This window comes from Paenibacillus sp. ALE2 (genome assembly GCF_054113385.1).
This window is the reverse complement of the sequence record NZ_CM134213.1, coordinates 1,140,001-1,255,343: the sequence shown is the minus strand read 5'-3', so window position 1 is coordinate 1,255,343 and position 115,343 is coordinate 1,140,001. Positions and strand designations below refer to the sequence as shown.

The window sequence follows — 115,343 nt, the reverse complement described above, 5'->3', positions numbered from 1 at the left end:
GAAGAACGAGGAGGTACTCTCTACTGTTTCCCATCCGGCTTTTCTGTTCGATGAAAGACCATACAGATGACGAGAAGCACTAAGGGTACTGCCGCATTTATAACAATCCCAAAATAACCTATTATTTTATCGAAGTTGCCTATCTCAATAAAATTTTGGGGATACATGCTCAGGCAAAATAATATAATTAACGGGAGATAACAGATATACCTGTTCCACTTTTTGGTGAGTTGGCTGATCCCAGCCACAATATAGAAATAATAATTTGAAGCGGTCATGAAAATTTTGATCGTCCACAAAATGATAAATAATATTTCAAATCGTTCCAGGAACGCGCCGGGGAATTCAATTTGCTGTGCAAAAGAAACGACGGGCCACTGCAATCGGGAAACCTCCTCAACGGACATACAGCCAACGACCATCGTTACCATTAAAATATACAAACCCATTGCAATCGAGTAGCCGATCCACCCGGCCTTCCATGCTTTTTGGGGGTTGGCCATCACATTAGTTAAGATAAGGATCGATTCAAAACCCATTGTAGAGAAGGGTATAACTTTAAGTGATTCAAAAATCGGATGCCATCCTTTATGGAAAACAGGACGCAAATTATCAAGATTGAAATGGTTGATATTAAGAACGATCAACAATAAAAAAACAACAAAAGTTAAAGGGAAAAAAAGCTCAATCAATCGAACCATTGCATGGAGACCGCCCCAGGTCAGATACCCGATAAGCAGAAGAAATGGCAAGAGAATCATGCTTATCGGGGTTCTCTCCAGTGCAAGACCCTTGAGGAATTCCGCCATCATTCTACATACAAAAGAGCAGATCATCATGCAAAATACAATAAATGCGATATTGATCAGAATGCCGATGAATTTACCTGCAATCACAGGATTGAACTCATAGAACGTCTTCCCCGGAAATCTATGGCACAATTTAACCTGGATAAAAATGACGACGATTCCAAGCAGAGTTGCTAGCAAAAGTCCCTGCCACACGTCGGGCGTTTGCGTCTTCTCTGCAATGGTTCTTGGTAAACTGACAATACCCACAGCATACACGGTCGAAGTGACGGTAAATAAGGCTTGTATTGTGGATATTTTTTCATGTTTCATGGAAGGTATATTAGACATTATTCACCCTCTCCTTTTGTATAAGCACCAGTTCGCTCGATCTGTACTTTAGCCTTAACATCGATCGGTATTTGACTGAAAGTATCTTGCCAATTATCCTTTACCCGATCCCAGTATGCGGGATAGTTCACTTTTACTTTTGCACCAAAACCGACTACATCTGTTCTCATTTCTTTCTGGAGTGTGTTTAGCGATTGGGATACGGTTTGTTTGATTTCATCCTGCGCCTCTTGTTTAGCGGTTTGAATGAATGATTCCTTCATAAAGTCTTCAGAATTAGTCGTACTTTCGTTTAGTTTGATACCTGCTTTAATACGAACTGTGAATGAGAGATCCTGTCCATTGAGGTGGGGAATAAGTTTTCTATGGACATCCTCAACTTCAAAGACCATGTGTTGTTTCGTTTTTGAGTCCTCAATTCTAATAATTGAGCCCTTCGTTTTTCCCAGCATCCAGTTGATTCCGATGACATCCTCTTCGTCCAGCCAATAAGCAAATTTCTTCGTTTTGCCGCTGACCAGAGCTGCGCCAGAGAAGTGGTTGCCTCCATTGGTTTCTATGCCTTGAACGATGAAGTCAGCTCCTTGTGAGATATGCGTAGAAATTTCCCCTAATGTTATTCTATAAGGTATTTTTGAGTTTAAATTGCTGTTTTTAGCCATTGCTTCAAGGTCAATAGAAGGGATCTCTTGATGTTTACCGATCTTATTGAGCGCTTCTTTTGCATTGCCTTTTATGATCATAACAAGTGATTTTCGACTTGGTTTATAGGAGCGAGTAAACGTATCTAACAACTGGTCGATTCTTCTTTTTTGTATAGCTTGGTCACTAATCAAAATCAGGCGAATAAAACTATATAAAGGAGCACGGGATACCTGCTTGGCCTGTTCCCTGGAAGCAGACTGGATGGAATCCTTGTTAAAGGTTGTTACGTTGCTGTACATATTTTTTTTGGATTTCTGCGCGATTAAGTGCTGGTAGGTAAGTTCCAGCATATCCTGCTGATCCATATCAATGGCGACACCTTGAATAATACTCAAGTTATCGATCTCTCTGCTATCCCAACAACCGGTGAGGAGAGCACACACGATCCATGCGGCAAAGCATTTTTGCACCCAGAGGGTGCGACGAAACAGAAAGGCGTAAGAAATCATAGGTTTACTTCCTTTTCCTGTTAGAATGTGTTTCGTCCTGTGTTTTTAGCATGATCGGACGCTTTCTGAGGTATTTAAAAGGAACCCGTATCAAGGTGTCTTGTTGATCTCTTAGCCGAACAGGGGCCAGGGGTGACATGTAAGGAACTCCAAAGCTTTTGATCTGGACCATGTGTACGCCTAAAAAAATAAAGGCTAAAATTACTCCATACAGCCCATAAACCCCTGCGATCATCATAATGGGAAAACGAAGAAGCCGGATTCCGATACTGCCGCTGTACTGCGGGCTTGCAAAGGACGCAATGGCAGTAAGACCAACAACAATAATCAGAAAAGCACTTACAACCGCCGCCTCGACAGCTGCTTGTCCAATAACAAGACCGCCTACAATACCGATGACCTGTCCTATCCCTTTGGGTAGCCGCAGACTTGCCTCACGCAATATTTCCAATGCCACTTCCATAATTAAAGCCTCCACAAAAACGGGAAAAGGGATTCCCTCCCTTGAGGCAACGATAGATATGACCAGCTCAGGCGGGATTAATCCAGGATGGAAAGAAATGAGTGCAACGTACAACGAAGGCAGGAATGTTGCAATGAACAACGCCATTAAACGAAGCATACGGAAAAATGTTCCTAAAGGAAAACGCTCATAATAATCCTCTGGGGATTGAGCCAGCATCCAGAAGGTCATGGGAGCAATTAGGACAAAAGGGGTGCCATCTAGCATAATGACAACCCTCCCTGACATTAAGGCCGTTATCGCTTTATCCGAGCGTTCAGAGGCTTGAATCTGGGGAAACGGAGACCATGGATGTTCCTCGATCCATTGCTCAATAACCCCGGTATCAGAAGCATCATCCACATCAATCGTTTTGACTCTTCGCTTCACTTCCTGAACTAGCTCCGGATTTGTGATATCCGATATGTACAAGATTGCTAATTTACGGGAGGATCTCCTTCCAATGGTTATTTTGTCTATTCTGAAACTAATATCTTTGATGTGCCTTCTAACCATTGCCAGGTTACTTTCCAAATCCTCAATAAAACCTTCCCTTGGTCCTCTAACCAAAGTTTCGGTGCTGGGTTCATCAACACTTCGCGAAGGAAATTTGCCTGTAGAAGCAAAAAAAACATCATCCGTTCCTTCGATCAGCAGACAAGTATATCCCGATAATACTTTGCTTACACACGTCTCAAGGTCTGTCCCTTCTGTCATATCGATCGTAAATGCTGTCTGCTGTATCAACTCCTCCTTTATTTTCTCAGGATTAACTTGGGAGTGGTTTTCACGGACTCCAGTTAAAATGAGCGGCTTGACGATTTGTTCGTTAATCATACTTGTATCCGCAATACCGGAGAGATAGATCATAATGACATGAATTCCCGTTTGGCCTACATTCATTTTTTTGAAGACGACATCAGGAAGATGACCCAGGGTCTTTTTTAGATGGTCCAATTTCGCCTCGAGTGGTCTTGCCAATGACGTTTCCCCCTTCAAAAAACTTAAGCATGATATGCATGTAATATGTGTAAAATAGTGATAAATATTCATGAATCCTTTTGTACAGTACAAGAAAAAAACGAACACCTAATGGTGTTCGTCTCTAGTCATACATAACGTCATATGAACTTAATCAGAATGAGATCATTTTTTGAACTCGTAAAAATGTTCCTCCAGCATACTCAAAGAAAGCTCGGCTGTAGTGGCTACCACGATATCCGCACCTTGCATTTGCGAAGGCGTTCCTACACCGACCGCGAACATCCCGGCGCCCTTGATCGCCTGAATGCCGGCCTGTGCGTCTTCTATGCCGATACAATCGGCAGGCTGAACGCCCAAATTCGCAGCTCCGGCGAGGAAAATTTCTGGGTCAGGCTTGCCATTCCGAATGGCCGTAACATCCACCACACTGTCAAAATAGTGTGCTAGCTCCAGCCGATCCAGTATAAACGCTGCATTTTTGCTCGCAGAGGCGAGCGCGATGCCGATTCGGGCTTCACGAAGCTCCTTCAGAAGCGCTTTAATACCGGGAAGAACGTCTGCGGGAGTTAAAGCTGAGATAAGCCGCTGATACTCGGTGTTTTTTTGCATGGCCAGTTCTTGCTTGCCTTCTTCTGATAACGTATCGGACAGGTTACCACGCACTAGTATTTTTTCGAGTGATTCCGTACGGCTGATTCCTTTTAACTGTTCATTAAATTCCCGATCAAAAGGGATGCTGAGCGCTGCCGCCAAGCTGCCCCATGCCTGAAAATGATATTCAGCCGTATCTGTAATGACTCCGTCCAGATCAAAAATAACTGCTTTCATATGCTTTCCCCCTGTCTGGTCCATTTATGAAGCACTGTTCGCCATTAACGATTGCCCACTGGTAATGTGTGTTGGCTGTCCATACAGCTCCAGCGTCAGCGGTTCTCCGTCCAGCAGGGTAATGACTACTTCACCCTCCTGTACGAGAATACTTAGCAAGCGACCGCGATAGTTGATTTTAAACGTATATTTGTTCCAGTCCTTCGGTAGAAAAGGGGAAAAGCTGAGTGTTTCATTATAGGTTCTCATCCCGGCAAATCCCTGTACAATCGCCAGCCAGCTTCCTGTCATGGAGGTGATATGGAGTCCGTCTTCGGTGTCGTTATTATAGTTATCCAGATCCAGACGGGCCGTCCGTTTATACATTTCGACTGCCTTATCTTCCATTTTGAGTTCAGCGGCCAGCACGGCATGAATCGAAGGAGATAGACTGGATTCATGAACGGTCATTGGCTCGTAAAATGCAAAATTGCGCGCTTTTTCCTCCAGCGTGAACTGGTCTCCAAAGAAATAGAGCCCTTGCAGCACATCTGCTTGCTTAATGAAGCAGGAACGCAGGATTTTATCCCATGACCATTTCTGATTAAGTGGCAGATTGCTAGGATGCAAAGTGGATACAGGCTGCAAATCCTTATCCATAAAGGTATCGTGCTGTACGAAGACGCCTCGCTCTTCATCATACGGATAATACATGTTGTTGATGATATCTTGCCAATGTGCAAGCTCATCAGCTGTAACTGCCAGGCGCTGCGCTTTCTCAGTCGAAATTTGAGGCAAGACCGATAATGTATATTTCAGAACCCACGCAGCCAACGTATTGGTATACCAGTTGTTATTGACGTTATTCTCGTATTCGTTCGGCCCGGTAACCCCGTGGATCATATACTGCTGACGACTGTTAGAAAAATGAACTCGATCGGCCCAGAAGCGGCTAATTTCGACTAGTACATCGATTCCGTAGTCATGCAGATAGGTCAAGTCCCCCGTATAATTGGTGTAATTGTAAATGGCATAAGCAATCGCACCGTTACGATGAATTTCCTCGAAGGTAATTTCCCATTCGTTATGGCATTCCACGCCTGTAAAAGTGACCATAGGGTACAATGCCCCTCGAAGCCCTTGCTGGGCTGCGTTATGCTTGGCACCCTCCAGTTGTTGGTGACGGTACAGCAACAGATTTCGCGTTACGTCCGGGTCTGCAAGCGCCAGGTACATAGGTACGGCATATGCTTCTGTATCCCAATAGGTGGCACCGCCATATTTTTCACCCGTAAAGCCCTTCGGTCCAATATTTAGACGGGCATCTTCACCGTAGTACGTAGAGAATAGCTGAAAAATGTTAAAACGTATTCCCTGTTGGGCCTCCGTATCCCCCTCAATTTCGACATCTGCCTTGTCCCAGCGTCTGGCCCAAGCGTCGATATGCTCTTGCTTTAGAGAGGTGTAGCCTTTGTTGACAGCTTCCACGGCGATGCGTTCACCTTGCGGAATCAATGCATCTTTTTCCATATCGCGTGAAGTGGTGACGGCTACAATTTTTTGCAGTTGGATACGGTCACCTGGCGAGACGTTATATTGATAGTGGCGTGCAGCATACAAAAAGCTCTCTTCCGTCGTCTGCTCATCTTGCCCCTCGGTTACAATACCCATGGTAGCGTTTACGGTAAAGCGCGGAATACCGAAGGGATTATCTATCGTCGTTGTGGACAGGCTGATGAATTGCTCTTGAACCTCACGGGCCTCTTCCAGCCAAAATACCTCGTCATAGTTGGTGTCCTCATTTTTCGTATTGCCGTCCAAATAAGGAACAAGCTCAATGCTTAAAGGCTGATCGCTTATATTTTCGACCTGATAATCAATCAGGCATAATTCACGTGTAGTAATGCTCAGAAAACGCTCTGTAGTGATACGAACCTGGTCGTTCACAGTACAAGCGCGCCGCAGGATTCCCTGCTTCATGTCCAGTTCCTGCACAAAATCGCTGATGTGTGCCGTAAATAAGTCCACTTCCTCTTGGTTTACAATCAGACGGATGCCGATGAAATTCATGGCATTGATGACCTTGCCGAAATATTCAGGATAGCCGTTCTTCCACCAGCCTACCTTTGTTTTGTCAGGGAACCATATACCGGAGATATACGTCCCTTGATGATGATCCCCTGAATAAGTTTCTTCAAAATTGCCGCGCATGCCCATATAACCGTTGCCTATGGACGTTAAGCTTTCCTGTAATCGCATGTGTGTGCTATGTAGAGTGTGTGTTGTCAGCTTCCAACTATCTACGTCAAATAATCGGTTGTAAACCATGATTGCGTACCCCTCTCGGAAAATGAGATCGTTGTTTTAACGGAACCAATATATGAGCGAGTTCAGTATATAGTGCAACCGTTTGCCCTGTCAACGCAAAAAAACTGATTTTATGAATATCCACAAAATCAGTTCTTGTTCATTTCTTAGAGATTCATAGTGTCTGGCTTGATTTGCGCTCTACAATTCGGTGGGGAACAATGATGTGCTTGGTCAATTCTTTCGGGTCTTTAATTTTTTCGATCAGACTTTTGGCAGCCTGATAACCAAGGCTGAAGATATCAATATCCACGGAAGTAAGAGGGGGATTCATCAGCTCAGCCAGCATCAAGTTATTAAAGCTCACCATGGAGAGCTGCTCTGGCATGGATACGCCTAACTGAGCAAGCATTTTCTGTACGGCCATGGCTACAAGGTCATCGCTAACGATCATCGCTGTAGGTGGCGGGGAAGCCTGTAATAACGTGCGCATGTCCTCCAGATTAAAGGGCTCCCTAACCACGTATTCTTTTGGTAGAGGCAAGCCAGCCTCTCGTAGCGCATCTTGGTAGCCTCGGAGTCTTTCAAGATTTACGATGTGTTCCTGATCACCGCCAACATAAGCAATGCGCTCATGCTTCAGCCCCGTCAAATAAGTGACCACATCTTTGGCAGCCTGGTAGTTATCGTTGTCTACATGGGTAGTTTCACTGACAAACTGCTGAGGCTTGCCGATGACGGTATAGGGGATTTTCTCTTTATGAAGATACTCCACGATGCTGTCCTTTTGCTTGGAGTACAGGACAATGTAGCCGTCAACGCGTCCGGTCCGGGTCATCAACTTTACGCGGGATAGCAATTCATCACTCGTCTTGCCTGTGACAATCGACAGTGTATAGTTGTGCTCGTTTACCCATTCGCTGATCCCGCGTAGGCTTTCTGGAAAGAAAGGATTCTGAAAGATCGCCACGTCCGATTCAGGCATAATAATGCCTATCGACTGTGTGACACGGTTAGCCAGGCTTTGAGCGGAATAGTTGGGTTCATAGCCAAGCGCCTTCATTTCTTTGCGAACGCGTGCCTTGGTGGCTTCGCTGATTTTGGGGCTGTCTTGAATGACACGGGATACGGTGGAAGTAGCAACTTTAGCACGTTTTGCGACATCTTTGATGGTTACTGCCATCGTCTTCGTCTCCTTTTGCTATCTCAAGCAGAAAATATTATGTTCTATCATACGATATTGCTCCAATTTCAACAAATTAGCGGCTTTTTCGAGTATTTCTATCATCATTAACCAAGATATTTATAACTAGGGTATTGCCAATAGAAAGCGATATCATTATAATAATCGTGCAACCGATTGCATAATATTTTTTATTGAGCACTACCCATGCTATACATACTATAAGGGATGGAGACTGAACGAGCATGAAAAAACTTCTATCATTTGATTTTTGGCAAAAGCTTGGGAAGGCACTTCTTGTGGTTGTTGCTGTCATGCCAGCAGCCGGGATTATGATTTCACTTGGTAAAGTAGTAGCGATGTTGGCTGGCGATATTCATTTCTGGGTGACTGTCGGCGGGGTCATGGAGAATCTGGGTTGGGGTATTATCAACAACTTACACATCCTGTTTGCCGTGGCGATTGGTGGTTCCTGGGCTAAGGAACGAGCGGGCGGAGCTTTTGCGGCCTTAATTGCTTTTGTTCTCATCAATATTTCAACAGGAACGATTTTGGGCGTATCCTCGAAGATGCTAACACAAGAGGGAGCAACTACCCATACCCTCTTCGGTGCAACGATTCCAGTTAGTGGTTATTTCACCTCTATTTTGGGGGCGCCTGCACTCAATATGGGCGTGTTTGTCGGTATCATCTCCGGCTTCGTTGGGGCCGTGGTATTTAATAAATATTATAATTACCGCAAGCTCCCCGATGCTCTAGCTTTTTTTAACGGTAAGCGTTTTGTTCCTTTTGTCGTGATTTTATGGTCTGTAATCGTTAGTTTGATCATGTCTGCTGTCTGGCCATTTGTCCAAGGAGGGATTAACCAATTTGGCGTCTGGTTGGCGACTTCGGGAGAGTCGGCTCCTTTTGTAGCGCCGTTTGTCTATGGTACACTAGAAAGACTGCTGATTCCTTTTGGTCTTCATCATATGCTGACCGTTCCTATTAACTATACTCAACTTGGTGGCGTTTACACGGTGCTCACGGGTTCTGGAGCAGGAAGCGTTGTTGCTGGGCAAGACCCGCTGTGGCTGGCTTGGGCTAGTGATCTCAGTGCACTTCGTGGTACGGATCCGGCAGCCTACAACAGCTTGCTGGGAGACGTAACGCCTGCCCGCTTCAAAGTAGGACAGATGATCGGCGGAGCGGGTATCCTTATGGGGCTGGCCGTGGCTATGTATCGCCGCGTAGATAAAGATAAACGCAGCAAGTACAAGTCAATGATTTTCTCTGCAGCAGCAGCCGTCTTTTTAACAGGGGTGACGGAGCCGCTGGAGTTCATGTTTATGTTCGTAGCGCCCGTGTTGTATGTAGTTTATGCTATTCTTACCGGAATCGCGTTCGGAATGGCTGATATCATACATCTGCGTTTACATTCATTTGGTATGATTGAACTGCTGACTCGATTGCCATTGTCTATAAATGCGGGGTTGGTACAGGATATAATCAACTTCGTGCTGACTTGTGTTGTGTTTGCGGTAGCAACCTACTTTATCGCGTATTTTATGATCGGTAAATTCAAAATGGCTACGCCAGGAAGACTGGGGAACTATACGGATGAGGAGCCTCAAGCGACTTCCGAGGCAGAGAGTACATTAACGGATGGTGTGGCAGCGGTTTCAACTCAAAATCAATTGGCTGCGGATATCATCAAGACACTTGGGGGTGAGCAGAACATTGTCGAGGTGGATGCTTGCATGACCCGTCTGCGTGTGACGGTGAAGGATACAGAAGCTGTCGGGGATGAAAAGACGTGGAAAGCGCTAGGCGCCTTGGGCTTAATTAAAGTAGATAATGGGGTACAAGCGGTTTACGGACCAAAGGCCGATGTGCTTAAATCAGATATACAAGACATACTCAATAGGTGATTAGCTTGAAATTGTTAACCTTAAATGCACATGCTTGGATGGAAGAAAACCAGCACGATAAGCTGAAGCAATTGGCTGCTTTTATTGATGAACAGCAGTTTGATGTCATTGCTTTGCAGGAAGTGAATCAGTCCATGAAAGAGACTCCTTTGTCAGCGGACGATTTGGGCGCGTACTATAGTGCAGATCCTGAAGTTGTCATTAAACGTGATAACTATGCTTATGTACTGAATGGGCTATTGTCCGATGCCTATCACTGGACGTGGGCTCCTGCGCATGTGGGTTTTGCCAAATATGACGAGGGTTTGGCGATTCTGTCCAAAGCACCGATTACAGCTACGGTGAACGAATATGTTTCCTCGGTACAGGACTATGACAACTACCGCTCGCGTAAAATTGTGGGCATTCAGACTGTGGTGGACGGAGTGCAGGCCTGGTTTGTCAGTGGGCATTATAACTGGTGGAATGATGAGGAATCCTTCCGCGGACTATGGGATCGTACAATCGAAGTGCTCGCTCCTTTAGCTCCGGCTCCTATGTTTGTGATGGGGGATTTCAACAACGCGGCTGAAGTGCGCGGAGAAGGATATGACTATGTATTGCAATCCGGTTGGTCGGACACCTATTCGAATGCAGCTGTACGTGATGCAGGACACACGGTTATCAAGGCTATTGCTGGCTGGGAAAGTAATGCGGAGCCGCTCCGTATTGACTACATCTTTTCCAATAAGGCCGCACATGTTCAATCTTCAACGGTCGTACTGAACGGGAAAACAGGACCCGTTGTATCCGATCATTTCGGCGTTGCAGTCGAGTTGGAACTGTGATGAACACAAAGGAGGCCAGTTGCTTATGCGATTGGCCTTTTTTTTACGGAGTTCGATTTTAATCGAATGACATATTGAATAACAATCGCAATCAATACTAATATCATATTGTAATAAAAGGGGGTACTGAGGCTAAAACGTTCCATGAGTGCACCTGCGATGATCGGAGACGCAATGGCCCCCAATTCGGATAAAGATACGACATTGCCGATAAATGAGCTTCTATTGTCTTCAGGAATAACATCTCCTAGCTGCGAGTAAAAGGAATCCAGATAGCTGGCTCCTCCTATACCTCCGATGAACATCCCTAAGTATACGATCCACGGTTCTGTGAACCACAGAAATAGGATGATTTCCATCATGATCAACAATAGACCGATGATACATAGCAGCAAGCGATCCTTGAGTATATCAGATATTTTGCCAATAAAGGGTGCTGATACAAAGGTTGATATGCCGATGATTGTAAAGGCTAAGCTGATTTCTGCTGGACTCCAATGGAGCTTGTAGGTCGCATATACTGAGAAGTATGTTAAAAATATAGCAAATGCACTCATTTCAAGAAAATGAACGGTGGAATAAAGCAACAACTGTTTCGTTAATTTGATTCTTCTCTGCGATTTTTGAAAGGGGGGATGCTGTGGCTGTGGCTTTAAGAGAGAATTAGCGAAAGTCATTCTTGAAACGGCAACGAAGGATATACAGGCAAAAAAAGCAACGAAATAGAATGGAAAGGATAAAGAAAAATAAAAAACGATAACTCCACTTATAAGAGGGCCTAAAATCATACCAGCACCTTCACTGCTGCTGATATATCCATTGAGCGTGCCTCGATTCTCTGCGGTGCTCATATGGTTGATCGTGACTCTGACGAAGACGGTTAGCCCTATAGCCACCAAGCCTTGAAGAAGTCTAAGTATAGATAAAACAATGAAGCTTCCTGCAACCGGGAACAGAAGCATACAAACAATTTCGGCGATGAGTAAGCTCAACCCCAAGCGTTTTGCACCGATCTTTTCATATATTTGTCCTGCCATGCCTCCACCAAGAAATCTTCCCACATAAAACAAAGAAAATAAAATGCTCATGCCAAGTGTAGATATCCCGAATTGCTCTACATAAATAGCAAAGAGTGGAAGGAACATGCTTCCACTCATGTTAGCAATAAGGCTGATCACGATCATACAGGCAATATTACGATTTAAATATAAGTGTTTTACCATATCCTCGGAACCTCTCTTTGGTTTGCATCGTGGGAACCGTTATTCGGTTTACACCTGATTACGGATGAACGGCTTCAAGTCGAGTTAGTCGGTTCCCATATAGAGTACGCAAGTGAGTTCCTCGCGGTACCCAAATCCCAATGCATTGATGGAGGTATGAGCAGCGGATAAGAGGAATTCTTTTGTTTAATTTATGCTCTGTTCGTATGACAAGGGAGTGGTGTAGCCTTTAAGCAGGGAAGCCGCCTCCTGGTGGTGGCCAAGCTCCATAAATACGGCGCAGCAGTACAATTTCACCCAAATGATAGGAATTGTGGGAAGCGATATTTCGCAGCAATCCCGCTTTTGTTTCACCTGGGAAATGAGCCAGTGATTCATCCAGTTGCGCGGTTTCGGCAATTTGCACAGCCCGATCTACGCCTTGTAGAAATTCATTAATGACAGCCTGCCATGCCTCTTCGCTTTGCGGTCCAGTTTCTTCGGGCCAGCTTTCCATGACATTGCCCGGAAGCTGGGGCTTCCGTCCTTCCAAATGCTCCAGCATAAATTGCTGCCAGTAAATCATATGTTTCAGTAGTTGATAAATGCTGTAGGGCATTTCTGAGTTTTTCTTCCCTGCTAGCTCGACGTTAATGTCTGGCAAAGCCCGAGCCACGCGAATATGTCCACGTTCCCCGACCAGTGATTTAACCAGCGCTTGACCGAATAATTGGTTGGCATCCGACATGTAGGATCATCCCTTCTATGAGAGCTTGTTTCTAGCTTAGTCTTATTTTACGATTATACAATTATATTTTCCAAAATGTAAATGAATACGTGGTTTAAAATAAAGGGCAGAAATCATTTTAATAAAGCAGTTGATAATTGTTCTCAATTAAATTATAATAATATTGTTTCAAGAGAAACAATAAACGACATTTATATGTGTTGTTTAGTATATACGGAAACGTTAAGGGGAGATTTCCCGTATATATATATTGTTTCCGTTGAAACAATAGGTGGTGGGAATAAAGTTTTTAGATAGGGGTGTGAACATGGATTACGAAGTGGTTGTTGTAGGCGGCGGACCCGTTGGGATGTGGTTGGCTGCTGAGTTGGCATTGGCGAGCGTAAGCGTATGTGTAATTGAACGTTTGGAGGAGCCCATTCGCCAGTCGCGTGCGCTTACGCTACATCCACGGACACTTGAGATGTTTGATATGCGTGGATTGAAGGAGCGGTTTATGAAGCACGGCAGACCTATACGTACAGGTCACTTTGCAATGCTGGATACCCGCTTGGATTTTTCTGTGCTTGATAGTTCCTCCAATTATACATTGTTTATCCCACAGGTGATTACAGAGCAGTTGATTGAGGAGCATGCGCTCAAGCTGGGAGTTGTCGTCCATCGTGGCATGGAAGTGGTATCTGTGCGGGAGCAGGAGCAGGGCGTAGAAGTGGTGAGTGTACGCACGTCTGGACCACAAGCCAATGTATCGGTGATGACTGCTGCCTATGTCGTAGGAGCGGATGGGGCCGGGAGCATCGTGCGGAAACAAGCGGGGATTGCTTTTCCGGGCACGGATACTACTCTGACTGCTGTATTAGCGGATGTAGAGTTAGCCAATCCGCCTGAAAATGGCGTACATTCCGAATATAGTGAACGAGGCGGGGTGATGATTGCCCCCGTGTCTCCAGGTATTTATCGGGTTATTTTGACTACACTTCGATTGAAGGATGTCCCGAAAGACGCACCTGTAACGCTGGAAGAAGTGCGCACAGAGCTGTGCGATCTGCTTGGTACAGATCTTGGCGTATCCAATCCTCGCTGGTTATCTCGATTTGGGAATGCAACGCGGCAGGCGCAGACCTATCGTAAAGGGAGAATCCTGCTAGCAGGTGATGCTGCGCATATCCACTTCCCGGCAGGTGGGCAGGGAATGAATGTTGGCTTGCAAGAGGCTGCGAATCTGGGATGGAAGCTAGCAGGAGTGATTCGTGGCTGGGCTCCAGACACGCTGCTGAATAGCTATCATGACGAACGCTATCCGGTTAATACGCAGTTTTTACGGAATACCGAGGTTCAGACCCGCTTAATGGATTTTACGCCTGCTGTCTTGGCGCACCGCCAATTACATGAGGAATGGTTCCGCCATCCGGAAATTAATCGGTCTATGGCAGAGCAGATTAGTGCACTGGATGTATGTTATCCAGGGGCTGGCAATATACCGCAGCATCCGCTGAACGGGAAACGGTTTGCTGATTTTGAATTGCGGTTGCCTAACGGAGTGACATCGTATGCTTACGATCTTCTTCATGAAGGCCGATTTGTGCTTCTCCATCTTGCACAGGATACTAAGGTATCGAATGAGTTTCGCCATATCTCACTTTCACATATTTCATATGTGGAGGCCGTAGCTGAAGAATTGCCCGTTGGATGGAGAGATGTGCATACGGTTCTCATCCGTCCGGATGGGTATATCGCTTGGGCTGTTTCTGTGAAACAAACGGATATATTGAGTGTTATTAAGGATGCATTGTCACGTTAATATAAAGGAAAAAGGTATGATCATGACCATATTGTTTCCTGTGAAACAAATGTGGGCTATAATGAAAGGAGGAGTATGCCAAAGGAGTGACTACTTGTTCGTATGGAGAAGGCGACATCGGTTCAGCATGTCTATGATTTGCTTATTAAGATGAATCACCAGCTGGAGCAGCATCAGCAGAGAGAGGGCATGATCTTTCTCGAGGAAATCCGCGAGCACTTTGACGGAATGACTTCGCTCAATATGACGGATGTGCACGTTATGGATTGTATTGGGAGGCATGAGCCGATCAATGTTACAACCTTAGCGGAACGAATGGAGCTGAGCAAGGGGACCGTTTCGAAAGTTAGCACCAAGCTGCTCAAGGAAGGCTGGATTCGCAGAACCCAGCTGAACGACAACAAAAAAGAGATTTATTTTCGGCTAACCCCGTTGGGGAAAAAGCTCTTTCTTGTACATGATCGGCTGCATGCTAAGGCACAGCATCAGTTATTTCAATTTTTAGATCGTTACAGCTCGGAAGAACTAAATGTCTTGAAGCGTCTGCTGTCCGATGGCGTAGGTTTCTTGGAAGCTATGGAGTAGCAGAAGATGAGTCTCAATTCAAAGGACATTTAAATCATCGACAATGTGCACCTGTTTATTCTTCATGTGATAGCCACATGGAGAGATGCGGGTGCTTTTCTTTTAATGCAATAGCCGTTTTGCTTCCATATAGAGCACCTGCACGAACTTTTTCGTATTAATGCGGGCTTGAGATAGTGAAGGCTCCACATTGTTTTGCAGTTCCAACATTTTTTTGCGGATTTCTGTAAAATCAAAAAATTTGGATGCATAATTTTCAAACTTAGGATGGGTATAGTCGGTCAACCCGAGCGATACAATATGGCTTAATGTCTGGAAAATAGCGCGGCGGACACGCTGCTCCGATGCCTTGATTTCCTTGCTTAGCTCTATTGCTGAAGCTGAGTCTCCTAATCGTTTCAACGCTATATTAGCAAATATATCCTTTAGCGAGGGAAACAGATAGGGGGATAGATTGCCTGTTTCCTCCTCATATTGGTCCAAGTATTCCAACATATCCAGTAAATCTACACTTCCGGCTTCGCCAATCATCCCCATTTCGGAGAGCAGAAACTGTCCCGAACTTACAATGTTTCGAGTCGGTTCCAGTGTAGATGATGGGCTATTCGATGTGAACATCGACAGTCCTTGCAATGTGCGCTGAATATCTGTAATCGACTGCTGCATGCGCAGGCGTTCGGTTACTTTTTGGATAACTGCAATAATTTCCAGTCGGTTTAAGGGCTTGGCAATATAATATTCAATACCGAGTGAGTACGCCTCACCGATCATGTTTTTGGATTCAATCCGAGAAATCATAATGATTTTTCCGCTAAATTGATCACCGAGTGCACGCACGGTCTGAATGCCGTCACGAAGCGGCATCAGCAGGTCAATCAGCAATACATCAATTCGGTTCAGCTCCAGCAGGCCGCTATTCACGTAGGAACCATCCTCCGCTTCCCCAACAACCTCTCCTAAACCCTCGTCTTCAATAATGTCTGCCAGCATCGAACGAATCCCCTGATCGTCATCTACAATATAAAAACGCATCCGGGCTATCTTCCTTTCTCCGTGAGTTTCCGTAAAGGTAATATGATTCTAAAAGTGGTCTGTAATTTATCTGTATGCTCATCTTCATTCTGTAGTAGTTCAAGCGTTCCATCAAGACTCTCCGCGACTTCACGCACATAAAATAAACCCATGCCGGTCGAAGGCTGTCCTCCCTCATCATACTTGGTCGTGTATCCCGGTGTGAAGATCATTTCCCGTTTGCGCTGAGGAATACCTGGACCGTTATCGGTGACACTAAAGGATATTATATCCTCTTGTCCTGGTAGAAAATGAATGGAGACGTCAATCCTTCCACTGTCTTTCATCGCTTCTACTGAATTGGAGGTCAGATTGTTAATCAGAGTGAGAACTGTATAAACATGCAGTTTGGGCAACAAAGGATCGAAATTCAGCGTGAAACGGATAGACTTGCCTAGCGATTGAGCGTATTTGCTGTTCGTTCGGACGATCAGCTCGCCAAGTTCCTGTGAGGTCATATAATGCACGTCGCTTTCCGAATCAATGAGCTTGGACAAACCGGCAAAAATCCGCTGGCTGTCTTTTTTAATCTCATGGACTTGTCCGGAAATACGAAGTGCCTGTCTGGCGTAATGTTCTCTATCTTTCAGAGATTCATCCTGCTGCAGCTCGCGGTATAGCTCATAGCTTTCACGGGTGATTTGCTCTGCATGTGACAAAGTTTTGCCTAACTGGACTGACTCCTCATACAAGTCCGATACCAGGAGTAAAATTCGCTCCGTTTGCTGTCTTTGTGCCTCTTCATGCTGAACAGATTGATTTAATCGAATCATATTATAGAACCCAAGCACAAAGAAGCTGCGGATCATGGCCATAAAAGCCACTTTGCTGATCTTAACGATGTCCCAGAAATCACCGTCAATGCTTCGCCGGACACTAAGCTCTGCCACACTTGCGGCAACCTCAATTCCCACAGAGAGGATGCCCACACGCAGTGCGCGGTAAGGCTCAGCATTAATGTTAAGAACCTGAAAGAGCAGGCCATAAACCATATAATAAAAAAAGGTAGGTCCATGCAAGGTCATTAATTCTTCAAAGGAAGAGCCGGGATGAAGGTAATGATTGAGTGAAATACGAAATGCAACTACTGCTATCCCTGCAAACACTCCCGATAATGCAGGTGGAATATGACGTATAGATAACAGAAAGAAAAAAAATACGGGCGTACCAAAGCTGAGACGAAATGTATTATCGAACGGGTGAATATTCAACTCACCTGCTAGGGGTACAAAGATAAGCATCAGCAGGAAAAGAAGGGTATTTAGCTTCATCCATATTCACCTCCGGGTATTTGTTTCAGAAAGTCAATGTAAGATAAATTCACAGGCTTAGCATTAATACTTGTGAATTTATAGAAAAAAACAAATACATGTGTAGATAACTGTCGGTTTTTATAGTTCGGATTGTAGTATAAATAACATCATCTGAATATTAAGAGCTGCATACTGCAAAAATATACAAACCAGCCAGGGGGGACATGAAGTGAAAAAGATTAATTTAACAATGCAAATCTTTATCGGTCTGGCTTTAGGTATTATTGTTGGTGCCTTATTTTACGGCAATTCAGGGGTGGAAGTCTACTTAAAGCCGATCGGTGATATTTTCATCCGCTTAATCAAGATGATTGTCGTACCTATTGTAATCTCAACGCTCATTATTGGTGTAGCCGGCGTCGGAGATATGAAGAAACTGGGGAAACTCGGCGGGAAGTCGATTCTGTACTTCGAAATTGTAACGACCATTGCGATCCTGTTTGGTCTGCTTGTTGCCAATCTGGTTCGTCCCGGTGAGGGCGTGGACATGTCCCACCTGGCCAAGAGCGATATCCATTCCTATGTGGAGACTGCGGAAAAGTCAGGCCATAACTTTATAGATACGATTGTGCACATCGTACCTACCAATGTTATTCAAGCCCTGGGCGAAGGAGATATGCTGGCTATTATATTCTTCTCTGTATTGTTCGGACTAGGAGTGGCAGCGATTGGTAACAAGGGCAAGCCTGTGCTGAATTTCTTTGAAGGTGTAGCCGACGCCATGTTCTGGGTAACCAATCAGGTCATGCGCCTCGCTCCGTTCGGTGTATTTGCACTGATTGGCACGACAGTGGCCAAGTTTGGATTAGCCTCGTTATGGCCGTTATTGAAGCTTGTACTGTCAGTGTATGGCTCCATGTTACTGTTTATTGTGATTGTCTTTGGAATTATCGCCAAGCTTTGCGGTACCCGTCTCTGGACGATGGTTAAAATTTTGAAAAGTGAGCTGTTGCTTGCATATTCGACGGCCAGCTCGGAAAGTGTTCTGCCTAAGATCATGGAGAAGATGGAGAAATTCGGGTGTCCGAAGGGAATCACATCCTTTGTCATTCCGATCGGATATTCTTTTAATCTGGACGGCTCCACGCTGTATCAAGCACTGGCTGCAATTTTCATTGCCCAAATGTATGGCATTGATATGCCGATCACGACCCAAATCACGCTGGTACTCGTGCTGATCATTTCCTCCAAAGGGATTGCAGGCGTGCCGGGCGCTTCCTTTGTCGTGTTGCTCGCTACGCTGGGAGCAGTGAATCTCCCGCTGGAAGGTCTGGCCTTTATCGCTGGTATTGATCGTATTCTGGATATGGCGCGTACGGTAGTCAATGTTTTAGGAAACTCGCTTGCGGCTGTAGTCATGTCCAAATGGGAAGGACAATATGATAAAGAAAAAGGCGAGGAATACGTTGCTTCAATTAAATAAGATACATTGAACCGAATAGTGGATACCAAGAGCACCTTTGCGAAGTAATGCAGAGGTGTTCTTTTTGTTTCCAGACTTGTTAACATACTTCCTTTTTCGACATTTTTCGATGTTTTTTGTATGGATATATAGGTATATGGACACGAAAAATAAGTCTTAATACCTATACGATTATAGATTTATTTATAATGATTCTTAATAAAATTCCGATATTAAATTATACCGTTTTATATAACTGGCTTAGAAGGGAAGATCATATATGTTTCTCAAGAAAAATGAGTCTCAATCACTTGCTCCTTTAGTAGAAGAAAGCCGCAAACTCTCACAAAGAATACAGCAAAAGGATTATTCTGCTGCAATACAGGTTTCCTCAGCATCTCCTGAAATTCAACAAATCGCAAACAATGTCAACCAAGCGATAGAGTCCATGAAAAATGATGCTCAACATGTTGATATCCGTTTGAAGCTTGTTACCAAGGCGATAGAGATTGGCTTATGGGACATGGAGGTCATTGCGGGTGATCCCGTCAATCCAAGTAATACGTTCACATGGTCCGAAGAATTCCGTTCTATGCTGGGATATCAGAGCGAAAAGGAATTCCCCAATGTATTGGACAGCTGGTCATCTCGACTACACCCCGAAGACTATGACAGATCTTTGGCAGAATTGTCTGATCATTTACTGGATACTACGGGGAAAACCCCTTATGACGTACAGTATCGTTTGAGGCTGAAGCATGGAGAATATCGCTGGTTCCGGGCTACCGGAACGACGATCCGTGACCAGCAGGGAGTGCCGCTTCGTATTGCGGGCGCTCTGTTGGATGTGCACGATCAGAAGATTAAGTCCGAGGAGCTTCAGGCGCTAGTTACCAGATTTGATCTCATCAATCGTGTTTTGGTGGAGGCACCCTATGACGTCATTTTGGTGGATGGAGACATTGAGCACCCGGATAATATATTTTGGTGGTCCCAGCAATTCCGCAACACCTTGGGCTTTACAGACGAGAAGGACTTTCCAAGTGTATTAAGCAGCTGGAGTTCGCGTATACATCCTGATGATGCCGAACATGCAGTTAAGGCTGTAGTCGATCATTTAAATGACTATTCAGATCGTACGCCATATGATATGGTATGTCGCCTACAAAGTAAAAATGGAGAATATCGCTGGTATCAAAACAGTGGAAGAAGCATACGCGATAGCAAAGGAGTGCCTATTCGCATTGCGGGAACCATCCGTGATATCACAGTGGAAAAGGAAAAGCAGGCTGTTGCAGACGAGCTTACGCTCAAAATTCAGCATCTCTCCGACTCCATTACAGAAATGGTGAACGGTGTTAACTCGGTTAGTAACCAGGCACAGGAATTGGCTACGGCTCAAGAGCAATCGACAGAGGCAGCGAATCAGGCCAAAGTCAGTGCAGAAGAGACGCAAAACATTTCGAACTTCATTAAAGAGATTGCGAATCAAACGAATCTATTGGGTCTGAATGCTGCAATCGAGGCATCGCGTGCAGGCGAGCAGGGACGGGGATTTGCAGTAGTTGCAGATGAAGTCAGAAAACTTGCCATCCATAGTGCGGATGCGACCGGGAATATCGAGACCAGTCTGGACGAAATGAAAACACTCATCGAGCGAATTCTGCACAACATCGGGAATATGTCTACGCTGACACAAACACAAGCCGCGTTAACACAGCAAGTCAATGCATCTACGGACGAGATCAACAGTATGTCCAAAGCTTTGTTGGATTTTGCGAGAACGATGTAAGGCTTTAGACTTCATGTAAATAGTAGACCGGGCCATAGGCTCGGTCTCTTTACTGCTTTTGGTAGATGAACTATACTTTTGAGGATCAATCTAAGATGACCTCAGAGTAATTTCATGTGGAAAAGAGGAAGCGATTTGAGCCTACTTAGTTCAATATTGGTTGGAATTGTAGCGCTGGAGCACGTGTACATTTTAGTATTGGAAATGTTTTTGTGGACGACTCCACGCGCGATGCGTACGTTCGGTACCTCGAAGGAACTGGCAGGAGTGACCAAACCCTTGGCAGCCAATCAAGGGCTGTATAACGGATTTCTGGCTGCTGGATTGGTGTGGGGCTTGTTCTATCCCAATCCTGTGATCGGGCGGCAAATCGAATTATTTTTTGTCATTTGCGTAGTAGTGGCTGCAGTGTATGGTGCATTAACGGCTAATAAGTCTATTTTATTAAAGCAAGGTCTGCCTGCCATCTTGGCATTAATCAGTTTGCTGGTCTTCTAAAAGACGCCCTTAACGGGTGTCTTTTTTGCTAATTCGATCACATAATGTCTGCAATGCTAATGACAAGGGGAATAAACAGTTTTTGAACGATTGTAAATCCGACTATTCCGATTTATAATATTTTTCAATACATACTTAAATAATTTGGAGGCTAGAGCGATGCGTCGTAATTTGACAGGTATATTCGTATTCATCGTATTAATGTTGGTAGTAAGTGCATGCTCCGGCGGAAATTCGGGATCTTCGTCTGCGACGAATGGTAGTGCGTCTGGCACAGATGCAACTACAGCGGATAACGGACAGCCCAAAGATGGTGGCAGCCTGATTATCGGCGTGCAAGCCGATCCGGTGGTGCTGAATCCGAACTATGCGGGTGACCGGGTAAGTCTGACGATAGATCAAGCGATATTTGCACCTTTGTTCCAAGTGAACAATGGCAAGAAGACATTTTATTTGGCAGATAGCCTGACTCCTTCGGCAGACAAGTTGACCTATACACTAAAACTGAAAAAGGATCTGACTTGGCATGATGGCGAGAAGCTGACAGCTGACGATGTCGTTTTCACGATTAACAAAATTTTAGATGAGAAGCAGCACAGCTTCTTGAGAAGTAATTTTATGGTCAACGGCAAGCCGGTACAGGCGAGCAAGGTTGATGATACGACGGTGGACTTCAAGCTTCCTCAGCCAGCCCCAGCTTTTGAGGCGGCCCTGGTACAGGTATCCCCGATTCCGAAGCACATTTTTGAGAATGAAGCGGATATTGAGAAAAGCACGAAAAACAACACTCCGGTTGGATCAGGCCCTTTCAAATTTAAAGAGTACAAAACTGGCGAGTACGTTACACTTGAACGGTTCGATAACTATTTTGGCGGCAAGCCGCATCTGGATTCTGTGACATATCGAATTGTTAAAGATTCGAATGCTGCCAATTTAGCCCTGCAAAATGGTGAAATCAATGTAAACTATCTCGACCCACAAAACGTAGACACCATTAAAGCGACAGATAAGTTTGACATTTTCCCTTACAGCGAAGGCCGCTTGGCTTACCTGATGTTTAATGAAAACAGTGATACAAAGCAGTTGAACAAAAAAGAAGTACGTCAGGCGCTTTCTTATGCACTGAATCAGGATGAATTGATCCAGGTATCGTATGGCTCCAAAGATTATGCAGATACTGCAAAGTCCGCTTTGACACAGGATGTACTGTATCACACGAATGATGTTGCATTTTTCAATAATGATGTGAACAAGGCGAAGGAGCTGCTGAAATCGGCCGGCGCTGAAGGGCTGAAGCTGCGCATTATCATTCCGGGCGGCAACAAGGTTCAGGAAGCACAGGCGCTGTATATCCAGCAGAAGTTCAAGGATATTGGCGTTCAGCTGGATGTGAACAGTATGGATTCCTCAGCGTGGTCGCAAAAATTCGTTGATACGAATGCCAAGGATTTCGATCTGGCGATCAGCGGCTATATCATGGGGTATGACCCTGATGCGTATCGTATTTTGTATAGCACGGGATCGTCCTCCAACTATTCGCATTATTCTAATAAAGAAGTAGATAAGTTGTTGGAAGAGGGCGCGGGTGAGTCGGATACGACTAAACGTGGAGAAATTTATAAAAAGGTACAAGAAATTTTGGCTGATGATGCGGTTATCTACCCAATTGCATACACCAAAACGATTGTGGCCTTCGACAAGCAGTATGGCGGTATTGATCAGGCTGTGTTGAAGCCGGTCGTGATTTTCGAGGATTTGTCCAAAATTTATCACAAATAAGACAGGGTTTTCAAAAAATAAGCTGGGGTAACCAGCTTATTTTTTTCGAAAACAGCAAGGGGAAGGAAAACGTATGAGACAACTCATCGCCAGAAGGTTGCTGCAAGTTATACCGATGCTATTTTTTGTGTCCATCGTCTGCTTCGGCTTGACCAAGCTGGCTCCAGGTGATCCGGTGCTCTCTTTTGTTACACCGAATATGCATCTGGAAGATATTGAAAGAATGAGGCATAGCTTGGGGCTGGACCAGCCCGCTTATGTACAGTACATATTATGGCTTAAAAAAAGCCTGACAGGAGATCTAGGTTATTCGCTAATTAATCATCAGCCTGTACTGGATCAGATTCTCGACCGTCTCCCGGCGACAGCGGGGTTAATGGGCGCCTCCATCATACTCGCTGTGTTGATTGCAATTCCACTTGGTTTGATTGCTGCGGCCAATCGGAATCGCTGGATCGACAAGCTCATTAATTTAATGTCGTACATCGGTATTTCAGTCCCATTGTTTTGGCTTGGCATTTTGCTTATTTATCTGTTTGCAATTTATTTGCATTGGCTTCCAAGTACAGGGATGCGTACGATCGGAACGGATTCGGTGCTGGATGTGATCAAGCATGGCATCTTGCCATGTTTTGTACTGGCCTTTGGCTTTCTATCTGTCTATGTGAGGTACATCCGTTCCAGCACGATTACGCAGCTTAAGGAAGAGTACGTGCAGATTCAATACGCGTTCGGGTCTGGACAACGACTGGTTTTGTTTCGACACGTGCTCAAGCATGTTCTGCTGCCCATCATTACGCTGCTTGGTATGTCGGTTGCGGACCTGGTGGCGGGAGCCATTGTGACGGAGACGGTATTTTCCTGGCCGGGCATTGGCTCGCTGGGCATGACGGCTGTAAAAGGAATGGATTATCCCGTCATTATGGGGATTACCTTATTCTCCGCTTTACTGCTGATCCTGGGTAATCTACTGGCAGATATCTTGTACAGCATGGCGGACCCGAGAATTAAATCAACGAGGTGAAAACATGAATCGGAGCAAATGGCGCAACATCGGGATCGAGCTGATGACGAGCAAAATGGGCGCCGTCGCCCTCATACTATTGATCGTATTCTCGCTGGGAGCGATTTTTGCATTTTTATCACCGCAGGACCCGAATAAGCTGAACGTACTGGAGCGCCTCCAACCACCGGGAGGCGCACACTGGTTTGGAACGGACGATTACGGTCGGGACTATTTTACAAGAGCGCTGTATGGCGGTCGTGTATCCTTGCTGGTGGGCTTTGCGTCTATGATTATTGCGACCAGTATTGGTGCAGTGGTAGGCATTGTGAGCGGCTATTTTGGCGGATGGATTGACAATCTGCTTATGCGGATTTTGGAGCTAATCATGTCGATTCCGTCTTTTCTGGTTATATTGCTGCTTAGTGTGTTTTTGAAGCCAGGCGTTGGCAATATCATTGTCATTATCGCCCTGCTCATGTGGATGAATATCGCCCGGGTGGTGCGGGCAGAGACGATGACGCTGCGCGAACGGGAGTATGTACTATACGCTAAGGCTTCAGGACAAAGTACATTTGGCATTATCCTGAAGCACATCGTTCCCAATCTGATTCCAGTCATTATCGTAGGAGCGACGAACAATATCGCTTCAGCCATTATGATGGAATCATCACTGAGCTTTCTCGGCTTTGGTGTTCAACTGCCGAACGCTACGTGGGGCAGTATGCTGAATAATGCCCAAGGCTATATTGCACAGGCACCATATATGGCATTGTTTCCGGGATTGCTTATTTTACTGACCGTGTTGAGCTTTAATGTACTGGGAGATGTACTGCGTGTAGGCTTTGAGCCCAAATTAGTAAAACGATGATTCACAGCATAGATCCATTACCAATGGCTCCAGGAGCGACAGGAAGGGGCGAAAACACAATGACAGAACATCTGCTGTCTGTCGAACAGCTGGAGGTCTCGTTTTTCACTCGTGAGGGGGAGAATCAGGCCGTTCGAGGGGTTAGCTTTCATATTGATGCTGGAGAAACGGTAGGAATTGTAGGAGAATCCGGTAGCGGCAAAAGCGTTACGGCGAAAGCGATCATGTCGATGATTGCCCCGCCCGGCAAGCGGCTGAACGGCGATATCCGTTACCGTGGAGAAAGTTTGACCGCGCTGACAGAAAAACAATGGCGTAAAATACGCGGTAACCAAATCGCAATGGTGTTTCAGGACCCGATGACTTCGCTGAATCCGGTCAAAAAAGTAGGCTATCATCTGGTCGAGGTGATTCGCAGGCATCGAGGATTGAGCAAGGAAGCAGCTACGCAGGCAGCTGTGGAGCTACTGCGACAGGTAGGTATTACTGAACCGGAGCGTCGAATGAATCAATACCCGCATCAATTCAGCGGAGGGATGCGTCAGCGGGTGATGATCGCAATGGCGCTCTCGTGCAGTCCGGAACTACTAATTGCAGATGAGCCGACTACAGCGCTGGATGTGACGATTCAGGCGCAAATCTTGGAGCTACTCAAGACGCTCAAGCAGCAATCCGATATGGCGATTGCCCTGATCACCCATGATCTGGGCGTCGTCGCCCAGGTGTGCAGCCGTGTCATCGTAATGTACGGCGGCATGGTGATGGAGGAGGGGCGTGTGGACGATATCTTCTATCGTCCTGGGCATCCATATACGCAGGGTCTGCTGCGCTCTGTACCCCAGCGTACGAACGGCTTTCGTGAGCGGCTGGTGCCGATTGAGGGCACGCCCCCGGATCTGGTGAACCCGCCATCAGGCTGTCCGTTCATGGAACGGTGCCCGCACGCGTTTGCCCGCTGTGCGGAGCGGCCGCCGATGGTGGAGCTGCGCCCTGACCAGCGAGCAGCCTGCTGGTTGAACGAGCCGGACGCCGTGCCTGCCGGAGTCTACGAGACGCCCGGAGCGGGTCGTGCAGAGGAGGGGAATGACGGTGAATGAAGCGTTGAGAGAGGCCAACCATGTGGCGGGTGAGGATCAGCCCTTGGTGGAGGTACACCAGCTTAAGAAGCATTTTGTGACCGCAAAGGATTTGTTAGGGCGCAGCTCCGAGGTGCTCAAGGCGGTTGACGGCGTAAGCTTCCACATCAAGCGCGGCGAGACGTTCGGATTGGTTGGTGAGTCCGGTAGTGGCAAATCGACAGTTGGACGCTGCCTGACACGGTTATACGATTATACGGAAGGTACGGTACGCTTTGACGGTCAGGATATTTCCAAGCTGAATGACAAGCAGCTCAAGCCGCTACGTCGGCGTATTCAGAGCATTTTTCAGGACCCATATTCCTCGCTTAATCCGGGTATGAACGTGCTTGACCTGATTGGTGAGCCGATGGATATTCACAGATTGCATCAGGGCAGTGAGCGTAAGGATGCCGTAGTGGCTTTACTGGAGAAGGTAGGGCTGAAGCGAGAGCACCTGTACCGCTATTCGCACGAGTTTAGCGGCGGTCAACGCCAGCGGATTTCCATCGCTCGTGCCTTATCCGTGAATCCCGAGTTCATCGTCTGTGATGAACCGATTTCGGCCCTGGATGTGTCCATCCAGGCGCAGGTCATTAACACGCTGGAGGATCTCCAGCAGGAGTTCGGACTGACGTATCTGTTCATCGCTCACGACTTGTCGATGGTGCGGCATATTTCGGATCGAATCGGCGTGATGTATCATGGACGGTTGGTGGAGGTAGCCGACGCAGATGAACTGTATGAGCAGCCCGCTCACCCCTACACGCAGGCGCTGCTCTCCTCCATCCCTGTGCCTGATCCGAGAGCGGTCGGCGAGCGGCAGAATAGCTTGGCTCAACCCGACGGTTCATGGGTATGGGACAAGGATAGCAACGATGCTGGCGAGCTGAAAGAAATTAGTCCCGGACATTATGTGGCGTACCCGGTTAGCCGTTAGGTTAAGATTGGTTGTACGTGTACATAACCTATAGGAGGTAAAAAACGATGACTGAATCAACGAAAAGAGTACGTATTTCCCAGTGGGACGCGCTCATGCTGGAATCTTTACGTTCATTAGGCTGGTCCCCTGAGGAACTCATCCGTCGGGTGCAGGAAAATGAGCTGCCAACGGACGGACAATTTGATTATGCGGAGCTTGCCACCGGGCTGGCGTCCAAAGAGCCGAAGGTGTTTGTCAGCGCGGTAACAGACGGGTATCAGATCAAATATAATACGATCCGGGGCATTCGCACGTGGCTTGCCGTGGCGCTCGGACGTGAGCCTGAGCTGTCTCTGGAGGAAGGAAGCGAAGCTGTCACATCCGAACTGACGCAGGCTGAGTATGATCGGCTGGAGCAGGTGCTGTCGTTAGGTTGGGTCATTCAGGAGGTACGGCCCGCGACTGGCGATACTGCAGGATTGTACCGCATTGTGCCTGCTGCACAGACGAATTAAATTGTGAATATGGAGCAACACACTTTACCAGGAATTGAAACGAGCTGACCGGGAGGTCAGCTCGTTTTTTTAATACGATGCTTCTTCATTATTTTCATACTTTAGAAGATACGTTTACGGCTTGGCACCTCATTCACGTCCCTTCCATCTTTCCTCATATGGATATCATCAGTTGAAATGATTAGAAAGGTTACATTTTTCACCATATATGACCGATAAAAGTATAGTGTTATTTATATTTTATGGGAAATGAGGAAAGGGGACCTTTTAAATCTGATGAGTGAACAAGAAATACATAGGAGTGAATGTGGAGGTGGGACGATCGTTGCTGAACCGAACGCAGTTCCACCACGTCCACAAAGAATAGTTTTGACCCTGGTTACAGGGTTTGCATTATTGATCTTTAGTTTGTTCCTGTCGCTAGTCACAGGTATATTTCCTATCAGCTATGCAGAGTTATGTGAAGTGTTGTTTTCTTCCAATCCTGATCCCATATTGAAGGAAGTTGTATACCAAACTCGTATGCCATTTACCTTGGATATGTTGTTGCTCGGAGGAGGTCTGGCCGTTTCAGGCACTCTTTTACAACTACGAATAGCTAATCCATTTGCATCACCCACCTTAACCGGACTTATGCCTGGGGCAATGGTGGGGTTATGTGTTGTCCTTTTACTGGGAATGAACATAGACTCTTTTGGTGGTATGGCCCTTTGTATTGCAGGGGCGGTATTTGGGGGATTCATTGTATTTACATTAAATAGAATCCGTTTCATTCGAGGACGGTCTGCGGGAATTCATTTATTCATGATTGGTTTCATTATTGATGTAGCCCTTCGTTCAATCTCTGGATTTATTGTGCTATTTGGAGAAAATCAGCAAGAGTGGGCAATGTCTGTGGGAGGGTGGGGAATAAGAGAAGGGTCATTCACGTTTTGGCTTACCTTGGTTACACTTCTCGTCGCAGGATCTGTCTTCGCATTCCCCAAGCAGCTGAAACCCCTGTACATTCCCTGCGCAATTGTGTTGACCGCCATTACGGTGTGGGCATGTGGTACCATCGGATATATAGGGCTTATTGTGCCTTATTTCATGCGCTGTATGATAGGAAACCGTTCACGGCTTCTCTTGTTGGGCTCCATCCTTTGGGGAGGCGGGTTGTTGATGCTGGCCAAAGTCATTTCCGCTAGAATCCATGAGCCGGTTGGGTTGCCCTTAACCCCAGTACTGGCCTGCATCGGCATACCCCTTTTGATCTTTATGATGTGGAGAGAATGGAGAAGAAGCGTTATGGAAATGGTAAATTCTGAACGCTATTAGCCAGAGCATTAAACTCTCTTTTTTTATGCTATATTTTATACATAAAAAAAGAGAGTTGAGGTGCAGCATGACATCAATGACGATTGTCGATCCATCCGTCAAACCAGGATTAGTGGCTTATCAGGCAAGTAATGAAGATCAGGCTGAGATTCAGGAGTTAATTTTAAAGACGGCCAGATGGCTGCACAGCAAGGGTTCCACGCAATGGGGCAAATTACTAAAAGGAGAAGATGATCACAATCTGGGTGGCGCTATTGCACGCGGAGAAGTGGTTATTTTCCGAACCTCAGACGATCATCGCTTGGCAGGCGCAGTGATCTTGCAGCAGCAGCCCAGTGCTTGGGATTGTAGATTGTGGGGATTAGACGGGATGAATTCCGAGGGAGGTACCTCCGTGTATCTGCATCGTTTGGTTGTAGATCGCGATAACACGGGGAAGGGACTGGGCCGTGAGCTTATGCAGTGGATTGAGCAAGGTATCCGCTTCGCCGGCAAGGATCGAATCCGTCTGGATTGTATTGCGGGCAATGACAAGCTTAGCGGTTTTTACCAACAATGTGGCTATACTTATATAGGCGAAACAAATGGCTATAACACTTTTGAAAAGATGCTAATAAAGTCATAGAAAACGGAATCATAATTGAAGGAATACAAAAGAAGGAAGCAGGTGATCTGCATTCTTCTTTTTTTTGTTGTGCAGACCTTTACGTCCTCGTGGTGTCTTTCTCTTGGTTACTGTCATATCAGAGTCACTCAAAAGAAAAAATTTATATAAAAATGAAAATGGGGATATCGCGCTTTCTCCTTCTACATATGATGATAGGGAAGGTTTTGTAAGCGCTTCAAAGAAGGGTGATATACAACCATGCGAAGCTACAGGAGGCGGTTAAGGTGGACAATTACATGAGTTGGATAAAAATTGGATTTTTCCTCAGCATTCTGTTTTTACTTGCAACGGCATGCAGCACTTCTCCCAAAATAGAGAATACAGATGGACAAAAGGTGCGGCTTACGATGCAGGTTTGGGGTAACCCTGCGGAGGTGAAGGTGTATCAGCGGGCACTGGATGCATTTGAAAAAGAGAATCCGAATATCGAAGTTAAGCTGGTACCAGTACCGGGAGACCAATATGAGCAAAAGCTGTTGACACAGCTACAAGGAAGTCGCGGACCGGATGTCTTTTATTCATATGAGTCGACGATTGCGCGTTTGATCGGAGCAAAACAGGTGCAGCCTTTGGGTGAATTTTTAAAAAGTGAGGCAAGTGACGTGAAGGCCGAGGATTTTCCGGAAGGATTATGGGGTCCGGCCAAGCGTGATGGGGAAATCTATGGGGTCACTCCTGACTCAAACCCGATGGTCATGTACTACAACAAAAAGGTATTTAAGGAAGCAGGTGTGAAAACACCGCAGGAATACTATGATGAGGGCAAGTGGAACTGGGACGCCTTTGAGGAGGTTACATCCAAGCTGAAGGCCGCCGGAAAGCAGGGCTATATTGCGGAAAACTGGTGGGCTCACTGGTATTCATGGGTGTGGTCGAATGGTGGCCGGATCTTTGATGAACAAGGCAAGTATGTGCTGGACCACAATGAAAAGGGCAAGGAAGCGTTCGCTTTTATGTACGATATGGTGAAAAAGGGAAATGCGGTATACCTTGGCTCACTCCCAAAAGGGCAGGGGGCAGATGCCATGTTCATGTCCAATCAGGTCGGCATGCTGGCGGCAGGAAGATGGCTGGAGCCCTTGTTTAGCCAAAATAAAAGCCTCGACTTTGATTATATCTACTGGCCCTCCAACACTGGTAAAAATGAGCCTGTCGCCATCCCGGTTGCATATGTAGCTGTCAACAAAAACAGTCCGCATGTGCAAGAGGCCATGAAGCTGGCAGCTTTCTACGTCTCTGTGAAAGGGCAGGAGGCGCGGCTGGTTGAAGGTGGCAATGCCATGGGTACGCTTGCTGCCGCAGATGAGAGCATCATGAAAAAGGCGACGATTGAGCACTCGGGCTATCTGACTGAGGGACGTGATAAAGGGCATGCTTATGGTTCTGCATTGGCGTATGATGCACAGGTGCCGGGGTTGAACTCCGATATCACGGAAACCATTGACCTGATGTTCCTGGGCAAGCAGGATGCTGCGACAACTATTGAGAAGTTGAACCAGATCATATCCAAGGCGGTCAAGTAAACACGGGATGCGCCGTGACCAGGGAGGAAGGTGACAAGATGCAGAAAAAGCATCAAGCGCTGTGGGGCTATCTATTTATTGGCCCCCAGTTTCTTGGTCTGTTATGTTTTTCACTGCTGCCCTTGCTGTATGCGTTTTACTTAAGCTTTGTCAATTGGGATGGTTTTGGGGTACCTTTGTTTGTCGGCTTGGACAATTTTAAAGGTCAATTATCTGATCCTGATTTTTGGAAGGCACTCATTAATACGGTGTACTATATGGTGCTGGTCATTCCGGTGGGGATTGTGTTGGCTCTGCTCGTAGCCATCGTACTCAATAAAGTGAAGGGCAGGGAAATCTATCGTTTGTTTTTTTTCATGCCTGTCGTAACCAGTTCGGTATCGGTGGGGGTCATCTGGATGTGGATACTGAATGGTGAATTTGGCATTTTAAACCACTTGCTGCGAGCGATTGGCATTGCAGGCCCGATGTGGCTTACCGATACGCATTGGGTGATCCCGTCGATTGCTCTACTTAGCATATGGCTGGGACTGGGATACAACATGGTCATTTTTTTGGCAGGACTTCAGGGCATCTCCAAAAGCTATTACGAGGCAGCCGAAATTGACGGGGCCAGTAAGTTCCAGCAGCTAAGGTATATCACATTGCCGCTATTGTCACCAACAACCTTTTTTGTCACCATTATGATGGTCATCAGCTCTTTTCAGGTGTTCGATCAGGCGTTCGTCATGACAAACGGCGGGCCAGCCAAAGCAAGCTATACGCTTGTGTATCACATTTACGATCAGGCATTCATTGATTTCACGATGGGAGAAAGTGCGGCAGCGGCAATGATTTTGTTCGTGATTATTCTCATATTTACACTGCTGCAATTTAAAATGCAAAAGAGGTGGGTGCACTATGGAGATTAGTTGCAGAGGCAGGATGCTCCTGCGCCATGTGCTGCTCGCTGTCGGCTCTTTAATCATGTTTTTTCCATTTTTGTGGACCATCCTCAGTTCTTTAAAGGATATCTCTCAAATTTTTGTCGTTCCGCCACAATGGATTCCCGATCCGTTTGTATGGAGCAACTATCCGGCATCGCTGGAGGCCATGCCCTTCGTGCAGGCGTACATGAACAGCTTTTACATTACGTTTATCATCGTGACAGCGACGCTGATTAGCGCATCTATGGCAGCGTATGCCTTTGCTAAAATCCGTTTTCCGGGTTCGGATATATTGTTTATTTTGTTCCTCGCTACGATGATGGTGCCTAAGCAGGTAACGATGATTCCGCTATACTTGGTGATGGATCGTATCGGCTGGCTGGATACGCATTGGTCGCTGATTGTACCTGGAGCCTTGTTTAATGCATTCGCGGTGTTTTTGCTCCGTCAATTCGTCATGGGAATTCCACGCGATCTGGAGGAAGCAGCAGTCATGGACGGGGCGGGATACATTCGCATTTACTGGAGTGTCATTCTGCCACTCATTCGTCCGGCATTGGCGGCGATCGGGATTTTCACTTTTTTGGGTGCCTGGAACAGCTTTCTTGATCCGCTGATCTATCTCAATACACCAGAGAAATTTACAGTTCCACTTTTGCTCAACAATTTCAAAGGACTATATACCGCCGATTGGTCACTGATGATGGCAGGTACCACCATCTCCGTCGTCCCGGTGCTCATCGTCTACATCATCGCCCAAAAGCAAATTATTGAGGGCATTACCTTAACAGGCATCAAGGGGTAGGGGCTTTTCCCTACTCCTTTTTATGTACTTTCCGATACTGTAATGGAGTACGCCCGGTGAAATGCTTGAATACACGGCCAAAGTGAGCAATGCTGTCAAAGCCCGTTTTTTCAGCAATGGCGGTCACTTTCCAGTTTGTTTCCTTCAAATACGCCCGAGCCTGCTGGACCCGTACATCCTGAAGATACTCGACCAACGTAAAACCTGTGGTCTGCTTGAAAATGCGGCACAGATATGTGCTGCTAATATAAAAGTGTCCTGCCAGTTGCTCCAACGATAGCTTCTCGGCATAGTGGATATGCAGATACTCAATCACCGAGTACACGCGCTGCTGCTGCTCGCTGCGTTCCGGCGCTATGGTCTCAGGAGCGGCTGATTGTATGCGGCGGATTCGGATCAGTAGCTGCAGCAGCAGGCTTTGAAGATACATATATCGGTATGCATGCTCTTGATGGTATTCATCCAGCATTTGCTGGAACAGATGCTCCAGCTCACGTTGTTCTGCTGCAGAGGGGCGAAGCAAAAAGCTTTTTTCAGGCAATAGCAGGTGATTCTGATCGCCGGATGGAGTGACAGACGCGGACGAGCCTACAAACGCTTCATCAAAGTTGATCAAGATTCGCTCATGGCTGCCGTTCCCTTTGTTACTCGTACGGTGGAAATCATGTTTGCTGATCCAGATCAGATCGCCCTTTTGTAGTGCGTATACACGCTGATTAATGTAGTAGTAACGCTCTCCTGCCAGCAGATAATAGATTTCATACGCTTGATGGACATGGTCGGCAGACATGCTAAATGGCACCGTCCGAAGCGCTTGCTCGATGGCAAAAAGGGGTGTGGCGATCATTGCAGCGTTCTCCTTTATGAAAGTATTCATGAGGATAATATATGCATACTTTTTGAATGAATTCACAATAAAAGCGAAGATTTCGCTCTTTCTTATACTATAAAATAGAAGTAATTCATGTAAAGGGTGTGAACCTATTGGCTAAAATCAAATATGCGCTTGTGGGCACCGGAGGAAGAGCTGAATTTTTTTACGGTGAAGTTGTTACCGTTTTCAAAGATACATCAGAGCTGGTGGCGTTCTGTGACGTCAACCAGACGAGAATGGACTATGCCAATCGGCTGTTGCAAGAGAAATACGAGCACCAGCTGATTCCAACCTATAAAGCTCACGAATTTGATCGGATGATCGCGGAGGTGAAGCCGGATATCGTCATCGTCACCACCATTGACCGGGTGCATCATCGGTATATTATCCGGGCGATGGAGCTGGGCTGTGATGTCATTTCCGAGAAGCCGATGACGGTGGACGAGGATAAATGCCAAGACATTCTGGATGCCATAGAACGCACGGGACGGAAGCTGCGCGTCACCTTTAACTATCGCTATGCCCCGCATAATACGAAAATCCGTGAGGTTATCATGGACGGGACACTGGGTGACATCTTATCAGTCAATTTTGAATGGCTGCTGAATACCCAGCATGGCGCGGATTATTTCCGCCGCTGGCACCGGGACAAGCGCAATAGCGGCGGTCTGTTGGTGCACAAATCAACGCATCATTTTGACCTGATGAACTTCTGGCTTGGCTCGAAGCCGGAGACGGTGTATGCGCTGGGTGATTTGAAATTTTACGGCCGGGAGAATGCGGAGCAGCGTGGTGTGACGGAGTTCTATCAACGGGCTTACGGCAGCAAGGCGGCGGAGAATGACCCTTTTGCCTTACACCTGGATCGTAACGAGCATCTAAAAAGTATGTATCTGGATGCGGAGCATGAGGATGGATATGTGCGGGACCAAAGCGTATTTGGCGACAATATCAGTATTGAGGATACGCTCAGTGTCATGGTGAAGTATCAGAATAAAACGGTAATGAACTACTCACTGAACGCTTATATGCCTTGGGAGGGCTTTATCATCGTGTTTAACGGCACCAAGGGACGGATGGAGGTGCGAGTATCCGAGCAATCCTATGTTAATTCCGGTGGTAGCAAGGCAGATGAGGGGGCGCTAAAAGAGAAAACTATCACGATCTATCCTCACTTTGCAGCACCTTACGAGGTCGAAGTAGAGGAAGGCGTGGGGGGACATGGCGGAGGAGATCCGGTCATGCTGCGGGATATTTTCGATAAGCCGGCAGAGGATCGGTTTCATCGTGCGGCCTCCCATATTGATGGCGCATGGTCCATTTTAACAGGCATCGCTGCCAACCGCTCTATGCGCACAGGTCTGCCGGTGAAGGTGGAGCAACTGGTGCGATTATAACGATGGTAAGTAGACAGCAACTATAATAACAAGAAGCCCCTCTATCAGATGAATGAGGAGGCTTCTGTTTGTATTTAAAATGCACCTTATATCTTTATGTCTTAGGGCACTATATTTTATTGTTTATCGGTCTTCAGCTCACGGGTTCCTAGCTGTTGTACAGGACGATGGTTATCGGGAAAAATGGCAGCAAACTGATTGATTTGGTCTGCGGACATTTCAATAGGCTGTTCCAATACCGTCCAATTCACATGTTCTGTACATGGCGGGGTAGTCAGTGATCCGTTGTAGCGAACGGAGTGCAGGTCTTTTGGCAGCAGCGTGGCAAGATTTATTTCTCCCTCCAAGTTCGCTTCTTGAGAGATACCTTTTGGCAGTTTGGACCAGATGCGGTTGAAGGCCTTGTTTTCTTTGCCACTTTGTATAAGAACCCCTAAGACAGCTGTGCTTCCGTTGTCGCTTTGATGAACAAAATGAAGCTCCATTTCAGCATTTTTACCGTCTATTTGGTGTTCACTTGGATGATGAAAATGGAACTGCTTTAAGGTGAATGTAGTGCCGTCCACGACAATATTATTGCTGGGACTAGCTGCATTGACTTGGACGGTATGTCCATTATTCAGTATGGATACTTTAGTGGTTGAATAATGAACCTGCAGCGGTTGCTGCGTATGCGAAGCTTCCAGATGGGAATGCTCTATGTTGATGGGAGATTGCTCCTGACCGTTACCACAAGCGACAAAATCCTTTTCCAGCTCCCCCCAATGCTCCGGTCCTTCATCCCCTTCGTAGGACCAGTGCGGGCTTTTCTGAATAACTGCATGAGCGTTGTTAGCTGAGGACGATGATGCGCTAGTAGGACTAGAAGTGGCGGGTGATGTACATCCTGTTACCGACAGTGCCAAGATTATGGAAAATATGCTGAACAAGCAACCTCTCCAATGTTTTTTCATGTTTCTTTATCCTTCTTCCAAATAGAGTATGTGAAACTTTTTACATTGTAAATTATTGTACAAAGTTCCTGCAAGGGTACAAGGACTTAGGAAAAAGGTAGAAATGGTTGCTTATTATTACCGGGGTGTAGAAAGAATAATGGAGTGGTGAAATTTTGTTTGTCCTCTTTGGGGGAAGTAACTATAATAGTGGGGTGTGCGTTACAAAATAATTCCATATCTACTCAAAGGAGAGATCTACATGAAAGCAGCAATTGTTACAAAAGACAAGAAAGTTAGTGTAGAAGAGAAACCTTTGCGCTCCCTGAAACATGGGGAAGCGTTAGTCCAAGTTGAATATTGTGGGGTTTGCCACACAGATTTGCACGTAAAAAATGCAGATTTCGGTGATGTCACAGGCAGAGTTCTGGGACATGAAGGTATTGGGAAAGTCATTGAATTAGGTGAAGGAGTGACCAGTCTTAAAATTGGCGATCGCGTAAGTATTGCCTGGATGTTCGAAAGCTGCGGTCACTGCGAATATTGTTTAACTGGACGGGAAACTTTGTGTCGTGAAGTTAAAAATGCCGGATACACGGTAGACGGTGCAATGGCAGAACAATGTATTGTCACAGCTGACTATGCGGTCAAAGTACCAGATAATCTTGATCCTGCCGCTGCAAGTAGTGTAACTTGCGCAGGGGTTACAACATATAAAGCAGTTAAAGTAAGCGATATCAGACCAGGACAATGGATCGGTATCTTCGGTATCGGCGGCTTGGGTAACCTGGCTGTGCAATACGCTAAAAATGTATTCAATGCTAAAGTTGTAGCCTTTGACATCAGTGATGAAAAACTCGAACTGGCCAAAAAAATTGGTGCTGATTATATTGTTAACAGCATGAAAGAAGATCCAGTCGCCCGAGCTAAGGAATTAACGAACGGTGCTGGTCTGGATGCAACCGTGGTTACTGCTGTTGCCAAAACACCTTTCAACCAAGCTATTGACGTTGTGAAGGCTGGCGCGCGTGTCGTAGCTGTAGGTCTTCCAACCGATAAAATGGATCTGGACATTCCGCGTCTGGTTCTGGACGGCATTCAAGTAATCGGTTCTTTGGTCGGTACTCGTGAAGACCTTAAAGAAGCGTTCCAGTTTGCTGCAGAAGGTAAAGTTGTTCCTCTTGTACAAAAACGTCCGCTTGAAGACATCAATGAGATCTTCGAAGAGATGGAGCATGGCAAAATCCAAGGACGTATGGTCATTGATTTTACCAAATAAAATGATGTCCAATTCGTAACTCTTGGAATTGTAAGAGAGAGAAAGCGCCTGCTGATCTAGTGCAGACGCTTTTTTTTGCTTTACAGCTTATTCAGAATGTTATCCTCCAAAACCGCAGATTTATCCCCGTATTCTTTAATAATATGTCTTTCTCCCCAGGCACAAAGTGAATCCAAAATGCTTTTCAAACTACATCCATATTCACTAAGCTCGTACTCCACTTTGGGTGGAACCTGATTATAGCTAATCCGATTGACAATGCCGTCTTCCTCTAATTCACGAAGCTGTTGAGTCAGCATTTTTTGTGTTATGGAAGGCATCATTCGCTTTAATTCACTTGTTCGCATCTTTCCATGGGTCAAATGACACAGAATCACACACTTCCATTTTCCCCCGATCACCTCTAATGTCGCCTCAACAGAGATATTGTATTTTTTCTTCCCCAATGCCGATCCCTCCGTGTATGTCACCTGTAGGGTACTTTTTGGTACCTATATCACTAAAAAGTACGTACTGTTCATAATTGATTGAATAACTCATAATAACATCTGCTGGTCGAAGATTACTATAGATAGGAGTGAAAAACATGTCGCCAGAATCCAAACGAAGTATCTGGCCATTACTGGCTTTAGCCGTAAGTGCCTTTGCCATTGGGACCACTGAGTTCATCAGCGTAGGATTGCTTCCCCTGATCGCTGAAGACTTGCACATATCCGTAACAATGTCCGCACTAACTGTAACGCTGTATGCATTAGGGGTTACCATTGGGGCACCTGTGTTGACCTCGTTAACATCGAGTGTTCCTCGTAAAACGCTACTGCTGTGGATCATGATTGTGTTTATAGCAGGCAACAGCCTTGCTGCGGTCTCTAGCGGAATCACCCTGCTGCTGATTGCACGTGTCATCTCGGCATTCTCCCATGGAGTGTTCATGTCCATCGGGTCCACCATCGCGGCCGACCTTGTTCCCGATGATCGGCGGGCGAGTGCCATTTCGATTATGTTCTCCGGTTTGACCGTTGCCACCGTCACAGGAGTGCCGTTGGGCACCTACGTGGGGCAGCAATGGGGTTGGCGGGCTGCATTTATGGCTATTGTGATCGTCGGTGTTGTGGCCCTCATTGCCAATCTGATTCTGCTGCCCTCTACGCTCCGAAAAGGGAATAAGACTCCTTTCAGCGAGCAGGTCAAACTGGTTACGAATGGTCGCTTGCTACTTGCATTTATCATTACTGCCTTGGGATATGGGGGCACATTCGTCGTGTTTACTTATTTATCTCCATTACTTCATGACATAACCGGTTTTGGAGAAAATACGGTAACGTTCATTCTCTTATTGTATGGAATCGCCATTGCTATCGGGAATGTCATCGGTGGAAAAGCTGCGAACCGCAGACCGCTTTCAGCTTTGTTTTACATGTTTCTGATTCAAGCTGTGATCCTGTTTCTGCTGTGGTTTACCGTGCCATTTCAAACGGCAGGTCTGGTGACGATTTTCTTTATGGGATTGCTTGCGTTTATGAATGTGCCTGGTCTACAGGTGTATGTAGTTATGTTAGCCGAACGTTTTGCACCCAAAGCTGTCGATGTCGCCTCTGCTGTTAATATTGCGGCTTTTAACGCAGGGATCGCAATCGGAGCATATGTGGGAGGAATTGTGACGGATTCACTGGGTCTCATGCATACGACTTGGGTCGGTGGGGTAATGGTTTTTGTTGCCGTTCTACTGACAGCCTGGAGTCGTATGCTCGAAAAAAGGGATACAACCGCCTTGGTAGGCTAAAACTTTTAAAAAATAGAGAGGAAGATACAAAATGACACAAAACCTACAAAGCACAACAACATTGCACAACGGAGTCCGCATGCCTTGGTTTGGTATCGGGGTATTTAAAGTGGAGGAAGGTTCAGAGCTGGTCAATGCTGTAAAGGCTGCTGTAAAACATGGCTACCGCAGTATAGATACAGCGGCAATCTATGCAAATGAAAACAGTGTGGGACAGGCTATTCAGGAAGCCCTCTCAGAGAATAATCTGTCCAGAGAAGATCTGTTCGTCACGTCCAAAGTGTGGAATGCAGATTTAGGCTATGAAGAGACACGAGCAGCTTATGAAGCAAGCCTGAACAAGTTGGGACTGGAATATTTGGATCTATATTTGATTCATTGGCCGGTTCAAGGCAAGTACAAAGAAGCCTGGAGAGCTTTGGAGTCCTTGTATAAAGAAGGACGGATTAAGGCCATCGGAGTCAGCAACTTCCAAATTCACCATTTGGAAGATCTCATGCAGGATGCAGAAATCAAGCCAATGGTCAATCAGGTGGAATTTCACCCGCAGCTAACCCAAACCGAGCTGCTGCAATTCTGTCAAAAGAACAACATCCAAATGGAAGCCTGGTCCCCGCTCATGCAGGGTCAATTGCTCGATCATCCGGTGCTGCAAGACATAGCGAACAAGCACGGTAAATCGGTGGCTCAAGTGATTTTACGCTGGGATGTACAGCAGGGAGTCGTCACTATTCCCAAGTCCACCAAGGCGCATCGAATCGTCGAAAATGCCGATATTTTTGACTTTGAATTGACGCGTGAGGATATGGATCAAATTCAGGCGTTAAATGCCAATCTTCGGGTAGGTCCAGATCCGGACAACTTTGATTTTTAAAATTCAGTCCATCATAAAACGCCGTTTCCTTCTTCATGGAAGGGACGGCTTTTTGTGCATAGTGAAACTGAAGCTACAGCAATCCAATCCTGCCATATGGTATTATAGAATTATATGAAATGAGAAGTTTTGGACGCTTATGAAAATGAAAATCTCCGGGGGACCTCATGAATAAGACAATTGCAGATATAGCCCAAATGGCTGGTGTATCCAAGAGCACCGTATCCCGTTTTTTGAACGGCGGATCTGTCAGCCTGGACACTAAGCGTAAAATTGAAAAGGTGGTTAAGGCCACGGGGTATGTGCCCAATACCTTTGCCCAAAGTTTGAAGGCAAAACGAACCAACATCATCGGAACCGTCGTGCCACGGCTGGATTCCTTTGCGACATCCCATACGTTAATGGGAATTGATGAGGAACTGCGTTCCCAGCATTACCAGATGCTGATCTCTAATACGAGTCAGGATGTAAAGCGTGAAATCGAAGCGATCTATGAGTTCGCACGACAAAAAATTTCAGGCATCATTCTGCTGGCTGCTCAAATTACAGACGACCACCTGACCGCGATTCGAGACATCAGTATTCCGGTATTGCTGGTAGGCCAACAACATGAGCAGATCCATAGCCTTATCCATGATGATTATCGTGCCGGATATGATATCGGTGCATATGTCCTGTCACAGGGCCACCGTGAAATTGCCTATGTCGGTGTTACTGAAAGGGACGTTGCTGTCGGTGTGCAGCGCAAAGAGGGCTTTAGGCAGGCTGTTCGCGATGCGTTACCTGCTACGTGTTATACGGACGAGACGATGCGAGTCGCAGGATATGATATCAGGTACTATGAAACCGGGTTTAAAATGTCCGATGCACGGATTGCTGCATCTGCCATCTTAGACCAATTCAAGCCATCGTTGATGGTGTGTGCTACGGATAATATCGCGCTTGGGGTAATCAACGCGGCTTATTCCAGAGGAATTACCATTCCGTCGGATTTGTCGGTCACTGGCTTTGGGGGATACGATATTACGGAGGTCATTCACCCTGCGCTAACAACTGTTCAATACCCGTATATGGAGGCTGGACGTGTAGCAGCCCAAAACATTGTACGGCTGGTAGAACATAAAACGGTAGAGCAAGTGACGGTCATGGATTATACCCTTATTGAAAGAGAAAGCGTTGACAAACGCTGAGCAGGTGGATTATAATTTCTTCGAAACCGGTTCCATTGCACTCTTGCACAATTGGAATCGGTTGCAAATCCATGGATGAGTATATTTTTTTCATTGTATAGGAACCGGTTCAGTTTAATTTTTTTCATTGCATTGGAACCGGTTCCCAAAAATCTAAGTTTTAAAAAAATGAGGTACACCTATGAAAATGACAAAAGAACAAAAGTATCGATTAATCGAGCAGGCTGAGCCCGGTGAAATAGCAAGCTTGCAGAAAAAGGTGGAGCAATGTCCGTGGCGGCAGTCGTTTCATATCCAACCACCGACAGGCTTGCTCAATGATCCGAATGGATTTTCATATTATCAAGGCGAATACCACTTATTTTATCAGTGGTTCCCACTAGGAACCGATCACGGGATGAAATATTGGCATCATTTGAAATCCAAAGATTTGGTCACATGGCATAGTGCAGGCATTGGCATCACACCTGGAGACTACTTCGACTCGCATGGGGCTTATTCCGGCAGCGCGCTGGAGCATGAGGGCAAATTATACATGATGTATACAGGAAATACACGTGACGAAAACTGGATCAGACATCCTTATCAATGCATGGCTGTTATGGATGAGAGCGGTCACATTACCAAGTGGAAGTATCCTGTTATTGACCATGTACCAGAAGGTTATACAGACCATTTTCGTGATCCCAAGCTATGGAAGGACGGCGATAGTTTCTACTGTGTGATTGGTGCACAAAGAACAGATTCAACAGGCTGCGTTGTCCTTTATCGTTCAACGGATCTTCACACTTGGCAGTTCGAGGGAGAACTGAGCACGGGGCTGGAATCGTTTGGATATATGTGGGAATGCCCGGATTATTTTGAACTGAACGGAGCGGGTGTGTTGGTCTTTTCTCCACAGGGCTTGGAGCCTTCAGGGGATGAAAACCACAATATTTATCAATCGGGCTACGTCATCGGCAAACTGCTGGATACAGAGACAAGAACACTGGAGCACGGCGCATTCCAGGAGCTTGATCGGGGCTTCGACTTCTATGCACCACAGACGATGATTGACCCGCAGGGGCGTCGTATTATGGTGGCCTGGATGGGGCTGCCGGATATCGAATATCCGACAGATCCGAACGGATGGGCCCATTGTCTGACATTACCGAGGGAACTTACGCTTCATGAGGGAAAACTCTTGCAGCGGCCTATCCCCGAATTAACCTCGCTGCGTAGAAATAGTGAGGATCGGGTAGCTGACACGTTGTCCTCAGAGAGCAAAACCTACGAAGGATTTAAGGGTACTGCCTATGAGATGATCTGCGAAGTAGATCTTTTGGATGCCAAGGCATTCGGTATTGAATTCCGTGCGAGTGAGACGGAGAAAACGGTGATTAAATATAATGCCGTTAGCCGTAAACTTGTATTGGATCGTACGCAATCGGGTGAGCCTGTAGCCACTTCGTACGGTGAAGTACGGCAGTGTGCATGGGACAAGGATCATATTAAACTTCATCTGTTTGTAGATACATCTTCAGTTGAGATTTTCGTCAATGATGGGGAAGAAGTGTTCACCAGTCGTATTTTTCCGCACCCAGAGAGTGACGAAATACGCTTTTTTGCCGACAAGGGAGAGGCTCTCTTCCAAGCGGTAAAATGGAATTTTACATGAGTAGGCTAATTCATCAAGTGGATCGTTAATCATCAAACATAACGGAATGAACGAGGGGATGAACATCATGGCGGAAAACAGAGAGATAGCTAAAGAAGTGATCGAGGCGATCGGTGGAAAGGAAAATATCGCTTCGTTTGCTCACTGTGCAACGCGCCTGCGCATTATGGTGCATGATAAAGAGAAAATTGATCAGAAAAAGGTTGAGGAGATCGACAAGGTTAAGGGGGCTTTCTTCAATTCAGGTCAATATCAAATTATTTTTGGTACAGGAACGGTAAATCGGATTTTTGATGAGGTTGAAAAGCTTGGCGTGACGGGTTCATCTAAAGAAGAGGTGAAGAGTCAGGCGAAAAAGGAGGGCAACGTCTTCCAGCGGTCTATCCGCACCTTTGGCGACGTGTTTGTACCGATTATTCCAGTGCTGGTCGCTACGGGGTTGTTCATGGGACTGCGCGGTTTGCTCACTCAGCCGCAAATTCTCGCATTGCTCGGCATGACGCCGCAGGATATTTCACCTAACTTTTTATTATATACACAGGTATTAACGGATACGGCTTTTGCCTTTTTGCCTGCGTTAGTCGCATGGTCAGCCTTTAGAGTATTCGGCGGCAGTCCGGTGCTGGGTATCGTTCTCGGTCTGATGCTGGTAAACCCGGCTTTGCCTAACGCGTATAGTGTTGCGGACGGCTCAGCCCATCCGTTGACGATGTTCGGTTTCATTCCTGTGGTGGGCTATCAAGGCTCGGTATTACCAGCCTTCTTCGTGGGCTTGATCGGAGCCAAGCTGGAGCGGGCGCTGCGCAAACGGGTGCCTGAAGCGCTGGATCTGATTCTCACACCATTTTTAACACTGTTGATTATGATCACTTTGGGACTGTTTGCTATCGGTCCAGTTTTCCATTCACTTGAAGAATGGGTGCTGCACGGAACCATATTTGTACTTGATTTGCCTTTCGGTATTGCAGGGATCGTCATCGGCTTTTTGCATCAGATTATCGTCGTTACAGGTGTGCATCATATATTTAATTTCCTGGAGATTCAACTGCTTGAAAAGAACGGCGTAAATGCCTTCAATGCTATTATTACCTGCGCAATGGCTGCACAGGGAGCTGCCTGTCTGGCAGTTGGTCTGAAAACGAAGGACAGCAAGCTGAAAGCGTTGGCGCTTCCTTCTTCGTTCTCTGCTTTCCTAGGAATTACAGAGCCGGCTATCTTCGGGGTCAACCTGAGATATATGAAGCCTTTTGTCATGGGTCTCATCGGCGGAGCGGTTGGTGGTTTTATTGCTTCGGTCTTGCATTTGGCGGCTACAGGGATGGCGGTTACGGTTATTCCAGGTACGTTGCTCTACATGAACCATCAGCTTCCGTTTTATATTTTGGCGAACTTGGCTGCTATGGCAGTATCCTTTGTCCTGACTTGGATGTTTGGTTTTAACGATAAAATGCTGGACAAAGTCAAAACAGCGGGTTCCTCCAAATAATATCATTCAGTCAGCACCAATATACGCAGATTCATGCGTGTAACTATAAAATATAATGGTCGCTTTTACACGGAGCGCTCTTGTCCCTTAATGAAAAGGATAACTAGAGCAGCATTCGATGTGAAGCGGCCATTTTTTTATCTATAAAATTCCGCTTCAGGCTATCAGATTAGACGATGGAGGAACGTTCATCCAGAAACTCGGACGGGGAACAGCCTGTTAAGCGTTTGAAGATCCGATGAAAATAGGACACATCACTATAGCCCACATACTCCGAAATTTCACGAATCGTTAGCCGCGACTCCGTCAGCATGTAGATAGCGGTTTTAATACGTTGCGTATGTACATGCTCGCTGATCGTTTGGCCTGTAACCTCACGCAGCAGTGTCGCGGCATAATTGGGGGTTTTGCGAATGGCATCACCAAGCTCTTCTTTGGTTACCTTTTCCCTGTAGTGATTCTGAATGTACTGTTTCATATGTTCTACATGCCGTTCTTTATCGCGAGGAACGGTACCTTTGTCCCATTCCTGGTTCATATAAATCATGGCTTCGGTCAGCAGACAGTCAGCCATCAGGGCGTAGTAGCTTGGGTGTTCAGTCCATTGATAATACATCGATTTGATCCGTTCATGCAGCAAATCGTAGCATCCGGGCTTGATCCATAACGGCTGGTCTGTATTCAGTATGGGAAGTGTGCTGTTCGTACATGTTTTGCGGCAATGTATCACATACTTGGTATGGAAAAGCGTAGGAATGCTCTTGCCATAGTAATTCAGATGAGCGGGTAAAAGCAGTGCTTCACCCTTGCCCAGAATGATCTTGCTATCGTTCACCCAATATACACATTTGCCAAAGGTGACCAAAATGAATAGCAAGTCATCGTTGTCAGTATTTGCACCAGCCTTTTCATACCAGTCTACGCCATTGTCCTGCCGTATACCCGTCAATGTAATCACAAAACTCACTCTCCAATGTCTTCAACATTCATCATACTGTAATACATCCATCATACTATAGTTCATAGTCTTGGTGAACGGGTACAGGTAGAATAGGACTATATAAGTTTAATGTAGATAGAGAAGCAAAGTGGAGAAGAAGTTATACAGTAAAGACATTCAGGAGGATGACATTACTATGCTTAAAACGAAAATTATTTGTACTATGGGACCTGCCTGCGACTCCATTGATTTGTTAAAAGAAATGATCCAGGCTGGTATGACTGTAGCTCGCTTGAACATGGCTCATGGGGAGCTGGAGGATCATGTTAAACGTATTGAAAATGTGAGACAGGCAGCGAAGGAAATGAATACCTGTATCCCTGTCATGATGGATATTAAAGGACCGGAAATACGGATTGGCAAGCTGAAGGAGGCATCTGTTCTACTGAAGCCAGGCAGCCAGCTTATTCTGACCACGGAAGAGATTTTGGGGGACGAGCATCGTATTTCGGTGAATTACCCGGATATGCCGAAGGATATCAAAGCAGGTGACCGCATTCTCATCGACGACGGTTTGGTTGATCTGACTGTAACCTCCATCGAAGGAACCGAGATGATTTGTAACATCGTAAGCGGCGGTATTTTGAAGCCGAGAAAAGGTGTGAATCTGCCAGGGATTCATACAACTCTTCCAGGCGTAACAGAGCGCGACGTGAAGCACATTCAATTTGGGGTGGAGCAGCGTATCGAGCTTATTGCGGCTTCTTTTGTGCGTAAAGGCGACGATATCCGTGAAATCCGTGAGATTTTGAAGGGACATCATGCCGAGCATGTACAGATTTATTCCAAAATTGAAAATGCCGAAGGTATGGAAAACCTGGATGATATCATCGAAGCTTCGGACGGTATTATGGTAGCTCGTGGCGACTTGGGCGTGGAAGTGCCGATTCAAGACGTGCCTGTGATGCAAAAAGAAATGATCGACAAGTGTAATCTGGTCGGCAAGCCCGTTATCGTTGCTACTCACATGCTGGAGTCCATGCAGGTAAACCCGCGTCCGACGAGAGCTGAAGTTAGTGACGTGTTCAATGCCGTTATGCAGGGAGCTGACGTAGTGATGCTGTCGGGCGAATCTGCTGCAGGTAAATACCCTGTTGAATCCGTACGGACCATGGCTGCGGTAGCTGCCAGTGCAGAATCACAATTGGATTACCAGGAGCAGTTCGATAAGCGCAGAGCACGCCAAAGCACCAACATTACTGAAGTCATTAGTCAGGGTGCGGTGAGTTCGTCTCTGGAGCTGGATGCCAAAGCGATTATTACCTCGACTGCCAGTGGATTCACGGCTCGTATGGTGTCCAAATATCGTCCGAAGGCGCCGATCATTGCGGTTACTCCGAATAACACGGTATTCGCTAAAATTTGCCTGTTGTCCGGTGTATTCCCGATTAAAGGGGATAAGGTAGCCACAACGGATGAAATGTTCGAATCTTCCATCCGTAACGCGCTGAATGCAGGATATATCCATAAAGGAGATACTGTAGTCCTGTCAGCAGGCGTCCCTGTCGCTGAGGCAGGCACGACCAATCTGATTCGGGTATATCAAGCGTAAGTTATATCAATTATAGAAAAGGCGCTGATCCTCTATGGGTTCAGCGCCTTTTTGATGTTCGGTCGTGTCTAGGCTTACAGCCCGAATACACTTTTGGCAACGACTTGTGTCAGTTCTGCCTTATGGGCTTGGTATTGCTCTAGGGTAATGCTCTTATTGGCCAGTCGTTGATCCAACTGCTCCGTCAACTGAGCTACCTGTAGATCAACGATAGCCTGAGCATCCTGATTATGGGTTTGTGCAATATCAGCCAAGGTTTGACCATTATATAACGCATCATATAATTGCTCATCCGAGGATATACCCAGTGCTTTCAACAGATCATCATCCTTGGAAGCTTCATTGTCCTGTACATGCAGGGCTCTCTCTGGAGCCAGTGCAGCAGCATTAGCCCGACCTCCCCAAGTAGATGACTGCCCAATAGATAACGCCAGCAACAGTGTGCAGATGACCAACATTCGTTTTCGATTCATAAGTGTAAATCTCCTTTTGTGTTTCATTAAATTTCTGACGGGGTGGAACGGTATATGGATATCCAACGGGAGTGATGTTTATGCCTTTAGCCCATCCGGCTTATATAGTTACCAGATTCTTAAATACATCATACACGCCCAATCTTAGCGCCAGCTTAATACTCGTTTAAAATAAACTAAAAGAGAAGATTGTAAACAGGTAGCGCTAAAAAAATTCGCAGATAACGAAAAAAGAGTGTGATTTACCCTTTGGATGCTGTTTTTTTCTTTGACCAGATTGTTCGTATCCCATGAATACAGAGCAGCAGTAAGGGGAAAAACAACCCAATGGATAGAGAATAGGGAATCCACGTCTTTGTATCATAGGTTTGTTGGTAAGGGACATTAGGGTACACGATGATGGACAGGATGACTAATAACATCCCGAGAGGAAGCACCAGTTGCCGATCGCTTTTCAGACAAAAGATTTGGGCTATTGCTGTCACTGTGGTGTGCATATACAGCGTGATTCTAAAAAAAAGTGAAATAAACCACATTGTAGCCATGATGGCTTCGATGCGCTGTAGAAAGTTGCCAATGCTAATTTTTTTGGCTAACGCATAGCTAGGATATATATTTCTTGCCGTTAAGTCAGGACCAAATACCAAAATTGTCAATGCAACCACCACGACCAGCATTAATCCGCCAATCAGGCTTCCTATGAAAAAAGCTTTACGGGTTTGATCGGAACGATTTATAGAAGAAGGGAAGATCATGAGCAAAATAATATGAGGTATAAATACTGTGCTAAAAAAGGACAGGGCAGCAGGCCAAATCGGCCCTACTCCTGCCTCCAATACAGGTTGGACATTTTCCAGCTTAATGTTGGATACCACTAAACCTACAAAAGAAATATACAGCAGAGTAAATAAAGGAAACAACAGTTCGGCCGAACGAGCCAGGACTTCGAGACCCAGCCGAGCAGCGAATACTATGATAAGTGCAAAAAGAATATTTACCGCTAGAATCGGCGTTTCCGGTATCATTTGAGTAGTCATAAAATTCCCTAAATAAAATAACACCGGTACAGGAGCATTAATGAATAGTAGGGTGAAAAATAGAAAACCTACGGTTTTGCCTAACCATTTTCCGAGTAGGGTTTCCATCATCTCAACCAGGGTCATCTCTGGATAAAGCGCCGCAAGCTTGCTGTACATATACAAGATAAGGAGCCCAGCCCCGACCCCCACGAGCGCGGCAATCCACGCATCTTGTTTGGCTACAAGTGCCATCCCTGAAGGGACGATGAGAATTGCACTTCCGACCGTAAATAAAGCAGATATGATCATGATTTGTCGTGCTGAGATTTTGATTTGTGCGGGCACCCGTTTTTCACCTCCTCTTATTTTATTAGGCCCATATGGATCAGGAAATTGCTGAATGGTCTATATATGGCTGTTATCCAATCCAGGGGGGTGGGAATGAGCCAGTGTAATACCTTGGCACAACTAATTCCGACCGCAAAAAAGAGTAGGATGAAAAATAACCAAAGCTCTTTTTTAAATCCTTTTTTCCACATGTCGGGGACTTCAATTAAGCTAATTACAGCAGCGACGAGGAATATGCCGATGATTTTTACGATTTGAGATAGCACTTTGCAAAACACCTTCTTTTGTGGAGTGAGGAATTACTCTTTCATATCATTCATAAAGGAGCTACCGATGGTGCCCAAGCGCCGAATCTTGAAATCGACTTTGATCGTTACGGGTAATTCTGTAAAGTGTTCCTCATCCCAGTTTTGTTTCAGTCTGTTCCAAGTCTTCGGGGCAGCGCGGTGAATGGCTTCACCGAATCCGAATATGTCCGTTTTGTACGATTGTTGGGCCTTTCTAACTGCCGACTTCATAATATTTTCTATTTTTTCTTCTTCTTGCTTTTCAATGTCATAAATCGTTCCTACCTTGGTCAAATCGAGGTCGGTACACTCGACTTCTCCCACGTTGGCCTCAACCTGCATTTTAATATGAATTTGAGGCTCTCCCCTATAGGTGCTTCCTTTTACAGTGGTTTGGGTGCGAATGATTTCGGAGACGACTTTGCCGCCTCTAGGGCAAGCAACGTAACCGACAGAGCTTTGCACTTTGCCAAGGATAAAATTATAGCCCCTACTTTCAGTTTCATCTAACCATCCGATTAGTCGATCTTTTCTGAATACAGCAAGTCCTGAATACTGTAAACGACTGAACGGAGCGATCTTTTGCACATTGTTGCTGGTTTCTCCCATTTCTTTATTGCCAATGATCCGAAGTCCTGTCAACACAGGCTGCTTTCCTTCACTAGTCATAGCTGCAATCAATTCATCCAAGGTTACCGTCGTACTAGGCGACCAGTTTTTCTGTGATGTTTCCAGGGAAGAAAAAAGGTCATTGGCGGGAATCGGATTTAAAGGCGTCATAATTTTCAACGTATCCTCCGCACTAACGTCCTTGGACACTACAATATAAAAATCAGTGCGGAACTGATGATATCTGGAGAGTAAATCTAAAGATTTTGCCATCCCTTCGGCAGCTAACGACTCACCGATAACACATATGCGCAGGTGAGAAAAATACATTCTCCGGGGACTAATTGTTGTTATTTTTCGGATCGCTTCAAATATGGTGTCCGCCTCCTCTGTATACAAGGTGGCTGGAGCCCCACCTCCTGCTCCTTTTTTAGCCGATGCTTTGCCAGGGTCCACCACTTGGATAGAGACCCGGAATTGATCTCCTTGCTTATCGATTCCCATACCGACGGCGATGGCAAGCTCATTCAACTCTCTACGATTCCAACAGCCTGTCAGAAGTAAGACGAGTGCAAGAATCAGGAAGAGAAACGCCTTCTTCCGCTTCATGATGATCCACTCCTTTCTGACGGTTTCTCTTTTTTCTATTCCCGTGATTTGCGGGGCGGAGTGCTGTTTCGACGTTTGACATTTTTCTGATCGACTAACCGGGGACGTGACATCATCATCCAGTGAGGGAATCGAAAGATGGTATCTTTGGTGTCTGCCGGTATGAGAGGTGCAAAAGGAGTCATATAGGGAACGCCGAATGAACGAAGGCTGCACATATGCAGGATCAGGGCAATGCCTCCGACGATAATTCCGAACAGCCCAAAGGAAGCGGCAAGCCCCATTAAGGGAAATCGCAGCATACGAAAAGCGATGGACATATTGTAGGCAGGAAGAACAAAGCTGGAAATAGCAGTAATCGATACAACAATAACCATTGCCGCAGATATGATGCCCGCCTCGACAGCAGCTTGTCCAATGACGAGTGTGCCGACGATAGAGACGGCTGCCCCGATGTACTTGGGCATGCGAACGCCAGCTTCCCGCAATATTTCAAATGTCAGTTCCATCATGAGTGCTTCAATAAAGGCAGGGAAGGGGACCGCTTCGCGCTGTGCTGCTAGACCGATTAGCAGTGAGGTCGGCAGCATTTCCTGATGAAACGTAGTGATGGCAACATATAAGGACGGACCGAGCAAGGAAATAAAAACTCCGGTATAACGAAGGACACGGATGAAGCTGCTAATGTCTGCACGCTGATAATAGTCCTCCGCCGCATGCAGGAAGGAAACAAATAATGCAGGCACGACAAGCACAAAAGGGGTACCATCCACCAGGATCGCAATTTTTCCCTCCAACAGTTCGGCGGCGATCACGTCTGGGCGTTCTGAATTGTATACTGTCGGAAAGGGGGTGAAGGTTTTGTCTTGGATTAATTCCTCGATATACCCGCTTTCAAGAATGCCGTCTACATCAATGCGATTCAATCGTTCATGTACTTCCTCAACCAATTTAGGGTTCACAATCCCCTTTATATACATGACAGCGACATCGGTCTGGGTTACACGACCGATTTGTTTGGTCTCCAGCCATAGATTCGGATCTTTAATTTTACGTCGAATCAAGGCTGTGTTCGTACGCAATGTCTCAGAAAATCCTTCCCGAGGCCCACGGACGACATTTTCTGAGGCAGGCTCGGTGACCCCCCGATCCTTCCATCCACGTGCGCTGGCCGATATTGCCTGCGTCTCACCCTCAATCAAAATGATTGCATCCCCCGACAACAGCGCGTTGTACAAGGCTTCAAAGTCAGTAATATCCCGGATGCTGCCAATAGTAAGGGCGTAATCTTTCAACATTTGCATGACATTAGAGGAGGATTGAATCCGGCATTCCACGTCCCTGGACAAGCTGCTGTCCAGCAACATTGATTCCATAATGAAGTCGGAGACTATATTTTGGTCCACCAAACCGTCGGTATAGAGGATCGCAATGGTCTGGTCACCGTCCTTGCCGATTCGAATTTCTCTTATGACGATGTCGGTGCTGTTGCCGAGCGCTTGTCTGATCTGCTGAAGATTGGTTCCGATATTTGCACTGAGCTGTTCTACGGAATGTTCAGACTTACTCTCGCTTTGCTGAACGGGTGCCTTTCTAAATTTGTTAAGGGGGGTTCTTTTCCGAAAACGCATGCACGTTCTTCCTCTCTTTGAGGATACTTTTTAATCCAGTATGGACGCTGGAGTCTCTTGGTAAACTTATAGCTGGAATTTCGATAGGGGAGAAGCGGGTATAAAAAAACCTCCTTCACAAAAGTGAAAGAGGTTTTAGACCAAACTACATCAAATTACAATTTAGGATTTTTCCCATACTTATTGTCGCCAGGCTGACTGTCTAGGCATGTGAATACAAGCAGCACAATGCTCCCAAAAGGAACCAATGCGATCAGAATCCACCACCCGGTTTTGCCGGTGTCGTGTAGTCTGCGGAAAAGAACTCCCAGAGACGGTAACAAAACAGCCAGACCATAGATAGATGACAATACGAAAGGAAGTCCCAAGAGGAAATCCAACAAGTATAATACCAGACCAGCTATCGCATTGAACAGAGTAAACATCCAGTATTCTGTACGTCTTGCTCTACCTTGAAATCCTACATAGTTTTGAAGCACTTTTAAATACCATTGCATAAATTTTCACCTCCTTATAAAATGTAAATATTTGTATTATGTTCATCGTAAAACAATTCTTTTTAGATATATCGGCAGGTAACATATAGAATTTTACTTGTCAAATTATAACTTTAAACTAGGAATTAAAGCAACACATTTATTAAGGTTAATAATTAAACGAATAATTTATAAAAATATAAAATTACATATTGAATTTTCCATATTCATTGAATAATATAGAGATACGATTAACCGCAGGTTTGAATCGTCCTTCTTAACAAAAGGAGGTTTTATTTTTCAGATTGGTTGAAAGCGCTTTAATTCAGAGAGGAGGATGATCAACATTTAATTTAAGAGTGGAGATGTTAATACAAACATAATCCTGAACGTCTTATTCATTATTGTTTTATGTTAGCAGGAATGTTCAAAACGAGAGGAGATTGATTTATGAAGCAATTATTTGTTCGTAAAGTAACGGCTGCTTCTCTGGCAGGTGCACTGTTGTTGCCTGCTTCTTTGGTGGGCGCCGAGTCCACACTCAATTCAGATACAGCTGGGATTCAAAGTCTGGAGCAAACCACCCTTCAAGCTCAAGGTCTGGATAACATTTTAAGCCAAAGTAAAAAGGCTGTTTCCTTCAAGGAGACTTCCGTACATGATCCATCCATCCTGAAAGTGAAAGATACATTTTACATTTTTGGTTCACATCTGGCGGCTGCCAAATCCAAAGACCTCATGAATTGGGATACAATTGCGACAGGTGTGGCAAATGGTAATGCATTGATTCCCAACGTCAAAGAGGAATTAAAGGAAGCGCTGGATTGGGCGCAGACAGACACGCTGTGGGCAGCGGATGTCATTCAACTGGCGGATGGCAAGTTCTATATGTACTATAACGCTTGTAAAGGAGACTCCCCGCGTTCAGCTATGGGCCTAGCGGTTGCTGATAAAATTGAAGGACCTTATAAGAATAAAGGAATTTTCCTGAAGTCCGGTATGTGGGATCAACCGAGTGAAGATGGGACGATCTATGACGCAACCAAGCATCCCAATGCCGTAGACCCTGACACTTTCTATGATAAGAACGGCAAGCTGTGGATGGTATATGGCTCCTACTCCGGAGGCATTTTCATTATGCAGATGGATGAAAAAACAGGGAAGCCTTTACCAGGCCAAGGCTACGGGAAAAAACTGACGGGCGGTAACCATGCTCGTATGGAGGGGCCGTACATACAATACAGTCCACAAACGGACTACTATTACTTGTTCCTGTCCTATGGCGGATTGTCAGCGGATGGCGGATATAACTTGCGTGTGGCTCGGTCCAAAACACCGGATGGTCCTTTCTACGATGCTGAAGGCAACGACATGATCAAGGTTAAAGCGAATCCTGACAAACCTCTTTTTGATGACGCTTCCATTGAGCCATACGGCGTCAAGTTAATAGGTAATTACCTAATTCCAAGAGAAATTGGTGATCCGGGAACAGGGCTGGGAACAGGCTATGTGTCGCCCGGACACAACTCGGCTTATTATGATCCCAAGACGAAAAAGCATTTTGTCATTTTTCACTCCCGTTTTCCGGGGAGAGGTGAGCAGTTTGAAGTGCGGGTACATGAAATGTTCATGAACGCTGACGGTTGGCCTGTAGTTGCTCCTTATCGTTATTCAGGAGATGAGGATTCACTGAAAAAGCTGTCAGAGAAGGATGTCATCGGCCAATACTCGTATGTAAATCACGGGAAGGAAATTTCGGCCAATATTAAGCAAGCTGTTACCGTCAATTTGGATCACGGTGGCAAACTGTCTGGCGGAGTGAACGGTACATGGAGGCTTGGGGCAGACAATCAGCTGGAAATTACAGCAGATGGTGCGAAGTACAAAGGGGTATTCCTGCGGCACCGTGATCCAGACACGGGAGCCAAAACCCTTGCTTTTACCGCACTGTCCTCCAAGGGTGTTGCAGTATGGGGTTCGCTAAAGCCTGATCTGAAGGCCAGCAAGATTGTAGCTGCAGTGCAGAAGGATCTGAGTCTAGGCGACACAAGCAACGTTTTTTATGATCTCACGCTACCTACTCAAGCTGCACAAGATACCACGATTTCGTGGGAATCTTCCCGCCCTGAGATTATTTCTGTCACTGGTGAAGTGTACCGTCCAGAAGCCGGTTCCCAGCCTGCAGCAGTTACATTGACGGCGACTATTAAAAAGGACAAAGCTACAGCAAAGAAAAGTTTTAGTGCCATTGTTCCCGAGCAGGCTCAAGGCCCTCAGCTCGCACGTTACTCATGGAGTGAGGATCAAGGAACTTCGGTTGTCGACAGCACATATAATCAACTCGACGGTAAGGCCTATGGTGGTGCCACATGGGATAAAGATGGGAAGCTTGGCGGTGCTCTTGCCCTGAACGGCAAGGATGGTTACGTGCAGCTGCCCAACACGGTAACGGATGCGAAGGACTTTACCTTTTCCGCGTGGGTGAACTGGAAGGGCGGAGCCGCTTGGCAACGGATTTTTGATTTCGGCAACGGCCAGGCTCGTCATATGTTCCTCACCCCTTCCCAAGGAAGCGGTGTACTCCAGTTTACAATCCATGAAGGTACGGATCAGAGCCTGCTCTCCAAATCATCATTACCTCTAAACCAGTGGACCCATGTGGCGGTTACACTGGAGGGGAATACAGGGAAGCTGTATGTAAATGGTGAAGAAGTAGCTGTAAATGACGGTATTACCTTTAACCCTAATGAGTTGCTGACAAACGAGGCGTATCTCGGTAAAAGCCGCTTTGTCGCTGATGCCTACTTTAACGGCAGCATGGACGAGGTACAGTTATATAACAAAGCGCTGACAGCAGAGGAAATTAAAGCACTAGCGGATTTGTAATTAAAATGAGCAAATAAAGCAGGGGATGGACTTTTCTCAAGAAGTTCATCTCCTGCGCAACGTAGTGTATATTTATTTCTTGATTACTGGTATAATAGGAAGCAATTGCGGATATAATGTTTTAAGTAGGCGTTAATGACTCACTCTTGTCTAATGGAGACAGCTTGAGGCAGCAATAGATGACATAAGCACTCTGCATAAATTAAATTCTCCAGTGCTTGCGTTTTCAATACACTTATGGTAATATGAGTATATTGAAATTGTGACCTGAGATTCACATATTGTAGAGGGTTATTGTTTTAGGTTGAAATAACCTTGTGCAATATGTGAATTTTTATTTGTAAAAAATAAAGGTCATATAAATATATTTTGGAGGTAATTCCATGCAAACAGGTACAGTTAAATGGTTTAACGCAGAAAAAGGTTTCGGTTTCATCGAAGTTGAAGGTGGAAGCGATGTATTCGTACACTTCTCCGCAATCCAAGGCGAAGGTTTCAAATCTTTGGACGAAGGCCAACGCGTAGAATTCAACGTAGTTGAAGGAAACCGTGGACCACAAGCTGAGAACGTTGTAAAACTGTAATTTTAAATTACAGCCTACTTCAGATGCCCCGAACATAGCGTTTGGGGCATTTGTTTTTATCTGTTCACAAGACCGTTTTTGAACTGATTACATCTTATCGCTTTATAAATCATGAAGAAAGAGGGATGTTTATGTACAATTCACGGAAAAAGCCAATGGATGAAATTCCTGAGGAAATTACAACTGTTTGGAATTGCGCCAGTGATACATGCAACGGCTGGATGCGGGATAACTTCGCTTTTTCTGTCGAGCCGACATGCCCCATTTGCGGTTCTGCCATGGTGAAGGGCGAGAAAAAGCTGGCTGTTTTAAACAATACGAGCTTTAATCATACCAAACAATCCTAAGCGGATACATGTTTGTAGTAAAAGATGCCCCATAGCCATAACGGCGCTGAGGCGTCTTTTTTGTTTTTCTGAGAACAGGGTTTCAATTAGGGTGTATAGAGGATGGGGATAGTATGCTCAGTAAGGTGGAATTAAATTCAGGTAGTGCCTCATAAAATACACCGTGACCACTTCGTTCGAAAGGAATAAGCCTGGAGCCGGCAATTCCTTTTTGAGTTTGGAGCGCTAGAGGGAAAGGGCAGACCCGATCCAGCTTGCCGTGTAGAATCCACGTAGGCACGTGTATACATGGCAAATCGGGCCGTAAATCAGAGTCACGCAGTGAATACAAAGTACAAGCCATGCTATGAACCGAAGCCGCAAAGCCCTGATCACGTAACCAGTCACGTAAACTCTGGCTGACGGGTTTGGCGAACAACATTTCGCCAAATGATGTTACCAGTTGCGGACGATCTGTATAGGCTTGTGTGATGAGTTTATCTACCTCTGCGACAGGAGTGCCGTAAGGAAAGTCGCTGGTTGGGGTAAACCGAGGCGTGGCAGCTCCGATCAAAATTAGCTGATCAACACCCCATCCCCTATGTCTGCTCATGTAGCGCGTGACAATTGCTCCCCCCATAGAAAAACCGATCAGCCGTATATGGCTTAATTGAAGGGCCTGTATAACAGCCAGGAGATCATCTGCCAGTCGATCATAATTGTAGCCATGCCATGGTCGATCAGACTTCCCGAACCCCCTAAGATCAACTTGAATACAGCGGTATCCGTAAGCAGGCAACTGGGCAACCTGGTATTCGTACATTCGATGGTCCAGCGGCCAGCCGTGCACCATCAAAACAGGGATGCCTTCTCCTATATCTTCTACATACAGCTTAACGCCACGTTCCACTTCAATATAATATCCCATGATGCTCCCCCCTTTAAAAATCACGAAATTTCGTTCTCTCTCACATATATGTAGTCAGGGCTTAGCTCATTCGGAAAAGGGGTGAGATCGCCGCTATACAAGTATAGAATTAGTAAAATATGTATGTCATCCTGCATGGGGATAGGATATACTTATGGAATGAAACAGCATTGGGAGAGTGGAACAATGACACCATCAAAAACATTAAAATGGATTACGGGCGGATTGGAGCTATTTTTTGCTATTCCTGTTTTGGGCGGGCTGCTCGTCATAAATTCTGCGTATACTGTATTGTTCTTTATGTTGATTTTCCACATTGTTACGTTGGTACTATCGGTGACTAATAAAGAGACTTATTATGGATCTATTTTAGGGATTGTGACCTCGGTTGTTGGGTGGATTCCATTTGTAGGCTGGTTAATGCACCTGCTCTCAGGCATATTTTTGATGATTACCGCAGCCCAACAGCCGCGAGACCATTATCGTAATCGCAATCCCTACGATGATTATCGCTACTAGGGCCAATATCGCCTCGAAATGATGGAAGATCCTGTGGAACAGGATCTTTTTTAGTTATGGAATCTTCCCATGATTATGGTGTTGTAGTATTGACCATCTGAGAGAATCTTGTCGTTTTTTAATAACCCTTCGATTTCAAATCCATGCTTTTTATAAAGTTCAATGGCTTTATTATTGGTTTCTAGAACTTGTAGGCTCATTTTCTGGATGCCGTTAGAGTCTGCCCAGGAAATGGATTCTTTCAGAAGATTCGTCCCGATTCCATACCCCCAGAAATCCTTTTGTACACACACACCGAATTCAACTTTATGAGCGAATCGACGCAGAACATGACCTTCACATCTTGAAAATCCAACGACTTTATCATGAACGACCGCAACTAAAAATAGATTTTTGGCGTGCTCTGTATCGGCTTTAATAAGCTGTTCAAAACCGGATGTACTTATGAATGCTTCTCCCTTTTCTCTGTCTAAATTTTCAGTCTCTCCATCCATCCGTAAGCGGATTTCAGACAAATTCATCGCATCTTGAATCATAGCCGATCTAATGATATAGCTTACTCCTTGTACATGAAATTCCTGTTTATTTATTTTCATTACATACTCCTTTTGCTGAATCAGGATAAAAAGTGTGATCTCTGGCTTAAGTTAGTTTACCACATATTGTATGAAATACATGAAAAATAAGCCTGTCCTCTTCTGTTGTATCGTAGCAGAGGGCAGGCTTATTCATTCTCGATCCGTACAGGGAGGCCGGATGGAGATTTATTATTGTGGAGTGGCTGTGTCAGATTAACAAATCGTTCTTATGAATGTGACTTATCGAGCTACAGCTTTTGGAAAACAGAAGCTGTAGCTATTTTTGCTTAGCAGATGCTTGAGCTGCATTTGGCTTAGCAGGAGCCTTAGCCGCATCTGTTTTAGCTGGAGCTTTACCTGCTTCTCCTTTAGCCCCGTCTACTGGTGGCTTAGAGGGCTTAACGCCATTCACCATATCGGTAATCATTTGCTTCAGATTGGAAACACGCTGGTTATATTCGCTTGCGGTAATCTTGCCATTTTGTTTTTCCGTAGCGAGTTTCGACTTCATATCCGAAACCATCACATCAATCACGGAGTTTACGCTCACGCCTTGTGCTTTGGCGATCGTAGCAAGGGATTTACCAGCCTTCAACTGTGTATCCAACTGACTGGAGGACAATTTCAAGAGTTTCAGGAGAGCCTTGTTCTCAGCATAGTTCCCTCCTGCGATTTGTGGACCGTTAGCATCGCCAGGGTTTCCCTTAGGTGCCTGTGCTTTGCTTGCAGTAGGAGCCTTCTCAGGTGTAGTTGAAGCAGCATGGGCTGCGCCTGTGGAGTACAGCGCTCCGCCTCCTAAAAATGCCAACGCCATCGTTCCGGCCAAAATTGCTTTCTTGGTGCTTTTCATCTTCATTTTCCACCTTTCGTTTATGGTTTGTTGGGTACGTGATACATCATAAGGGATTAACTTGAATGCTATCTGAGCGCAAGCTGAGCATTTACTGAGTGGAATTTGGAAGGCAGGACTAGCGTTTTAACGAATTGCTATTGTATTATGTGTATTAAGTGATATAATACACTACAGGCACGATAGATACAGCCGAATTAGGGGGAAACACCCATGGAAGAACAACGGGTTGGCTCGTTCCGATTTTTAATAGACTTTAGCCAGCCATTATATGAACAAATATTAAATCAAGTACGAAGCTCCATTGCTAAAGGAGAGATTGAAATGGGAAGCAAAATGCCATCTGTGCGTGATCTGGCGCAGGAATTGCGTATGAATCCGAATACCGTGATGCGGGCGTATCAGGAGCTGGAACGGGACGGATTGACTGAGAAGCGACGCGGTCTGGGTACGTATGTAACTTCGTCCAGTGAGCGGATTGCCAGCTTTCGGGAACAATTGGCTATGTCGTATATCGAACAGTTTCTCGGACAGATGAGCAGCCTGGGATTATCCTGGGAAGATGTACAGCAATATATAAGAAGCCGACAGGATGGAGATCACAAGGAAGGAGGCGAAAAGGCATGACGGAGTCTGTGGTAACCGCAAAGCAGTTGATGAAGCAATATGGAAATAAAAAAGCATTGGACCAACTGGATGTTGTCATTCCAGCAGGACGTATTGTAGGCGTACTTGGGCCCAATGGCTGCGGGAAGTCCAGCTTCTTTCGAGCCGTCACGGGGTTGATTCAGCCGGACGGGGGCGAGCTTCAGGTGCTGGGCCAACAGCCTAGCTGGGAAACCAACCGGAATATATCCTATCTTCCTGACCGGGCACGCTGGTATCCCAATCATACAGTTCAGCAGACGCTGGAATGGGGGAAGTCCTTTTTGCCTGGCTTCAATCTAAAGGATGCCTATAAACTTGCTGACCATATGGATGTGGAATTGGAGCTAAAGATGGCCGGGTTGAGTCGCGGACAGGAGGCGCGTGTGCTGCTGATTCTGTGCCTGGCACGAGAAGTACCGCTTATGATCTTGGATGAACCTTTTGTAGGCATTGATGTCCTCTCTAGAGAAGCGATCGTAGCTGGGATTATTGATTATTTGGAGGATCGGCAACAATCTATACTCATTAGCACACATGATATTCAGGAAGTGGAAGGCTTGTTTGATTACACGGTCATGATGGACCGCGGGCGAGTGATATGGTCTGGTGAATCGGATGATCTGCGTGCAGAGCATGGCTCGCTGAACCAGGTGTTCCGCAATTTGTACAAAAGGGAGTGGAAGGCGTGAATTCATCCGGGCTGTTCAAAGATTTAATACGCCATGAATTTCGAAATAAAGGAAGCTGGAGAAAGCAAAGCCGCAATCGACTGCCCAGATCGTGGAGACTTGTATATTTCTCACTATTTCTAATTGCGGCGTTCGCGATTTCCTTGTACTTCGCTCTTCACAACCAACTCGAATTGACAAGGCTGTGGTACGTCACTCTGGGCTTGCCGTACATGATTGTTTTCATGGGTGTGGGAATGCTGAGAAGAGAATGGGAAAATGACACCTACGGATGGTGGCTGACCCTTCCCTATCCGCGTATGTGGCTAATTAGCGCCAAATGGATTGCTGCTATTTTACAAACCATTGTCGTGATATTGCTCTTGTTTGTAGTAGGTTCTCTATACGCGCTATTTATCTCATCGACCATACAGGCTTATACGTTTGCGGATGCAGCGTCTTTTATGATAGCCGGCTTAAACTGGTTTGTAATGATTATCGCCTTTACGCCGTTGGTTATTGCGCTGGGTCTGCTGACGGCCAGTACCAAATATAGCACCTTGCGGCCGCTTAGCCCAATCCTGTGGATTCTTTTGATGGGTGGAGGAAGCGTCTTTTATTGGTCAGGCGATCAGCGGATTTATGAGCAGTTTCATCATGTTCACAACGGACAGTGGTTTCCTTTTACCTGGCATTTTCCGGTTGCGGTGTTGATTAGTTGGGTTGCTGCATATGCATTGATCCGCTTGAACGCTTATTTGCTGGAGAAAAAACTGTCGATTTAACTTAGGATAAATGACTCTATATTAGAAAGGGATTTCACCATGGCGACAATCTTTATCTATGCATTGATGGCTGTTCTGGTGGGTCTGATGATTTGGTTGAGAACCAAAAGACGAAGGGGCCCGGTAAAGGGAAAAGGATTTCGGATTTTGCTCCCTATGTTTATCGCTTTCCCAGCTATGATGATATCGGTATATCAATTGATGCATATTCCTGGTCAAACGTACGCGCCTCCCGCCTTTTGGGAGCTACTGGTTGCTGGGTTATTAGGGGCTCTGTTTGGCTACGTTATTTTGCTGCATACGGCGTATGAAAGACGAGATGACGGTCTCATCTATCCCAAGCCGAACCAATATTTTAAGTATATTATTATCGCTATTATTTTGATTCGGGTTGTTCTGACTCAATACCTCAGTAGTTTGGGTACGACCGAAATTAGCATGCTGGCCATTACGATGGCGCTGGTATATATCTCAATCTGGCGAATTGGGAGCTTTATCAAGTTTCGGAGGACGTTATCTGTATAACAATATGAATGAGGTAACAGCGGCTTTCTATTCAAAAAGCGTCCATTCGCTTGGTGATAGGAGCCGCTTTTTTTGAGCTAACTTCATTAGTACATGTTATTTATAATAAAATGATGAGGATGATCATACATTGTTATTGCTTTCCATATCCTTTATTCGAAGGTTTGTGACTTGCATGACAACGGTCATAAGTATAAAAATTCAAAGGAGGGTTAATAAGGTTTCAAATGATTTAAATGGGGTTTAAAGTTAGATAGGTGGGGAAGAGTTCATACCTTCGTAGTTAACTGCAACCACATTAGTTACATAAAGAGAAATTGCGTTCCATACTCTATTTTACAGGTTGAGAGGGGCTTACATTCATGAAAAAACATACGGTTACTGCTGCACTTGCTGGCTTGCTCGTTCTGTCTTCTGCTGTACCGGCTTTAGCAGCCGACGTAAAACCTACTACGGGTATCCAGGTTTGGGTAGATGGCAAGAAGGAGGCTTACAAAATTGCGCCTATCGTGAGAAATAAGCAGGTGTTGATCCCCCTGAGACAATTGGCTACTAGTTTAGGAATTCCGCTGGACGCCAAGCATATTACATTCAATACGGCGCGTCAAAGTACGACGATTCGTTATGATCAAGCGACGGTTGTACTGGTATCAGGCAGTCCGGAAGCGCAAATCAACGGGATTAAGGTACCACTGTCCACCTCGACCATTTTGACCAAGCAAGGGGTAACCTATGTACCAGTTGATGTCGTCAAAGAAGCGTGGGGCAAGCAAGTGATTTGGGACCCGGCCAGCCAGACCTTGCAAATCGGGGTGAGTAATAAGGATAAGGTTGTAGAGATTCTGAAGAGCTTTGAAACGGGCGATACGAAAGCAGCTGAGGCTTGGATCAGCAAAGATCAGTACATTCAGCATAATCCGAGCTTTGCTAGCGGGAGAGATGCCTTTTTGCAAGGGATTAGCCAATCCAAGGGAGCCAATGTGCTGGTTGAAGTCCAGCGGGTTATTCAGGATGGCAATGATGTAGCAGTACATTATAAAAAGTCTATTGCAGGGAAAACGAGCATTGCTTTTGATATTTTTCGCTTCAATAGCAATGGTAAAATTGTTGAGCATTGGGATAACATGCAGGACTCGGCTCCAACCAATCCAAGTGGACATACCATGATTGACGGAACAACACAAGTCACGGATCTCAACCAAACCGAGACAAACAAAACGCTGATCCGCAAGTTTGTAGATGATGTGCTGGTTGGCAAAAATCGTGCAGCATTGGAAAGCTATTATAATGGGGATCAGTACATTCAGCATAATCCTCTTTTTGGTGACGGTGTATCTAGTCTGAAGCAAGCATTATCCGCTACGGGTCAAGGAACTTCTATTGGATATGATCAGGTGCATATGGTTCTTGGAGAAGGCAACTTCGTGCTGGTTGTAAGTGAACTGAAATCTCCTAAGGGAATCTCAGCCGCTGTCTATGATCTGTTCCGTGTGGAGAACGGCAAAATAGCCGAGCATTGGGATGTAGTTCAGGAGATTTCAGCTAAAACAGAGTGGAAAAATACGAACGGTAAATTTTAAAGAATACGCTCTCGTCGTGTGATCTGATTGGCACTGTCCAGACCGTCCGGTTCCTGTTAAAATGGGGCAAACATATCAGGGGGTTGGACGGTGGAAGACTTGAAGCAACGTGTGGGTTGCCTGCATGCGCATCACTCGAACATTGCCTATGTGGAACGAGCTTTTGCTTCTTATAAGGTGGAGCTGGTACATTTTGTGGAACCGGGACTTATGCGCCGGGTATCGTCGGACCCGCATTTTTCTTCAGATGATGCCAGTCGCAAGGTAGAAGAGCAGCTGAGCTGGATGTCTCAAAGCGATCTAGACGTTATTTTGATAACGTGTACGAATTATATTGCTTTGGCGGAGAAGGCTCAAGGGTCAATGCCCACACCAATTGTCGCACTGGATGAGCCTCTATTTCATGAGATGTGTGATGATTTGCTGCCACGAACCTTGGTATTCACGAATCCGGCTACCGTAGAGGGCACGATGAAGCGTCTTTATCATACGGCCAATCTATTAGGCAAGCCGGACCTCTCTTCTTTGATAGAGGTCAAGGTGGTGGAGGGCGCTTTTGAACTGATTATGCAGGGACGTAAAGATGAGTATGAGGAATTGCTGGTTCGTTCATTGCATGAATTGAGGAAGGCTGATCCCAGCAGAGGGCTGGCTGTAGCACAGTTATCGATGGTTGATGCTGCGTTGCAGGTGGAGCTGGAGACAGGGCGGACGATTGCCAATCCTTTACGGTCGTTGGCGAATTTACTTGAGGTTTTGTTAGGTTAAATAAGTATAGCTAAAAGAACTTCCTACCCATTTTGGGACAGTGGAAGTTCTTTTTTTTGGAAGTGGGTAGGTGGGGGCACTTCTGTGCGATTCATTAGTGCTCCTGCTGGTCTTGGGTGATGAGCGCCGCGCCTGCCGATTCTCTTTGGACAAGCGTAACGTACAACCGTTCATGCTCCACGTCTTCCCCGGCAATGATTTTGAGAACCTGTTCAGCGGCTACAGCGCCCCATTTGCGCTTGGAGTAGTCTATCGTTGTCAGCCGGGGCTGAATATATTGCGCCAGCTCGATATTATCAAAGCCGACGATATGAACATCCTTGCCAATGGTAAGCTCTGACTGAGCCATTCGATTGTAAAAGCCTACGGCCATTTCATCATTGAGACAAAATACAGCTACAGGTTCCGAATCTGGGCGAGCCTGCTGCTGTAAAATGATCTCAGCCGCCTGCTCGCCGCCCGATTTCTCGAAATTGCCGTCAATTTCGATCATCTCGGCGACACCGCTACGCTCAATGGTCTGCTTGACCGCCTGCATCCGCTGCCAGGAATCATAAGAACCTTCTGGTCCGGTCACAACATGTAGCTTGCGGTGTCCCAATTCCAATAGATGCTCTATGGCGAGCGCGGCACCTGCTTTGTTATCCAGCAGCACCTGGTTAATGTTAGGATGATTCAGTTCGCGGTCCAATACGACAATTTTATGTCCGCGCTCGGCGTAGTTCAGCAACTCCTGACTATCAAACGTCTGATCCAGTACGATGGCACCGTCAATCATGCGTTCTGGCAGCATTCGATGTGATTGCTTGCCGCTGCAGACAATGAGGTCATAGCCCTTGCGGTTCAAAATTTCCTTGATGCCGTACAGCAAATCTCCATAAACGTCTCCGCGAAAATCAGTCAGGAATACGCCAATAATTTTGGTCTGCCTTTTCTTGAGATTCCGTGCGGCGGCATTGGGCACATAGTTAAGCTCTTTGGCAATGGCCAAAATACGTGCGCAAGTCTCTTCTGTTACCTTATCGCTACCGTTCAAAGCATATGAAACGGTAGATATGGAAACGCCCGCCTGTTTGGCGATATCTTTAATGCTGACCACAACGTCACCTCCTTGTGTTCGTCTTATATGTGCTATTGTATATGGATTATTAACCACATATCTATTCAAAATGTCGTAGTTCTACATGCAAGCAGCAAAGGGCGATCCCGCAAGATCGCCATTCCTTTGTTGCCTATACCTGATTTTGCTTATGCATCATTCGATTTATAAAATAATCTCCAGACGGTGTACACCATCATGTTCTGCTAACGCCTGCTCGAAAGTCTCACGTTTGATGCGCAAGGCACCGGAACGATAGCGATTATCATCGGCTGGCTCACTTTCCAGAGGGGCACCGTTCAATACTGCACGGCCTTGCTCACCGCTCGTATGCTCTTGCAGCATGCGGTAGACGAAGGTGATTGGCTTTCCTGCAAAGGAAAATTTAAATTCCAATCCGTCGAGATCGTCCGGCAGCACAGGGTCCAGGATCAGGTCCTCGCCTGACTGACGAATACCAAGGACATTCGATATGAGCTGATTCATGTAGATTCCCGGACCGCTGGAATAGATTCTCCAGCCACCCTTGACGGGTACGGCTCCTTCCCGCAGTTCACCAAACCGTTCCTGTGCTTCATAGCGGGTGTTAAATTTACCGTCCGAGCTGCTGAAATACGCGTTGCTTTGGCGCCATTCGGCATTCGGTACGGTTGCACGGATGCCGACCGGATTGATGAGCTTCAGGCTGTGCCAAGCGTCATCCTTGCGTCCTAACTTGGCCATGGCTTCCACAAAGCGGATATGAGCGTGCACATATTGCAGACCAACCTCACGTCCAAAGTTGGCCGCTTGCTCAGCGCGCTTGAAGTGCGAACTCACACCGCCATCATATTGAGCAGGGCGGTTCATCAGACGCACACCATCCGGGCAGAGGAACTGCTCGCGGATGAGCTGCTCATGAGCCAATGCTTGCTCAGGCGTGAGCAACTGGCTGATCATGCTGCGTGTCATCGGCAGCAAACGGTAGTGGATTCCCGTCTCGGTGTCGGACGGATGGAGCATGAGCTTGGGTTGACCAGGCTCTTCCATATATACAAAGCCTGGAATAATTCCGCTCTCCAGCATGTAGCGATTGAAGTCTTTACGGATGCCGTTCGCCATCTGATGTAAATCTTGTGCAATCTTATCCGCTTCGCTTACTACATTTGCTGGAGCTTGCTCCAACACAGCAGCAAAGTTACGAATCACTTGGTAGGTGAGTGCAACCGTCCAGCTGCTCGCCATGTATTGCTTCAGTTGCGCATTGGCTGGCTGGAGGGTGTCATCCCAATCGCCATCGCCATAAGCCGATAAGTACGTATCATGCAGGAAATTCTCTCGAATATATTCGATTTCCTTCAGGGCATGTTCCATAAGGGTCGCAGTCTGCTTGGTATAATCGAAAGTATGCCGATGGGTGTAAGGCACATTTTCTCCCAGAATACTGTAATCACGGGTAGCGGTCAAATAATCGCCCAGTACCTTGAGCGGCCAAACGATAATATCCCCATGGCTTTCTTCTTGCTGCACGTGAGTATAGTTGTCAAACATAAACCATTGCGGCCAGTTTCCGCTGTCTTCATACTGATGGCTGAATACAGTTAGCAAAATGGAACGAACCTCATCAAACTTTTGCACCGCCGAAAAATATTCCACAGGCCCCTGACATACATCACGTGTTCCCCAGGCTGCTCCGCCGTATTGCTCCAGACCGTGAGGCACAGAGTAGTGGACGAGCATGTTGTGGGTGTACCACCAGGCCACTGCGTTCACACGGAATAGCTCGCTGGTTTCCTGTTGGCCAAGCGTCAGATGGAAGCCATTCATAAGCTCGGCAAAATACTCCCGGTAGCGCTCGCGCTCATCTTCAAAGGAGGCGTGTAGCTCCTTGTGTGCTCGGTCCTTCCCGGTCGAGCGGCCATGCAGCCAGCCCTGTACAATGCAGGTCCATTCGCTGCTGTCGCCCAGTTCCAAAACGACCAGGGATGCATCAGGAGAGGCTCCACCCTGTAGCAGTGCTTGAGCGTCGCTCACATGCTGTAATGGAGCGCCCTCTACGTGCATTCGGTAAAGCAGGTCGGGATAGGCCTCGGCGCTCAGGGAAGCGGAATCAGCTCTAAAGAGCAGGTCATCACCTTCGCGTTCCATATGAAACGGAAGCTCATATTCGTTCACATGCATACACATTTGCTGAGTGATCAGGAATGGATAGGCTTTACCACTTGCCGAGCGCATGTGAAGCCGCACTTCTGGGCTATCAGCATTCGTATGGTTTGTAATAATGAATGTATCGTCAGCCGTTTTGTAATACCAGCGCACATAATTAAAGCCAATCTCAAACAGGGAAGGCATGGTGAGCAGGCGATATTTTCCTTGAATTCCGACGTAGATACGTTGACCGGATGTCTTAGGAATGTTGAGCGCATTACGCACGTTGGTGATCATTTTGTTGAAATTCGTATTGCCGATCACGAGCTGGGAATTGAATACCCCGTACATATAGGAAGTGGTTGTAATGGTTTCTTCCTTACCTCCAGAGTAATGCCCACCCATTAAAATGTGTCCGTGAGGACGCTCTACACGAAGCTCTTTGGATTTGAGTACGACATGCTCATAGCTATCCGTGAAAAAGGAAAGTAGTGTATCGCCATCCCGTTCTTCTTCCTGGCGTTTCGGGAAAAGCTGATTCACTTCGGCATCGGTCAAGTCCAGTGTGCGCAGCGGTTCACCGATGGTTTGAGCTGGGGCCACACGCCCTGCCTGAAGATCACTTGCCGCGTGTGCTGGTATGCTGGTCTCAGAAGCGTCCGCTAGAACGGCAGCTACTTCATCGCGTGCTTTGGTTACCAGGTCCTGATACTCCAGCTTCGTCACTGCAGCCGGATGGCTCGGCTGGAACAGACCGTAAAACGTAAAGCGAGCTTCCCCAGCGAGTTTTACCCGCTCAGATTGCAGCGCTGTATAAGCGAATTCGTATTGATACACTTCATTGGCGAGCGTGTCGCGGCGCAGTGCTTCCGGCTCATTCGTTTCCTTGTAAGAAAGTCCAAAGAACTGAAATCCGTCTGTCGAGTAACCAACAGTGCGGGTTAACGAGCCTTGTTGAATGTATGGGAATGCCTGACTTTGAGGCTGGTTTTGACGTGAGCAAACAGTATAGCCTCTTTGTTCATCATGATAGACAGTATGGTCAATATATTGAGACAAATAAGCTTCATTACTGCGCACAGCAGCGGTATCGGCAATGCCGATATCCTGACCGTACACAATATCTGCTTCAACATCATCGCCCTGTAGGGTTACATCCCAGAACCATACTCCCAGGCGGCTGAGTGTGAAGGTCACCTGATAGCCTACACCGGCAGTGAACCCTTCCCATATAATCTGCTGATCCGTTTGTCGGATTACGCCGGGCGAACGAACTCCCAGCAGAGGAGTGATGCTTACGCCGGAAGGACGATACAGTCTCAAGTACAGATTGTTCAGGGAACCATCGACTGAATTGGTCAACAGTTGGTTGATCATCGTTGAGCCGTGAGCGATCTTGTACACATCACCGCTGCTTAAGAAGGTAAAAGACAGGTCTCCGGCCCGCAGCAAAATATTTTGGTCTAGACTTGTATTCATCAAAGGGAACGCCTCACTTTCCTGTTTCTTTTACTAACCGAAAACGGCCTTCAGTAGTATCTCGGCTGTTAGGTCCTGTAAAGACGGCGAATTCACCGCTGTCACTGTCAAAGCTCAAATCTGCATGATGATAGCGCAGCTGAGGCTCGGTCACTGTAAATTCCACTTCCCGGCTTTCGCCTGGGGCAAGCAGGATTTTGCAGAAATCTTTCAGTTCCTTCATTGGGCGAACCGTATCACCGCTGATATCACGGACATAGAACTGAACGGTCTCCTCGACTGGACGTGTTCCTGTGTTCGTTACCTGCACTCTAACGGTCAGTTCTTGACCGGGAATAAGAGTATCGCCTGAAAGTTGTAAGCTGTCATAGGCTACATCGGTGTAGCTCAGGCCATAGCCGAACGGGAATAAAGGTTCGTTCGGTACGTCTAGATATTGAGACACGTAGCGTTCTGTTGTGTTCGGATCTAACTGCGGACGTCCAGTATTAAAATGATTGTAATACACTGGCACCTGTCCGACCGATTGCGGGAAGGACATCGTCAGACGACCCGTAGGTTCAGCATCACCGTATAACAAATCGGCAATTGCCGCGCCGCCTTCGCCACCAGGGAACCAGGCTTCCAGTACAGCGTCTGCTTCTTCAATGACGCCGTGCAGATCCAATGGACGACCATTAAACAGTACGGCTACCATGGGCTTGTTCAGTGTCTTCAGGCGTTTCACCAATTCCAATTGAGCCTGCGGCAGGCGAATATTTGAACGGCTGCCTGCTTCACCACTCATATCTGAGCGCTCGCCAAGCGCTAGTACGATGATCTCTGCTTGACTGGCAGCATGCAGAGCTTCTGCATATTGCTCCTCTGTTATGTTGTCTACAGAGCATCCTGCCGCTACCGTGAGCAGCGAGGAGGATATTTTCGATTGGAATCCATCAACAACACGAATGGCTTCCTCTTGTGAACCGCTCCATGACCAAGAGCCCAGAATATCGCCGCTCTCTGCAAAAGGTCCGATCAATGCAACATGTTGATTGCGATTCAATGGAAGCACAGAATCATTTTTGAGCAGCACGCATGATTTAATGGCTAGTTCTTTAGCAACCGCACGGTGGGCTTCGCAGAATACCACTTCACGTTCACGCTCAGGGTCTGCGCCGCGTAGCGGATTCTCGAACAAGCCCAGCTTTTGTTTGAGCTTCAATATACGCATCACGGCTTCATCAACGAGCGCTTCATCCAGCTGTCCGCTGCGAATCAACTCAGGCAGGTGCCCATTGTAGCAGGAGGTCATCATTTCAATATCTACGCCTGCCAGCAATGCTTTTTTTGCTGCCTCCCGTTCATCCTCGGCGATGCCGTGAGGAATAAGCTCTTTGATCGCGGCCCAATCCGAAATGAGCACACCGTCAAAACCCCATTCATCACGAAGCAGATCACGCATCAGGCGCTTGTTGCCCGTTGCCGCTACGCCTTCTACGGTATTGAAGGACGTCATCACCATTTCGCAGCCTTCATCTAAAGCAGCTTTGTAGGAAGGGAGATAATACTCTCGCAGCTGCCATGCAGATACATCTACGGTATTGTAATCACGTCCACCTTCACCGGCTCCATAAGCAGCAAAGTGCTTCACGCATGCGGCTACCCGCTCGGTATCATTCGTCAGATCATTACCCTGAAATCCGCGCACAAACGCACGGGCAAATTGACTGTTGAGATAAGGGTCTTCCCCAGTAGATTCCATTACACGACCCCAGCGTGGGTCACGTACCAGATCGACCATAGGAGCGAATGTGACGTGAACACCGGATACGGCTGCTTCCCGAGCAGCGATAGTAGCACTCTCTTCTGCAAGTTCCATATTCCATGAGCAACCCATAGCCAGCGGTATAGGGAAAATCGTTTTGAAGCCGTGTACAATATCTGCCATAATTAAAAGCGGGATACCCAGACGGTTTTTATTCAAATGAGCCTGCTGAACACGAATTGCTTCCTGGGCTCCTGCAAGGCCGAGCACGGAACCAACGTTGTGAACCGTCTGCTCTGTGATGCCGAGAGAAGCCATAGGCCCAGTAATTTGGCCCTCTGTACCCGCTTCTTCAAAAAAGCCACCCACAAGCTGAAGCAGTTGGTCAACTTTTTCTTCAAGAGTCATGTTTTGTAAATACGAATTCAGGTGTTGTTCCATCATAATCCTCCGTAAGCTGTTTGGTTGGTAAAACAGCTCTCTTTTTCAGATTCATGAGATTTTTTGGATAAAGTTGATTCAAAAAAGTGCTGAACAGGCTAATAGCTAGTATAGAAGCATAATCTTCTGTTGTATTATTAATCGAAACGTTTCTATTGTTGGACTCAGTTGGATTATATACGCTTCCAAATGGAGAGTCAAATGCAAAACGGGAGTTTTTTATAGGACAAATAGCGTAATAAAGATTGAAATAAATGAAAAAGAGATGCGATTCCAAGTAAATAAAAAATAATATCCCTATTGAATACGGTTTCAATTTGTTCTATAATGACTATCGAAACGTTTCTATTGATGAGTATGGTCCTTAGGCTTTAAACATAATTGTTATAACGGTATGCTTTAACTGCTATATATTTGCATGTATCAGGATTTTGCAAAATTCGATTTCAGTCGCTCCAAATTGCAATATTTGGACATTGGAAGTCGCTTATTGAATTTTTGCAAAATTCATGTGCTTGAATCCGTTATCATATTGCATGATCGGTAAACTGATCATCTCGGGAGGAATTCGTATGATGAAAAGAACATTGGGAATCATTTTGGCAAGCACCTTATTACTGGGGGGTGCGCTGGTAGGCTGTTCATCCAAGGATGATTCGTCGGGCAAAGATGCAAATGGCAAGACGACCATCACCATGTGGGGAATGGGAGCGGAAGGGAAGTTGCTGCCTGAAATTGTAAAAGATTTTGAAAAAGAAAATCCAGATATTCACGTTGATGTACAGGCGTTGCCTTGGGATAACGCTCACGACAAATTGCTCACGGCGGTTGCCTCAAAATCAGGTCCAGATGTTGTCCAGCTCGGTACATCATGGGTGCCGGAATTAGCATCTGCGGGTGCACTAACAGACATCACGCCTTACATCAGCAAATACCCTGAGCTTGAAGCGAAAAATTTCTTCAAGGGCGCTGTGAGTACGGCTCAATTTGAAGCTAAACCGGTCGCCGTACCTTGGTACACTGAAACGCGAGTTTTATTCTATCGTTCGGACCTACTGAAACAGGTTGGATACAATGAAGCACCTAAAACGTGGGAGGAACTGTCCGATGCTGCTCAAAAACTAGCAGCTCGGGGTAAAGGCAAATATGGTATCTCCTTTAGTGCAAAGGAGCAGTCTATGGGCTTTATGTTTGCTCTCCAGAACGGTTCCAAGCTGGTTGACGAGCAGGGCAATCCGCTATTCAACCAAGCACCGTTTGTAGATGCTGTGAAGTATGTAAATACCTTTTTCCAAAATGGCTCTAACGCAGTGGATATTGGAATTGATTCCGTTCAAGGTTTGCAAGGCGAGGGGATCGTTCCAATGTTTATCAGCGGTCCTTTCATGATTAAAGAAATCAAGAGCAAGGCACCAGAACTGGAAGGCAAGTGGAATATTGCGGAGCTTCCTGGCAAAGTAAACAACCTATCCGTTTTGGGTGGAGCCAACCTTTCAATTATGAAATTCAGCAAGCACCCAGAGGAGTCAGCCAAATTCCTGGCTTACATGAGCAAACCAGAAACACAACTGAAATGGATGGAGCTGTCCAGTAACTTGCCTGCGACTACTAAATCGTGGGAAGATGCCAAAATGAAGAGTGATCCGATGCTTCTGACGATTCGCAAACAGCTGGATCATTCCGCAGCATTGCCGCAACTGGCTGCATGGGAAGAGGTTTCTCAACAATTTATCAAGAGCTTTGAGCGTATTTACCGCGGTCATGCCGATGTACAGAAGGAAATGGATGACTTTAATCAGCAGGCTGCAAGTATAATGAAAAAATAATGATCCATATCCGTCATTGTCAAAGGGAGTGAAGGCATGAAAGGAAGCTCGCAGAAGCTTGCGCCATACTTGTTTATCGGTCCCTCCATCATCCTGTTAACGCTGTTTTCATTATTGCCGATACTACTGGCGCTCGTGATCAGCTTCACGGATATGGATCTGTCCGGACTCGTTAATTATGAAAGTATTCGCTTTATAGGATTGGAAAATTACACGAACGTGCTTTTGGACCCTTCCTTTTTGAAGTCCATTGGGAATACGTTGTTCTTTGTTATCATTGGCGTTCCGCTGGTGCTGATATTTTCACTCAGCATCGCGATTCTGATTAACATGGGTAAATCACGTGCTTTCAAAGTATTCCGCGTCGTGTTCTATCTGCCGTCCGTAACGAATGTGGTTGCGGTCGCAGTGGTTTGGAGCTATTTGTATAATCCGACGCTTGGATTATTCAACTACGTACTTGGTCTGGTGAATTTGGGTCCCGTCCCATGGCTGACCGATCCAACAGTAGCGAAAATTTCGCTGATTGTGTTAGCGGTTTGGCGGGGCATCGGTTTAAACATGATTATTTTTATTGCGGCTATTAAAGGGATTCCGGGCTCTTATTATGAAGCTGCACAGCTTGACGGGGCCAATACATGGCAGCAGATTCGTTATATTACACTTCCGCAGCTTCGTTACGCTATTTTCTTCGTGTCCATCACGACGATGATCGGCTGGCTGCAATTTTTCGAGGAACCTTTTGTCATGACCAAAGGGAAACCGCTGGACGGCACGCTGACGGCATCCTTGTTCATTTACAATAACGGCTTCCAATTTAGTAAATTCGGGTATGCCGCGGCGGGATCGTTCATTCTGTTCTTCGCGATCATCGCGGTAACGCTGATTCAGTTCCGTTTGCAAAATAAAGCGGAGTCCTGATAGAGAGAGGTGATGAACGTGAAAACAGCTGTTCAGCAAGCCCGCGCCAATACGCGCAGTGGTGAAAAAACATTTCAATGGTTCGTGGCGATTCTCCTGACTGTGGGAGGTCTGTTGATGGTGCTGCCTTTTGCGTGGATGATTTTATCCTCCTTTAAGACAGAGGGTGAGGTAACCAAAATTCCTCCAACCATCTGGCCGGAGCATTTTACACTGGATAATTTTAAAATCCTATTCGATAGCATGGCGTTTGGAACCTATCTGACGAATACGCTGATCATTGTCTTAGCTTCCTTCTTTGGATTATTCCTTAATGCCATGGCGGGCTATGGTTTTGCCAAATTCCAGTTTAAGGGCAAAGGCTTTCTATTCTATCTGGTGCTGGCAACCATGATGATTCCAGGTCAAGTGACGATGATTCCCGTCTATTTGATTCTGAATCAGATGGGGTTGACCAATTCCATGCTGGGGATTGTGCTTCCTGGATTGGTGGGCGCGTTCGCGATCTTCCTCTTCCGGCAGTTCATGTCCGATATCCCGGAAGAACTGCTGGAGGCGACACGACTTGATGGAGCAGGGGAGTTCCGCACTTTTTTACAAATCGTGCTGCCCATTTCGACGCCGATTATTGCGGTACAGGCGATCCTGACCTTCATCGGTGGATGGAACAGCTTCTTATGGCCGCTCATTATTGCGAACGATGAGAAGCTGTACACCTTGTCCGTAGGTTTATCACTGCTCAAGGGACAGAACGAAAGTCAATTTGCCCTGCAAATGGCGGGCTCGACCTTTATGGTTGTTCCGATTATGATTATCTTCATTATTTTCCAAAAGTATATTATCGAGAATTATACAATTTCGGGAATTAAGTAGGGGTATAGGGTGAAAGCAAGTTTAGTCACCAGAACGAGTAGCGGAGCTTCTCTTTAGGAGAGAAGCTCCGCTTTTTTGCTTTACATGGATATATTTATATATGAGTTAGACAATATTGATGGGATAATGTACGAATTTTTCGTTTTAGTCTGTAAATCCGGGTCGTTGTCGCCGTAACTGAAATATTATATTTTTCAGCGAGGAAGGAAACAGGCAGTTGTTGACAAAAGTAATCCTGATAGAGCGTATATTCAATGTTGGAAAGCTGCATCAGTATGCTAACAATCACCGTATCCACATCTTCCAGCTTTTGATTCTCCCACTCCTCCTCTACCGAATTCGAAAAACCACATATTTTCTCACATTCAAGCGTAGTTTCATGCTTTCTTTGCGTATAGTAGCACCTAAATGATTTATATATGAGATTCCTAGCCGTAAGGTACAGCCATCCCTTAACATTGGGGTGATGCTTGAGCTTGACCAATTGCTGTCTTGCCGCTACAAAAGTATCTTGTGTACATTCTTCTGCCATAAATTTAAAACAAGATTGATTCTTGATTAAATGCATACAGAACCGATATACCTCACTCAGATACAGTTCACAAATTTTTTTGTAAAAGCATCTGGAACTACCTCTGCATTGATCCTCTTTGCAACAGTCAGTAACCATCGTGGTCGGCATTTGTTCAAGCCCCCTTTGGACGGATAAAAAGATAAATGACTTTTACATGTTCCAATTGTATACATTAATACCAATTTTGAAGAATGACAAAAATCATATTTAATCTCGCAAATGTGGAATTACTAGAACAGTTAAGAGATATTTTAAGGTGATTTTGATTCCGATACGGAATTAGTTAATAGGGGGAGAGGGCGCACCAGCTGAAGGGGGAAAAGGATGAAGGATTCTGTAGTATACAAACACTTGGCAGCAACCTTTAAACCTCATTTGAAGACAGTCGTGATCATTGTGACATGTCTCATCGTATCAGCGGGCTTGAATATATTGTTGCCTTTGACAAGCAAGACTATTGTAGATCAAGGTCTCTTGAAAGGAGATATGCGGGCTGTAGTCCTGTACACTTCTGCTGCGTTCTTCATCGTTTGCTTGGACAAGCTGCTGAATGTGTGTAAAGAATTCTTTCGGGCAGGCTTAAGCGCACAGGTTACTTTTTCCTTATTTGAAAAGGCGTATCTGCATCTGACAAGAGTCCGAATGAGCTATTTTAAACGAACCAACGAAGCTGAACTGTTGAACCAGATTAGTACAGATGTAGGTAATGTTTCAAGGATCACAGATAGTGGAGTGTTTTTTACTATTATGCAGGCGTTCAGTATGATTGGTGGTTTATGTGGTCTGCTGCTTATTAGTTGGAAAATGACTGTAATTGTGCTGTGCTTTTTGCCTATCAAATATGTTGTAGTGAAGTATTTTGTGAAGCGCAGAAAAAGACTGGTGGGGGATTTGATTGAAGGCAGCAGTGATTTTGCCCAGTGGTTTGGGGAATCTGTCGGGGGTATGAAGGAGCAGCGGATGTTTGGTCTTATCCCTGGTAAGCATCAGCAATTCTCATCCAAACAGCGGCGAATTGTAGATTCGGAACGGAAACTGTCTCTTCTGGATGCTTGGAATATCGCTTCAGAATCGATTGTAATTCAACTTCTGATGATGCTTGTGTATGTTGTTGGAGCTGATCTTATTTTTCGTTTACAGCTCACTGTAGGTGGTATTTTTGCCTTTGTTACTTACAGTGCTTATGTTACCACTCCCATTTTCGCTATTTTAAACATTGGCTACATGCTGGCCGAAGTTATTCCTTCTGCCGTGCGATACTATCAGTTTTTGGATTGGGCAGAGGAAGAGACATCTAATTCAGTCCCTGTTGCGTCTGTTCTCCCTGAGCCGCCTCCTGAGGACCACATTTCGTTTCATCATGTTTCTTTTTCATATACCAAGGATGAGCCGATCCTATCCGACGTGAACTTTAGGATTGCCCGGGGGGAAAAGATAGCTATCATAGGAGCAAACGGGGCAGGAAAGTCTACGCTCTTGGATTTGATGATGAGGTTCAGCCAGCCTGATCAGGGGATGATCACTTATGACGGCATGGACGTTCAAAGCTATGAAATAGATGAGTATCGAAGTCAGATAGCCTTGGTCAGCCAGCATTTATATTTATTTGATACTACTCTTTTTGAAAATATCCTCTTAGGCACAGAAGTCAGTAATGAAGCGATAGAGGGAATTATCGCGGAGGTTGGTCTGAAAGATTTGGTTCACAGCTTCGCAGATGACTTCCCAATAGGCTCGAATGGCTCCAAGCTGTCGGGAGGGCAAAGACAGAAAATAGCCATGGCCCGGGCATTGGTCAGAGAAGCGCCATTGTATATTCTCGATGAGGCGACTTCCCATTTGGATGTGGCAGGCAGGCTAAATGTCCAACAATTGTTGAAGACCCGATTGCGTGACAAGACCGTAATGATCGTTACCCATCACAGTGAGATATTAGCGCATGTCGATAGAGTTATTTTGTTGGAACGTGGCAAACCACTCCAAATCGGAACACATTCACATTTTATGACCTGTCATACGGAATACAGAGGATGGATATCAGAGAAAGAAGAGGTCCCTATAAAATGATGAAAAAAAACAAACGCTTTCATCGTGTGATTTAACACTATGTAAGGAATTAGTATGGGTGAACACCCGTTTTAATCATATTAAAAAATGAGAGGAGTAGTTTTACATGCGCAAGCTTGTGAAAAGAAGTACGAATGTAGGCGACACGATTGAGGCATTTGGCTGTGGTTGTTCCTGTTATTGTCCTTGCTCCTGTTATTGTGCTGGCAGTTTGACTCGAAGCTCCAATACATCGCGAGAAAGTGACGGTTCTTATCGCAGAGATAATGGAACGGGAATTGGTAATTATTAAGTTTATATTTGTATGGAGGAGCCTGGAAATTGCAGGCTCTTCTGTCCACATCAAAACAGAGTAGGTGTGAATCATGAACATGTGCAAACCTTTTATATACACGTTTCAGACGAGACTCCACCATTATGTATATGATGTAAATACCAATTTAATCTTACGGATTAAAGAGGAGGCTTATCATTTTCTGAATTCGCATTCCAGTTTCGACCTGGATGAGATGGATGCTACACCGGAGTTGCAGCAGTATATCCGTGACTTGTTGGATAACGGATTTTTATCTTCGCAGCGTCCACAGATTATGATGCATCCGAAGACGAAGCACTTGGAGCATATGCTTCAGCATCAGTTGAAGACCCTAACTTTGCAGGTCACTCAAAATTGCAATCTTAGATGCTCTTATTGCGTGTATTCAGGAGGATATGAGAATCGGGGTCATACCAGTCTGATGATGGATTTTGAGACAGCGCGCAAGTGTATAGATTTTGTCATTGATCGGTCAGTGGACAGTGACCGCTTGGACTTTGGTTTTTATGGGGGAGAACCGCTTATTAATTTCCCTTTGATCAAGCAATGTGTTGAATATATCAAGGAGCAGGTAGCATACAGAGATGTGGGTTTTCACTTAACGACCAATGGTACGCTGCTTAATGAAGAGATTTTGGACTTTTTGGATGAGCATCATTTTGTGCTGACGATCAGTCTGGACGGAGATCAGGAGAATCATGACAGAAACAGACGGTTTGCTGTTAACGGGCGGGGCTCGTTCGATACGATCATTGCCAATGTAGACACAATTAAAAGGAATTACCCTGCTCTCTTTGAATGGATTAATTTTAATGTGGTGCTGGATACTCGCAATGATTTTGGTTGCATTAACGACTTTTATACGAACTATGAAACGTTCGAAAGTCTGTACAGTGTGAGGTCTTCCTACATTAATGATGCTTATGTGAAGGATGAAATCTTGTACAGGAATGAATTTATTGAGCAGAGGGGTTATGAGGTTTTTAAAATGATGCTCTTCAAGTTTGGAAGAGTAGATGAAAGCCATGTCTCCAAACTGATTAAAGACTATTATATTCAGATTTATTTCCGAATGTTTCATTATAGAAAGCCTTCGGCGGGGATGCCTATAGAAGCACATCATGGCGGACCCTGTGTGCCCGGTGTTCAACGCCTGTTTGCTGATGTACATGGAAACTTGTTTCCATGCGAACGGGTGAGTGAGCAGTCGGAGGTCGTGCAGATTGGAAAGGTGGACACTGGCTTTGAAATAGATAAAATCAGCCAAATTTTAAATGTAGGGACGGTTACGGAGGATGCATGTAAAGACTGCTGGAACTTCCGTTTTTGTACGCTATGTGTGGCTGTAGCAGATGATCTGCACACCTTGTCTAAAGAAAAGAAGCTGAGTCACTGCTCTGTAGTTAAGAATGATATCAGGCATACCTTACTTGATTTTTGCATGATGAATGAGCTGGGATATGATTTCTCTGAGGATACGATCCTTGATTTTGAAAAAGCATGAGGGGTGTCTCCATGACGAATAAATTAATCATTTTTCCATTTGATTATGAAACGATAGCTCTGGTTAGAAACTTGAACTTATTAGGAAGTTATGGGGAAGTTGTACTTATTTCTTTTCAAGGGTCGGGTATGATCGGGAAAGATGCCTGTGTGGTGGACAAGGGACAAGTAACAGGCCTTATCGTGAAGCCGGTGTCTTGCTTGGAACAGGAATTAGAGAGCTGTGATGACATTTTACTGGTACAATCTAACTTCAAGCTGGATGTAGCTGAGGTGTATCTCCCAGTGATCAAGAAGGCTGGACAACTTGGAAAAAAAGTTATGTTTAATTTCACTTTGCCAGACTCATGTATGGAACTCATTCAGCCCGGTGAGGAGCATGGCTACAAGCTGATTTTAAAAAATACATTTGATGTGCGCACGGAACATATTTCACCACCGGACCCGTCTTCCGCCATACATGATTTTTTTACACCGGTTATGTTTGTAATAGGTCTGAACGAGCGAACCCATAAGCTTAATTTGCAGCTTAACATCCGACAGAAGCTTGAAGCACAAGGATATCAGGTATCGCAAGTGACATCTAACGGATGCGGAGAGCTGATAGGTGCGCATTCTTTCCCGCAGTTTATGTTTGAGGGCGGGATGACCGAGACGCAAAAGATTATTATGTTTAATCGATATTTGAAAAAAATAGAGCAGAGTGAAAAGCCGGATTTGATACTCGTAGGTATCCCAGGCGGGATTGTTCCTTTTAATAACACATTCACGAATTATTTTGGAGTAACCTCATTTTTGGCATCCCGTGCAGTTAGACCCGATGGGCTGATCTGTTGTCTTCATTATGATGAATATAATCTAAAATACCTGGAGCATGTCAAACAATACATGGAAAATCGCTTTTCCTCTTCATTGCTGGGATACGCCTTGAGTAACAATGTATTCGATAGCTATTCTTCTTCCTCAGTGAATTTGCAATATGCTTCTGTTAATCCTCGTTTTGTGGAAGAGAAAAAACAAGAGTTTTCCAGTTATCCCGTGCCTATACTCAATCTGTCTAGCGATGAGGATATGGGCAAGCTGACGGAGGACATTTTACACTATTTTTCGGTCGATCATCATGTAGCTCAGTTCTAATGGAGGGAAGAATATGAACTTTACTCAGGATGTAACAGAAACACGAGCTAAGCTGGAAAATGTATTTGGGGAACTTTTTAACATCAAAGCGAGCGAGATCAATAAAGAGGCTACTTTATTAGGGCCAGAAATGAGGTTGTTTCCCCGAGATCTGGTATATCTATTATTTGAGGTGGAAAAAAGATTCGCCATCCAAATTCCGGAGGAGCGTATATTGGAAGGGGGGTTGCTTACATATAACAGCTTGTATGAGACGATAAAGGATTGCTTGGCAGTGGAAAAGGAATGAAGGATTTGTGAAAATGATGATAAAACATACAAAAACATACAAAAAAATCCGATATACCTCTAGAATCACTTATTAGAAGAGAATTGGAGGTTTTAGGATGAATGTATCTTTTACATCATCTCACCAATCGCCGTTCCGCACCGCAGATAACAACCGACTTGAACTACGGCATCCACTTTCCGCGCAGGCTGAAAGAAAGAGTATAGGCAAGCCGCAAAACAAGATTATTCAACAATTGACAGAGCAAAAGCAAAATTTAATGGAGAGGCGTTCGGACTATGTAAGTAATGCCCTCAAGCGTGGTCTCGGTCCAGAAGCTGTAAAGGCTGAAATGGAAGAGATCGATAAGCAGATTCAGCAAATTGATGAGAACATTCAAAAACAGTCACTGGAAGAACAAAAAAAGGCCTTAGGCATGGATGAGGACAGTAAAAAAGAGGCTCAGGAAGGTAAAAAGGAACAATATATACCCAAGACTGCTGAGGAACAGAGACAGAATCTGATCACCTATACCATGCATGGTATAGTATCTGCAAACAATGAGTTGAAGAATGCCAAAATAGCTAAAATGGCACAAATCACATTGGGAAGCGAGGCTAAGGGCTGGGAAAGCACTAACCCTGCAAAATCAGCGGCTTTGCGTGAGAAGGCAGAAGGGCTTGACGGAAAAATTATGGGAATCGCTGCGAGTATTAATGAGCGCATCAGTGAAGCCGCGAATAATGCACCGACGATGACTGAACGGGATGAGCCAAAGGATGAGAAGGAGGTAAGTCCAGAGGCCGGCAGAGTGTGGACTGAACAAGAAATCAATGCCTACCAGGATTCGGCTAAAAAAGAGGAGAAGGCTGCAGGTACGAACGTAAATATTGCAGTCTGATCCAGTTATTTTGCGTATAGTACACGAACTAGGAGGGTGCTTATAGACGAACGCTAACGTTCGTAGAGGCACCCTCCTCTTACTTAATGAAATGGAACAGAGCAGTGAGAACCATTTCGCGATCCGAAGGAGGAGGGGGAGAAACAATGAATGCCAAGATACATGTAGCCATCATTGACGATGGGGTGAATGCTGACTTCCTGAACTCTCATTTATTATACGACGTCGAAATAGCGCATGGGGGCGCAGAAGATGGGCGTAGCTTAAATCACGGTACGCTGTGTGCTGCTATTGTACAAACGTATTTCCCGGATGCGATGATTAGCAGTGTGAAAATAATGAACGATAGAAAAGGAAATGCGGTGCAGCTTTGTGCCGCACTGGATTGGTGTGTAAAGCATGGGGTACAGGTAGCGAATATGAGCCTGGGAAGCATAAAGTATCGGGATCGAGAAATGCTGCGAGAAGCTGTAAATGATGCAGCTAGAGCAGGACTGATTATGGTATGTGCTGCACAAAACGGGGGGCTTCTTACTTATCCGGCTTCTTTTGCTAATGTGATTGGAGTACGCTGTGACCGAAGCGGCATACTTATGGTAGGGCAATATACATATGATGCTGAAAAAGCTTATTCAAGTGGTATTGAATTTACCGCTTTTGCCAGACATGAACTGGTAGATTCAACGGGAGGGATTGTGCGCTGCTCCAATTGCAATAGCTATGCCACTCCATTCGTTACGGCCCAGGTGTGTAAAGCTTTGCAGCAGTCCAAGCATGTTCCTTCTATAGAGAAGCTAAAATATATACTGTATGAGAATAGCTACCGTCCGATACAGGATACGGATTTACCTGTAATCCAATACAAACATCCAGATTGGATACGACGTGCACATGTGTTTAAGGGGGAGGGTGTAGTTGGCTCGGTAGCACCTTATTATTTTCAGACCCCATATGAAGCCCAAATTCCTCGCACAAAAGTAGCTGCATTCATCGAACAAGCGATCCTCCGGGAGCAGGAGCAGCAGCCGGATTCAGCCTTTAGGACGGGAAAATGGAGTGGGGATCTGACAGATACGATTGTCTTGCTGGGCACAATGGAACCAGAAGAGTTGCAGGAAGTGGAGCAATTGGCTGTGCGTTATAGAAAACATGTCGTTTATATCTCTACAAGTCAACGCCACACTCCTGCCCCGCCTTTTTTATCTGACCATTTGCGCTGGTGGCAGCAAGAGGATCATTTCTTTATAAAGCAGGAGGAGACGATTGCGATAGAAGCTTCTCACATTCCGCTTATTTGCATGTATTATAGCAAGGAGTTTGATATCCTATATTTTTTGCATGTGCTGAGAGATTTCTTTGCCCGAGATGGATATCAAAGCTGGATCGTGGTAGACCAGCCTACCGCTATGCTGCATGATATGGAGTATTTGCCTCTTAAAGCTGCAATCCATGGATTACAGGCATTAATAATCGCTGCCGGGGCAATGGCTTATAGTGCGTATACGGATATTGCCATTTTCTGCGTAGAGGCTCAGCATATTTCAAATTGGAGCAAAGAGCAAGATGTATCAGGGGTTGATATTGAGCTTTCTGTGATATCTGTAGCAGAGGCTGACAGCATTCAAATCTCTATACAGACAGAGCAGCGATATTCGCAAGAATGGGTTTTTCCGGAGTTAAACGAGGGAGATATAGGTCGTTTTTATACAAGTTTAGAGCAGCTACTGGTAAACTGATATATAAAATACGTAACCAAATACTTATCGTTTAATATTATTTGATTAATATATATATTAAGTATTTAATAATAATATTGACTATGTTAATTATGGTGTGTTATATTGAAAGCGTTAATAAAATGGCTTGTTAGCTTTAGGTACAACAAATTTTATTTTCGCATTCAGAGAGGATGGTTTAGGTGGCAGCAGCTGTAAAAGCAAAGATGATCGTAGACAAGTCTTTTCGTATTGCTGAAGTCGATAAACGCATTTATGGTTCTTTTGTAGAGCACCTCGGGCGTGCTGTATATGGTGGTATTTATGAGCCTACTCATTCAACCAGTGATGAAAGCGGTTTCCGAAATGATGTTAAAGAACTGGTAAAAGAACTAGATGTTCCTATTATACGCTATCCGGGCGGTAATTTTGTATCCGGTTACAATTGGGAGGACGGCGTTGGCCCTGTCGCATCCAGACCTAGACAGTTAGAGCTGGCGTGGAGAACGGTCGAACCGAATGAAGTAGGGACGAATGAATTTTTTAAATGGGCCCAGGATGTTGGCTCCGAAGTAATGATGGCGGTAAATCTGGGTACGCGTGGTATTGATGCGGCGCGTAATTTGGTGGAATATTGCAACCATCCAGGAGGCTCCTATTGGAGTGATTTACGTCGTAGTCACGGTGTAGAGCAGCCACATAAGATTAAAACCTGGTGCCTTGGCAATGAAATGGACGGTCCATGGCAGATTGGTCACAAGACAGCAGAGGAATATGGTCGTCTGGCTGTAGAATCTGCAAAAGCTATGAGGCTGATTGACCCTGACATTGAACTTGTATCCTGTGGGAGCTCCAGCTCCACGATGCCGACGTTCCCGGAATGGGAGGCAACCACACTGGATCATACGTATGAGGTAGCTGACTATATTTCCCTGCACCAATACTACGGCAACCATGACAATGATACGGCTAATTATCTGGCACGTTCTATGGACATGGATCATTTTATTCGTACAGTCATTTCGACTTGTGATTATATCAAAGCGAAGAAACGCAGCAAGAAAAAAATGATGCTCAGCTTTGACGAATGGAATGTGTGGTACCACTCCAATGATGCGGACAAAAAAATTGATCCATGGTCTGTGGCACCACCGCAGCTTGAGGATATTTACAATTTTGAAGATGCATTGTTGGTCGGCAGCATGTTGATTACGTTCCTGCGTCACGCAGACCGTGTAAAAATGGCTTGTATGGCTCAGCTGGTCAACGTTATTGCACCAATCATGACCGAAAATAACGGAAAAGCGTGGAAGCAAACGATCTTCTATCCGTATCTCCATGCCTCTCGTTATGGTCGTGGGATATCGCTGATGCCTGTAGTGGACTCCGAAAAATACGACTCCAAGGACTTTACAGATATTCCATATCTGGATAGTGCTGTGGTTTATGATGAAGAGGGAGATGCGCTGACGGTCTTTGCAGTAAACCGTCACTTGTCTGAATCGCTGGAGCTGACGGTAGATGTACGCAGTTTTGAGGGTTACCGCATTGTCGAGCATACTGTGCTGGAGCATGATGATCTCAAAGCGACCAACAGCCCAGCTGGTGAAAAGGTTACGCCTCATAACGGTGGCAATGCCAAGCTTGAAGACGGAATTGTAAAAGCTCATTTGGGTAAAGCCTCGTGGAACGTGATCCGTCTTGCTAAGTCTCATTAATTCTCTTCATAAAAGAACGGACTAGGCTATGCCTAATAAGCCCGCATTCTCTCTTGTAAGGCTACTACAAGAGAGAATGCGGGCTTTTTGTATAAAATGAGTCATTTGTCCCTCCATCGATCTAGTGCTCGAAAGGAAGGGAAAATTTTAATAAATATTATGTTTATTCCTAAATTTAACTAGGAAAAGATGATCCTTATTCACTAAGTGTTCGTGCTTCATTCATTTTTGTGAAGTTAATTAGACCCAAGACCGACATTCCCGGGTGAAAAAAGACCCTGTTATACCGTTGTCAATGAATTGATATCTGAAACGAGGGTGTGCAATCCGACTTGAATCCACGTTATACTTTAAAAGATAGCTATTTTTTAAAAAAAGATGGCTGTAGCATTTCGAGAAAGGAATGATCTCTATGAGTCAAACGGACGAATATCGTTTTCAAGTGAATTTGGGCGGCATGATTGATATTTTGGCCAATCATTTATATAGCAGTCCACGAGTGTTTATACGTGAAATACTGCAAAATGCAACAGATGCGGTCACAGCTCGCAAGGAGCTGGGGAAGGCTGCTGCTGAAAGTAAACCATTGAAAGAAGACAATACTCTTGGAGATACAGCTTTTGAGAGTAACGACTATGAAGGCAAAGTCATCGTGGAGCTATCCGGTGCCGGGGACCAGCAGGTATTGATGATTCAGGATAACGGGATTGGATTGTCGGAAGAAGACATTCACCGGTTTCTGTCGATCATCGGGCAGTCTTCCAAGAAGGGAGCTGACTTGCTGACCTCGGAGACTTCATTTATCGGGCGTTTTGGGATTGGTTTACTGTCTTGTTTTATGGTGAGCGATGAGATTGTAGTACTGACCCGTTCGGTGAAGGAAGGCGTCTCTATGGAATGGAAAGGGAAGCCGGATGGGACATATACAATTCGTCGATTAGAGACCCAATTGCCTACAGGGACGCAAATTTATTTGCGCTGCAAGCCAGGGAGCGAGTTTTATTATGAGCCAGCTCAGGTGAAAGATTCTTTATTTTATTATGGAGCCTTGCTTCCCTATCCTGTCCTGCTGTCTGTAGACGGGGAGACCAAGCAGGTCAATCTTCCATCGACAAGCTGGATGCAAGACCCGGAACAATTACGGAGCCGCCGCGGTGAGGTGCTGGATTTAGGCTATCGTCTGATGGGTGAGCGCTTCAGTGATTTTATACCGCTACGGACAGCATCGGGTAGAACAGGCGGGATTGCATTCATTTTGCCTCGCAGTGTTAATCTGAACAGCAAGCGGCTGCATCGGGTGTACTTGAAGCATATGCTCGTGTCTGACAAAGCGGAAAATGTATTGCCAGAATGGGCATTTTTCATTAAAAGCCTGATTTGGACAGATGAATTGCAACCAACGGCATCACGTGAATATTTTTATGAAAATGAGCAGCTTGATGCGGTTCGTTCTGAATTGGGGACCTGTATTCGCGAAGAACTGCTACGCATGGCGGAATATGAGCCAGACCGCTTGCAGCACTGGATTCGTTTGCATGAGCTGTCCATGAAGGCGCTCGCGGTTGAGGATGATGAGTTTCTGCGGATTATGCATTGCTGGTTTTCCTTCGAAAGTACATTTGGGCGGCGCGAGCTGAGTGAACTGATCCGAGAGGCGGGCGGACGTCCGCTCCATTACACGGCGACCGTGGATGAGTATCGCCAGATTACGCATGTGGCGGCAGCGCAATCGATGCTGGTGATCAATGGCGGATATATCTATGATGCAGGAATTTTGGATAAGCTGCACTGGATCGACGCTACCCTGCAAACAGAGCGGCTCAGCCCTGAGGATGTATCTTTATCATTTACCGGACTGACGCAGGAAGAGCACACAAAGTATTACGGTGTGCTGTGTGTGATGGATGCTGCATTGCAGCCAATGCGTTGCCGTGCTGAGTTGAAGCGTTTTGAGCCTGCGAGCTTGCCTGTGCTTTACACCATTTCACAGGATGCACTAACCTTGCGCTCCATGGAACACACAGTTGAAGAGACAACTTCACTTTTTTCCAATGTGCTAGATAGTCTAAAAGCGGGAGTCCAGCAGAACGCGGGCTACTCGACCTTGTATTTTAATTTCAACAACCCGGTAGTGGCGCGAATTTTTGAAGCTACTGATACACAGATGATTACGGCTGCCACAGAAATGATGTATGTGAATGCACTTATGATGGGTCACTATCCGATGAACCGCAGTGAGCTGGAGCTGATGAACCGGAGTGTGCTGCATTTTATCAATTGGGGATTAGGGAACGGACAGAATACGTAATTGCGTAATAAAGGAGGATTCAAATGGAAGAGACGATATATGAATTGATGGAGCAGGCGCAGGATATGCCCGGAGGGGCGGCGAAGCTGGCGATTCTGGAAGAGGCTGTTCGCTTGGCGGATACTTCAGGTTTGAAGGAGCTCGCTTATGAAATTCGGGGAGAGATTGTAGACTGTGCTATTTTTAACGGATATCCATTGAAATCACTGATTGCTTTTTCATGGCAGTTGGGTCAATTTGACCAAAATCCAGAGGAGTACGACCCCGTTGAGCTGTTGTGGAACTACAAATGGATACTCGGGAAGGTGTGCAGCTTTTCCAATATATCGAAGACTCAAATCGAAGATTTGGTGGAGGATATGCGCAGACGTTATGCCGAATACGGGTATAATGAGCGTCCATATTACTATTATAAGTTCCGCATCGCGATGGACATGGGGGAACTGGATGAAGCACGGCAGTATCTGGATATGTTCCGCGTGATTGAGCCAGACAGTATGAGTGATTGTGAAGCCTGTGAGCAGAGCCAGATGGTGAGGTTCTATTACTTGACCGGAGAAGACGAGCAGGCGCTTGCCGTGGCAAAACCGATTTTATCGGGACGGATGAGATGTGCAGAAGTACCGCATGTGACGCTCTCGCAGGTGCTATTGCCGCTGTATCGTCAAGGCGAGGTTGATCAGGCGAAGGAGCAGTATCGCAAAGGCTATCGCCTGGTGCGTGATGACCGTGACTTCCTGAAAACGATCGCAGAGCATATGGAGTATTTGACAGTTGCAAATCCGATTGAAGGCATCGGAGTGGTAGAACGTCATTTGCACATAGCACTGGACTATGAGAGCGGATTGGAGCAAATGTATTTTTACGCAGCGATGGTGGGGTTGCTGCAAAAGCTGGATACTTCGAGCAAACTTCGTTTGATTCGGATGCCTGCGTCTTTTGAATGGGGAAAACAGGAACGTACATTAGAAGAGATCATCGCATATTTTAAACCTCTGGCAGAGTCAGCAGCAGCCGAATTTGATCGACGGAATGGGAATACATTTTATTCGGATTGGATCGGGAGGATCGTTCAACCCGCGTAGAAGAACAGGCATCTGGGATGAATATTTTATACAGCCCAAACAATGAACGAGTACAATATTCTTGTTAGAAATGACAGGAGGGATTAGATCGTGACTATGACCCGGAAGGTGATTAATTTTGCACATCGCGGAGCTTCGGGGGTATGTCCTGAAAATACGATGGCGGCTTTCCGCCACGCGTTGGAACTGGGGGCAACAGGTATTGAAACGGATGTGCAGCGTACCCAAGATGGGCATTTGGTGCTGATTCACGATGAGTCACTGGAGCGCACGACAGGTTGCCCACTAGATGTAAAAGATATCACGCAGGAAGAATTAAATAAACTGGATGCAGGCAGTTGGTTTGATGAGAAATTCCGAGGCGAGCGGGTACCGATGCTGGATGAGTTACTGGAACTGGCCCAGTCCTCGGATACCATTATTAATCTGGAATTGAAAAATAGTGTTCATCTCTATCCAGGGATGGAGGAAGAGGTTATTGCCGCTGTGAAGCGTTTCGGATTGGAAGAGCGGGTGATCTTATCCAGCTTCAATCACGAATCGCTCGCGCTCTGTGCGCAGATAGCCCCTGAGATCAAGACAGGAGCGCTGTATATTGAAATTATGGTTCGCCCATCGGAATATGCAACCCAATTCGGGGTTACAGCACTTCATGCCTATAAGCAAGTGGTTACACCAGAAGCTGTGTCTGAGGCCTTGGCATTAGGTGTCGTCTACCACCCATGGACGGTGAATGAGCCGGAAGAAATGGAGCGTCTGCTGGAGGCTGGAGTGAACGGCATCATTACAGACTACCCAGATCGATTGGCGCACATTCTAGCTGTCCACTCTTCTTAAGAGGAAGGCGCAGCAAAACTACACTACTACTAGAGATTGTACGGAAATAGTAGTAGAAATGTATTGAATGAAAAAAGACTCTCCTACGTACTCGCTTTCACGAGACAAGGAGAGTCTTTTTTTGCTTGAGCCGAAGAGAATATGATCACGACAATTTTGATCCCGTTCTATTTGATGCCAAGTCTCATACGATAGCTGAACAGGATATCCAGTGTTCTGCCTTCAAAATGATTCTCTACCAGCTTCACGAAGCGAGCTATATCGTCATCAAGTGTTCGATTGCCAAGTTTGAAAAGACTCTGAATCCCCCCTTGGCTAAGAGCGAGCCCAGTATAACGGTCTGCGTCACATTGCTCACGATTGTGGAAGACAATCTCCCGAGTATAGCGAAATTGTCCGCTGCGTTGCAGATTAGCTAGATGCTGATCCTTGCTCCATTTATGAGCCTGTTGCTCTACAGGAGCTTCCTGTTCCAAAGTGGCATCTGCTTTGGTGATAAGCTCTGTATAAGCTTGCTCGATCTGCCATTGCAGCACTGGAGGCCAGTCACAGTCAAAGGCTGCAAACACACCGCCTTGAGCCAAGACCCTGCCTGCTTCCTGAAGCGTGCTCTCGGGGTCCATCCAGTGAAAGGATTGAGAGCAGGTAATGACGTCCACAGTGCTGTCCTCAAAGGGCAGGTTGTTGGAGAACCCGCTCTCGAAGGAAATAGCTCCTGCCATTGTCGTTCCTGCTCTCTCCAGCTTGCGCTGCGCTATTCCTCTCATGTCCGGGTTAGGCTCGATGCCGACGATTCGCTGAGCGCTGTCTTTCCATATGAAAGTTGAAAGTCCGGTACCGCAGCCAATATCGGCAACTAGCTCTACGTTCCGATCCAGATAGCGGCTGATGATTTCCACCACGAGTGATGGCGCTTCTGGACGGTGCTGATCGTAGTTGTCGGCAAAGCCATTGAAACGATCCACATTACTTTGCAGATTTCCCTCAGGAATCATAGGGTCTTTTCCTCCTTAGCTTCGGCCGGGCGACCGAACAAATTCCGATGTTCTGTACTCTTACATTGTACAAGTTTATGTGCTTAACCAGCTACTTTTGTGTTTTCACAACATCATCGGATTTCGGTGGAGGAAAGTCTCCTATTTTATCATTGAAGCAAGCGCCCACTCACGCATCATGGAGTCAAGCATTGGACGCAAATCTTCGCGCTGCATGCCCATGTGGAGCACCGCCTCCAGATAGCCGGCTTTATCACCAATATCATAGCGTGTGCCCTCCAGCTCCAATGCGAGCAGTTGGTTCTGCAATGCTACTTGATGCAGAGCATCTGTCAATTGGTATTCACCGCCCGCTCCAGTCGACATGTTCTCTAATATGGAGAAAATAGAAGGCTCCAATACATAGCGACCAATGACGGCCTGTCGCGAAGGAGCATCTGCTGGAGCGGGTTTTTCAACAAGCCCGCCGACTTCATGAATAAGACCATTCTGGCGGATAGAGTCAATAATGCCGTATTTACTTACATCCTGTTCTTCCACTGTACGCACGCCGACCACTTGCTTGCCAGTGGCTTCGTAAACATCCATCATTTGACGAATCGCCGGAGTGGAGGAATTCATAATATCATCGCCCAGTAACACGGCGAAGGGCTCATCGCCAATGAACTGACGTGCGCAGCGTACCGCGTGCCCCAAGCCGAGCGGCTCTTTTTGACGGATATAGTGAATGACTGCTTTGCCCCCGATGCTTTGTACTTCACGCAGGAGATCATATTTACCCTTGCTCTCCAGTACTTGCTCCAGCTCTACGGACTTGTCAAAATGGTCTTCGATGGCTTTTTTATTACGTCCCGTAACGATAATGATGCTCTCAATTCCGGACTTGATGGCTTCTTCTACGATATATTGAATCGCTGGTTTGTCTACGATGGGAAGCATTTCTTTCGGTAAAGCTTTCGTAGCTGGCAAAAAACGGGTACCTAAACCGGCGGCAGGAATAACGGCTTTTGTAATTTTTCTCATAGGGACTCACTTTCCTTTCGGGATGGGAAACCGAATACCCAGTATCGGCTCCCGATATAATTGATGATCATTCCGGCTGCAGTGGCGATCAGCTTGCCTAAAGCAAGCGGCAGCTCGGTTTCAGTTTGAAGCACTTGCAATAATAAGGATGTTATCCCCAATACGATGAGGTTGATCACGATAAATTTGAGTAATTGACTTTTATTTGTGTTTTTTTCTCGTTGTTTGCCGAATGTCCATTTGCTGTTCAAAATATAACTGTTGGCTGTGCCGCAGCTGTACGAAATGATCTGCGCCACCACGACCGGCACTCCGGTCCAAGCCAGCAGCATGAAAATGATATAATCTACACCCGTATTCACCAGACCTACGATGCCAAATCGGATCATAGGAAGCAACTGGGCTATGCGACTATTCATGGATTAGGCTCCATGGCCGGATTTGGGTCCAGTATATGCCGCGCTGTTGCCGCGTACTGTACGTGCACCCGAAATCAGGCTGTCACGGGCTCCTTGCATGTACAGGGAGTCGCGTTGTTTAGGAACATTCATAGCATGCGTCGGACCGTTATCGTATTGTCCACCCAAACGCTCACGGACAATGTAGAGCGGACGCGCTTTGGTTTCGTCATAAATCCGTCCAATATATTCACCCATAATACCGAGGATAATCAGAATCACCCCGTCGAAGATCAGGCTGATGCTAATCATGGATGACCAGCCTTTCATCACATAGGAATCGGTGAAAAGTTTAAGAAACAATACGTACATCAGATACAGGAAGCCGGACATGGACAGAAGTGCGCCGATATATCCTGCCAGCTTGAGCGGCTTAATCGAAAAGGATGTGATCCCGTCGAGACTGAGCTTGATCATGCGTTTTAGCGGATACTTGGTTTCGCCTGCGAGCCGCTCATCGCGCTCATATTCAACAGCGGTTTGTTTAAAGCCGATCCAACTGACCAGACCGCGTACGAATCGGTTATTTTCCGGCAGCCGTTTCAATTCATCTATGACCTTGCGATCCATCAAACGGAAATCCCCGGTGTCGACTGGGATATTAATATCCGTTGATGCTTTAAGTACACGATAGAAGAGGCTGGCAGACCATTTCTTGAAACGAGTTTCGCCATTGCGTTTGAGCCGTTTGGCGTAGACGACTTCATAGCCTTCCTTCCACTTGTTAGCCATCTCAACAATCAGCTCGGGTGGGTCCTGGAGGTCGGCGTCAATGACGACGACCGCCTCTCCCACCGCATAATCCATCCCGGCGGTAATTGCTAGCTGATGACCAAAGTTGCGAGAGAAATCAATCAATACAATCGTGTCATCTCTGAGACTGAATTCCTTGATGAGCTGGACGCTGCGGTCCGAACTTCCATCATTGACGAAGATCAGCTCATAGGGCTCACCCATTGAGCCCATGACTTGTTTCAGCCTCCGATAGGTTTCCGTAATAACGGCTTCCTCGTTGTACATTGGGATAACTATGGAATAACGGATGGGTTCACTCATTCGTAGTTCCTCCTCATTTATAATGTGATTTCGTATAAAGTACCGCTTCCGCCACGCTCGTCTCCGCCAGGTCCGCCTTGGCCATCCTGAGCGCTCGCATTGCTGTTTGTGGTGTCGTTTCCGCTGTCGGTTGCTTTCACTGCTGTACTTGTTTCTTCTGTTGTTGTTTTCCATACATCTGTAGGGATTACTTTGCCGTGTTCCTTGATCCATGCATTGACTTCGGAGTTGCCGCCGTCCGGTCCACCGCCGCCACCAGAAATCATAAAGTATTTCACTTGCCCACTTTCAACCAGCGCCTTGATTTTATCGACGGTATAGACCGGATCGGAAGACACAAAACCGTTCATAATAATTACCTTTTGTCCGGCTTCGATCAGGTAAGGAGCGGCTGTTGAATAATTACTTGCTGCGAAAAGATAGGTTTCACCTGTATTGTTTTTTTGTAAGTAGCTCAACGTTTTTTGATCTAAACTTTGACTGCCATTCGGTCCTCCCATTCCTCTGGAGCGGGTAGAAGATCTCTGTTCCGTGTCAGTACTTGTTTGTGTGCTTGAAGTATTTCCGTCAGAGCTGGAATTGTCTGCATTATTGTTCTGGTTATTCGCTTGTATTCCTTCAGCTTGTTGTCCATTGAAACCTGAACCTCTGTTGCCGTCATTGCGGCCTGTCATTCCGCCACCGCCGCCGCCAAATTGAGTCGGTCCAGCTTGTGGAATCATGCTGTTCCCCCCGTAGACGATTGGTGTCAATGCCCAGTACACAGGGCCGATAAACATAGCAAGTACACTTGCGATAATGGCATATCTTGTGAACTTCTCAGATTTCATTCGTGCTACCACCAGGAGTGCTGTGCCGATGATCCCTAGGATTAATACCGCGATGGACCAGCCGCTACCGATGGTGTCGTTGTAATTTTGTAGAATGAACCAGCTAAATACCGATGTTGCCAATACTGCCACGGGTAACAGCCAGGAGAGCCAGTTGGAACGCTCACGATACTGCTGCCACAATTCTACGAACCCTGCTCCAAAGAGCGCTGCAATCGGTGGTGCAAGCATAATCAGGTAATAATGATGGAAGAAACCTGCTACGCTGAAAAATGCAGCTACGGGAATCAACCAGGCGAGCCAGAAGATAACCTCTTTATATTTCTGTGTGATATTACGGCGTCGAATACCGGCAAGCAAGCCGATAGATGCAATGATTACGAACGGAAGTAGCCAGCTGGCTTGGCCTGATAGGGAAGATTGGAACAACCGCAAAGGCCCCTTTTCACCAGTACCGAACATGCCGCCACCGGAATTTCCACCCGGGCCACCACCAGGACCACCCTGTCCGTCTCCACCAGGAGCGCCTTGTCCGTTCCCCCCGAATCCGCCTGGGGGCATTTGACCACCTGCACCAGGTCCGCCTGCTGTCATGTTGTTGGCACCAGAATCATCTGTAGTGGTAGTGCTGTTGGATGATGGAGTCGTCTGGATCTGATCTGTGTTCGTATTGTTGCTGTTCGTTGCAACGTTGTTGTTCTGCTCTGAGCGTTGACCGCCACGATTTCCACCTGTTCCCTGATCTCCTGTCAGGCGGGACAGGCCGTTATAACCGAAGGCCAAATTCAGTACAGAGTTGGTTCCGCTACTCCCCATATAAGGACGCTCATCGGCTGGAGTGGAGTCCACTATGACTGCCCAAGAGAGCGATACAATCAAGAGGACTACTGCCGAGCCTGCCAACGTAATTGCTTTACGTTTCCAGTTAAACTTGGAAGCTAGCAGATAGAACAGGCCCAACGCCGGAACGATCATATAGGCTTGCAACATTTTTTCGTTAAAAGCGACGCCGACGACTGCGAAAGCTGCCAGGATCAACCCGGTTTTGCTATTTTTAAGGCCTCTGAACAACAGCCAGGTTGCGAGCAATAATGTGAAGACCAACATAGCGTCAATGTTATTCGTGCGGCTAACCGCTACGGCTATCGGTGTCGTTGCCATGGCGAAGGCAGCCAGGCGTGCGGCCAGTGTACCAAAGCTCGGTTTGACGAGTAAGTAGATGAGCAAGACCGATCCGACCTGAGCCAGCGCCTGTGGCAGGATTACGCTCCATCCGTGAAGCCCGAATATATAGGCGCTCAACGTCTGAATCCAGAACACCACTGGCGGTTTGTCTACCGTTACCGATCCTGCAGAATCAAGTGAGGCGAAAAAGAAATTGTGAAAGCTCTGCAGCATACTTGCTACCGCCGTCGTGTAGTAGGTGTTCACGTACTTGTCTTGCCAGATGTTGTATCCGTTCAAAAATGCGGATATCAGCATAATGATGATCAGGGGGATGTCCGCCCTGGTCTTGAACCATTTTTTAATCATGTTCATTCCACTCCCTGTGAAAATTTCTTTGTCTTTATTCCGTTGTTCTAGCCGCTATCTTCAGGACTGCGGAATGACCAGTCGCTTCCGATCTTGGCCCGGTGAACTACCGGCTTGCTATTATCATGCCATACGTACCTTAATGAGTTCTGAGCGCTCCCTGAACGTTAGCTGAAAGCTGAGATGAGGTGCTTTTTTTACGGCAGGATTCAGGTATATTAGATACAGGTAAAAAATGAACCGACTTTTAATGTGAGAAAAATGAGCCAATATGAAAGGGAAGATTAATGATGAATCCAATACACGGAGTTAAGATTATGCTGGCAGACGATGAGCCTCATATTTTGCAATTTTTAGAGCTTGGACTGATTAATGAAGGGTATGAAGTCAGAACCGCCGAGAACGGGAGTGATGCGCTCGAACTGGCTAGAGAGTTTCGTCCGCATGTAGCGGTGCTGGATGTGATGATGCCTGAAATGAACGGTTTTGAGGTATGCCAAAGTCTCAAGGAGACAGAGGATAACATCGCAGTCATTATGCTGACAGCCAAGGATGATGTGGATGATCGGGTAAAAGGGCTCAAGCTCGGCGCGGATGATTATATCGTAAAGCCCTTCAGTTTTAATGAACTGCTGGCTCGCATCGAAGCGCGTTTGCGAAATCAGTTCCCAGACCTGTTGGGGGAAGTGGTTCACGGACCCTTTCAAGTGGATGACCGACGGAAGGAGATTCGCTATCAGAACCAGGTACTGGAGTTATCGCCTACCGAATACGAACTATTGAAGTTTCTGGTGTTGAATCACGGAATTGTGCTGAGTAAAAGTCGTATTTTGGACCGAGTCTGGGGGTATGATTTTGGGGGCGAGGATAATATTGTGGAAGTGTATATTCGCTCCTTACGTGAAAAACTCAAAGATAAGGAGCATCGGGTCATTCGGACGCTGCGTGGTGTTGGGTACCGAGTGGATTTGTTATGAAGGCGGGAGGGAAAAGTCGGAGAAAATATGCGCTTCGTTCTCTCCGGTCCCAGCTTTTGGCCAGAACCTTACTCATTTTGGCTTTATTGCTCGTATTGATCGGTTTTCTCCAATACTTTCTAATGAAAGATTTTTTGTATCGCAGTCGCGCGGAAGCTATGGATACACAGCTGAATTCAATTCCTGCCGACTTATTGATTAAGGATTCGCAGGAAAAGAGCGGAGCTGGGGTCACCGTTCCTCAAGGTGAGACCAATCGGAGAAGTAATCGACCGGGACCGTTTCTGTTTTGGCCGGATATGTCGCTTGCTTCTATAGGTATAGACGGCACCTTCCAGAGCTTGTCCAATGAAAATGGACTTAAACCGCCGCGCCTCACCACTCAGCAGTATCAAGCAATGCAGCAGAGCAAGCGCATGCGTCACGGCTATCAATTAATTACGGATGCTCAGGGAAAAGAGCAGCTGGTTGTGTTTCGCCCACTCGGACCACCAGACCGTTCGTCAGGGTTACTTCAAATGGGCGTATCCACGAATTCTATGCAGGCGCAGTTGATCAATCAACTCCGCACCTTTATTTTATTGTCCCTGATTGCACTTGCGATTGGTTTAGCACTTATGCTTCCTGTGCTTCGCCGCACATTGGTGCCCCTTTCCAGAATGGTCGAGGCAGTCAAACGTATTGATGCGGGCAATTTGGACGAGCGCTTTGACGCAGAGCAGGGTCAGTATGAGGTAGATCGCTTGGCAGTTTCATTTAATGGAATGCTGGAGCGGTTGGAGCATTCTTTTGCTGCCGAGCGGGAATTGCAGATGCAAATGCGACGATTTATTGCGGATGCCTCCCATGAACTGCGTACCCCGCTCACATCCATTCACGGTTTCTTGGAAGTGCTGCTTCGTGGAGCAGCATCCAATCCAAAGCAGCTCCAATCAGCACTAGAGAGTATGTATGGTGAATCCAAGCGGATGAATAAGCTTGTCTCTGATTTGCTATTGCTGGCTAAGCTGGATCGAACACCAGAGTTGAAGCTGGAAGACATATCGCTAGATGCATTGCTGCTGGAAATGAAACCGCAGCTCCTTATGCTGGCAGGCACACGTAAGGTAGTTTTTGATATGACAGCAGGTGTACGGGTATTGGCAGAAGGCGATAAGATCAAACAAGTCGTGCTTAACCTGTTTCACAATGCTGTTCAACATACCGATATGGAGAAGGGCGTGATCCATGTCAACCTATCGGCTGGTAAGAAACTGGTAGATATTCAAATTCGTGATAATGGACCCGGCATGGAGAAGGAACAGCTGGAGCGGATATTTGAGCGATTTTATCGTGGAGATGAATCGCGTACACGCAGCTCAGGTGGAGCGGGCCTTGGTCTGGCTATTACACAATCGATCGTGGAAGCTCACGGTGGGAGCATTACAGCTGAAAGCACACTGGGAACGGGAAGTGTATTTAAAGTAACGTTGCCTTTAGCAGGAACAGTATAGTATCGCAGATTATGGTCTAACATAAGAATAGCCCCCCGAACCGCGACTTTGGTTAAATAACGGCTCGGGGGGCTTTTTTAATTGTTAGTTAATCAGCGCAGCTTTTTGTAAAAGTACATGCAGCACCTTGGCAGATGCCTCACGTGTTGTAGGCGCATTCGGCTGGAAGTAGGAAGAGCCTTTGATCGTGGCTCCGTTAATAATACCTGCTGCACTTACTTTTTCAATACTGTCCTTGGCATAGCCTGCAAAGGATGAAGTATCATGGTACGGTGTGCGTGCAGGACCATCGGTTGCTGTTTTGATTTGAAGCAAGTCCACTGCTTTGCCCAGCACAACAGCAATTTCTTGACGACTGATATTTGCTTGCGGATCAAACTTGTCGTTATTGCGACCTGTAATCAATCCGGCCTCATAAGCGGCTGCCACATCCCCGGAATACCAGCTACCTGCCGGAATATCACTGAATGGTGCAGCAGTACCTGGTGTCAGGCCAAGTGCCCGGGTGATCAAGGCTGCAAATTCTGCACGCGTCACGTTTTGCTTCGGTGAGAATGTTGTGTCGGTTGTGCCGTTAATTAGCAACTTATTCGCTAGCGATCGAATTTCGGATTGGGCATACGACGATGAAATATCTTCAAAGCTAACAGGACGTGTCGCCGCTGCATACGTGGAGAAGCCTGGACGACTTACCTTAACAATGGTAGATCCATCAGCTTGCTTGGTGAAGACGGATGGAACAGGATAGACATTTCCATTCGCCGTATAGAGCACACCGGCTGTATTAGGATCAATTTGACCAGGTACGGTAAAGGATCGGCTAATGAACTGTCCTGGGGCCACTTTGAGCGGTTGATTCTTGCCACCAGTGACAACGTTGACCTCAAACCCTACCGGGGTGCCGATCACATTCGAGCCTTTAAGCTTGCTTGTAAATGTGCCTCTCGCCTCTGCCTGGCTACTGATGACCACTTCAATGCCTGCACCTTCAGGTGCATTTTTTAGAGCAGATACCGGCAATGCCAGGGAAGAACCTGTATTGCTCACAATCAGGCTGCTTCCTGCTGCGGCTTTGCCCAGTGTTGCCAGCTGTGACGAAGTGAGTGATGCCTTAGTCGTTTGGCCTGCTTGGCTAGTAGCCGACAATACGATAGCTGTCGGACTGGAGCCAGCTGCTGTCACGGTAGCCTGCAGATCTGCATCAGCTACTGTCAGTGACTGTACATTATTGTTTAACGCAACGGCTGTAGGCACAGCTTTTACAGCTTGTCCTTGCTTCACTACGCTTTGCAGTGAAGGTGCAGATGTAGCGACAGGGGTGGATGTATTCGTTGCAGCAGAAGGTGTAGTATTGCTTCTGCCGCCACCTCCACCTCCACCTCCGCCGCCGCTACTACCACCGGATGCGGCACTATTATCCACACGGATCGATTTCGTGGCAGTGAACAGTTTAGGACCATCGGTATTACGTTCAACTTCTCCCTTTTCATTCAGTTCTGGAGAGCTGACTTCCAGCTTGTAGACGCCATCCTTCAAGTGTTGAATAACCGGCTGACCGTTAGCATCCAGAACAGGCTTGCCATTGTCATCAAATTCAACATAACTTCCGTTAATCCCCTTAAAGGAATATGCGCCTTGTTTGAGGCGAGCGTTAGCTCCTTGTTCTTTGGTAGTGGCAATCCCATCAATCAGACCGATTAGCTTATCATCTAATCCGTATACATAGAGCGCGATCTGATTGGTTTTATCTGTGGTCAGACGGAAAGCCAAATCTGTTGTGCGCTCCGCACCTGTACGACTTGGATAAATAATCGGGTTCGTGAAAATTAGATCCTGCAAGCCGAAACCTGTCGTTGGATTTTCTTTGCCGACATGCACAACGAACGGAAGATGAAGTGTCGGCTGTCCAGCGCTTTTTAAAATAACCTCTCCTTCATATACACCTGTAGCTGCACTCGAACTTGGTTGTACAGACAGGAAAAACGGTTGTGACTTGCCAGGTTCTGCCGAGATGGCTCCATTCGCGCCAACACCCTGCAACTGAACGGCAATGTTGCTCACATCAGGGGTAGCAATAGGCTTAGTCGGATCAGAGGTGACATTATCATGTAAAACGTAGCTGGCTTCATACTGCACAGGGTTTGCGGATAAGTTTTTGAGCTGAAGCTGGATCTGCTTCGCATCACTACCCGGTCGTAACACCCCGAAGCTGGCGGAAGGATTGTAATTCACAACCTCCTGCCGATTAAAGTTCTTGTCAAGAATCGTAATCTTTTCAACGGTTTCCAGCAGGGCTGGAGTCTGAATCGCATTTGCAATGTTTACAAGACCTGCACCTTGGGAATACACATCATATTGGATTTTATCCTCATCAAAGAGTGTAACCGAAGTGTTTGCCAAAGCAGCGCGGATATCAAACGGTGTCCAGTTCGGATGCTGCTGCTTCAGCAGCACCGCAAGTCCAGCCACATGAGGAGATGCCATACTCGTTCCGTTGCTGCGTTTGTAAGCTTGCTCATAGGATGCATCCGGATAGAACTTGGCGAAGGCAGGGTACGTCGACAAAATGCCAACACCCGGTGCGCTTACGTCTGGCTTGATGCTCAGCAGTTCATCTCCATTGGGTCCACGGGAGCTAAAATCGGCCATGGTATTACCTGAATGATCTGTGCGAATATAGTCTGCACCAAAGGAAACGGAGAACTTCTCTCCAGCGTTGTCTACGATTTGTTTAGCCAGCGCGCGACCTTCCTTACCTTTCATGTCAAAGGTCGGAATAAAGTCAAAGCTGTCACCCAAATTGGAATTTACGTAGTCATCGCGACCTGAAATGCTTTCCCCTAAATCAGCCTTGGTGATGTCACCAGGTGTCGTATTTCCATTGAAAACAATGACGGCTTTCGCGCCGTTTTCTTTCGCATTTGCGATTTTATCCACGAACGCCAGGTTGCCCCGTGAAACGAGGACAATTTTGCCGGCTACGTCTTTTCCTTCAAAATCATCAGCTTGTCCCAAATTAGCATATACAAGCTCATAAGGGGCAGTTCCCATAACGGAGGCAAAATCCTCTCTGCCTGTCTCCCAGCCCATCAAATTAAAGTCGTAATGTGCATAGGTATCAGTAGTTACGGTTTTCTTTAATTCACTGTTGTCCTCCCAATAGGAGTCGCGTGTCACTGAGGCTGTGCCTGAGAAGCTCTTGCTCGGCGAAGTGGCTGCACCAACGGAAATCGCTAGCTGGGATGTTGCGGGAGAACCCATGGAATAAAAATAGGGTCCTTGTTGTGCAGCGTTACCGTTCGCGATGACCGCGACTACCCCGGAAAGTACCGCATTATTGATGGCAATGGCATCCGGGGAGTTGGGATCCTTTTCAGAATCTGAACCTAGCGACAGGTTGATGACATTCATGCCATCCTTGACAGCACGTTCAATACCGTCAATGACCTGAGCCGAGGAACCGGAGGAACGACCGGTCTTGGTATTGCGTCCAAGCACCTTATACACGTATAAGTCCGATTTATAGGCAATGCCTTTTTGTACAATATCCGAGGATTTATTTGCAGCTTTCCCGGCAATGGTACCGGAGACATGAGTACCATGTGTCGTTCCACTAAAACCTGTGCCGTACGGATCATTCTCTTTTTCAAGGAAAGGTTCCTCGTAAGGGTCGTTGTCCTGTTCAAAAGAGTCATATCCGCCTTTGTAGGCTTCTTTCAAATCTGGATGCTCATAATCGATACCGGTATCAATAACCCCGACCTTGATTCCCTCGCCATGCAATCCTTTGGCCCAGGCTTCAGGCACACCAATTTGGTCCAGTGGTGCGTTGTCATAAGTGGCTTCATTGGCTGTAAGTGTTGGCGGGTCCTGCACGGGGATGGAATAATACGTTTTGTTTTCGTGAATGGATTTAACACCTGGTAGTTTAGCTAATTCTGGAATTTTATTGGCTGGCACTGTAACCTCCAGTCCGTTAAGCACCGTATTGTACTGGTAATTCACTTGAAGGGAAATGCCGTGCTCAGCGGCTTGGTCTACGAACGTTGTTTGCTCGGTGGCGATCGCAGATTCGGCTTTTTGCTCGGATTGAGCGGTGAAAGCTTTGGCGCTTGAACGTGCGGCATATTTGTCCACAGCTAGGGGCTCACCATCAAGCTGTACGATGACTCTGACCTGACGAGAGGAGTCTGTGCTCAGCTCAGGTGAGATAAAGGCTGGAGCCGACTCAATAGTTAATGCTTCCTGAGCTTTTAAAAATGAGTCGATTGGCAGATCTGCAGTAGCGGCAGAACTGAAAGACGGTAGAGATAAGCTTACCGTCAAGGCAAGAGCGAGTGATACGACAGGTATTTTTTGCAAAATGATCGGCTTTTCCAAAGATTTCCCTCTTTTCAATCAAAATATGATATCTCTACATACTAGGATTTGAAGCCACTGCCGTTGTTCTCACGCCTCCCTTAATATCTAAAATAATAGAATTGACCACTGGTGACTAACTTGCCAGTTTTGAGGCATATCTTACCATATTGGTGGGATATATTACTATATGTTTTTTATATTTTTAGAAAAAATAAGGTTAACTTCACATATAGATTCCATGGAAATGTTATGAATTTACTAGATTATTTTTGAAATCAATCGAAGAGGAATGGGAGAATGCAAGATTTAATGATATAATCTGCATTGGAATTGTAGAGGTTACACAATCACGTAAAATGCTTAAGGTGAAGGAGTCGATTATGTTGGCAAAAACATTGATTTTTGGGCATAAAAATCCGGATACGGATACCATTTGCTCAGCTATTGCTTATGCAGACTTGAAAACCAAACTGGGCGCGGACGTAGAGCCGGTTCGTCTGGGCGAGGTTAACGGGGAAACGCAGTATGCGCTGGATTATTTCAAAGTGAGCGCGCCGCGTCTGGTTGAGCAGGTTGCTGCCGAAACAGACAGCGTCATTCTGGTCGATCATAATGAACGCCAGCAAAGCGCAACTGACATTGACAAGGTGCGCGTAACTGAAGTCATTGATCACCACCGGATCGCTAACTTTGAAACAAGCCAGCCGCTGTACTTCCGCGCTGAGCCAGTAGGTTGCACAGCCACCATTTTGAACAAGCTCTACAAGGAAAATGGTGTAGCCATTCCCAAAGAAATCGCAGGTCTGATGTTGTCCGCGATTATTTCTGATTCCCTGTTGTTCAAGTCCCCGACTTGCACAGATCAGGATGTAGCCGCTGCCCGCGAACTGGCTGAAATTGCTGGTGTGGATGCAGACCGTTACGGTTTTGACTTGCTTAAAGCGGGTGCTGATTTGAGTGGCCACACGATTGAGCAGTTAGTAAGCTTGGACGCCAAAGAATTCCAGATGAATGGACGCAAAGTGGAGATCGCACAAGTGAACGCAGTAGACGTAAACGACGTATTGTCCCGTCAAGCTGATCTGGAAGCTGCTTTGTCCCAAACCATTGCAGCCAAAAATCTTGATCTGTTCTTGTTCGTCGTAACAGACATTGTGAACAGTGATTCCATTGGTATTGCGCTGGGAAGCCAGGCTCAGGCAGTTGAAAAAGCCTACAATGTACAGTTGGATGACAACAAGGCTGTTCTGAAAGGCGTCGTATCGCGCAAATCGCAAATTGTACCTGTATTGACTGAAGCTTTTAACAGTTTGTAATGATAAAAAATAAGCCTCCTGAACCCGACTGCATGAGGGCAGTGGAAGCAGGAGGCTTATTTTTATTTTTATTTTTATTTCTTCAGCTCTGCCAGAGTGTCCTCGATACGAAATTCAAATGCTAACTTCAACTGATCGCTCATCAGGTGCCAGGCACTTTCAGCTACAGCGAGATCCCCGCTATGAGTAAAAGCATGTGCGGCGCCCATATATTTCTTATATGTTACGGGCACATCCGCTTCAATCAGCCGCTTGGCGTACAGCTCAGCTTCCTCAGCCAAGGAGTCTAGCTCGGCCGTTATGATCAGCGCAGGAGGAAGATCATGCAGCGATTCTGCATAAATAGGAGAAACCAACGGATTTCGTGCCTCATCTGGCGAGCGCAAATAGCTTTCATTGAAGATTTTTGCCACGCGAGGTGGGATCGCCTTCTCAAATTGGGGCTTCAGCTTGGGATCTGTAGCAATATCCAGTGATGGGTAATCCAGCACCTGATACACAATTGGGAATTCTTTGCGATCCCGGGCCATAAGACACAGCGCTGCTGCAAGATTACCTCCTGCACTATGTCCGCCGACCGCAATGCGTTGGGGATCGATGTTTAGTACGTCAGGATGCTTGTACACCCATTGGGTCACATCATAACTTTCCTGTAGCGGAATAGGGAATTTATGCTCCGGGGCCAAGCGATAATCGACATTAACGACGACACAATTCGCTCGTTCGGCAATGACCGGGCACCAGGGGTCATCCATTTCAGCGCTGCCCATTATGAATCCGCTACCATGAAAATTGACGAATATAGGGAGTGGATCAGCAGACCGGAGGGAAGGTTCATATACAATTACCCTGGAATCACCTACAGAGGTGGGGACCATTCTCTCAGTCCGATGTACTTTGGGAGCATGCGAAGGCTTAAAATCGGATGCTGTTATCATTCGACCAGCCGATCTGCGGGCAAGTTTGACGAACAGATTTTGTCTCAGTCTTCGCACCATTTGTCTTTCTCCTCTCTGAGGGCGCTAGGGGTGGTTAGACGCGAACCTTTAACATCTTCAAAAGCATCTCGTACGCGTGACAAATAGGTCTGAAACTGGCAGAGTTCCGATTCAGTAAAGTCTGACATCAGACGTGAAGCCAGCCCTATGAAAAAAGGGTCCATCTGCTGGATTTTACTTCTTCCTTTATCATTCAGAGAAACAAAAACTCCCCGCTTGTCATTGGGATCGTCGTATTTATTTATGAATCCTTCTTGCTCAAGAGAAATGACCATAGAACTGATGGCTGCCCGGCTGACACCCATCTTTTCAGCTAACGCTGAAGGAGATGACATTTCATCTCTTTGCGCAGAAAGTACACAAAGTGCAATATATTGCCCATAGGAGAGACCAAACTCACGTGAGCGTTTTTCCATATTTTTTCTTATTTCGTATGTTATAGAAAATAAATCTACCAAAACACCAATCGGTTTATTGCCACCTGGAAATAGGTTATAGGCCAGTTGACGAATTTCGGAGTCCAAAAAAAAGAACATGCGATCCACCTCGATGTAGTTAATTAGTTAACTGTAATTTAATTAACCACTGGTTGCAATGATTTATACAAACTTTGTTCTGCATTTTTTTTGAAAAAGTATCGGCAAAACGTCACTTCCAGGGTCCGATGCACTGTTCAATACCTTGATCCACAAGAGCTTGGATGGATGGCTGACGCAAGGTACGTCCTTCTTGCCACCGCCACTCACTATATTGAATTTTGGCGGTAAACATGGGCTTCACCCAAAATGCGTCTTGATGCCGATCCGGTTTGTTAATAAAAGGTCGCTCCGATAGAGTATGTGGCATCAGGCGCTCGGTAAGCTGACGCCAATCTCCACGAGTCAGCTTACCTGTACCTACGTGCCCGATATAGCGCAGCATTCCTTGCTTATCATACTGGCCCAGCAATACAGCGTTGATCACACCTCCGTTCAGGGTATAGCCACCGATAACGGCAATGATATCGCCATAATTTTTGACCTTGACCCATCGTCTGTCCTGTCCGCCCAATGTGTAGGGACTATCCAGTTTTTTGCACACAATACCTTCCATTCCTTGGCTGCACATAACCTGAAAAAGAGCCTGTCCATCAGGATGAGCAGGAGCCAGTTGGATCCGTTCATTCGGTATGATGATCTGATGCAGCAGTTCAAGTCTTTCCTGTAACGGTTTGCGATGAACCCATTCCCCATTTAGATATACAATGTCAAACAACATGTAAGTAGCGGGTACGGCTTCATAGGCTGCCTGAATTCGCTCCGTTCGGCGAATCAGATCCCGGCGCATAATTTCATGGAACGACGGTTTACCGTCGGCACCAAGTGCGATCATCTCTCCGTCCAGTATGACTGAATCTGCCCTACAGTAGGAGGAGAAGCGAGCAAGCTCCGGGTACAACAGCGTTCGTTCATGCTGCTTACGATTGAACAGACGCGTGTTGCCCTGGTCGTGATACGTTAAAATTCTTGTACCGTCCCATTTTATTTCGTAACGCCAAGGGCCTGCATCTATAGGGACTTTTTCACTCAGTTCTGGTTCAAACGGGATGACAGGTTTCATTTCCGTACCCAATACAGCACCTCCCTTTACCTTAATTGGAATAAATATAGTGTCGACGATAGTTCTTTTTTTATGTATGTGATGTTTCGCTATCCCCTAAATAGGGGAATGATAAGGATATCTAGCGTGGGTATCAAGTGAATGCAGCGTTCGTTCGCATGGAGTCGTTACGGCATTTCTTCAGTCAGAAGGGGGATTGGTCTCATGAGACAAATTCGCGAGGAGGACCATGCAGTAGTCATGGTGGATGATGGACAGGTAGTTGCAGAAGTAGGTTATAAATCCGTAGATGACCACTCTCTGGTCATTGACCATACATTTGTATCCGAGCAGTTACGGGGTCAAAAAATTGGCAAGGAGCTCATCGACAAAGTTGTTGCTATGGCGAGGGAACAGCATAAAAAGGTGATCCCGGCTTGCTCGTATGCGTTGGCTCTGTTCAAGCGCCATCAGGAATACAGCGACGTCTGGCAGCAATGAATATTGCTATCAAGGCGCGTTATTGCATAGCCGACACAACACCGGAGTGGGGAACGATCCCTTCCCGGTGTTTTTTGTGTGCATAAAGCTTGTAAAATGAATGCATTCTACCGTTGATATTGGGAAGTAAGAGTGGTTCCCAAATCGATGAAGCATATTTTCTGGAGAATGGCTGTGAAATTGTTCATACTGTTGTCACTTCACAGGCTAACTATGAGTTCTATATAATATATTATGGTTATGACCGCAAAAATAACGAAAACCTGAATTTAAACGAAGGAGACGCTCATGATGAATAAAGCGAGTGAGGACAAGCAGTACGTTCCAACGAGCAATCGTAATTTTACAGCCTTGATTATCACCGTTTCCATTATAGCCAATGTGATTATTTTGCTGCTGTTCTTTTCGCCGATCGGATACCAGGGGAGTGTTAGTTTTGATCTCACTATTTTCCCAAGGTTGAATGCGATTTTTAACAGCTTCACATTTATTTTCTTGGTGGCTGCATTGGTTGCGATTTTCAAGAAAAACATTAAGGTGCATAAAACCTTTATTCTGCTGGCCTTCGCCAGTACCGTTTTGTTTTTGTTTTCCTATCTGACTTTCCATTACATTTCACCGGAAACTGCAAAATATGGCGGTGTGGGTATCCTTCGGCCGATTTACTTTACGCTGTTGATTTCGCATAGTATACTCGCGGCGATTATCGTACCGCTGGCGCTATTCACAGTTGTATGGGGATGGACGATGCAGGTAGCAAAACATCGTAAAATTGCCCGTTGGACGATGCCTATTTGGCTATATGTGAGCTTGACTGGAGTTTTGGTGTACGTTTTCATGGCTCCATATTATTAATAGATATGAATCCTCTGCGGGTTGATTTGGCAAACATGGCGTCTCTATTGAAGAGGCGTCTTTTTTGTATCCAATAAAAGAAAAATTATTCCTTCTAAATTTATTTTATTGAAAAAATGTTCCTTCTATAACGGTATTTCTGTTATAATTTACCTTAATTAACTAAGAACAAGGGGGTCACCATGTGACAAAGAAAGCGAAAGGCAGGTTACGGTTGCTTGTATCTATGCTGGCGCTGGTTGTACTGCTGAGCGGCTGCGGTGGCGGAGGCTCAAAGCCGGGAAAGGTAGACGGAGGGAAAGTGACACTCCAATTTTGGACCATTGCGCTACAACCTACATTTACTCCGTATTTTAATCGGGTCATTGCCGATTATGAGCAGAAGAACCCTAATGTCAAAATTGATTGGAAGGATTACCCGTATGATGCAGTGACCAATAAGTTGTTGACGAGTATCGCTAGCAACAGCAGTCCGGATGTAGTGAATCTCAATACGGAATTTGCTAGCCAAATGGGCTCTAAGGGCGCTGTTGTTGATATGAATGAGCACTTGTCGCCTGAGGAAAAGGCTGCTTATTTCGAAGGTATTTATAATTCGACTGTTATTAACGGTAAAGCTTATGCACTACCCTGGTATACAGGCACGGAAGTGCTTTACATGAATACAAAGCTAGTTAAAGCTGCTGGATTGGACCCTGCCCATCCGCCCAAAACACGGGAGGAATTGTCAGAATGGGGCCGCCAAATCAATAGAAAAATCGGTAAGGCCGGCTATGCTCAGCAGCTTGTATCCAAGCTTTTTGCGGTTGACGGTATTCCTATCTTAAATAAAGAAAAGACAGCAGCTGCATTCAACACACCAGACGCAGTCACCATGATTGATAATCTAAAAAAACAGATGGAAGATGGTGTCGTGCTCAAGGAAGATGCTGACTTCTCACAGCAAGTGAAATATTATGCCGGAGAGCAGGTTGCCTTCGAGCTGGCTGGCCCAACGTTCATTAATTTTATCAAAACGGCAGCGCCGGACGTATATAAAAATACGATTGCTGTTCCCGTCCCAACCGGCAAAGCTGATTTGCGGCTTTCCAACTCTATGGACCTGGTCGTACCTACCAAGTCTGCACATATAGACGAGGCGGTGAAATTTGCTGTTTTCTTAACAAATGCAGAGAGTCAAACGGCATTTTCTAAAGAGGCCAATACACTACCTTCCACGAAAGAATCGATTAAAGACCCGTATTTTACTCAGTCTGACCAATCATTAGAGGCACAAGCCAAGGTAGTATCTGCACAAAGCTTGGATAAGGCGACAGATTATATGGTCGGTGTGCCTAATGCCAAGGATGTGAACAGCGCGATCGCGCGAGCCTTGCAAAATATTTTATTGAACGGAAGTAATACGAAGGAGACGCTTACTGCCTTGGAGCAGGAAGTGAATGATATTTTAAAGCAATAGGTATGACAGGGGAGTAATGCGAATACTCCCCTGTTCATTTATCAAAATCAGGTGGTGATGCAGCATGATCAAATGGTTGAGGTCGGAGTCCTTTACGGCCTGGGCCTTTATGACGCCGGGACTGTTATTGCTTGCCGTCTTTGTATTTTGGCCTATTATTTACAGCATTCCGCTGGCATTGACGGACTACTCTGTCATATCAGATACCCATTTTGTCGGCCTGGATAATTTTGAAGCAGCGTTTAAGGACCGTAACTTTCTTATTTCGATTTGGAACTCATTGTTGTACGTGCTCATTGTTCCCTTTCTTCAAATATTCTCTATCCTGATGGCTGTGCTGGTGAACAGTCGTATCCCCGGAATTAAAATATTTCGTACGACCTACTACATCCCTGTTGTGACTTCGATGGTAGCTGTGGCCTTAATTTGGAGCTGGCTGTTGGGCAATAACAGCGTAGTGAACTATTTGCTTATACAAGTCGGTTTGATTAGCAAAGACATACACTGGTTATCGGACAGCAATTTAGCCTTGTATGTACTGATGTTCATCACGATGTGGAAGGGACTCGGGTATTATATGATGCTCTATCTGGCAGGATTACAAAACATTCCTCAAGATCTGTACGAAGCCGCTAGGGTGGATGGAGCCAGTCGATGGCGTCTGATTGTTCATATTACACTTCCGCTGCTGAAGCCATACGTTCTGTTTTGTACCCTCATATCGCTCATGTCAGCTATTCGCGTATTTGATGAGGTATATGTGTTAACCAAGGGTGGACCGGGAACGGCCACGTTGACATCCAGCTTGTATATTTTTCAAAAGGGGATGGAGCAGTTTAATTTTGGGTACGCTTCGGCACTTGGCTTAATTGTCGGTGCAATGATTGCGGTACTTAGTATTATTGTATTCCGATTCAATAGGAAAGGCGGTGTCAATCCCTATTGATAAATCTACAGAATGATAAAATGCTACGCTCGTCTCTTCCTAAAAAAGAAAGCAGTCGCATCATGCGTAGTCTTGGTCGAGTGATCAGAATGACGGTAATGTATGTGCTTTTAGTGCTGCTAGCCCTCTTTTTGATGGGACCGTTTCTATGGCTGCTTAGTGTATCCCTCATGCCAGGCCGTAATATTTTTTCAACGCCGCCTGCGATTTTCCCGACCTTTATTGATTTCAACAACTATGTTCAGGTGTGGCAGTTCATGGATTTTCCTAAATATATGCTAAATACGGTCATCATTACGGTGTTGGGCGTTGTGCTCAATGTGGTACTGGCCAGTTTGACGGGGTATCCCTTGGCTGTGTTTCGCTTTAAGGGTAAAAATGTGGTGTTTACGCTGCTGATTGCTACAATGATTATTCCTTCTTACACGGCATTTATTGTGCATTATCTGACCATTCAAGGGCTTCATCTGGGCAATACATATATGGGTGTGGTGTTGCCCGGGGCAGTCTCTGTGTTCAACATTTTTCTAATGCGGCAGACGTTTATTCATATCCCCGCCGATGTGCGTGATTCAGGTAAAATGGATGGCGCTTCGGAGTTTCGAATTTGGTGGCAGCTGGTGCTTCCACTGGTCAAGCCGGCGCTTGCTGTGATTTCTCTGTTGGAGGCCATGTCGTTCTGGAACAGCTTCCTGTGGCCTATCGTTATTCTAAACGATACGGAGCTATACCCGCTGGCAGCTGCACTTACGTATCTCAATGGTCAGTTTGCCTATAATTTTGGCTGGATTGCTGCAGGCACAATGATTTCGGTATTGCCGATCATTATATTGTTCCTGTTCACGCAGCGCTATTATATGGAAGGCTTGGCGGGAGCGGTGAAAGGATAATTCAGAAGTCTCGGCTACGGAGAGCCCGTAAATGGAAGGAGACGATTGCGATGGAACTGTCCAAAAGAATGAGACCTAATTCGGAGGTAGGGCTAATACCACAGGAGGTTCAATATTATTTTCGTGATGTGTATGACAGTGGGGACAAACTGGTTATCGCTGAACCGAACCTGATCTGTGAACTGTCCTCTCGCTTTGCAATGAATCAGGAGTATGAAGGTGTGCTTGACCCCGAGGGACCGATCCGACTCATTGCACCTCCGGGGCCCGGTGTTCCGACTGAAACAAGGGGAAGCGTGCAGTTGATGCTCGAATATGACGGAACGCTTACTGCCGATGGATATCGTTTGGACATTCAGAAGGAAGGGAGAATTGAAATCCATGCATCCAATAAAAGAGGGCTCAAATACGGCATGGATGCCCTGCATCTCCTGCTTCAAGTAGAACAGGAACGATGTACGCTACCGGTGATGTCTATTCGGGATGAGCCCTCCTTTCCGGTCAGAGGAATCATTGAAGGCTTCTACGGGAAACCGTGGAGTTTCACGGATCGGCTGGATGCCGTTCATTTTATGGCTGCGCATCGGATGAACACGTTTATGTACGCTCCCAAGGACGATCCCTATCATCGCGAGCTATGGAGGGAACCGTACCCCGAGGAGATGTTTGCCCAAATCCGCGAATTAAAGGAAGCCTGTGAACGGCACGAGATTGATTTTCACTATTGTATTAGTCCAGGGAATGACCTGAACTTTGGTAGCGCTGAAGATTTTCTCAAATTGACGGAGAAGCTGGCAGCCATGATAACGATAGGCGTACGTCATTTTTCTGTATTAATGGATGATATTGATTACGTCCTTAAAGGGGAAAATCGGCATTTGCTGGGCCGTTCGGGTCACGCTCATGTCTTCTTGACGAACAAGGTTCATACATGGTTGGCTGAGCGGCTGCCTGAATTTACGCTGACAGTCTGTCCATCGGAATATTGGTCCTATTGGGATACCGAATACAAAAAGGATTTCCGGGAGCGATTGCATCCAGATATTAAGGTATTCTGGACGGGATACTTTGTATTTGCTCCACAGATTGGTCGCCAGCATGCTGCCGATAACCATGCATTCTATGGGCATGAGCTGTGGTTATGGGATAACATCCCGGTGAATGATTGTGACCATGATCGGTTATTCCTCGATCCGCTGCGCGGACGGTATTCCGGGCTTCCAGCTTGCGGACATACCGGCATGGTGGCCAACCCAATGAACCAATGGGAGTGCTCCAAGGTGACGCTTATTACGATGTCCCACTATATGTGGAACAGTGAGCGTTATATGCCGGGGCTGTCATGGGAATGGGCTGTGCGGGAGTTAGCGGGGGAGCATGCAGATGAACTGATGTTTTTCTGTCGCCAAAACAAGAACAGCCGACTGGGCAGCAGCACGTATGAGGACGTGGACCTTGCCTTGCAAATGCGCGATATCCCTGCGCTGGATATCTACTTCGAGCGGCTGCTTCACGTTGTGAGCGTCCTACAGAATATATCTGCCAATGATGCGGCGGCAGGCTTCGTGGCACAGGCTACGCCTTGGCTGGAACGTGCCAAGTTGGATGTGGACCTGTGGCATGTGCTGCGCCAAGCTGCGCTAGGCAACGAGCGCCAGAACGATGTGCAGTCGCTAGGAAACCTCATGCAGAGCGAAGCAACTGGCGGACAAAAGCCGCCGCCTCTAACGGACGAGGTCGTGGACGAACTACGACGCGGTATCACGGCTTGCCTAGAAGCAGAGACTCGACTGGGGAGCAATCCAGCGATCCGTGCCGCCGTGCAGTGGGGCTATGTCGATCAGGATGAACAAGGCAAATATCGACTGATCTTGTGAGAAGTGGTGATGGTTAAGAAACAAGACAGCATAGCTGCCTTGAAAATTACCATTTGCCGTTAGAATAACGGTAATTTCCAGGAGAGGTGGAGCGTATGGTGAAGCCAAATACCCGATTACTTTTTGTACCGCTGGATGAGCGGCCCTGCAATTATCAATTTCCTTACTTACTAGCACAGGGCACAGACCTTGAAATGGAGCGCCCTCCATTAGAATGGATGGGACAAAAGAAAATCCCTGGCGATACGACCAGGCTATGGACGTGGCTCGAAGAACGTGCGGCGACTGCTGATGGAGCGATTATTGCGATGGATACGCTGCTGTACGGGGGAATCGTACCCTCCCGGCTACACGGAATGTCGAGTGAGCAGGTCAGGGACAGGGCTAATCGTCTTCGCAGGTTGAAGCAGCTATACCCGCAACTGACTTTGTATGCCTTTCAATTGATTATGCGTTGTCCGCAATACTCTTTGGCTGATGAGGAACCAGACTACTATGCTGATTGGGGTCGTGAAATATTTAGAAAAGGCTTCATTGAGCATCGTCAGGAGCTAGCGATCGCTACCGCAGAAGAGTTGCTGGAATTAGCGGACATCGACGAGCGTTTGCCTATAGAGATTTTGGACGATTATCTAGGGCGTCGCCGTGTGAATTTGGAAGCTAATCAAGTAGCACTGGAACTGGTAGCAGAAGGCGTGATTGATTTTCTGATCATTCCACAGGATGATTCGGCTCCCTACGGCTATACCGCCAAGGATCAACAGCGACTAAGAAGTCGTATTTCCGAGCTTGGGCTGGATTTGAAAGTATACATGTATCCGGGGGCAGACGAAGTGGGTTGTACGTTGCTAGCTCGTTGGGTGAATCGGACGAATCATGTAGTTCCACTGGTATATCCTCGATTGTCTGCTTTGCAGGGGGCGTTCGTAGTCCCGCTTTTTGAGGATCGTTATTTTTACGAAACGTTAAAGTATCAGATTATAGCGGCAGGTGGGCTGATTGCTTCCTCAGCAGCGGAGGCTGATTTGATTTTGCTGGCCAACACACCTGGTGACACGATGGCAGAAGCTTCATCCCAGCAGCATGCGATGGCCGGATATGATGTACATCGGAATCTGGTAGAACTGGTGGAGTACGGTGCTCATATGCAGCATGATGCCGATAAACATATTGCAATTGCTGATGTAGCTTACGCCAACGGCGCCGATCTCAAGCTGCTTAGACTATTGAAGCAAAAAGGACTGCTTTTTAAGCTGGCAGGCTATGCAGGCTGGAATACCAGTTCTAATACGCTCGGTACCGTCATTGCCCAGTCCATGCTTTATGTCCGCTATGGTCCTACGGAGGAGCACCAGGATTTTCTGGGGCTACGCTACGCTGAGGATGCCTGTTATTGCGCTGTAGTACGTACAGCTATGAATAATGGAATTGTGGAGCAGATGGGTTTTAACAAGTTTATGCTCGATGGCTCTAGAGGATCGGTAGCTGCGGTCATTCGCGGACGGCTGGAACAGGCACTCGATGAATATGTGAACGGACCAGAAGGTCGCGTGGAAATTACAGATTGCTACATGCCGTGGAACCGTACCTTTGAAGTTGGATTGACTGTACGGCATTATGACGAGGGGAGGGAGTGATTCCTATGGGAATGGAAGTTGTATTATCCAAGGTTCGTCATGGACTGATCGTTTCCTGTCAGGCGCTACCTGGCGAACCGTTGCATGGAACAGATTTTATGGTCAAAATGGCACGTGCTGCACAGGAGGGTGGAGCTGTAGCGATTCGTGCCAATGGTGCATCGGATGTACGTGCGATTAAACAGGCGATCCCTCTACCAGTCATTGGTTTGATTAAACGGGATTATGATGATTCTGATATTTACATTACGCCTACCCTCCGTGAAATGGAGGAACTGGTGGAGGCAGGTGCGGATATCATTGCGCTGGATGCCACATTACGACCGCGCCCAGAGGGGGGCAAGCTGAAGCAACTCATAGATTACGCTCATGAGCACGGAGTCACCTCCATGGCGGATATATCGACACTGGAGGAGGCGCTTCATGCGGCTTCCCTTGGTGTATGCTGCGTGTCCACGACGTTATCCGGTTATACGTCATATTCTACTCAGATAGATGGTCCGGATCTGGAATTGGTGCGGAGAGCGTCAGAGCTGGTTCCTGTTCCTGTCATTGCAGAGGGCAGAATCCATGATCCGGCACAAGTAGAGGAAGCATTTCGGCTGGGTGCACATGCAGTGGTTGTAGGCTCGGCGATTACTAGACCCCAATTGATTACGCAGCGGTTTGCCGATGCCGCAAGGAAGGCAGTGAAAGGCATCTATGGAGATGAACGACCGAATTAACACGTATTATCCTTCATTAACGAAATCGGAGCAAAAAGTCGCTTTGTGCGTACTGGAGTGCCCCGCTGACATCATATATTTCTCCGTGACGGAGCTGGCTGACTTTGCAGGTACAGGCGAAACGACGGTTATGCGTTTTTGCCGGAAAATTGGTTTTAAAGGGTATCAGGATTTCCGACTGTCGCTGGCACAAAACCAGACTTATCGAAAAACCGATATGAGCGAGGAGAACATCGACCCAGATCACGAACATGATATTACCCGCACGGTGTATCACAATATGCTCGATATTTTGCACTCCAGCATGGGGCTCTTGGACCGTTCGGAGCTTAGTCGTGCGATAGCGTGTCTCGATCAAGCGGGTTATGTTCAATTTTTCGGTGTAGGTGCATCGGGAATTTCCGCACAGGATGCTAAAAACCGATTCTTGCGGATTGGGCGGCGCGCCGAGGCTGTGGCAGACGGACATATTCAGTCTATGATGGCCGTGTCCATGAGTCCTGGTGATGTCGCTATTGGCATCAGTGTATCAGGAAGTACACTGGATACCAACGACATGCTGCACAAGGCCAAGCAGAACGGAGCAACAGTTATCGCAATTACGAATTATGCAAAATCACCTATTACCTCCATTGCAGATATTGTTTTACTGACCGCAGGGAAGGAAGCTCCGATAGAAGGCGGTTCAATCGGCGCCAAAATCTCGCAGCTATTCGTGATTGATCTCATCTGCGAAGGACTTGCTCGCAAGCACACAAGTCACACCAAACAGATGAAGGAAAAAACAGCGAGAGCGGTGATTGAACGAAGTTATTGAAATTCTGCGATTGCGGATTGGAATACGGCACGCTCCGACAGTTCATCATGTTTTTCTATCTATAGAAGGTTTGTGCCAAGAGCTCGTAAGCTTTTATGTGGGGGAACAAGGAGGATATGGTGGTGGCAGTTGCATTAAACAAAGTCATTGGGATCGACATTGGAGGAACTTCCGTAAAGGCCGCCATAGTGGCGCGGGATGGATCGGTACTTGATGAAATTCGAATGGATACAGATGCCTCCCGTGGGCGTGAATGGGTGTTGTCGCGTGTGTCTGAGTCTGTATT

98 protein-coding genes (1 of these 98 running past the window's edge) are annotated in these 115,343 nt (G+C 46.2%); 63 read left to right on the top strand and 35 right to left on the bottom strand.

The genetic code is table 11. From position 1 onward, the window contains the following. Nucleotides 1-20: 20 nt before the first annotated feature. The 6 genes from ACXHJ1_RS05380 to ACXHJ1_RS05355 all read right to left on the bottom strand — a co-directional run bounded on the left by ACXHJ1_RS05380 (nucleotide 21) and on the right by ACXHJ1_RS05355 (nucleotide 8,076). A complete protein-coding gene (locus ACXHJ1_RS05380; protein WP_457905727.1) occupies nucleotides 21-1,139 on the bottom strand; it encodes a GerAB/ArcD/ProY family transporter in 1,119 nt (372 codons plus the stop codon). Next, the gene (locus ACXHJ1_RS05375) at nucleotides 1,139-2,293 is read right to left on the bottom strand and encodes a Ger(x)C family spore germination protein (RefSeq protein WP_457905726.1); all 1,155 of its coding nucleotides are present in this window, start codon (nucleotides 2,291-2,293) and stop codon (nucleotides 1,139-1,141) included. The genes ACXHJ1_RS05380 and ACXHJ1_RS05375 overlap by 1 nt, the downstream gene beginning before the upstream one ends. Nucleotides 2,294-2,297: 4 nt before the next feature. Further along, nucleotides 2,298-3,776 carry a spore germination protein gene (locus tag ACXHJ1_RS05370; RefSeq protein ID WP_457905725.1) on the bottom strand — a complete coding sequence of 493 codons (1,479 nt, stop codon included), beginning with the start codon at nucleotides 3,774-3,776 and terminating at the stop codon, nucleotides 2,298-2,300. Nucleotides 3,777-3,941: 165 nt separating this feature from the next. Beyond that, the gene (gene pgmB / locus ACXHJ1_RS05365) at nucleotides 3,942-4,607 is read right to left on the bottom strand and encodes a beta-phosphoglucomutase (protein WP_017425635.1); all 666 of its coding nucleotides are present in this window, start codon (nucleotides 4,605-4,607) and stop codon (nucleotides 3,942-3,944) included. 24 nt (nucleotides 4,608-4,631) lie between these two features. Further along, nucleotides 4,632-6,914 carry a glycoside hydrolase family 65 protein gene (locus tag ACXHJ1_RS05360; protein ID WP_457905724.1) on the bottom strand — a complete coding sequence of 761 codons (2,283 nt, stop codon included), beginning with the start codon at nucleotides 6,912-6,914 and terminating at the stop codon, nucleotides 4,632-4,634. 154 nt (nucleotides 6,915-7,068) lie between these two features. After that, on the bottom strand, nucleotides 7,069-8,076 hold the full coding sequence (locus ACXHJ1_RS05355; protein WP_017425636.1) for a LacI family DNA-binding transcriptional regulator: 1,008 nt from the start codon (nucleotides 8,074-8,076) through the stop codon (nucleotides 7,069-7,071). A gap of 245 nt (nucleotides 8,077-8,321) precedes the next feature. Here ACXHJ1_RS05355 and ACXHJ1_RS05350 point away from each other — a divergent pair, with 245 nt between their 5' ends. Together ACXHJ1_RS05350 and ACXHJ1_RS05345 are read left to right on the top strand one after the other, a co-directional pair. Next, entirely contained in the window at nucleotides 8,322-9,986 is a 1,665-nt protein-coding gene (locus ACXHJ1_RS05350) for a PTS transporter subunit IIBC (RefSeq protein ID WP_016820178.1), read from the top strand. A gap of 5 nt (nucleotides 9,987-9,991) precedes the next feature. Continuing rightward, nucleotides 9,992-10,813 (top strand): endonuclease/exonuclease/phosphatase family protein, encoded by an 822-nt coding sequence (locus ACXHJ1_RS05345; RefSeq protein WP_017425637.1) that lies wholly within the window; start codon nucleotides 9,992-9,994, stop codon nucleotides 10,811-10,813. 23 nt (nucleotides 10,814-10,836) lie between these two features. Here the strand turns inward: ACXHJ1_RS05345 and ACXHJ1_RS05340 are convergent, their stop codons facing one another. Continuing rightward, complete coding sequence (locus ACXHJ1_RS05340) at nucleotides 10,837-12,036, bottom strand: MFS transporter (RefSeq protein ID WP_457905723.1); 1,200 nt, start codon at nucleotides 12,034-12,036, stop codon at nucleotides 10,837-10,839. A 229-nt stretch (nucleotides 12,037-12,265) separates the two neighbouring features. Next, a complete protein-coding gene (locus ACXHJ1_RS05335; RefSeq protein WP_457905722.1) occupies nucleotides 12,266-12,763 on the bottom strand; it encodes a DinB family protein in 498 nt (165 codons plus the stop codon). Between the two features lie 307 nt (nucleotides 12,764-13,070). On the opposite strand from ACXHJ1_RS05335, the gene ACXHJ1_RS05330 reads away from it, so the two are divergent. Together ACXHJ1_RS05330 and ACXHJ1_RS05325 are read left to right on the top strand one after the other, a co-directional pair. Continuing rightward, nucleotides 13,071-14,564 carry a monooxygenase gene (locus ACXHJ1_RS05330; RefSeq protein WP_457905721.1) on the top strand — a complete coding sequence of 498 codons (1,494 nt, stop codon included), beginning with the start codon at nucleotides 13,071-13,073 and terminating at the stop codon, nucleotides 14,562-14,564. A 102-nt stretch (nucleotides 14,565-14,666) separates the two neighbouring features. Further along, complete coding sequence (locus ACXHJ1_RS05325; RefSeq protein ID WP_017425640.1) at nucleotides 14,667-15,149, top strand: MarR family transcriptional regulator; 483 nt, start codon at nucleotides 14,667-14,669, stop codon at nucleotides 15,147-15,149. A 102-nt stretch (nucleotides 15,150-15,251) separates the two neighbouring features. Here the strand turns inward: ACXHJ1_RS05325 and ACXHJ1_RS05320 are convergent, their stop codons facing one another. Beyond that, a complete protein-coding gene (locus tag ACXHJ1_RS05320; RefSeq protein WP_038978236.1) occupies nucleotides 15,252-16,181 on the bottom strand; it encodes a response regulator in 930 nt (309 codons plus the stop codon). A gap of 5 nt (nucleotides 16,182-16,186) precedes the next feature. Continuing rightward, complete coding sequence (locus tag ACXHJ1_RS05315; RefSeq protein ID WP_038978235.1) at nucleotides 16,187-17,491, bottom strand: sensor histidine kinase; 1,305 nt, start codon at nucleotides 17,489-17,491, stop codon at nucleotides 16,187-16,189. A gap of 211 nt (nucleotides 17,492-17,702) precedes the next feature. Between ACXHJ1_RS05315 and ACXHJ1_RS05310 the strand changes: the two genes are divergently transcribed. From ACXHJ1_RS05310 to ACXHJ1_RS05245, 14 genes are all read left to right on the top strand, one after another. Further along, entirely contained in the window at nucleotides 17,703-18,956 is a 1,254-nt protein-coding gene (locus tag ACXHJ1_RS05310) for a cation:dicarboxylate symporter family transporter (RefSeq protein WP_040102351.1), read from the top strand. A gap of 259 nt (nucleotides 18,957-19,215) precedes the next feature. Beyond that, nucleotides 19,216-20,727, top strand: a complete 1,512-nt coding sequence (locus tag ACXHJ1_RS05305) for a methyl-accepting chemotaxis protein (RefSeq protein WP_457905720.1) — start codon at nucleotides 19,216-19,218, stop codon at nucleotides 20,725-20,727. A 135-nt stretch (nucleotides 20,728-20,862) separates the two neighbouring features. After that, nucleotides 20,863-21,225, top strand: coding sequence for a DUF1304 domain-containing protein (locus ACXHJ1_RS05300; RefSeq protein ID WP_016820188.1), 363 nt, complete (start codon nucleotides 20,863-20,865; stop codon nucleotides 21,223-21,225). A gap of 159 nt (nucleotides 21,226-21,384) precedes the next feature. Next, complete coding sequence (locus tag ACXHJ1_RS05295; protein ID WP_019685838.1) at nucleotides 21,385-23,004, top strand: ABC transporter substrate-binding protein; 1,620 nt, start codon at nucleotides 21,385-21,387, stop codon at nucleotides 23,002-23,004. Nucleotides 23,005-23,077: 73 nt separating this feature from the next. Beyond that, entirely contained in the window at nucleotides 23,078-24,028 is a 951-nt protein-coding gene (locus ACXHJ1_RS05290; protein WP_457905719.1) for an ABC transporter permease, read from the top strand. 4 nt (nucleotides 24,029-24,032) lie between these two features. Continuing rightward, nucleotides 24,033-24,878, top strand: coding sequence for an ABC transporter permease (locus ACXHJ1_RS05285; protein ID WP_016820191.1), 846 nt, complete (start codon nucleotides 24,033-24,035; stop codon nucleotides 24,876-24,878). Nucleotides 24,879-24,937: 59 nt separating this feature from the next. Beyond that, nucleotides 24,938-25,975, top strand: a complete 1,038-nt coding sequence (locus ACXHJ1_RS05280; protein WP_457905718.1) for an ABC transporter ATP-binding protein — start codon at nucleotides 24,938-24,940, stop codon at nucleotides 25,973-25,975. Next, nucleotides 25,962-26,933 (top strand): ABC transporter ATP-binding protein, encoded by a 972-nt coding sequence (locus ACXHJ1_RS05275; protein WP_172494045.1) that lies wholly within the window; start codon nucleotides 25,962-25,964, stop codon nucleotides 26,931-26,933. The genes ACXHJ1_RS05280 and ACXHJ1_RS05275 overlap by 14 nt, the downstream gene beginning before the upstream one ends. 47 nt (nucleotides 26,934-26,980) lie before the next feature. Further along, entirely contained in the window at nucleotides 26,981-27,430 is a 450-nt protein-coding gene (locus ACXHJ1_RS05270) for a hypothetical protein (RefSeq protein ID WP_457905717.1), read from the top strand. A gap of 276 nt (nucleotides 27,431-27,706) precedes the next feature. Further along, nucleotides 27,707-28,747 carry an iron chelate uptake ABC transporter family permease subunit gene (locus tag ACXHJ1_RS05265; RefSeq protein ID WP_457905716.1) on the top strand — a complete coding sequence of 347 codons (1,041 nt, stop codon included), beginning with the start codon at nucleotides 27,707-27,709 and terminating at the stop codon, nucleotides 28,745-28,747. Between the two features lie 67 nt (nucleotides 28,748-28,814). After that, nucleotides 28,815-29,372 carry a GNAT family N-acetyltransferase gene (locus ACXHJ1_RS05260; protein ID WP_290403137.1) on the top strand — a complete coding sequence of 186 codons (558 nt, stop codon included), beginning with the start codon at nucleotides 28,815-28,817 and terminating at the stop codon, nucleotides 29,370-29,372. Nucleotides 29,373-29,638: 266 nt separating this feature from the next. Beyond that, on the top strand, nucleotides 29,639-30,937 hold the full coding sequence (locus tag ACXHJ1_RS05255) for an ABC transporter substrate-binding protein (RefSeq protein ID WP_151256113.1): 1,299 nt from the start codon (nucleotides 29,639-29,641) through the stop codon (nucleotides 30,935-30,937). Between the two features lie 38 nt (nucleotides 30,938-30,975). Next, the gene (locus ACXHJ1_RS05250) at nucleotides 30,976-31,848 is read left to right on the top strand and encodes a carbohydrate ABC transporter permease (protein WP_017425662.1); all 873 of its coding nucleotides are present in this window, start codon (nucleotides 30,976-30,978) and stop codon (nucleotides 31,846-31,848) included. Continuing rightward, complete coding sequence (locus ACXHJ1_RS05245; RefSeq protein WP_017425663.1) at nucleotides 31,838-32,668, top strand: carbohydrate ABC transporter permease; 831 nt, start codon at nucleotides 31,838-31,840, stop codon at nucleotides 32,666-32,668. Before ACXHJ1_RS05250 ends, ACXHJ1_RS05245 begins: the two co-directional genes overlap by 11 nt. Before the next feature lie 10 nt (nucleotides 32,669-32,678). Here the strand turns inward: ACXHJ1_RS05245 and ACXHJ1_RS05240 are convergent, their stop codons facing one another. Further along, complete coding sequence (locus ACXHJ1_RS05240; RefSeq protein WP_457905715.1) at nucleotides 32,679-33,515, bottom strand: AraC family transcriptional regulator; 837 nt, start codon at nucleotides 33,513-33,515, stop codon at nucleotides 32,679-32,681. A gap of 137 nt (nucleotides 33,516-33,652) precedes the next feature. On the opposite strand from ACXHJ1_RS05240, the gene ACXHJ1_RS05235 reads away from it, so the two are divergent. Then, complete coding sequence (locus ACXHJ1_RS05235) at nucleotides 33,653-34,939, top strand: Gfo/Idh/MocA family protein (protein ID WP_017425665.1); 1,287 nt, start codon at nucleotides 33,653-33,655, stop codon at nucleotides 34,937-34,939. Nucleotides 34,940-35,055: 116 nt separating this feature from the next. Here the strand turns inward: ACXHJ1_RS05235 and ACXHJ1_RS05230 are convergent, their stop codons facing one another. Further along, nucleotides 35,056-35,892: a carbonic anhydrase gene (locus ACXHJ1_RS05230; RefSeq protein ID WP_457905714.1), complete on the bottom strand. Its 837-nt coding sequence runs from the start codon at nucleotides 35,890-35,892 to the stop codon at nucleotides 35,056-35,058. 241 nt (nucleotides 35,893-36,133) lie between these two features. Here ACXHJ1_RS05230 and adhP point away from each other — a divergent pair, with 241 nt between their 5' ends. After that, nucleotides 36,134-37,150, top strand: coding sequence for an alcohol dehydrogenase AdhP (adhP, locus tag ACXHJ1_RS05225; protein ID WP_016820203.1), 1,017 nt, complete (start codon nucleotides 36,134-36,136; stop codon nucleotides 37,148-37,150). 80 nt (nucleotides 37,151-37,230) lie between these two features. On the opposite strand, the gene ACXHJ1_RS05220 is transcribed toward adhP, so the two are convergent. Next, complete coding sequence (locus ACXHJ1_RS05220) at nucleotides 37,231-37,596, bottom strand: winged helix-turn-helix transcriptional regulator (RefSeq protein WP_013368959.1); 366 nt, start codon at nucleotides 37,594-37,596, stop codon at nucleotides 37,231-37,233. Nucleotides 37,597-37,736: 140 nt separating this feature from the next. On the opposite strand from ACXHJ1_RS05220, the gene ACXHJ1_RS05215 reads away from it, so the two are divergent. From ACXHJ1_RS05215 to ACXHJ1_RS05195, 5 genes are all read left to right on the top strand, one after another. Further along, a complete protein-coding gene (locus tag ACXHJ1_RS05215) occupies nucleotides 37,737-38,933 on the top strand; it encodes an MFS transporter (protein ID WP_044786861.1) in 1,197 nt (398 codons plus the stop codon). Nucleotides 38,934-38,964: 31 nt separating this feature from the next. Beyond that, nucleotides 38,965-39,807, top strand: a complete 843-nt coding sequence (locus ACXHJ1_RS05210) for an aldo/keto reductase (RefSeq protein ID WP_044786862.1) — start codon at nucleotides 38,965-38,967, stop codon at nucleotides 39,805-39,807. A 167-nt stretch (nucleotides 39,808-39,974) separates the two neighbouring features. After that, the gene (locus tag ACXHJ1_RS05205) at nucleotides 39,975-40,997 is read left to right on the top strand and encodes a LacI family DNA-binding transcriptional regulator (RefSeq protein ID WP_090890786.1); all 1,023 of its coding nucleotides are present in this window, start codon (nucleotides 39,975-39,977) and stop codon (nucleotides 40,995-40,997) included. 181 nt (nucleotides 40,998-41,178) lie between these two features. Then, nucleotides 41,179-42,654 (top strand): glycoside hydrolase family 32 protein, encoded by a 1,476-nt coding sequence (locus tag ACXHJ1_RS05200; protein WP_457905713.1) that lies wholly within the window; start codon nucleotides 41,179-41,181, stop codon nucleotides 42,652-42,654. A 67-nt stretch (nucleotides 42,655-42,721) separates the two neighbouring features. Next, nucleotides 42,722-44,140, top strand: coding sequence for a sucrose-specific PTS transporter subunit IIBC (locus ACXHJ1_RS05195; protein WP_016820208.1), 1,419 nt, complete (start codon nucleotides 42,722-42,724; stop codon nucleotides 44,138-44,140). A 169-nt stretch (nucleotides 44,141-44,309) separates the two neighbouring features. Here ACXHJ1_RS05195 and ACXHJ1_RS05190 read toward each other — a convergent pair whose 3' ends face one another. Then, the gene (locus ACXHJ1_RS05190) at nucleotides 44,310-45,098 is read right to left on the bottom strand and encodes an AraC family transcriptional regulator (protein ID WP_016820209.1); all 789 of its coding nucleotides are present in this window, start codon (nucleotides 45,096-45,098) and stop codon (nucleotides 44,310-44,312) included. Nucleotides 45,099-45,276: 178 nt separating this feature from the next. Between ACXHJ1_RS05190 and pyk the strand changes: the two genes are divergently transcribed. Then, nucleotides 45,277-46,692 carry a pyruvate kinase gene (gene pyk / locus ACXHJ1_RS05185; RefSeq protein WP_016820210.1) on the top strand — a complete coding sequence of 472 codons (1,416 nt, stop codon included), beginning with the start codon at nucleotides 45,277-45,279 and terminating at the stop codon, nucleotides 46,690-46,692. A 74-nt stretch (nucleotides 46,693-46,766) separates the two neighbouring features. On the opposite strand, the gene ACXHJ1_RS05180 is transcribed toward pyk, so the two are convergent. The 5 genes from ACXHJ1_RS05180 to ACXHJ1_RS05160 form a co-directional block, all read right to left on the bottom strand. Beyond that, nucleotides 46,767-47,165: a hypothetical protein gene (locus ACXHJ1_RS05180; protein ID WP_457905712.1), complete on the bottom strand. Its 399-nt coding sequence runs from the start codon at nucleotides 47,163-47,165 to the stop codon at nucleotides 46,767-46,769. 242 nt (nucleotides 47,166-47,407) lie between these two features. Beyond that, on the bottom strand, nucleotides 47,408-48,529 hold the full coding sequence (locus tag ACXHJ1_RS05175) for a GerAB/ArcD/ProY family transporter (RefSeq protein WP_025363763.1): 1,122 nt from the start codon (nucleotides 48,527-48,529) through the stop codon (nucleotides 47,408-47,410). Nucleotides 48,530-48,831: 302 nt separating this feature from the next. Continuing rightward, nucleotides 48,832-50,037 carry a Ger(x)C family spore germination protein gene (locus tag ACXHJ1_RS05170; protein ID WP_107734459.1) on the bottom strand — a complete coding sequence of 402 codons (1,206 nt, stop codon included), beginning with the start codon at nucleotides 50,035-50,037 and terminating at the stop codon, nucleotides 48,832-48,834. Nucleotides 50,038-50,072: 35 nt separating this feature from the next. Next, nucleotides 50,073-51,668 carry a spore germination protein gene (locus ACXHJ1_RS05165; protein WP_457905711.1) on the bottom strand — a complete coding sequence of 532 codons (1,596 nt, stop codon included), beginning with the start codon at nucleotides 51,666-51,668 and terminating at the stop codon, nucleotides 50,073-50,075. A gap of 155 nt (nucleotides 51,669-51,823) precedes the next feature. Continuing rightward, a complete protein-coding gene (locus ACXHJ1_RS05160) occupies nucleotides 51,824-52,165 on the bottom strand; it encodes a DUF805 domain-containing protein (protein WP_016820212.1) in 342 nt (113 codons plus the stop codon). Nucleotides 52,166-52,594: 429 nt separating this feature from the next. Here ACXHJ1_RS05160 and ACXHJ1_RS05155 point away from each other — a divergent pair, with 429 nt between their 5' ends. The 3 genes from ACXHJ1_RS05155 (at nucleotide 52,595) to ACXHJ1_RS05145 (ending at nucleotide 55,961) form a co-directional block, all read left to right on the top strand. Continuing rightward, entirely contained in the window at nucleotides 52,595-55,030 is a 2,436-nt protein-coding gene (locus ACXHJ1_RS05155; protein ID WP_457905710.1) for a LamG-like jellyroll fold domain-containing protein, read from the top strand. A 383-nt stretch (nucleotides 55,031-55,413) separates the two neighbouring features. Next, nucleotides 55,414-55,614, top strand: a complete 201-nt coding sequence (locus ACXHJ1_RS05150; protein ID WP_007428290.1) for a cold-shock protein — start codon at nucleotides 55,414-55,416, stop codon at nucleotides 55,612-55,614. Nucleotides 55,615-55,745: 131 nt separating this feature from the next. Next, nucleotides 55,746-55,961: a cold-shock protein gene (locus ACXHJ1_RS05145; protein ID WP_013308357.1), complete on the top strand. Its 216-nt coding sequence runs from the start codon at nucleotides 55,746-55,748 to the stop codon at nucleotides 55,959-55,961. A gap of 82 nt (nucleotides 55,962-56,043) precedes the next feature. Here ACXHJ1_RS05145 and ACXHJ1_RS05140 read toward each other — a convergent pair whose 3' ends face one another. After that, nucleotides 56,044-56,868 carry an alpha/beta fold hydrolase gene (locus ACXHJ1_RS05140; RefSeq protein WP_017425678.1) on the bottom strand — a complete coding sequence of 275 codons (825 nt, stop codon included), beginning with the start codon at nucleotides 56,866-56,868 and terminating at the stop codon, nucleotides 56,044-56,046. A 186-nt stretch (nucleotides 56,869-57,054) separates the two neighbouring features. On the opposite strand from ACXHJ1_RS05140, the gene ACXHJ1_RS05135 reads away from it, so the two are divergent. Continuing rightward, the gene (locus ACXHJ1_RS05135; RefSeq protein ID WP_016820215.1) at nucleotides 57,055-57,387 is read left to right on the top strand and encodes a hypothetical protein; all 333 of its coding nucleotides are present in this window, start codon (nucleotides 57,055-57,057) and stop codon (nucleotides 57,385-57,387) included. A 50-nt stretch (nucleotides 57,388-57,437) separates the two neighbouring features. On the opposite strand, the gene ACXHJ1_RS05130 is transcribed toward ACXHJ1_RS05135, so the two are convergent. Beyond that, nucleotides 57,438-57,983, bottom strand: a complete 546-nt coding sequence (locus ACXHJ1_RS05130; protein WP_107734462.1) for a GNAT family N-acetyltransferase — start codon at nucleotides 57,981-57,983, stop codon at nucleotides 57,438-57,440. Nucleotides 57,984-58,242: 259 nt separating this feature from the next. Further along, complete coding sequence (locus ACXHJ1_RS05125) at nucleotides 58,243-58,815, bottom strand: hypothetical protein (RefSeq protein WP_025363769.1); 573 nt, start codon at nucleotides 58,813-58,815, stop codon at nucleotides 58,243-58,245. A gap of 213 nt (nucleotides 58,816-59,028) precedes the next feature. On the opposite strand from ACXHJ1_RS05125, the gene ACXHJ1_RS05120 reads away from it, so the two are divergent. The 6 genes from ACXHJ1_RS05120 (at nucleotide 59,029) to ACXHJ1_RS05095 (ending at nucleotide 63,789) form a co-directional block, all read left to right on the top strand. Continuing rightward, complete coding sequence (locus ACXHJ1_RS05120) at nucleotides 59,029-59,442, top strand: GntR family transcriptional regulator (RefSeq protein WP_039276624.1); 414 nt, start codon at nucleotides 59,029-59,031, stop codon at nucleotides 59,440-59,442. Then, entirely contained in the window at nucleotides 59,439-60,152 is a 714-nt protein-coding gene (locus tag ACXHJ1_RS05115; protein WP_031462652.1) for an ABC transporter ATP-binding protein, read from the top strand. Before ACXHJ1_RS05120 ends, ACXHJ1_RS05115 begins: the two co-directional genes overlap by 4 nt. Further along, nucleotides 60,149-60,916 carry an ABC-2 transporter permease gene (locus tag ACXHJ1_RS05110; protein WP_017425682.1) on the top strand — a complete coding sequence of 256 codons (768 nt, stop codon included), beginning with the start codon at nucleotides 60,149-60,151 and terminating at the stop codon, nucleotides 60,914-60,916. Before ACXHJ1_RS05115 ends, ACXHJ1_RS05110 begins: the two co-directional genes overlap by 4 nt. A gap of 39 nt (nucleotides 60,917-60,955) precedes the next feature. Beyond that, a complete protein-coding gene (locus ACXHJ1_RS05105) occupies nucleotides 60,956-61,441 on the top strand; it encodes a cytochrome c biogenesis protein CcdC (RefSeq protein ID WP_017425683.1) in 486 nt (161 codons plus the stop codon). Between the two features lie 362 nt (nucleotides 61,442-61,803). Continuing rightward, nucleotides 61,804-63,021: a stalk domain-containing protein gene (locus ACXHJ1_RS05100; protein WP_457905709.1), complete on the top strand. Its 1,218-nt coding sequence runs from the start codon at nucleotides 61,804-61,806 to the stop codon at nucleotides 63,019-63,021. A 90-nt stretch (nucleotides 63,022-63,111) separates the two neighbouring features. Continuing rightward, complete coding sequence (locus tag ACXHJ1_RS05095; RefSeq protein WP_457905708.1) at nucleotides 63,112-63,789, top strand: hypothetical protein; 678 nt, start codon at nucleotides 63,112-63,114, stop codon at nucleotides 63,787-63,789. A 94-nt stretch (nucleotides 63,790-63,883) separates the two neighbouring features. Here ACXHJ1_RS05095 and ACXHJ1_RS05090 read toward each other — a convergent pair whose 3' ends face one another. From ACXHJ1_RS05090 to bglX, 3 genes are all read right to left on the bottom strand, one after another. Then, nucleotides 63,884-64,888, bottom strand: coding sequence for a LacI family DNA-binding transcriptional regulator (locus ACXHJ1_RS05090; protein WP_107734466.1), 1,005 nt, complete (start codon nucleotides 64,886-64,888; stop codon nucleotides 63,884-63,886). Between the two features lie 165 nt (nucleotides 64,889-65,053). Beyond that, complete coding sequence (locus ACXHJ1_RS05085) at nucleotides 65,054-68,494, bottom strand: GH36-type glycosyl hydrolase domain-containing protein (RefSeq protein WP_457905707.1); 3,441 nt, start codon at nucleotides 68,492-68,494, stop codon at nucleotides 65,054-65,056. Between the two features lie 13 nt (nucleotides 68,495-68,507). Beyond that, on the bottom strand, nucleotides 68,508-70,682 hold the full coding sequence (gene bglX, locus ACXHJ1_RS05080; protein ID WP_107734468.1) for a beta-glucosidase BglX: 2,175 nt from the start codon (nucleotides 70,680-70,682) through the stop codon (nucleotides 68,508-68,510). A 572-nt stretch (nucleotides 70,683-71,254) separates the two neighbouring features. On the opposite strand from bglX, the gene ACXHJ1_RS05075 reads away from it, so the two are divergent. From ACXHJ1_RS05075 to ACXHJ1_RS05065, 3 genes are read left to right on the top strand one after another with little or no spacing between them, the layout of a single operon-like run. Next, nucleotides 71,255-72,508, top strand: a complete 1,254-nt coding sequence (locus tag ACXHJ1_RS05075) for a sugar ABC transporter substrate-binding protein (protein WP_165083199.1) — start codon at nucleotides 71,255-71,257, stop codon at nucleotides 72,506-72,508. Between the two features lie 36 nt (nucleotides 72,509-72,544). Then, nucleotides 72,545-73,429 (top strand): carbohydrate ABC transporter permease, encoded by an 885-nt coding sequence (locus ACXHJ1_RS05070; protein WP_016820227.1) that lies wholly within the window; start codon nucleotides 72,545-72,547, stop codon nucleotides 73,427-73,429. An 18-nt stretch (nucleotides 73,430-73,447) separates the two neighbouring features. Then, nucleotides 73,448-74,302: a carbohydrate ABC transporter permease gene (locus ACXHJ1_RS05065; protein WP_013368987.1), complete on the top strand. Its 855-nt coding sequence runs from the start codon at nucleotides 73,448-73,450 to the stop codon at nucleotides 74,300-74,302. Between the two features lie 94 nt (nucleotides 74,303-74,396). On the opposite strand, the gene ACXHJ1_RS05060 is transcribed toward ACXHJ1_RS05065, so the two are convergent. Continuing rightward, nucleotides 74,397-74,984: an RNA polymerase sigma factor gene (locus ACXHJ1_RS05060; protein WP_107734469.1), complete on the bottom strand. Its 588-nt coding sequence runs from the start codon at nucleotides 74,982-74,984 to the stop codon at nucleotides 74,397-74,399. Between the two features lie 216 nt (nucleotides 74,985-75,200). On the opposite strand from ACXHJ1_RS05060, the gene ACXHJ1_RS05055 reads away from it, so the two are divergent. From ACXHJ1_RS05055 to ACXHJ1_RS05005, 11 genes are all read left to right on the top strand, one after another. Beyond that, complete coding sequence (locus ACXHJ1_RS05055) at nucleotides 75,201-76,943, top strand: ABC transporter ATP-binding protein (protein ID WP_107734470.1); 1,743 nt, start codon at nucleotides 75,201-75,203, stop codon at nucleotides 76,941-76,943. Between the two features lie 106 nt (nucleotides 76,944-77,049). Beyond that, entirely contained in the window at nucleotides 77,050-77,235 is a 186-nt protein-coding gene (locus tag ACXHJ1_RS05050) for a CLI_3235 family bacteriocin precursor (RefSeq protein ID WP_080561119.1), read from the top strand. A 73-nt stretch (nucleotides 77,236-77,308) separates the two neighbouring features. Next, nucleotides 77,309-78,763 (top strand): Cys-rich peptide radical SAM maturase CcpM, encoded by a 1,455-nt coding sequence (gene ccpM, locus ACXHJ1_RS05045; RefSeq protein ID WP_457905706.1) that lies wholly within the window; start codon nucleotides 77,309-77,311, stop codon nucleotides 78,761-78,763. 11 nt (nucleotides 78,764-78,774) lie between these two features. Then, on the top strand, nucleotides 78,775-79,899 hold the full coding sequence (locus tag ACXHJ1_RS05040) for a TIGR04066 family peptide maturation system protein (RefSeq protein ID WP_107734472.1): 1,125 nt from the start codon (nucleotides 78,775-78,777) through the stop codon (nucleotides 79,897-79,899). Nucleotides 79,900-79,912: 13 nt separating this feature from the next. Then, nucleotides 79,913-80,188 (top strand): peptide maturation system acyl carrier-related protein, encoded by a 276-nt coding sequence (locus ACXHJ1_RS05035; protein ID WP_019685874.1) that lies wholly within the window; start codon nucleotides 79,913-79,915, stop codon nucleotides 80,186-80,188. Between the two features lie 97 nt (nucleotides 80,189-80,285). Next, entirely contained in the window at nucleotides 80,286-81,068 is a 783-nt protein-coding gene (locus tag ACXHJ1_RS05030; RefSeq protein ID WP_167438547.1) for a muscle M-line assembly protein unc-89 Uncoordinated protein 89, read from the top strand. Nucleotides 81,069-81,214: 146 nt separating this feature from the next. Then, nucleotides 81,215-82,804, top strand: a complete 1,590-nt coding sequence (locus ACXHJ1_RS05025; RefSeq protein WP_164964970.1) for a S8 family serine peptidase — start codon at nucleotides 81,215-81,217, stop codon at nucleotides 82,802-82,804. A 182-nt stretch (nucleotides 82,805-82,986) separates the two neighbouring features. Further along, nucleotides 82,987-84,501: an arabinosylfuranosidase ArfA gene (gene arfA, locus ACXHJ1_RS05020; protein WP_016820228.1), complete on the top strand. Its 1,515-nt coding sequence runs from the start codon at nucleotides 82,987-82,989 to the stop codon at nucleotides 84,499-84,501. A 412-nt stretch (nucleotides 84,502-84,913) separates the two neighbouring features. After that, the gene (locus ACXHJ1_RS05015) at nucleotides 84,914-86,809 is read left to right on the top strand and encodes an HSP90 family protein (RefSeq protein ID WP_457905705.1); all 1,896 of its coding nucleotides are present in this window, start codon (nucleotides 84,914-84,916) and stop codon (nucleotides 86,807-86,809) included. Nucleotides 86,810-86,832: 23 nt separating this feature from the next. Beyond that, nucleotides 86,833-87,894 (top strand): hypothetical protein, encoded by a 1,062-nt coding sequence (locus ACXHJ1_RS05010; RefSeq protein WP_457905704.1) that lies wholly within the window; start codon nucleotides 86,833-86,835, stop codon nucleotides 87,892-87,894. 90 nt (nucleotides 87,895-87,984) lie between these two features. After that, complete coding sequence (locus tag ACXHJ1_RS05005) at nucleotides 87,985-88,731, top strand: glycerophosphodiester phosphodiesterase (RefSeq protein ID WP_430208764.1); 747 nt, start codon at nucleotides 87,985-87,987, stop codon at nucleotides 88,729-88,731. Between the two features lie 167 nt (nucleotides 88,732-88,898). Here ACXHJ1_RS05005 and ACXHJ1_RS05000 read toward each other — a convergent pair whose 3' ends face one another. The 5 genes from ACXHJ1_RS05000 to ACXHJ1_RS04980 form a co-directional block, all read right to left on the bottom strand. After that, entirely contained in the window at nucleotides 88,899-89,726 is an 828-nt protein-coding gene (locus tag ACXHJ1_RS05000) for a class I SAM-dependent methyltransferase (protein WP_107734476.1), read from the bottom strand. 141 nt (nucleotides 89,727-89,867) lie between these two features. After that, nucleotides 89,868-90,749, bottom strand: a complete 882-nt coding sequence (gene galU, locus ACXHJ1_RS04995; RefSeq protein WP_017425700.1) for a UTP--glucose-1-phosphate uridylyltransferase GalU — start codon at nucleotides 90,747-90,749, stop codon at nucleotides 89,868-89,870. Further along, nucleotides 90,746-91,168, bottom strand: coding sequence for a GtrA family protein (locus ACXHJ1_RS04990; protein ID WP_457905703.1), 423 nt, complete (start codon nucleotides 91,166-91,168; stop codon nucleotides 90,746-90,748). Before ACXHJ1_RS04990 ends, galU begins: the two co-directional genes overlap by 4 nt. Before the next feature lie 3 nt (nucleotides 91,169-91,171). Beyond that, a complete protein-coding gene (locus ACXHJ1_RS04985) occupies nucleotides 91,172-92,263 on the bottom strand; it encodes a glycosyltransferase family 2 protein (RefSeq protein WP_457905702.1) in 1,092 nt (363 codons plus the stop codon). Nucleotides 92,264-92,280: 17 nt separating this feature from the next. Then, nucleotides 92,281-94,626 carry a glycosyltransferase family 39 protein gene (locus tag ACXHJ1_RS04980; RefSeq protein ID WP_457905701.1) on the bottom strand — a complete coding sequence of 782 codons (2,346 nt, stop codon included), beginning with the start codon at nucleotides 94,624-94,626 and terminating at the stop codon, nucleotides 92,281-92,283. A gap of 290 nt (nucleotides 94,627-94,916) precedes the next feature. Between ACXHJ1_RS04980 and ACXHJ1_RS04975 the strand changes: the two genes are divergently transcribed. Then, nucleotides 94,917-95,603, top strand: coding sequence for a response regulator transcription factor (locus ACXHJ1_RS04975; protein WP_025363783.1), 687 nt, complete (start codon nucleotides 94,917-94,919; stop codon nucleotides 95,601-95,603). Continuing rightward, the gene (locus tag ACXHJ1_RS04970; protein ID WP_107734480.1) at nucleotides 95,600-97,096 is read left to right on the top strand and encodes a sensor histidine kinase; all 1,497 of its coding nucleotides are present in this window, start codon (nucleotides 95,600-95,602) and stop codon (nucleotides 97,094-97,096) included. The genes ACXHJ1_RS04975 and ACXHJ1_RS04970 overlap by 4 nt, the downstream gene beginning before the upstream one ends. Nucleotides 97,097-97,180: 84 nt before the next feature. Here ACXHJ1_RS04970 and ACXHJ1_RS04965 read toward each other — a convergent pair whose 3' ends face one another. After that, the gene (locus tag ACXHJ1_RS04965) at nucleotides 97,181-101,476 is read right to left on the bottom strand and encodes a S8 family serine peptidase (RefSeq protein WP_457905700.1); all 4,296 of its coding nucleotides are present in this window, start codon (nucleotides 101,474-101,476) and stop codon (nucleotides 97,181-97,183) included. Nucleotides 101,477-101,838: 362 nt separating this feature from the next. Between ACXHJ1_RS04965 and ACXHJ1_RS04960 the strand changes: the two genes are divergently transcribed. Beyond that, the gene (locus ACXHJ1_RS04960) at nucleotides 101,839-102,774 is read left to right on the top strand and encodes a manganese-dependent inorganic pyrophosphatase (RefSeq protein WP_016820240.1); all 936 of its coding nucleotides are present in this window, start codon (nucleotides 101,839-101,841) and stop codon (nucleotides 102,772-102,774) included. Nucleotides 102,775-102,848: 74 nt separating this feature from the next. Here ACXHJ1_RS04960 and ACXHJ1_RS04955 read toward each other — a convergent pair whose 3' ends face one another. From ACXHJ1_RS04955 to ACXHJ1_RS04945, 3 genes are all read right to left on the bottom strand, one after another. Next, nucleotides 102,849-103,772, bottom strand: coding sequence for an alpha/beta hydrolase (locus ACXHJ1_RS04955; protein WP_107734482.1), 924 nt, complete (start codon nucleotides 103,770-103,772; stop codon nucleotides 102,849-102,851). Next, the gene (locus ACXHJ1_RS04950) at nucleotides 103,757-104,308 is read right to left on the bottom strand and encodes a MarR family winged helix-turn-helix transcriptional regulator (protein ID WP_016820242.1); all 552 of its coding nucleotides are present in this window, start codon (nucleotides 104,306-104,308) and stop codon (nucleotides 103,757-103,759) included. Before ACXHJ1_RS04950 ends, ACXHJ1_RS04955 begins: the two co-directional genes overlap by 16 nt. A gap of 112 nt (nucleotides 104,309-104,420) precedes the next feature. Continuing rightward, complete coding sequence (locus ACXHJ1_RS04945; protein WP_019685886.1) at nucleotides 104,421-105,383, bottom strand: ATP-dependent DNA ligase; 963 nt, start codon at nucleotides 105,381-105,383, stop codon at nucleotides 104,421-104,423. A gap of 192 nt (nucleotides 105,384-105,575) precedes the next feature. Here ACXHJ1_RS04945 and ACXHJ1_RS04940 point away from each other — a divergent pair, with 192 nt between their 5' ends. From ACXHJ1_RS04940 to ACXHJ1_RS04895, 10 genes are all read left to right on the top strand, one after another. Continuing rightward, nucleotides 105,576-105,851: a GNAT family N-acetyltransferase gene (locus ACXHJ1_RS04940; RefSeq protein WP_013369011.1), complete on the top strand. Its 276-nt coding sequence runs from the start codon at nucleotides 105,576-105,578 to the stop codon at nucleotides 105,849-105,851. Nucleotides 105,852-106,139: 288 nt separating this feature from the next. Beyond that, complete coding sequence (locus ACXHJ1_RS04935) at nucleotides 106,140-106,706, top strand: DUF420 domain-containing protein (protein ID WP_013369012.1); 567 nt, start codon at nucleotides 106,140-106,142, stop codon at nucleotides 106,704-106,706. A 184-nt stretch (nucleotides 106,707-106,890) separates the two neighbouring features. Continuing rightward, a complete protein-coding gene (locus ACXHJ1_RS04930) occupies nucleotides 106,891-108,165 on the top strand; it encodes an ABC transporter substrate-binding protein (RefSeq protein ID WP_107734483.1) in 1,275 nt (424 codons plus the stop codon). Nucleotides 108,166-108,229: 64 nt separating this feature from the next. Continuing rightward, nucleotides 108,230-109,111 carry a carbohydrate ABC transporter permease gene (locus tag ACXHJ1_RS04925; RefSeq protein WP_016820245.1) on the top strand — a complete coding sequence of 294 codons (882 nt, stop codon included), beginning with the start codon at nucleotides 108,230-108,232 and terminating at the stop codon, nucleotides 109,109-109,111. Further along, nucleotides 109,111-110,001: a carbohydrate ABC transporter permease gene (locus tag ACXHJ1_RS04920; protein ID WP_016820246.1), complete on the top strand. Its 891-nt coding sequence runs from the start codon at nucleotides 109,111-109,113 to the stop codon at nucleotides 109,999-110,001. Before ACXHJ1_RS04925 ends, ACXHJ1_RS04920 begins: the two co-directional genes overlap by 1 nt. Nucleotides 110,002-110,051: 50 nt before the next feature. After that, the gene (locus ACXHJ1_RS04915) at nucleotides 110,052-111,878 is read left to right on the top strand and encodes a beta-N-acetylglucosaminidase domain-containing protein (RefSeq protein WP_457905699.1); all 1,827 of its coding nucleotides are present in this window, start codon (nucleotides 110,052-110,054) and stop codon (nucleotides 111,876-111,878) included. 95 nt (nucleotides 111,879-111,973) lie between these two features. Beyond that, nucleotides 111,974-113,515: a DUF4127 family protein gene (locus ACXHJ1_RS04910; RefSeq protein WP_107734485.1), complete on the top strand. Its 1,542-nt coding sequence runs from the start codon at nucleotides 111,974-111,976 to the stop codon at nucleotides 113,513-113,515. Nucleotides 113,516-113,520: 5 nt separating this feature from the next. Next, nucleotides 113,521-114,240, top strand: a complete 720-nt coding sequence (locus ACXHJ1_RS04905; RefSeq protein ID WP_457905698.1) for an N-acetylmannosamine-6-phosphate 2-epimerase — start codon at nucleotides 113,521-113,523, stop codon at nucleotides 114,238-114,240. Continuing rightward, nucleotides 114,218-115,057 (top strand): MurR/RpiR family transcriptional regulator, encoded by an 840-nt coding sequence (locus ACXHJ1_RS04900; protein WP_016820250.1) that lies wholly within the window; start codon nucleotides 114,218-114,220, stop codon nucleotides 115,055-115,057. Before ACXHJ1_RS04905 ends, ACXHJ1_RS04900 begins: the two co-directional genes overlap by 23 nt. A gap of 116 nt (nucleotides 115,058-115,173) precedes the next feature. Continuing rightward, on the top strand, nucleotides 115,174-115,343 hold the beginning of the coding sequence (locus ACXHJ1_RS04895) for an ROK family protein (protein WP_457906164.1). The gene runs 772 nt beyond the window's last position; the window shows 170 of its 942 coding nt (coding positions 1-170); it begins with the start codon at nucleotides 115,174-115,176; the stop codon falls past the right edge of the window.

Bases quoted from the DNA above. Each gene is read 5' to 3' on its own strand.
- bglX (WP_107734468.1), bottom strand. From the start codon at position 70,682: ATGGAACAACACCTGAATTCGTATTTACAAAACATGACTCTTGAAGAA.
- ACXHJ1_RS05200 (WP_457905713.1), top strand. From the start codon at position 41,179: ATGAAAATGACAAAAGAACAAAAGTATCGATTAATCGAGCAGGCTGAG.
- ACXHJ1_RS05165 (WP_457905711.1), bottom strand. From the start codon at position 51,668: ATGCGTTTTCGGAAAAGAACCCCCCTTAACAAATTTAGAAAGGCACCC.
- ACXHJ1_RS05210 (WP_044786862.1), top strand. From the start codon at position 38,965: ATGACACAAAACCTACAAAGCACAACAACATTGCACAACGGAGTCCGC.
- ACXHJ1_RS04925 (WP_016820245.1), top strand. From the start codon at position 108,230: ATGATCAAATGGTTGAGGTCGGAGTCCTTTACGGCCTGGGCCTTTATG.
- ACXHJ1_RS04990 (WP_457905703.1), bottom strand. From the start codon at position 91,168: ATGAATAGTCGCATAGCCCAGTTGCTTCCTATGATCCGATTTGGCATC.
- pyk (WP_016820210.1), top strand. From the start codon at position 45,277: ATGCTTAAAACGAAAATTATTTGTACTATGGGACCTGCCTGCGACTCC.
- ACXHJ1_RS05270 (WP_457905717.1), top strand. From the start codon at position 26,981: ATGACTGAATCAACGAAAAGAGTACGTATTTCCCAGTGGGACGCGCTC.
- ACXHJ1_RS05325 (WP_017425640.1), top strand. From the start codon at position 14,667: ATGGAGAAGGCGACATCGGTTCAGCATGTCTATGATTTGCTTATTAAG.
- ACXHJ1_RS05050 (WP_080561119.1), top strand. From the start codon at position 77,050: ATGCGCAAGCTTGTGAAAAGAAGTACGAATGTAGGCGACACGATTGAG.
- ACXHJ1_RS05320 (WP_038978236.1), bottom strand. From the start codon at position 16,181: ATGCGTTTTTATATTGTAGATGACGATCAGGGGATTCGTTCGATGCTG.
- ACXHJ1_RS04900 (WP_016820250.1), top strand. From the start codon at position 114,218: ATGGAGATGAACGACCGAATTAACACGTATTATCCTTCATTAACGAAA.
- ACXHJ1_RS05330 (WP_457905721.1), top strand. From the start codon at position 13,071: ATGGATTACGAAGTGGTTGTTGTAGGCGGCGGACCCGTTGGGATGTGG.
- ACXHJ1_RS05115 (WP_031462652.1), top strand. From the start codon at position 59,439: ATGACGGAGTCTGTGGTAACCGCAAAGCAGTTGATGAAGCAATATGGA.
- ACXHJ1_RS05015 (WP_457905705.1), top strand. From the start codon at position 84,914: ATGAGTCAAACGGACGAATATCGTTTTCAAGTGAATTTGGGCGGCATG.
- ccpM (WP_457905706.1), top strand. From the start codon at position 77,309: ATGAACATGTGCAAACCTTTTATATACACGTTTCAGACGAGACTCCAC.
- ACXHJ1_RS05160 (WP_016820212.1), bottom strand. From the start codon at position 52,165: ATGCAATGGTATTTAAAAGTGCTTCAAAACTATGTAGGATTTCAAGGT.
- ACXHJ1_RS05105 (WP_017425683.1), top strand. From the start codon at position 60,956: ATGGCGACAATCTTTATCTATGCATTGATGGCTGTTCTGGTGGGTCTG.
- ACXHJ1_RS05315 (WP_038978235.1), bottom strand. From the start codon at position 17,491: ATGAAGCTAAATACCCTTCTTTTCCTGCTGATGCTTATCTTTGTACCC.
- ACXHJ1_RS05170 (WP_107734459.1), bottom strand. From the start codon at position 50,037: ATGAAGCGGAAGAAGGCGTTTCTCTTCCTGATTCTTGCACTCGTCTTA.
- ACXHJ1_RS05265 (WP_457905716.1), top strand. From the start codon at position 27,707: ATGAGTGAACAAGAAATACATAGGAGTGAATGTGGAGGTGGGACGATC.
- ACXHJ1_RS05195 (WP_016820208.1), top strand. From the start codon at position 42,722: ATGGCGGAAAACAGAGAGATAGCTAAAGAAGTGATCGAGGCGATCGGT.
- ACXHJ1_RS05125 (WP_025363769.1), bottom strand. From the start codon at position 58,815: ATGAAAAGCACCAAGAAAGCAATTTTGGCCGGAACGATGGCGTTGGCA.
- ACXHJ1_RS04940 (WP_013369011.1), top strand. From the start codon at position 105,576: ATGAGACAAATTCGCGAGGAGGACCATGCAGTAGTCATGGTGGATGAT.
- ACXHJ1_RS05040 (WP_107734472.1), top strand. From the start codon at position 78,775: ATGACGAATAAATTAATCATTTTTCCATTTGATTATGAAACGATAGCT.
- ACXHJ1_RS05085 (WP_457905707.1), bottom strand. From the start codon at position 68,494: ATGAATACAAGTCTAGACCAAAATATTTTGCTGCGGGCCGGAGACCTG.
- ACXHJ1_RS04960 (WP_016820240.1), top strand. From the start codon at position 101,839: ATGTTGGCAAAAACATTGATTTTTGGGCATAAAAATCCGGATACGGAT.
- ACXHJ1_RS05350 (WP_016820178.1), top strand. From the start codon at position 8,322: ATGAAAAAACTTCTATCATTTGATTTTTGGCAAAAGCTTGGGAAGGCA.
- ACXHJ1_RS05215 (WP_044786861.1), top strand. From the start codon at position 37,737: ATGTCGCCAGAATCCAAACGAAGTATCTGGCCATTACTGGCTTTAGCC.
- ACXHJ1_RS05130 (WP_107734462.1), bottom strand. From the start codon at position 57,983: ATGAAAATAAATAAACAGGAATTTCATGTACAAGGAGTAAGCTATATC.
- ACXHJ1_RS05155 (WP_457905710.1), top strand. From the start codon at position 52,595: ATGAAGCAATTATTTGTTCGTAAAGTAACGGCTGCTTCTCTGGCAGGT.
- galU (WP_017425700.1), bottom strand. From the start codon at position 90,749: ATGAGAAAAATTACAAAAGCCGTTATTCCTGCCGCCGGTTTAGGTACC.
- ACXHJ1_RS05275 (WP_172494045.1), top strand. From the start codon at position 25,962: ATGACGGTGAATGAAGCGTTGAGAGAGGCCAACCATGTGGCGGGTGAG.
- ACXHJ1_RS04915 (WP_457905699.1), top strand. From the start codon at position 110,052: ATGGAACTGTCCAAAAGAATGAGACCTAATTCGGAGGTAGGGCTAATA.
- ACXHJ1_RS04905 (WP_457905698.1), top strand. From the start codon at position 113,521: ATGGGAATGGAAGTTGTATTATCCAAGGTTCGTCATGGACTGATCGTT.
- ACXHJ1_RS05060 (WP_107734469.1), bottom strand. From the start codon at position 74,984: ATGCCGACCACGATGGTTACTGACTGTTGCAAAGAGGATCAATGCAGA.
- ACXHJ1_RS05145 (WP_013308357.1), top strand. From the start codon at position 55,746: ATGTACAATTCACGGAAAAAGCCAATGGATGAAATTCCTGAGGAAATT.
- ACXHJ1_RS04955 (WP_107734482.1), bottom strand. From the start codon at position 103,772: ATGGTGCGAAGACTGAGACAAAATCTGTTCGTCAAACTTGCCCGCAGA.
- ACXHJ1_RS05240 (WP_457905715.1), bottom strand. From the start codon at position 33,515: ATGATCGCCACACCCCTTTTTGCCATCGAGCAAGCGCTTCGGACGGTG.
- ACXHJ1_RS05335 (WP_457905722.1), bottom strand. From the start codon at position 12,763: ATGTCGGATGCCAACCAATTATTCGGTCAAGCGCTGGTTAAATCACTG.
- ACXHJ1_RS05360 (WP_457905724.1), bottom strand. From the start codon at position 6,914: ATGGTTTACAACCGATTATTTGACGTAGATAGTTGGAAGCTGACAACA.
- ACXHJ1_RS05180 (WP_457905712.1), bottom strand. From the start codon at position 47,165: ATGAATCGAAAACGAATGTTGGTCATCTGCACACTGTTGCTGGCGTTA.
- ACXHJ1_RS05030 (WP_167438547.1), top strand. From the start codon at position 80,286: ATGAATGTATCTTTTACATCATCTCACCAATCGCCGTTCCGCACCGCA.
- ACXHJ1_RS05250 (WP_017425662.1), top strand. From the start codon at position 30,976: ATGCAGAAAAAGCATCAAGCGCTGTGGGGCTATCTATTTATTGGCCCC.
- ACXHJ1_RS04935 (WP_013369012.1), top strand. From the start codon at position 106,140: ATGATGAATAAAGCGAGTGAGGACAAGCAGTACGTTCCAACGAGCAAT.
- adhP (WP_016820203.1), top strand. From the start codon at position 36,134: ATGAAAGCAGCAATTGTTACAAAAGACAAGAAAGTTAGTGTAGAAGAG.
- ACXHJ1_RS05075 (WP_165083199.1), top strand. From the start codon at position 71,255: ATGATGAAAAGAACATTGGGAATCATTTTGGCAAGCACCTTATTACTG.
- ACXHJ1_RS04975 (WP_025363783.1), top strand. From the start codon at position 94,917: ATGAATCCAATACACGGAGTTAAGATTATGCTGGCAGACGATGAGCCT.
- ACXHJ1_RS04910 (WP_107734485.1), top strand. From the start codon at position 111,974: ATGGTGAAGCCAAATACCCGATTACTTTTTGTACCGCTGGATGAGCGG.
- ACXHJ1_RS05340 (WP_457905723.1), bottom strand. From the start codon at position 12,036: ATGGTAAAACACTTATATTTAAATCGTAATATTGCCTGTATGATCGTG.
- ACXHJ1_RS05290 (WP_457905719.1), top strand. From the start codon at position 23,078: ATGAGACAACTCATCGCCAGAAGGTTGCTGCAAGTTATACCGATGCTA.
- ACXHJ1_RS05285 (WP_016820191.1), top strand. From the start codon at position 24,033: ATGAATCGGAGCAAATGGCGCAACATCGGGATCGAGCTGATGACGAGC.
- ACXHJ1_RS05135 (WP_016820215.1), top strand. From the start codon at position 57,055: ATGACACCATCAAAAACATTAAAATGGATTACGGGCGGATTGGAGCTA.
- ACXHJ1_RS04985 (WP_457905702.1), bottom strand. From the start codon at position 92,263: ATGAGTGAACCCATCCGTTATTCCATAGTTATCCCAATGTACAACGAG.
- ACXHJ1_RS05355 (WP_017425636.1), bottom strand. From the start codon at position 8,076: ATGGCAGTAACCATCAAAGATGTCGCAAAACGTGCTAAAGTTGCTACT.
- ACXHJ1_RS05205 (WP_090890786.1), top strand. From the start codon at position 39,975: ATGAATAAGACAATTGCAGATATAGCCCAAATGGCTGGTGTATCCAAG.
- ACXHJ1_RS05100 (WP_457905709.1), top strand. From the start codon at position 61,804: ATGAAAAAACATACGGTTACTGCTGCACTTGCTGGCTTGCTCGTTCTG.
- ACXHJ1_RS05070 (WP_016820227.1), top strand. From the start codon at position 72,545: ATGAAAGGAAGCTCGCAGAAGCTTGCGCCATACTTGTTTATCGGTCCC.
- ACXHJ1_RS05305 (WP_457905720.1), top strand. From the start codon at position 19,216: ATGTTTCTCAAGAAAAATGAGTCTCAATCACTTGCTCCTTTAGTAGAA.
- ACXHJ1_RS05010 (WP_457905704.1), top strand. From the start codon at position 86,833: ATGGAAGAGACGATATATGAATTGATGGAGCAGGCGCAGGATATGCCC.
- ACXHJ1_RS04950 (WP_016820242.1), bottom strand. From the start codon at position 104,308: ATGTTCTTTTTTTTGGACTCCGAAATTCGTCAACTGGCCTATAACCTA.
- ACXHJ1_RS05245 (WP_017425663.1), top strand. From the start codon at position 31,838: ATGGAGATTAGTTGCAGAGGCAGGATGCTCCTGCGCCATGTGCTGCTC.
- ACXHJ1_RS05025 (WP_164964970.1), top strand. From the start codon at position 81,215: ATGAATGCCAAGATACATGTAGCCATCATTGACGATGGGGTGAATGCT.
- ACXHJ1_RS05295 (WP_019685838.1), top strand. From the start codon at position 21,385: ATGCGTCGTAATTTGACAGGTATATTCGTATTCATCGTATTAATGTTG.
- ACXHJ1_RS05150 (WP_007428290.1), top strand. From the start codon at position 55,414: ATGCAAACAGGTACAGTTAAATGGTTTAACGCAGAAAAAGGTTTCGGT.
- ACXHJ1_RS05380 (WP_457905727.1), bottom strand. From the start codon at position 1,139: ATGTCTAATATACCTTCCATGAAACATGAAAAAATATCCACAATACAA.
- ACXHJ1_RS05055 (WP_107734470.1), top strand. From the start codon at position 75,201: ATGAAGGATTCTGTAGTATACAAACACTTGGCAGCAACCTTTAAACCT.
- ACXHJ1_RS04980 (WP_457905701.1), bottom strand. From the start codon at position 94,626: ATGATTAAAAAATGGTTCAAGACCAGGGCGGACATCCCCCTGATCATC.
- ACXHJ1_RS05120 (WP_039276624.1), top strand. From the start codon at position 59,029: ATGGAAGAACAACGGGTTGGCTCGTTCCGATTTTTAATAGACTTTAGC.
- ACXHJ1_RS05260 (WP_290403137.1), top strand. From the start codon at position 28,815: ATGACATCAATGACGATTGTCGATCCATCCGTCAAACCAGGATTAGTG.
- ACXHJ1_RS05000 (WP_107734476.1), bottom strand. From the start codon at position 89,726: ATGATTCCTGAGGGAAATCTGCAAAGTAATGTGGATCGTTTCAATGGC.
- pgmB (WP_017425635.1), bottom strand. From the start codon at position 4,607: ATGAAAGCAGTTATTTTTGATCTGGACGGAGTCATTACAGATACGGCT.
- ACXHJ1_RS05140 (WP_017425678.1), bottom strand. From the start codon at position 56,868: ATGGGATATTATATTGAAGTGGAACGTGGCGTTAAGCTGTATGTAGAA.
- ACXHJ1_RS05035 (WP_019685874.1), top strand. From the start codon at position 79,913: ATGAACTTTACTCAGGATGTAACAGAAACACGAGCTAAGCTGGAAAAT.
- ACXHJ1_RS05280 (WP_457905718.1), top strand. From the start codon at position 24,938: ATGACAGAACATCTGCTGTCTGTCGAACAGCTGGAGGTCTCGTTTTTC.
- ACXHJ1_RS04970 (WP_107734480.1), top strand. From the start codon at position 95,600: ATGAAGGCGGGAGGGAAAAGTCGGAGAAAATATGCGCTTCGTTCTCTC.
- ACXHJ1_RS05375 (WP_457905726.1), bottom strand. From the start codon at position 2,293: ATGATTTCTTACGCCTTTCTGTTTCGTCGCACCCTCTGGGTGCAAAAA.
- ACXHJ1_RS05230 (WP_457905714.1), bottom strand. From the start codon at position 35,892: ATGAAAAAACATTGGAGAGGTTGCTTGTTCAGCATATTTTCCATAATC.